General features: G+C 37.5%; 131 protein-coding genes, 1 tRNA gene, 1 other RNA gene, 1 pseudogene and 2 riboswitches. Of the genes and pseudogenes, 34 read left to right on the top strand and 100 right to left on the bottom strand.

From position 1 onward, the window contains the following. Positions 1–715: transposase (locus G4Z05_RS00005; protein WP_163249749.1), on the top strand; the 715-nt coding region annotated here is incomplete at its 5' end. 142 nt (positions 716–857) lie between these two features. Here the strand turns inward: G4Z05_RS00005 and sufB are convergent. The 17 genes from sufB to G4Z05_RS00090 all read right to left on the bottom strand — a co-directional run bounded on the left by sufB (position 858) and on the right by G4Z05_RS00090 (position 19,678). After that, positions 858–2,255 (bottom strand): Fe-S cluster assembly protein SufB, encoded by a 1,398-nt coding sequence (gene sufB / locus G4Z05_RS00010; RefSeq protein WP_038537095.1) that lies wholly within the window; start codon positions 2,253–2,255, stop codon positions 858–860. A gap of 90 nt (positions 2,256–2,345) precedes the next feature. Next, positions 2,346–2,786: a Fe-S cluster assembly sulfur transfer protein SufU gene (sufU, locus tag G4Z05_RS00015; RefSeq protein ID WP_163249751.1), complete on the bottom strand. Its 441-nt coding sequence runs from the start codon at positions 2,784–2,786 to the stop codon at positions 2,346–2,348. Then, the gene (locus G4Z05_RS00020) at positions 2,776–4,005 is read right to left on the bottom strand and encodes a cysteine desulfurase (protein ID WP_163249753.1); all 1,230 of its coding nucleotides are present in this window, start codon (positions 4,003–4,005) and stop codon (positions 2,776–2,778) included. The genes sufU and G4Z05_RS00020 overlap by 11 nt, the downstream gene beginning before the upstream one ends. Beyond that, positions 4,005–5,300: a Fe-S cluster assembly protein SufD gene (gene sufD, locus G4Z05_RS00025; protein ID WP_163249755.1), complete on the bottom strand. Its 1,296-nt coding sequence runs from the start codon at positions 5,298–5,300 to the stop codon at positions 4,005–4,007. The genes G4Z05_RS00020 and sufD overlap by 1 nt, the downstream gene beginning before the upstream one ends. A 23-nt stretch (positions 5,301–5,323) precedes the next feature. After that, the gene (gene sufC, locus G4Z05_RS00030; RefSeq protein WP_163249757.1) at positions 5,324–6,109 is read right to left on the bottom strand and encodes a Fe-S cluster assembly ATPase SufC; all 786 of its coding nucleotides are present in this window, start codon (positions 6,107–6,109) and stop codon (positions 5,324–5,326) included. A 384-nt stretch (positions 6,110–6,493) separates the two neighbouring features. Further along, a complete protein-coding gene (locus G4Z05_RS00035; RefSeq protein ID WP_163249759.1) occupies positions 6,494–7,336 on the bottom strand; it encodes a MetQ/NlpA family ABC transporter substrate-binding protein in 843 nt (280 codons plus the stop codon). Between the two features lie 15 nt (positions 7,337–7,351). Further along, complete coding sequence (locus G4Z05_RS00040; protein WP_163250113.1) at positions 7,352–7,981, bottom strand: methionine ABC transporter permease; 630 nt, start codon at positions 7,979–7,981, stop codon at positions 7,352–7,354. 37 nt (positions 7,982–8,018) lie between these two features. After that, positions 8,019–9,044, bottom strand: coding sequence for a methionine ABC transporter ATP-binding protein (locus G4Z05_RS00045; RefSeq protein ID WP_163249761.1), 1,026 nt, complete (start codon positions 9,042–9,044; stop codon positions 8,019–8,021). Between the two features lie 164 nt (positions 9,045–9,208). Continuing rightward, positions 9,209–9,319, bottom strand: a riboswitch (SAM riboswitch). Between the two features lie 118 nt (positions 9,320–9,437). Further along, positions 9,438–10,754 carry an O-acetylhomoserine aminocarboxypropyltransferase/cysteine synthase family protein gene (locus G4Z05_RS00050; RefSeq protein ID WP_163249763.1) on the bottom strand — a complete coding sequence of 439 codons (1,317 nt, stop codon included), beginning with the start codon at positions 10,752–10,754 and terminating at the stop codon, positions 9,438–9,440. Positions 10,755–10,814: 60 nt separating this feature from the next. Then, positions 10,815–10,918: riboswitch (SAM riboswitch) on the bottom strand. 464 nt (positions 10,919–11,382) lie between these two features. After that, complete coding sequence (locus G4Z05_RS00055) at positions 11,383–11,787, bottom strand: SCP2 sterol-binding domain-containing protein (protein WP_163249765.1); 405 nt, start codon at positions 11,785–11,787, stop codon at positions 11,383–11,385. A 275-nt stretch (positions 11,788–12,062) separates the two neighbouring features. Next, positions 12,063–12,380: a thioredoxin family protein gene (locus G4Z05_RS00060; protein ID WP_240465276.1), complete on the bottom strand. Its 318-nt coding sequence runs from the start codon at positions 12,378–12,380 to the stop codon at positions 12,063–12,065. Continuing rightward, positions 12,380–12,736 carry a toprim domain-containing protein gene (locus G4Z05_RS00065; RefSeq protein ID WP_163249767.1) on the bottom strand — a complete coding sequence of 119 codons (357 nt, stop codon included), beginning with the start codon at positions 12,734–12,736 and terminating at the stop codon, positions 12,380–12,382. Before G4Z05_RS00065 ends, G4Z05_RS00060 begins: the two co-directional genes overlap by 1 nt. Before the next feature lie 277 nt (positions 12,737–13,013). Continuing rightward, positions 13,014–13,397, bottom strand: coding sequence for a glycine cleavage system protein GcvH (gene gcvH, locus G4Z05_RS00070; protein ID WP_163249769.1), 384 nt, complete (start codon positions 13,395–13,397; stop codon positions 13,014–13,016). Positions 13,398–13,481: 84 nt separating this feature from the next. After that, on the bottom strand, positions 13,482–13,841 hold the full coding sequence (locus G4Z05_RS00075; RefSeq protein ID WP_038537126.1) for an arsenate reductase family protein: 360 nt from the start codon (positions 13,839–13,841) through the stop codon (positions 13,482–13,484). 364 nt (positions 13,842–14,205) lie between these two features. Then, positions 14,206–15,987: an acyl-CoA dehydrogenase family protein gene (locus G4Z05_RS00080; RefSeq protein ID WP_163249771.1), complete on the bottom strand. Its 1,782-nt coding sequence runs from the start codon at positions 15,985–15,987 to the stop codon at positions 14,206–14,208. A gap of 55 nt (positions 15,988–16,042) precedes the next feature. Next, on the bottom strand, positions 16,043–17,218 hold the full coding sequence (locus tag G4Z05_RS00085) for an acetyl-CoA C-acetyltransferase (RefSeq protein WP_163249773.1): 1,176 nt from the start codon (positions 17,216–17,218) through the stop codon (positions 16,043–16,045). 75 nt (positions 17,219–17,293) lie between these two features. After that, complete coding sequence (locus G4Z05_RS00090) at positions 17,294–19,678, bottom strand: 3-hydroxyacyl-CoA dehydrogenase/enoyl-CoA hydratase family protein (protein ID WP_276207613.1); 2,385 nt, start codon at positions 19,676–19,678, stop codon at positions 17,294–17,296. 217 nt (positions 19,679–19,895) lie between these two features. Here G4Z05_RS00090 and G4Z05_RS00095 point away from each other — a divergent pair, with 217 nt between their 5' ends. Beyond that, the gene (locus G4Z05_RS00095) at positions 19,896–20,027 is read left to right on the top strand and encodes a YuzL family protein (RefSeq protein ID WP_163249777.1); all 132 of its coding nucleotides are present in this window, start codon (positions 19,896–19,898) and stop codon (positions 20,025–20,027) included. A gap of 80 nt (positions 20,028–20,107) precedes the next feature. On the opposite strand, the gene G4Z05_RS00100 is transcribed toward G4Z05_RS00095, so the two are convergent. Genes G4Z05_RS00100 through G4Z05_RS00120 form a run of 5 tightly spaced genes read right to left on the bottom strand, consistent with a single transcriptional unit; the run spans position 20,108 to position 24,010 of the window. Next, a complete protein-coding gene (locus tag G4Z05_RS00100; protein WP_163249779.1) occupies positions 20,108–20,362 on the bottom strand; it encodes a DUF2573 family protein in 255 nt (84 codons plus the stop codon). Beyond that, positions 20,319–21,122: a siderophore-iron reductase FhuF gene (gene fhuF, locus G4Z05_RS00105; protein WP_163249781.1), complete on the bottom strand. Its 804-nt coding sequence runs from the start codon at positions 21,120–21,122 to the stop codon at positions 20,319–20,321. The genes G4Z05_RS00100 and fhuF overlap by 44 nt, the downstream gene beginning before the upstream one ends. After that, complete coding sequence (locus G4Z05_RS00110; protein ID WP_163249783.1) at positions 21,115–21,936, bottom strand: ABC transporter ATP-binding protein; 822 nt, start codon at positions 21,934–21,936, stop codon at positions 21,115–21,117. The genes fhuF and G4Z05_RS00110 overlap by 8 nt, the downstream gene beginning before the upstream one ends. A 17-nt stretch (positions 21,937–21,953) precedes the next feature. Continuing rightward, a complete protein-coding gene (locus tag G4Z05_RS00115; RefSeq protein ID WP_163249785.1) occupies positions 21,954–23,009 on the bottom strand; it encodes a FecCD family ABC transporter permease in 1,056 nt (351 codons plus the stop codon). Continuing rightward, a complete protein-coding gene (locus G4Z05_RS00120) occupies positions 23,006–24,010 on the bottom strand; it encodes a FecCD family ABC transporter permease (RefSeq protein WP_163249786.1) in 1,005 nt (334 codons plus the stop codon). The genes G4Z05_RS00115 and G4Z05_RS00120 overlap by 4 nt, the downstream gene beginning before the upstream one ends. Before the next feature lie 218 nt (positions 24,011–24,228). On the opposite strand from G4Z05_RS00120, the gene G4Z05_RS00125 reads away from it, so the two are divergent. Then, a complete protein-coding gene (locus tag G4Z05_RS00125) occupies positions 24,229–25,215 on the top strand; it encodes an ABC transporter substrate-binding protein (protein ID WP_163249788.1) in 987 nt (328 codons plus the stop codon). Positions 25,216–25,335: 120 nt separating this feature from the next. Here G4Z05_RS00125 and rodA read toward each other — a convergent pair whose 3' ends face one another. Both rodA and G4Z05_RS00135 read right to left on the bottom strand, forming a co-directional pair. Beyond that, entirely contained in the window at positions 25,336–26,508 is a 1,173-nt protein-coding gene (gene rodA / locus G4Z05_RS00130; RefSeq protein WP_163249790.1) for a rod shape-determining protein RodA, read from the bottom strand. Positions 26,509–26,609: 101 nt separating this feature from the next. Then, positions 26,610–27,368, bottom strand: a complete 759-nt coding sequence (locus G4Z05_RS00135; RefSeq protein ID WP_163249792.1) for a DUF4931 domain-containing protein — start codon at positions 27,366–27,368, stop codon at positions 26,610–26,612. Positions 27,369–27,544: 176 nt separating this feature from the next. Here G4Z05_RS00135 and G4Z05_RS00140 point away from each other — a divergent pair, with 176 nt between their 5' ends. Then, a complete protein-coding gene (locus G4Z05_RS00140) occupies positions 27,545–28,327 on the top strand; it encodes an undecaprenyl-diphosphate phosphatase (protein ID WP_163249794.1) in 783 nt (260 codons plus the stop codon). A gap of 190 nt (positions 28,328–28,517) precedes the next feature. Next, entirely contained in the window at positions 28,518–29,276 is a 759-nt protein-coding gene (locus G4Z05_RS00145; RefSeq protein WP_163249796.1) for a (S)-benzoin forming benzil reductase, read from the top strand. Positions 29,277–29,378: 102 nt separating this feature from the next. Here the strand turns inward: G4Z05_RS00145 and G4Z05_RS00150 are convergent, their stop codons facing one another. Together G4Z05_RS00150 and G4Z05_RS00155 are read right to left on the bottom strand one after the other, a co-directional pair. Then, positions 29,379–30,890, bottom strand: a complete 1,512-nt coding sequence (locus G4Z05_RS00150; RefSeq protein ID WP_163249798.1) for a flotillin family protein — start codon at positions 30,888–30,890, stop codon at positions 29,379–29,381. Positions 30,891–30,912: 22 nt separating this feature from the next. Further along, positions 30,913–31,455, bottom strand: a complete 543-nt coding sequence (locus G4Z05_RS00155; RefSeq protein WP_163249800.1) for an NfeD family protein — start codon at positions 31,453–31,455, stop codon at positions 30,913–30,915. 406 nt (positions 31,456–31,861) lie between these two features. Between G4Z05_RS00155 and G4Z05_RS00160 the strand changes: the two genes are divergently transcribed. Next, entirely contained in the window at positions 31,862–32,161 is a 300-nt protein-coding gene (locus G4Z05_RS00160; RefSeq protein ID WP_163249802.1) for a TIGR04104 family putative zinc finger protein, read from the top strand. A 108-nt stretch (positions 32,162–32,269) separates the two neighbouring features. Here the strand turns inward: G4Z05_RS00160 and G4Z05_RS00165 are convergent, their stop codons facing one another. The 5 genes from G4Z05_RS00165 to nadE form a co-directional block, all read right to left on the bottom strand. After that, positions 32,270–33,004 (bottom strand): amino acid ABC transporter ATP-binding protein, encoded by a 735-nt coding sequence (locus tag G4Z05_RS00165; RefSeq protein WP_163182982.1) that lies wholly within the window; start codon positions 33,002–33,004, stop codon positions 32,270–32,272. Positions 33,005–33,019: 15 nt separating this feature from the next. Beyond that, positions 33,020–33,718, bottom strand: a complete 699-nt coding sequence (locus G4Z05_RS00170; RefSeq protein WP_163249804.1) for an amino acid ABC transporter permease — start codon at positions 33,716–33,718, stop codon at positions 33,020–33,022. Next, entirely contained in the window at positions 33,705–34,529 is an 825-nt protein-coding gene (locus G4Z05_RS00175; RefSeq protein WP_163249806.1) for an amino acid ABC transporter substrate-binding protein, read from the bottom strand. Before G4Z05_RS00175 ends, G4Z05_RS00170 begins: the two co-directional genes overlap by 14 nt. Before the next feature lie 151 nt (positions 34,530–34,680). Further along, positions 34,681–36,102 (bottom strand): amino acid permease, encoded by a 1,422-nt coding sequence (locus G4Z05_RS00180; RefSeq protein ID WP_163249808.1) that lies wholly within the window; start codon positions 36,100–36,102, stop codon positions 34,681–34,683. A gap of 237 nt (positions 36,103–36,339) precedes the next feature. Further along, positions 36,340–37,161 carry an ammonia-dependent NAD(+) synthetase gene (gene nadE / locus G4Z05_RS00185; protein ID WP_163249810.1) on the bottom strand — a complete coding sequence of 274 codons (822 nt, stop codon included), beginning with the start codon at positions 37,159–37,161 and terminating at the stop codon, positions 36,340–36,342. Between the two features lie 102 nt (positions 37,162–37,263). Between nadE and G4Z05_RS00190 the strand changes: the two genes are divergently transcribed. Further along, complete coding sequence (locus G4Z05_RS00190; RefSeq protein ID WP_163249812.1) at positions 37,264–37,776, top strand: acyl-CoA thioesterase; 513 nt, start codon at positions 37,264–37,266, stop codon at positions 37,774–37,776. A gap of 144 nt (positions 37,777–37,920) precedes the next feature. Here G4Z05_RS00190 and G4Z05_RS00195 read toward each other — a convergent pair whose 3' ends face one another. The 4 genes from G4Z05_RS00195 to G4Z05_RS00210 all read right to left on the bottom strand — a co-directional run bounded on the left by G4Z05_RS00195 (position 37,921) and on the right by G4Z05_RS00210 (position 42,365). Continuing rightward, on the bottom strand, positions 37,921–38,922 hold the full coding sequence (locus G4Z05_RS00195) for a DUF3231 family protein (RefSeq protein ID WP_163249814.1): 1,002 nt from the start codon (positions 38,920–38,922) through the stop codon (positions 37,921–37,923). A 166-nt stretch (positions 38,923–39,088) separates the two neighbouring features. After that, positions 39,089–39,286, bottom strand: coding sequence for a group-specific protein (locus G4Z05_RS00200; protein WP_163249816.1), 198 nt, complete (start codon positions 39,284–39,286; stop codon positions 39,089–39,091). 996 nt (positions 39,287–40,282) lie between these two features. Next, entirely contained in the window at positions 40,283–41,296 is a 1,014-nt protein-coding gene (locus G4Z05_RS00205; protein WP_395534413.1) for an AI-2E family transporter, read from the bottom strand. A gap of 97 nt (positions 41,297–41,393) precedes the next feature. Further along, positions 41,394–42,365, bottom strand: a complete 972-nt coding sequence (locus tag G4Z05_RS00210) for a polysaccharide deacetylase family protein (RefSeq protein ID WP_163249818.1) — start codon at positions 42,363–42,365, stop codon at positions 41,394–41,396. A gap of 313 nt (positions 42,366–42,678) precedes the next feature. Between G4Z05_RS00210 and G4Z05_RS00215 the strand changes: the two genes are divergently transcribed. The 6 genes from G4Z05_RS00215 to G4Z05_RS00240 all read left to right on the top strand — a co-directional run bounded on the left by G4Z05_RS00215 (position 42,679) and on the right by G4Z05_RS00240 (position 48,332). After that, positions 42,679–42,903: a hypothetical protein gene (locus tag G4Z05_RS00215; RefSeq protein ID WP_163249820.1), complete on the top strand. Its 225-nt coding sequence runs from the start codon at positions 42,679–42,681 to the stop codon at positions 42,901–42,903. A 50-nt stretch (positions 42,904–42,953) separates the two neighbouring features. Next, positions 42,954–43,586, top strand: a complete 633-nt coding sequence (locus G4Z05_RS00220; RefSeq protein ID WP_163249822.1) for a DUF2085 domain-containing protein — start codon at positions 42,954–42,956, stop codon at positions 43,584–43,586. 139 nt (positions 43,587–43,725) lie between these two features. Beyond that, positions 43,726–44,400, top strand: a complete 675-nt coding sequence (locus G4Z05_RS00225; RefSeq protein ID WP_163250116.1) for a spore coat protein — start codon at positions 43,726–43,728, stop codon at positions 44,398–44,400. Between the two features lie 116 nt (positions 44,401–44,516). After that, positions 44,517–45,671, top strand: a complete 1,155-nt coding sequence (locus G4Z05_RS00230) for a GerAB/ArcD/ProY family transporter (protein ID WP_163249824.1) — start codon at positions 44,517–44,519, stop codon at positions 45,669–45,671. Next, positions 45,661–47,184, top strand: coding sequence for a spore germination protein (locus tag G4Z05_RS00235; protein ID WP_163249826.1), 1,524 nt, complete (start codon positions 45,661–45,663; stop codon positions 47,182–47,184). Before G4Z05_RS00230 ends, G4Z05_RS00235 begins: the two co-directional genes overlap by 11 nt. Further along, positions 47,181–48,332 carry a Ger(x)C family spore germination protein gene (locus tag G4Z05_RS00240; protein WP_163249828.1) on the top strand — a complete coding sequence of 384 codons (1,152 nt, stop codon included), beginning with the start codon at positions 47,181–47,183 and terminating at the stop codon, positions 48,330–48,332. Before G4Z05_RS00235 ends, G4Z05_RS00240 begins: the two co-directional genes overlap by 4 nt. A gap of 493 nt (positions 48,333–48,825) precedes the next feature. On the opposite strand, the gene ssrA is transcribed toward G4Z05_RS00240, so the two are convergent. The 16 genes from ssrA to rpoN all read right to left on the bottom strand — a co-directional run bounded on the left by ssrA (position 48,826) and on the right by rpoN (position 65,088). Next, positions 48,826–49,154: a transfer-messenger RNA gene (gene ssrA, locus G4Z05_RS00245) on the bottom strand. A gap of 154 nt (positions 49,155–49,308) precedes the next feature. Continuing rightward, on the bottom strand, positions 49,309–49,776 hold the full coding sequence (smpB, locus tag G4Z05_RS00250) for an SsrA-binding protein SmpB (RefSeq protein WP_038537216.1): 468 nt from the start codon (positions 49,774–49,776) through the stop codon (positions 49,309–49,311). A gap of 223 nt (positions 49,777–49,999) precedes the next feature. Further along, entirely contained in the window at positions 50,000–52,342 is a 2,343-nt protein-coding gene (rnr, locus tag G4Z05_RS00255; protein ID WP_163249830.1) for a ribonuclease R, read from the bottom strand. A gap of 23 nt (positions 52,343–52,365) precedes the next feature. Beyond that, on the bottom strand, positions 52,366–53,112 hold the full coding sequence (locus tag G4Z05_RS00260; RefSeq protein WP_038537222.1) for an alpha/beta hydrolase: 747 nt from the start codon (positions 53,110–53,112) through the stop codon (positions 52,366–52,368). 136 nt (positions 53,113–53,248) lie between these two features. Continuing rightward, positions 53,249–53,482, bottom strand: a complete 234-nt coding sequence (gene secG, locus G4Z05_RS00265) for a preprotein translocase subunit SecG (RefSeq protein WP_038537224.1) — start codon at positions 53,480–53,482, stop codon at positions 53,249–53,251. A gap of 100 nt (positions 53,483–53,582) precedes the next feature. After that, the gene (locus G4Z05_RS00270; protein ID WP_038537227.1) at positions 53,583–53,924 is read right to left on the bottom strand and encodes a hypothetical protein; all 342 of its coding nucleotides are present in this window, start codon (positions 53,922–53,924) and stop codon (positions 53,583–53,585) included. A 1-nt stretch (position 53,925) separates the two neighbouring features. Further along, positions 53,926–55,023, bottom strand: a complete 1,098-nt coding sequence (locus G4Z05_RS00275) for a hypothetical protein (protein ID WP_163183007.1) — start codon at positions 55,021–55,023, stop codon at positions 53,926–53,928. A 77-nt stretch (positions 55,024–55,100) separates the two neighbouring features. Next, the gene (locus G4Z05_RS00280; protein ID WP_144242968.1) at positions 55,101–55,823 is read right to left on the bottom strand and encodes a distant relative of cell wall-associated hydrolase-like protein; all 723 of its coding nucleotides are present in this window, start codon (positions 55,821–55,823) and stop codon (positions 55,101–55,103) included. A 227-nt stretch (positions 55,824–56,050) separates the two neighbouring features. Then, positions 56,051–57,349, bottom strand: a complete 1,299-nt coding sequence (eno, locus tag G4Z05_RS00285) for a phosphopyruvate hydratase (RefSeq protein WP_038537239.1) — start codon at positions 57,347–57,349, stop codon at positions 56,051–56,053. Between the two features lie 142 nt (positions 57,350–57,491). Beyond that, positions 57,492–59,024, bottom strand: a complete 1,533-nt coding sequence (gene gpmI, locus G4Z05_RS00290; protein ID WP_163249832.1) for a 2,3-bisphosphoglycerate-independent phosphoglycerate mutase — start codon at positions 59,022–59,024, stop codon at positions 57,492–57,494. Further along, positions 59,017–59,778: a triose-phosphate isomerase gene (gene tpiA / locus G4Z05_RS00295; RefSeq protein WP_163249834.1), complete on the bottom strand. Its 762-nt coding sequence runs from the start codon at positions 59,776–59,778 to the stop codon at positions 59,017–59,019. The genes gpmI and tpiA overlap by 8 nt, the downstream gene beginning before the upstream one ends. A gap of 107 nt (positions 59,779–59,885) precedes the next feature. Then, positions 59,886–61,070 (bottom strand): phosphoglycerate kinase, encoded by a 1,185-nt coding sequence (locus G4Z05_RS00300; protein ID WP_163249836.1) that lies wholly within the window; start codon positions 61,068–61,070, stop codon positions 59,886–59,888. A gap of 184 nt (positions 61,071–61,254) precedes the next feature. Then, positions 61,255–62,262, bottom strand: coding sequence for a type I glyceraldehyde-3-phosphate dehydrogenase (gap, locus tag G4Z05_RS00305; RefSeq protein WP_163249838.1), 1,008 nt, complete (start codon positions 62,260–62,262; stop codon positions 61,255–61,257). An 81-nt stretch (positions 62,263–62,343) separates the two neighbouring features. Continuing rightward, complete coding sequence (locus tag G4Z05_RS00310; RefSeq protein WP_163249840.1) at positions 62,344–63,357, bottom strand: sugar-binding transcriptional regulator; 1,014 nt, start codon at positions 63,355–63,357, stop codon at positions 62,344–62,346. A gap of 126 nt (positions 63,358–63,483) precedes the next feature. Then, positions 63,484–63,747, bottom strand: a complete 264-nt coding sequence (locus G4Z05_RS00315; RefSeq protein ID WP_163249842.1) for a glutaredoxin family protein — start codon at positions 63,745–63,747, stop codon at positions 63,484–63,486. 18 nt (positions 63,748–63,765) lie between these two features. Beyond that, complete coding sequence (rpoN, locus tag G4Z05_RS00320) at positions 63,766–65,088, bottom strand: RNA polymerase factor sigma-54 (protein WP_163249844.1); 1,323 nt, start codon at positions 65,086–65,088, stop codon at positions 63,766–63,768. Between the two features lie 216 nt (positions 65,089–65,304). Between rpoN and G4Z05_RS00325 the strand changes: the two genes are divergently transcribed. The 8 genes from G4Z05_RS00325 (at position 65,305) to pseI (ending at position 72,308) form a co-directional block, all read left to right on the top strand. Further along, positions 65,305–65,556, top strand: a complete 252-nt coding sequence (locus G4Z05_RS00325) for a hypothetical protein (protein ID WP_163249845.1) — start codon at positions 65,305–65,307, stop codon at positions 65,554–65,556. A gap of 67 nt (positions 65,557–65,623) precedes the next feature. After that, positions 65,624–66,595, top strand: a complete 972-nt coding sequence (locus G4Z05_RS00330; protein WP_163249847.1) for a CgeB family protein — start codon at positions 65,624–65,626, stop codon at positions 66,593–66,595. Between the two features lie 76 nt (positions 66,596–66,671). Next, a complete protein-coding gene (pseB, locus tag G4Z05_RS00335) occupies positions 66,672–67,640 on the top strand; it encodes a UDP-N-acetylglucosamine 4,6-dehydratase (inverting) (RefSeq protein WP_163249849.1) in 969 nt (322 codons plus the stop codon). An 18-nt stretch (positions 67,641–67,658) separates the two neighbouring features. Beyond that, on the top strand, positions 67,659–68,831 hold the full coding sequence (gene pseC, locus G4Z05_RS00340) for a UDP-4-amino-4,6-dideoxy-N-acetyl-beta-L-altrosamine transaminase (RefSeq protein ID WP_163249852.1): 1,173 nt from the start codon (positions 67,659–67,661) through the stop codon (positions 68,829–68,831). 41 nt (positions 68,832–68,872) lie between these two features. Continuing rightward, entirely contained in the window at positions 68,873–69,619 is a 747-nt protein-coding gene (locus G4Z05_RS00345; protein ID WP_163249854.1) for a cytidylyltransferase domain-containing protein, read from the top strand. After that, the gene (gene pseG, locus G4Z05_RS00350; protein WP_163249856.1) at positions 69,616–70,695 is read left to right on the top strand and encodes a UDP-2,4-diacetamido-2,4,6-trideoxy-beta-L-altropyranose hydrolase; all 1,080 of its coding nucleotides are present in this window, start codon (positions 69,616–69,618) and stop codon (positions 70,693–70,695) included. The genes G4Z05_RS00345 and pseG overlap by 4 nt, the downstream gene beginning before the upstream one ends. Before the next feature lie 10 nt (positions 70,696–70,705). Further along, the gene (gene pseH, locus G4Z05_RS00355) at positions 70,706–71,248 is read left to right on the top strand and encodes a UDP-4-amino-4,6-dideoxy-N-acetyl-beta-L-altrosamine N-acetyltransferase (protein WP_163249858.1); all 543 of its coding nucleotides are present in this window, start codon (positions 70,706–70,708) and stop codon (positions 71,246–71,248) included. A gap of 4 nt (positions 71,249–71,252) precedes the next feature. Continuing rightward, on the top strand, positions 71,253–72,308 hold the full coding sequence (pseI, locus tag G4Z05_RS00360; RefSeq protein ID WP_163249860.1) for a pseudaminic acid synthase: 1,056 nt from the start codon (positions 71,253–71,255) through the stop codon (positions 72,306–72,308). 201 nt (positions 72,309–72,509) lie between these two features. On the opposite strand, the gene G4Z05_RS00365 is transcribed toward pseI, so the two are convergent. The 6 genes from G4Z05_RS00365 to rfbC all read right to left on the bottom strand — a co-directional run bounded on the left by G4Z05_RS00365 (position 72,510) and on the right by rfbC (position 78,021). Further along, complete coding sequence (locus G4Z05_RS00365) at positions 72,510–73,958, bottom strand: CDP-glycerol glycerophosphotransferase family protein (protein WP_163249862.1); 1,449 nt, start codon at positions 73,956–73,958, stop codon at positions 72,510–72,512. Next, on the bottom strand, positions 73,958–74,734 hold the full coding sequence (locus G4Z05_RS00370; protein WP_163249864.1) for a glycosyltransferase family 2 protein: 777 nt from the start codon (positions 74,732–74,734) through the stop codon (positions 73,958–73,960). The genes G4Z05_RS00365 and G4Z05_RS00370 overlap by 1 nt, the downstream gene beginning before the upstream one ends. Positions 74,735–74,769: 35 nt before the next feature. Then, positions 74,770–75,501 (bottom strand): sugar phosphate nucleotidyltransferase, encoded by a 732-nt coding sequence (locus tag G4Z05_RS00375; protein ID WP_163249866.1) that lies wholly within the window; start codon positions 75,499–75,501, stop codon positions 74,770–74,772. Between the two features lie 123 nt (positions 75,502–75,624). Beyond that, the gene (gene rfbB, locus G4Z05_RS00380) at positions 75,625–76,605 is read right to left on the bottom strand and encodes a dTDP-glucose 4,6-dehydratase (RefSeq protein ID WP_163249868.1); all 981 of its coding nucleotides are present in this window, start codon (positions 76,603–76,605) and stop codon (positions 75,625–75,627) included. A 4-nt stretch (positions 76,606–76,609) separates the two neighbouring features. Next, positions 76,610–77,458 (bottom strand): dTDP-4-dehydrorhamnose reductase, encoded by an 849-nt coding sequence (gene rfbD, locus G4Z05_RS00385; protein ID WP_163249870.1) that lies wholly within the window; start codon positions 77,456–77,458, stop codon positions 76,610–76,612. Between the two features lie 2 nt (positions 77,459–77,460). Then, the gene (rfbC, locus tag G4Z05_RS00390; protein WP_163249872.1) at positions 77,461–78,021 is read right to left on the bottom strand and encodes a dTDP-4-dehydrorhamnose 3,5-epimerase; all 561 of its coding nucleotides are present in this window, start codon (positions 78,019–78,021) and stop codon (positions 77,461–77,463) included. A 514-nt stretch (positions 78,022–78,535) separates the two neighbouring features. On the opposite strand from rfbC, the gene G4Z05_RS00395 reads away from it, so the two are divergent. From G4Z05_RS00395 to G4Z05_RS00410, 4 genes are all read left to right on the top strand, one after another. Continuing rightward, on the top strand, positions 78,536–78,712 hold the full coding sequence (locus tag G4Z05_RS00395; protein WP_163249874.1) for a hypothetical protein: 177 nt from the start codon (positions 78,536–78,538) through the stop codon (positions 78,710–78,712). 406 nt (positions 78,713–79,118) lie between these two features. Further along, the gene (locus tag G4Z05_RS00400) at positions 79,119–79,718 is read left to right on the top strand and encodes a hypothetical protein (RefSeq protein WP_163249876.1); all 600 of its coding nucleotides are present in this window, start codon (positions 79,119–79,121) and stop codon (positions 79,716–79,718) included. A 13-nt stretch (positions 79,719–79,731) separates the two neighbouring features. Further along, on the top strand, positions 79,732–79,905 hold the full coding sequence (locus G4Z05_RS00405; RefSeq protein WP_163249878.1) for a hypothetical protein: 174 nt from the start codon (positions 79,732–79,734) through the stop codon (positions 79,903–79,905). Beyond that, positions 79,898–80,581 (top strand): hypothetical protein, encoded by a 684-nt coding sequence (locus tag G4Z05_RS00410; protein WP_163249880.1) that lies wholly within the window; start codon positions 79,898–79,900, stop codon positions 80,579–80,581. The genes G4Z05_RS00405 and G4Z05_RS00410 overlap by 8 nt, the downstream gene beginning before the upstream one ends. 38 nt (positions 80,582–80,619) lie before the next feature. On the opposite strand, the gene G4Z05_RS16455 is transcribed toward G4Z05_RS00410, so the two are convergent. From G4Z05_RS16455 to G4Z05_RS00585, 35 genes and pseudogenes are all read right to left on the bottom strand, one after another. After that, a complete protein-coding gene (locus G4Z05_RS16455) occupies positions 80,620–81,522 on the bottom strand; it encodes an N-acetylmuramoyl-L-alanine amidase (RefSeq protein ID WP_163249882.1) in 903 nt (300 codons plus the stop codon). A gap of 50 nt (positions 81,523–81,572) precedes the next feature. Beyond that, a complete protein-coding gene (locus G4Z05_RS00420; protein WP_163249884.1) occupies positions 81,573–81,812 on the bottom strand; it encodes a phage holin in 240 nt (79 codons plus the stop codon). After that, positions 81,809–82,102: a hypothetical protein gene (locus G4Z05_RS00425; protein WP_163249886.1), complete on the bottom strand. Its 294-nt coding sequence runs from the start codon at positions 82,100–82,102 to the stop codon at positions 81,809–81,811. Before G4Z05_RS00425 ends, G4Z05_RS00420 begins: the two co-directional genes overlap by 4 nt. Before the next feature lie 13 nt (positions 82,103–82,115). Continuing rightward, complete coding sequence (locus G4Z05_RS00430; protein ID WP_163249888.1) at positions 82,116–82,670, bottom strand: DUF4376 domain-containing protein; 555 nt, start codon at positions 82,668–82,670, stop codon at positions 82,116–82,118. An 18-nt stretch (positions 82,671–82,688) separates the two neighbouring features. Further along, a complete protein-coding gene (locus G4Z05_RS00435; protein ID WP_163249889.1) occupies positions 82,689–85,907 on the bottom strand; it encodes a phage tail spike protein in 3,219 nt (1,072 codons plus the stop codon). Next, the gene (locus tag G4Z05_RS00440; protein ID WP_163249892.1) at positions 85,898–87,334 is read right to left on the bottom strand and encodes a distal tail protein Dit; all 1,437 of its coding nucleotides are present in this window, start codon (positions 87,332–87,334) and stop codon (positions 85,898–85,900) included. The genes G4Z05_RS00435 and G4Z05_RS00440 overlap by 10 nt, the downstream gene beginning before the upstream one ends. Before the next feature lie 6 nt (positions 87,335–87,340). Continuing rightward, positions 87,341–89,977, bottom strand: a complete 2,637-nt coding sequence (locus G4Z05_RS00445) for a phage tail tape measure protein (protein ID WP_240465277.1) — start codon at positions 89,975–89,977, stop codon at positions 87,341–87,343. Between the two features lie 240 nt (positions 89,978–90,217). Further along, the gene (locus tag G4Z05_RS00450) at positions 90,218–90,607 is read right to left on the bottom strand and encodes a hypothetical protein (protein WP_163249894.1); all 390 of its coding nucleotides are present in this window, start codon (positions 90,605–90,607) and stop codon (positions 90,218–90,220) included. 5 nt (positions 90,608–90,612) lie between these two features. Beyond that, on the bottom strand, positions 90,613–91,236 hold the full coding sequence (locus G4Z05_RS00455) for a major tail protein (protein ID WP_163249896.1): 624 nt from the start codon (positions 91,234–91,236) through the stop codon (positions 90,613–90,615). A gap of 5 nt (positions 91,237–91,241) precedes the next feature. Beyond that, a complete protein-coding gene (locus G4Z05_RS00460) occupies positions 91,242–91,616 on the bottom strand; it encodes an HK97-gp10 family putative phage morphogenesis protein (protein WP_163249898.1) in 375 nt (124 codons plus the stop codon). Next, positions 91,609–91,941, bottom strand: coding sequence for a hypothetical protein (locus tag G4Z05_RS00465; RefSeq protein WP_163249900.1), 333 nt, complete (start codon positions 91,939–91,941; stop codon positions 91,609–91,611). Before G4Z05_RS00465 ends, G4Z05_RS00460 begins: the two co-directional genes overlap by 8 nt. Further along, positions 91,931–92,263: pseudogene (locus G4Z05_RS00470) on the bottom strand (hypothetical protein). Before G4Z05_RS00470 ends, G4Z05_RS00465 begins: the two are co-directional and overlap by 11 nt. After that, complete coding sequence (locus G4Z05_RS00475) at positions 92,235–92,507, bottom strand: head-tail connector protein (RefSeq protein ID WP_163249902.1); 273 nt, start codon at positions 92,505–92,507, stop codon at positions 92,235–92,237. The pseudogene G4Z05_RS00470 and the gene G4Z05_RS00475 overlap by 29 nt, the downstream one beginning before the upstream one ends. Before the next feature lie 2 nt (positions 92,508–92,509). After that, a complete protein-coding gene (locus tag G4Z05_RS00480; protein WP_163249904.1) occupies positions 92,510–93,838 on the bottom strand; it encodes a phage major capsid protein in 1,329 nt (442 codons plus the stop codon). 1 nt (position 93,839) lies between these two features. Beyond that, on the bottom strand, positions 93,840–94,418 hold the full coding sequence (locus G4Z05_RS00485) for an HK97 family phage prohead protease (protein WP_205597380.1): 579 nt from the start codon (positions 94,416–94,418) through the stop codon (positions 93,840–93,842). Beyond that, entirely contained in the window at positions 94,387–95,595 is a 1,209-nt protein-coding gene (locus tag G4Z05_RS00490; RefSeq protein WP_163249908.1) for a phage portal protein, read from the bottom strand. Before G4Z05_RS00490 ends, G4Z05_RS00485 begins: the two co-directional genes overlap by 32 nt. Before the next feature lie 50 nt (positions 95,596–95,645). Next, a complete protein-coding gene (locus tag G4Z05_RS00495; RefSeq protein ID WP_163249910.1) occupies positions 95,646–97,370 on the bottom strand; it encodes a terminase large subunit in 1,725 nt (574 codons plus the stop codon). Next, positions 97,367–97,747, bottom strand: coding sequence for a hypothetical protein (locus tag G4Z05_RS00500; RefSeq protein ID WP_205597381.1), 381 nt, complete (start codon positions 97,745–97,747; stop codon positions 97,367–97,369). The genes G4Z05_RS00495 and G4Z05_RS00500 overlap by 4 nt, the downstream gene beginning before the upstream one ends. Positions 97,748–97,825: 78 nt before the next feature. Further along, the gene (locus G4Z05_RS00505; protein WP_163249912.1) at positions 97,826–98,212 is read right to left on the bottom strand and encodes an HNH endonuclease; all 387 of its coding nucleotides are present in this window, start codon (positions 98,210–98,212) and stop codon (positions 97,826–97,828) included. Then, the gene (locus G4Z05_RS00510; RefSeq protein ID WP_163249914.1) at positions 98,209–98,448 is read right to left on the bottom strand and encodes a hypothetical protein; all 240 of its coding nucleotides are present in this window, start codon (positions 98,446–98,448) and stop codon (positions 98,209–98,211) included. Before G4Z05_RS00510 ends, G4Z05_RS00505 begins: the two co-directional genes overlap by 4 nt. Before the next feature lie 367 nt (positions 98,449–98,815). Next, the gene (locus tag G4Z05_RS00515) at positions 98,816–99,358 is read right to left on the bottom strand and encodes a site-specific integrase (RefSeq protein WP_163249916.1); all 543 of its coding nucleotides are present in this window, start codon (positions 99,356–99,358) and stop codon (positions 98,816–98,818) included. Further along, on the bottom strand, positions 99,358–99,807 hold the full coding sequence (locus G4Z05_RS00520; RefSeq protein WP_163249919.1) for an ArpU family phage packaging/lysis transcriptional regulator: 450 nt from the start codon (positions 99,805–99,807) through the stop codon (positions 99,358–99,360). Before G4Z05_RS00520 ends, G4Z05_RS00515 begins: the two co-directional genes overlap by 1 nt. Positions 99,808–99,850: 43 nt before the next feature. Further along, positions 99,851–100,045 (bottom strand): hypothetical protein, encoded by a 195-nt coding sequence (locus G4Z05_RS00525; RefSeq protein WP_163249745.1) that lies wholly within the window; start codon positions 100,043–100,045, stop codon positions 99,851–99,853. A 90-nt stretch (positions 100,046–100,135) separates the two neighbouring features. Then, positions 100,136–100,852, bottom strand: coding sequence for a BRO family protein (locus tag G4Z05_RS00530; protein ID WP_338036732.1), 717 nt, complete (start codon positions 100,850–100,852; stop codon positions 100,136–100,138). A 551-nt stretch (positions 100,853–101,403) separates the two neighbouring features. After that, positions 101,404–101,553 carry a hypothetical protein gene (locus tag G4Z05_RS00535; protein WP_163249921.1) on the bottom strand — a complete coding sequence of 50 codons (150 nt, stop codon included), beginning with the start codon at positions 101,551–101,553 and terminating at the stop codon, positions 101,404–101,406. Between the two features lie 199 nt (positions 101,554–101,752). Continuing rightward, on the bottom strand, positions 101,753–102,244 hold the full coding sequence (locus G4Z05_RS00540; RefSeq protein ID WP_163249923.1) for a hypothetical protein: 492 nt from the start codon (positions 102,242–102,244) through the stop codon (positions 101,753–101,755). 59 nt (positions 102,245–102,303) lie between these two features. Continuing rightward, positions 102,304–102,513, bottom strand: a complete 210-nt coding sequence (locus G4Z05_RS00545) for a hypothetical protein (RefSeq protein ID WP_163249925.1) — start codon at positions 102,511–102,513, stop codon at positions 102,304–102,306. Between the two features lie 52 nt (positions 102,514–102,565). Beyond that, positions 102,566–102,736, bottom strand: coding sequence for a hypothetical protein (locus G4Z05_RS00550; protein ID WP_163249927.1), 171 nt, complete (start codon positions 102,734–102,736; stop codon positions 102,566–102,568). Between the two features lie 237 nt (positions 102,737–102,973). Continuing rightward, positions 102,974–103,327: a hypothetical protein gene (locus G4Z05_RS00555; RefSeq protein ID WP_205597382.1), complete on the bottom strand. Its 354-nt coding sequence runs from the start codon at positions 103,325–103,327 to the stop codon at positions 102,974–102,976. A gap of 116 nt (positions 103,328–103,443) precedes the next feature. Further along, positions 103,444–103,725 (bottom strand): MazG-like family protein, encoded by a 282-nt coding sequence (locus tag G4Z05_RS00560; RefSeq protein WP_240465278.1) that lies wholly within the window; start codon positions 103,723–103,725, stop codon positions 103,444–103,446. Positions 103,726–103,875: 150 nt separating this feature from the next. Further along, positions 103,876–104,085 (bottom strand): XtrA/YqaO family protein, encoded by a 210-nt coding sequence (locus tag G4Z05_RS00565; protein ID WP_163249931.1) that lies wholly within the window; start codon positions 104,083–104,085, stop codon positions 103,876–103,878. A 114-nt stretch (positions 104,086–104,199) separates the two neighbouring features. Then, positions 104,200–104,388, bottom strand: a complete 189-nt coding sequence (locus G4Z05_RS00570; protein WP_163249933.1) for a hypothetical protein — start codon at positions 104,386–104,388, stop codon at positions 104,200–104,202. 252 nt (positions 104,389–104,640) lie between these two features. Continuing rightward, positions 104,641–104,811 (bottom strand): Fur-regulated basic protein FbpA, encoded by a 171-nt coding sequence (gene fbpA, locus G4Z05_RS00575; RefSeq protein WP_163249935.1) that lies wholly within the window; start codon positions 104,809–104,811, stop codon positions 104,641–104,643. A gap of 13 nt (positions 104,812–104,824) precedes the next feature. Beyond that, a complete protein-coding gene (locus G4Z05_RS00580) occupies positions 104,825–105,721 on the bottom strand; it encodes a DnaD domain-containing protein (protein ID WP_163249937.1) in 897 nt (298 codons plus the stop codon). Between the two features lie 203 nt (positions 105,722–105,924). Then, positions 105,925–106,119, bottom strand: coding sequence for a hypothetical protein (locus G4Z05_RS00585; protein ID WP_163249747.1), 195 nt, complete (start codon positions 106,117–106,119; stop codon positions 105,925–105,927). 35 nt (positions 106,120–106,154) lie between these two features. On the opposite strand from G4Z05_RS00585, the gene G4Z05_RS00590 reads away from it, so the two are divergent. Then, positions 106,155–106,502, top strand: coding sequence for a hypothetical protein (locus G4Z05_RS00590; RefSeq protein WP_163249939.1), 348 nt, complete (start codon positions 106,155–106,157; stop codon positions 106,500–106,502). Here the strand turns inward: G4Z05_RS00590 and G4Z05_RS00595 are convergent. The 7 genes from G4Z05_RS00595 to G4Z05_RS00625 form a co-directional block, all read right to left on the bottom strand. Then, on the bottom strand, positions 106,466–106,741 hold the full coding sequence (locus G4Z05_RS00595) for a hypothetical protein (protein WP_163249941.1): 276 nt from the start codon (positions 106,739–106,741) through the stop codon (positions 106,466–106,468). The genes G4Z05_RS00590 and G4Z05_RS00595 overlap by 37 nt on opposite strands. A 172-nt stretch (positions 106,742–106,913) precedes the next feature. Then, positions 106,914–107,066 (bottom strand): hypothetical protein, encoded by a 153-nt coding sequence (locus G4Z05_RS00600; RefSeq protein ID WP_163249944.1) that lies wholly within the window; start codon positions 107,064–107,066, stop codon positions 106,914–106,916. Continuing rightward, a complete protein-coding gene (locus G4Z05_RS00605) occupies positions 107,063–107,239 on the bottom strand; it encodes a hypothetical protein (RefSeq protein WP_163249945.1) in 177 nt (58 codons plus the stop codon). Before G4Z05_RS00605 ends, G4Z05_RS00600 begins: the two co-directional genes overlap by 4 nt. Continuing rightward, on the bottom strand, positions 107,236–107,535 hold the full coding sequence (locus G4Z05_RS00610; RefSeq protein ID WP_163249947.1) for a hypothetical protein: 300 nt from the start codon (positions 107,533–107,535) through the stop codon (positions 107,236–107,238). The genes G4Z05_RS00605 and G4Z05_RS00610 overlap by 4 nt, the downstream gene beginning before the upstream one ends. Then, entirely contained in the window at positions 107,532–108,044 is a 513-nt protein-coding gene (locus tag G4Z05_RS00615) for a helix-turn-helix domain-containing protein (RefSeq protein ID WP_163249949.1), read from the bottom strand. Before G4Z05_RS00615 ends, G4Z05_RS00610 begins: the two co-directional genes overlap by 4 nt. Positions 108,045–108,113: 69 nt before the next feature. After that, complete coding sequence (locus G4Z05_RS00620) at positions 108,114–108,392, bottom strand: group-specific protein (RefSeq protein WP_338036733.1); 279 nt, start codon at positions 108,390–108,392, stop codon at positions 108,114–108,116. A gap of 41 nt (positions 108,393–108,433) precedes the next feature. Further along, positions 108,434–108,673, bottom strand: a complete 240-nt coding sequence (locus G4Z05_RS00625; protein WP_163249953.1) for a helix-turn-helix domain-containing protein — start codon at positions 108,671–108,673, stop codon at positions 108,434–108,436. Between the two features lie 180 nt (positions 108,674–108,853). Here G4Z05_RS00625 and G4Z05_RS00630 point away from each other — a divergent pair, with 180 nt between their 5' ends. The 7 genes from G4Z05_RS00630 to G4Z05_RS00660 all read left to right on the top strand — a co-directional run bounded on the left by G4Z05_RS00630 (position 108,854) and on the right by G4Z05_RS00660 (position 114,218). Next, positions 108,854–109,288, top strand: coding sequence for a helix-turn-helix domain-containing protein (locus tag G4Z05_RS00630; RefSeq protein ID WP_163249954.1), 435 nt, complete (start codon positions 108,854–108,856; stop codon positions 109,286–109,288). Between the two features lie 18 nt (positions 109,289–109,306). Then, on the top strand, positions 109,307–109,741 hold the full coding sequence (locus G4Z05_RS00635) for an ImmA/IrrE family metallo-endopeptidase (RefSeq protein WP_205597383.1): 435 nt from the start codon (positions 109,307–109,309) through the stop codon (positions 109,739–109,741). 277 nt (positions 109,742–110,018) lie between these two features. After that, a complete protein-coding gene (locus tag G4Z05_RS00640; RefSeq protein WP_240465279.1) occupies positions 110,019–111,116 on the top strand; it encodes a thermonuclease family protein in 1,098 nt (365 codons plus the stop codon). A gap of 111 nt (positions 111,117–111,227) precedes the next feature. Beyond that, a complete protein-coding gene (locus tag G4Z05_RS00645; protein ID WP_163249956.1) occupies positions 111,228–111,680 on the top strand; it encodes a DUF6978 family protein in 453 nt (150 codons plus the stop codon). Then, a complete protein-coding gene (locus tag G4Z05_RS00650) occupies positions 111,680–112,444 on the top strand; it encodes a DUF1829 domain-containing protein (RefSeq protein ID WP_163249957.1) in 765 nt (254 codons plus the stop codon). The genes G4Z05_RS00645 and G4Z05_RS00650 overlap by 1 nt, the downstream gene beginning before the upstream one ends. 426 nt (positions 112,445–112,870) lie before the next feature. Next, positions 112,871–113,056, top strand: coding sequence for a hypothetical protein (locus tag G4Z05_RS00655; RefSeq protein ID WP_163249958.1), 186 nt, complete (start codon positions 112,871–112,873; stop codon positions 113,054–113,056). Positions 113,057–113,069: 13 nt separating this feature from the next. Beyond that, positions 113,070–114,218, top strand: coding sequence for a site-specific integrase (locus G4Z05_RS00660; protein WP_163249959.1), 1,149 nt, complete (start codon positions 113,070–113,072; stop codon positions 114,216–114,218). Between the two features lie 92 nt (positions 114,219–114,310). On the opposite strand, the gene G4Z05_RS00665 is transcribed toward G4Z05_RS00660, so the two are convergent. After that, positions 114,311–114,382, bottom strand: a tRNA-Arg gene (locus G4Z05_RS00665). Between the two features lie 203 nt (positions 114,383–114,585). On the opposite strand from G4Z05_RS00665, the gene clpP reads away from it, so the two are divergent. Next, on the top strand, positions 114,586–115,179 hold the full coding sequence (gene clpP / locus G4Z05_RS00670) for an ATP-dependent Clp endopeptidase proteolytic subunit ClpP (protein WP_038537295.1): 594 nt from the start codon (positions 114,586–114,588) through the stop codon (positions 115,177–115,179). Positions 115,180–115,343: the final 164 nt, after the last annotated feature.

Raw genomic sequence — 115,343 nt, forward strand, 5'->3', positions numbered from 1 at the left:
CTACGTAAAGGATGAGCGCACAAAACAATTTGCTTATTCATTTCATGCTGCGGCTGATAGAAATGGATTTATTCTGGGAACGATTGTAACTCCAGGTAATATTCATGATAGTACGATGTTTGAACCCCTGCTTGAAAAGGTCATTGAAAACTGTGGAAAGCCTGATGCAGTTGCTGCTGACGCTGGCTATAAAACACCCGCCATTGCTCAATACTTAATAGAAAATAATATACGACCTGTATTACCCTATACACGCCCACGTACAAAGAAAAACTATTTAAGAAAACATGACTATGTGTATGATAAACATTTTGACTGTTACATATGTCCGGAAGGACAAGTCCTAGAATATAGAACAACTACTAAGGAAGGTTATCGTCAGTATTTCTCTAATCCGACTAAATGTAAGAATTGTTCTTTATTAGCTCAATGCACACAGAGCCAAAATCATCAAAAATTAATTCAACGGCATGTTTGGGAAGATTATTTAGAGGAAGCAGATCACCTTCGTTATACAACAGAGAATCGAATTATATATGCAAAACGGAAAGAAACTATTGAACGTGTGTTTGCTGATGCTAAAGAAAAGCATGGCATGCGGTGGACGACTTTAAGAGGCCTTAAAAAATTGTCCATGCAGGCGATGCTTACTTTTGCTGCAATGAATTTAAAGAAACTGGCAAACTGGACTTGGACTAGTCCAAAAATGGTATAATAATTGACCCCGTAGGGGTCAAATTAAAGTTAATATAGACCAAAAATTGCTTAAAATTTGAAAAGGCATTTCGAATTAAGTTTATTCGGAATGCCTTTTGTCTACAATCTGAATCCCTTGATAAACAAGGGTTTTTCGTTATTTATCCAATAGAACCTTCCATTTCGAACTTAATCAAACGGTTCATCTCAACAGCGTATTCCATTGGTAGTTCTTTTGTGAATGGCTCAATAAAGCCCATGACAATCATTTCAGTTGCTTCCTGCTCAGAAATTCCACGGCTCATTAGATAGAAAAGTTGTTCTTCTGAAACTTTAGAAACTTTCGCTTCGTGCTCAAGTGAAATGTTGTCATTTAAAATTTCGTTATATGGAATAGTATCTGAAGTAGATTGATTATCCATAATCAACGTGTCGCACTCGATATTGGCACGGGCACCATCCGCTTTGCGTCCGAAGTGGACAATACCACGGTAAGTTACCTTACCGCCCTGTTTAGAAATCGATTTAGAAACAATCGTTGAAGATGTATTTGGCGCAAGGTGGATCATTTTCGCTCCTGCATCTTGGTGCTGACCTTTACCGGCAATCGCAATGGATAATGTCATACCACGAGCGCCTTCACCTTTTAAAATAACGGCTGGATACTTCATCGTCAGCTTAGAACCAATGTTACCGTCAATCCATTCCATTGTTGCATTTTCTTCACAAACAGCCCGTTTTGTAACCAGATTATAAACGTTATTAGCCCAGTTCTGAATCGTTGTATAGCGGCAATAAGCACCTTTTTTAATGATAATTTCAACAACCGCACTGTGAAGAGAGTTAGTTGTGTAAACCGGCGCCGTACATCCTTCTACATAGTGAACATGAGCACCTTCATCTACGATAATAAGCGTTCTTTCAAATTGTCCCATATTCTCAGAGTTAATGCGGAAGTATGCTTGTAATGGAGTATCTACTTTTACACCTGGCGGAACATAAATAAAAGAGCCTCCAGACCAAACGGCAGAGTTCAAAGCCGCAAATTTGTTATCTGTTGGTGGAACAACTGTTGCCCAATGCTTACGGAAGATATCTTCATTTTCTTTTAAAGCAGAATCTGTATCCTTAAAGATAATACCTAATGCTTCTAAATCTTCCTTCATGTTATGGTAAACAACCTCAGATTCATATTGCGCAGAAACCCCTGCCAAATATTTTTGTTCTGCTTCAGGAATTCCAAGCTTATCAAAAGTTGCTTTAATTTCTTCAGGAACCTCGTCCCAAGAACGCTCTGATTTCTCAGATGGTTTTACATAATAAGTAATTTCATCAAAATCTAATGCATTTAGATCTCCGCCCCATTGAGGCATTGGCATGTTATAGAAATGCTCAAGAGATTTTAAACGGAAATCAAGCATCCATTGCGGTTCGCCCTTCATCTTAGAAATTTCTTCGACAATCTCACGTGTCAAACCACGCTTTGAGCGGAAAATGGAAACGTCCTTATCGGCAAAACCATATTTATAATCACCGATTTCCGGCATTTTTTTCGCCATCGTCGTATTCCTCCTTTGGAAACGGAGGGTCAGTATATGACCCATTCCGTTTGATTGTTGAGCTCATTCTGCTGATACTTTCTCTTGGTGTTAATGCTTTTCTTCTTCCTTGAGTCCTTTTTCCATTGCCTTCCATGCTAATGTTGCACATTTAATTCTGGCTGGAAATTTAGACACACCTGATAATGCTTCAATATCGCCTAAATCGATATCATCGTCATATTCTTTCCCTTGCATCATATCGGAAAAAATTTTCGACAACTTCAATGCGTCATCTATTTTTTTCCCTTTGATTGCTTGGGTCATCATAGAGGCAGATGACATAGAAATGGAACAGCCTTCGCCTTCAAATTTGGCATCACTTACAATGCCGTCTTCGACCTTGATTGTTAAACGAATCCGGTCACCACAAGTAGGGTTGTTCATATCAATGGTCAAATTGCCATCCTCTAAGATACCACGATTACGGGGATTTTTATAATGATCCATAATGACTTGACGGTACAATTGATCTAAGTTATTAGAAGACATCACTGAAATACTCCTTTGTTTTGACAAGCCCTTCAACAAGTTTATCAATATCTTCTTCCGTATTATATAGGTAAAAGCTTGCTCGAGCTGTAGCAGTTGCTTTTAACCATCTCATCAATGGTTGGGCACAATGATGGCCAGCGCGGACTGCGATCCCTTCTGCATCTAATACCGTTGCCACATCATGCGGATGCACATCCTGAATATTAAAGGTGACAACACCGGCACGTTTGGCTGGATCTAATGGACCATAGATTTGAATTCCTTCAATCTTTGCCATTTTTTCAAGTGCATAGGCAGCAAGTTTCTGTTCATGCTCTGCAATTTGATCAAGTCCAATTTCATTTAAAAAATCGATGGCAGCGCCGAGACCTACCGCACCAGCAATGATAGGGGTGCCTCCTTCGAACTTCCATGGAAGCTCTTTCCATGTAGAATCATACAATTCAACAAAATCAATCATCTCTCCGCCAAACTCAATCGGCTCCATATTTTCAAGTAAATGCTTTTTACCATATAAAACTCCGATACCGGTTGGGCCACACATTTTATGGCCGGAGAATGCTAGAAAATCACAGTTTAAATCTTGAACATCAATTTTCATATGTGGTGCACTTTGGGCACCATCTACGACCATAATCGCACCATTTTCATGCGCAATTTGAGCAATTTCCTTGATCGGATTAATAACGCCAAGAACATTAGAAACTTGCATAATCGATACAATCTTTGTATTGGACGTAACGGTTGCCCGAACATCGTCTAATGAAATTGTTCCATCCTCTTGAAGTGGGAGGTATTTCAATTGGGCTCCAGTTCGTTTAGCCACCTGCTGCCACGGGATGATATTACTATGATGCTCCATATAGGAAATAACGATCTCATCGCCTTCCTTCAAGTTTGCAGCAGCATAGCTTGCAGCGACCGTATTAAGGGCCGTTGTTGTCCCTCGCGTAAAAATTATTTCTTGAATCGACTTGGCGTTGATGAACTTTCGAACTTTTTCCCGTGCCCCTTCATAAGCATCCGTCGCTTTTGTTCCCAATGTATGAACACCACGATGGACATTGGAATTGTACTCACGGTAATATCTTTCAAGTGTTTCAATCACCTGAACCGGTTTTTGAGAGGTAGCCGCACTGTCTAAGTAAACAAGAGGTTTCCCATTTACTTCCTGATCCAAAATCGGAAACTGTTTGCGAATATCTTGGATATTCATTATCTTACTTTCCTTTCAATAACTTCCGTCAATTGCTGTTTTACTTTTTCAATTGGAAGTTGGTTTACCACCGGCGCAAGGAAACCATGAATAACTAAGCGCTCTGCTTCTGCCTTAGGAATTCCTCGGCTCATTAGATAATAAAGTTGAGTAGGATCCACACGTCCAACAGATGCCGCGTGTCCTGCTGTTACATCATCTTCGTCAATTAATAAAATTGGATTGGCATCTCCGCGTGCTTTTTCACTAAGCATTAATACGCGAGACTCTTGTTCAGCATTAGATTTGGAAGCACCATGCTCAATTTTTCCGATTCCGTTAAAAATGGAAGTAGCGCTATCCTTCATGACACCGTGCTTCAAGATATAACCTTCAGTATGTTTACCAAAGTGAACAACCTTGGTGGTGAAGTTTTGGATTTGCTCACCACGTCCAACTACTACGGTTTTTGTATCACCATAAGAGCCATCACCAAGTAGGTTTGTTGTATTTTCAGAAATAGTATTGCCCTCGTTCATTAATCCAAGCGCCCATTCAATACGGGAATCACGGCCGGTTACCCCGCGGCGGTTTACATAAGTGGTAACCCCTTTTGCCAAATTATCTACCGCTCCATATTGTACTCGGGCGTTCGTGTTGGCAATAACCTCAGTTAAAATGTTCGCTAATGTGTTCGATGTTTCCATTGTGGAAATATAGTTTTCAACATACGTCACAGAACTATTATCATCAGCAACCACTAGAACATGGTTAAAGAGATTCGCTTCATTATTATCATGTAAGAATACAGCCTGAATTGGTTCAGTGATTTGTACGTTTTTTGGAACATATAAGAATATGCCGCCGTTTACAAGCGCTGCATGTAAAGCAGTTAGACGGTGCTCATCTGCATTAATCGCTTGCGTCATATAGTATTTTTTCAATAAGTCACCGTGTTCGCGGGCTGCAGTAAAAATATCAGTAAAAATGACACCCTGTTTTTTTAGCTCATCAGACAACGTTAAATATGCCGGAGTCTGATTGCGTTGGATGTATAAATTTTGGCTTCCTGCATCCACGAGGGCTTTCACTTCATCCGGAAGATCAGCCAAAGATGTGAAGGCTTCACTTTTAACAGTGTGCTGATTAAAATTTGTGAAGTTCCACTTATCAATTTTGGTTTTATCCGGTTTTGGCATTGGAAGCTCTTCAAACTCGGCTAATGCTTTTAGCCTAAGCTCTTCAAACCAGACAGGTTCGCTCATTTCTTTGGAAAAAGAGCTGACGATACCTTTATCAATTGTTTCGATTGTCATGTTCATCCTCCTAACCGCAAGTCTTACGCTTCTTGCCCAACTGTTTCGTCTTCGATCCCAAGTTCTTTCTTAATCCAGTCGTACCCTTCTGCCTCTAAACGTTGAGCCAGCTCCGGTCCTCCAGATTTAACAACACGGCCTTGCATCATAACATGCACATAGTCAGGAGTAATATAGTTTAAAAGACGCTGATAGTGAGTGATAATTAAGCATCCAAAATCTTCACCGCGCATACTATTGACACCTTTTGATACAACCTTAAGGGCATCGATATCAAGTCCGGAGTCAATCTCATCGAGGATCGCAATTTTTGGTTCTAACATCATTAATTGTAAAATTTCGTTCCGTTTTTTCTCCCCACCTGAGAAACCTTCATTTAAGTAACGTTGCGCCATGTCTAAATCCATTTCAAGGAATTCCATCTTTTCATCCATTTTACGGATAAATTTCATTAATGAAATTTCGTTTCCTTCTCCTAGACGGCTATTGATCGCTGACCGTAAGAAGTCTGCATTCGTTACACCAGTGATTTCACTTGGATATTGCATAGCTAAAAATAGACCAGCACGTGCACGCTCATCTACTTCCATTTCTAGAACATTTTGACCATCTAGTGTGATGCTACCACTTGTTACTTCATATTTTGGATGACCCATGATCGCTGCTGATAAAGTAGATTTACCAGTTCCGTTTGGTCCCATGATTGCGTGAATCTCTCCGCCTTTTACTTCAAGGTTTACACCTTTCAAAATTTCTTTTCCATCAATTGCCACATGTAAATCCTTGATTGTTAAAGTTGATCCAGCCATATTAATACCTCCGACAAAGAATGTTTGTATTATCAGATCCTAACATCTCTAATATCATTCTCATTTTATTCTCATTACAATCTTATAACATATTAAATGTGTTAGCAACCTTTATACTGTATAAACCTAGCTTTTATTTTCAATAAAGAATAGCTAATTGAGAATGAATTTCAAATTAGGAACAATCTTCTAATATTATAGTAGATAAAAAATATGTAAAATAAACTCGAATAAAATCATAACCCATTTTCAATATAATTGCCAATGGTACAATTGCCTATCAAATCTATTTTTACCATCAAATCTTGTTTCAATGTAAAGAAATAAGAAAAGCCAGTGAATCATCCTCACTGACTTTTCTAACCTATTTTCTACTTATATTAATTATTCAGATACTGGTACAACAGCACCATCATATTTCTCTAAAATAAAATCTTGGATTTCTTTCGAATGTAAAACATCGATAAGCGCTTTGATTTCTTCCTTGTTTTCGTCCCCTTTACGAACAGCAATGACGTTTACATATGGAGACTCTTTATCTTCAATGGCGATTGAATCTTTTAATGGATTTAAGCCGGCATCGATCGCGTAGTTAGAGTTGATTAACACGGCATCTCCTTCACCTTTATTATAGATTTGTGGAAGAAGTGCTGCCTCATAGTTTGCATCAAATTTAAGCTTCTTAGGATTCTCTACTACATCTTTAATTTCAGCTTTTGTCTTATCAATGTCATCTTTTAGTTTAATTAGTCCTTCTTTTTCAAGTAAGGATAAAAGACGTCCATGGTCAGCGACAGAGTTACTCATGATAAGATGTGCACCTTCTGGAAGGTCGCTAAGTTTTTTGTACTTTTTGGAATAAACACCAATTGGCTCAATATGGATACCACCTGCATTGACAAATCCATAACCGAATTCTTCATTTTGAGCATTCAAGTAAGGGATATGCTGGAAGTAGTTAGCATCCAATTCTTTCGATGCTAATGACTTGTTAGGTAATACATAATCTTGGAATGTCTCGATTTTCAGGTCAATGCCTTTCTCCTTTAATAGTGGTTTTGCTTCTTCTAAAATTTCAGCATGTGGTACGTTGGATGCACCGACTACTAACGTTTTTGATTCTTTATCCCCGCTATCCCCAGCGTTTTCTTTGTCATTTCCCGTTCCACAAGCAGCGAGAACAAAAGCAAGCGTTAATGCAAAAAATACATTTAACCATTTTTTCATTGTCTAGACTCTCCTTTATCGTTTATCTAATTTTGAAGTGATAAAATCACCAATAAACTGAATCGCAAATACGATAACTAAAATGATAATGGTTGCAACTAAGGTTACGTCATTATTTCCTCGCTGGAAGCCTTGGAGATAGGCGAGGTTTCCCAATCCTCCTGCACCTATGACACCTGCCATGGCTGTATAGCTAACCAAGGCAATGGCTGTTACCGTAATTCCGGAAACAAGTGCCGGCATGGATTCCGGTAACAATACCTTCCAAATAATCGTTCTGGTAGTAGCTCCCATGGATTTGGCCGCTTCAATCACACCTTTATCAATTTCACGAAGGCCAATTTCAACCATTCTTGCATAAAACGGGGCGGAACCAATAATTAAAGCTGGCAATGCTGCATTTTCGCCAATCATTGTTTGAAAGATTAACATGGTTAATGGAATTAATAATACAATCAAAATAATAAATGGAATGGAACGGAAAATATTTACGATGGCACTTATGACTAAGTTAATCGGCTTATTAGCCCACAAATTTCCCGGTGATGTTAAGAATAAAAGCATACCAAGAATGATGCCCAACACAAATGTAATTAATACAGAAATGCCCGTCATATACAAAGTTTCCAACGTTGCCTGCCACATCGCCGACCAATCAACATTTTGAAAATAACCTTCTTGATTATTCACCTGTAACCACCTCCACTCCTACCTTTTGGGAACGAATATATTCTATGGCTTTACTGATTTCTGCTTGGTCCCCGTCGATATGAATGAAAAGAGTTCCGTATGAACCGCTTTGCGTTTGTGAAATCTTCCCTTGTAATATATTGACTGTCACATGGTGATGACGAATCAAATGAGTGATCAGTGGCTGCTCAGCGGAATCACCAATAAAGGTTAACTTGACAATGGAACCTGAATGATAACGCTCCAGTAAATGCTCAATGGTTTCTTTTGTTTCTTCCGGCTCTGTCACTTGTTGAACAAATCGCTTTGTAATCGGCTGATTAGGGTTTTTAAACACATCGAGAACTTGACCAAGTTCTACAATTCTTCCATTTTCCATAACAGCTACACGATGACAGATTTTCCTAATGACATGCATTTCATGAGTAATTAACACAATCGTTAAGCCTAGTTTTTTGTTAATATCTACTAATAGATCCAAGATGGAATCGGTAGTTTGTGGATCAAGTGCAGAGGTAGCTTCATCACAAAGCAATACCTTAGGATTATTGGCAAGCGCTCGGGCAATCCCGACCCTTTGCTTCTGACCTCCACTTAATTGAGATGGATAGGCATCTTCTCTACCTTCTAGACCAACTAATTGAATCAACTCGGCTACCCTTTTTTTCCTCTCTGGGGCTTTCACACCAGCAATTTCTAATGGGAAAGCAATATTTTCACTAACAGTTCTTGACCATAAGAGGTTGAAATGCTGAAAAATCATACTAATTTCTTGCCTTGCCTGTCGAAGCTCGCTTCCTTTAATTTTGGAAATTTCCCGGCCCGCCACTGTTACAGAACCATCTGTCGGAATTTCCAAACCATTCAGCATACGAATTAAAGTACTCTTTCCGGCACCACTATATCCGATGATTCCGAAGATTTCGCCTTTTTTAATTTCAAGATTCACTTCATCCACAGCTATAAGCAGGCCATGTTTGGAAGGAAAAATCTTTCGGACGTTTTTAATCGATATCATGAACTCACCTGCTTCTTATCCGAATTAAATTTATATTTTGACTTTTTTTCTGAAAAGGATTTGATCATTGGCCGGCAAAAAAGGAATTACTTGCCACCAATAAATTCTTATAAAAAATGCCTTTCCGCACAGGCAGAAAGGCATCATAAAACAACAATTCCTTTCTCCCATCTCTCAAAGCAACATGCTTTGTGTGAATTGGCACCATTTCAATTCAAAGAATTGACGGTTGCCGGGCTTCATTGGGCACATCCCTCCACCTCTCTTGATAAGAGCGTTTAAACAATCCTATATTCAGTTAACACATCGTTGTGTGTAAAAGTCAGAAAATATTTTACGATGGCTATCGTATCACGGATAAAAACAGGTGTCAATGGAAATTTTTAATAATACTTAGGCTTTCGTTTTTAAAGAGGTGATACCTGTTGCTACTTCGATGGCATCTTCTAAGTCTTCAATTAAATCCTCTACATTTTCAATCCCAATAGATAATCGAATCAAGTCCTCAGACACACCGGATGCCTTTAATCCTTCCACATCGAGCTGTTGATGGGTGGTACTTGCCGGGTGAATAATCAAGCTCTTAGCATCACCGACATTCGCTACATGCGCCCAAATCTTAATGGAATCTATTAATTTTGCTCCAGCTTCTCTTCCACCTTTAATTCCGAAGATAACAATAGAGCCAGCCCCTTTAGGCAAATACTTTTGAGCAAGCTCGTAGTCAGGGTGAGAAGCATCCCCTGGATATGAAACCCACTCAACCGCTGGATGGCTCTTCAAGTATTTAACAACCTCTTTCGCATTGGCTACATGTTCTTTCATCCGTACATGCAATGTTTCCAAACCTAATACAAATTGAAATGCATTTTGCGGACTTAACGAAGGACCCATATCTCGTAGCAGTTGAACACGTGCTTTAATAATATACGCAAGTGGTCCCAGTGCCTCTGCATAAACAAGATTATTGTAGCTTGGATCTGGTGTTGTGAAGCCAGGGAATTTCGGAGAATTCCAATCAAATTTACCGCCATCTACAATGATGCCTCCAGTTGTCGTACCATTTCCTAACAGCCACTTTGTAGCAGAGTGAACCACAATATCTGCCCCATGTTCAATCGGACGGCATAAATATGGAGTAGCAAATGTATTATCAACAATTAATGGTATCCCCGCTTTATGTGCAATATTTGCCACTTTTTCAATATCCAACACGCGCAAACTTGGATTTCCAATAGTTTCAGCAAAGACCGCTTTTGTTTTTTCCGTAATAGCTGCCCGGAAATTCTCCGGATCCTCTGGGTCGACAAACTTTACGTTAATCCCGTATTTAGGAAGAGTCACAGCAAATAAATTGTATGTTCCACCATATAGTGTGGAAGCTGACACAATTTCATCTCCAGCTTCGGCAAGGTTAAGAATCGCGAGCGTTATAGCTGCCATACCACTTGCTACCGCAAGTGCTCCAACTCCTCCTTCCAAAAGTGCCACCCTTTCCTCAAAAACCGTTGTTGTTGGGTTATGGATACGTGTATATATATATCCTTGCTCTGCCAGTGCAAAGAGGTTTGCGGCATGTTCTGTATTTTTAAATTGGTAGGCATTGTTTTGATAAATAGGAACTGCTCGTGCCCCTGTTACCGGATCAGGAGACAATCCTCCATGAACACTTAATGTCTCAAAGCGATATTTCTTTTCCTTTGCCGTCATTGTTCTCTCTCCCTTCTAAAAATAAAAATCCCCTGCTTCATAAGAAGAGGGGGAATACTCTTCTTATCTTTCAGAGCTAAAAGCTCTGCTGGATTTAGCACCGTGTTTCAAATACCGGTTGCCGGGCTTCACTGGGCCAGTCCCTCCGCCTCTCTTGATAAGAATCTTTATGTAAGTCTTTTAATGTACGAATATTTAAAAAAATCATACATGAAGTTTAATTCCGAGTCAATAGGTTTGATTAAAGATTTTATTAATTTTGGAGATAAGCAATCATTCAAAATTAGAGTGAAATAAAAACTAACAAAATAATTCCTCCATTATATGATGGAGGAATTTATGAAAGAAATCCAACTCAATTATTTCTATTTTTTAACATCAACCTACCAATCCAGAAGACTCCTACACCAAGAATGAGCAGAAATAATATTTGAACAACTTGAAAAATCAAATCTCCTACAAACATGGAGAGATTCTCCTTGCACACATGTAATTTATTTGAATTTTACGTAACTAATTTCTAAACCATAAAAATCCAATTATATAAATTACTATTCATTATTAAGGTAAAAATTGTTAGAGTAAAGATGACGAATTTACAATTCTGCTTTCCTCTTTTGGTCATCCCTTAGATAACCTTCTGGGTAATTCCTAAACGTGCCACGTTCTGATTTGTTTCTCTCCTCTTTTTCATTTTTTCATTTCGTGAATTGGCTAAATAAAAAATAGACTCCAGTAATAATACTGTCCGCAATGGTGCAGTAATGGTGAGGCTACCGATTCGTTCAAGCGTTCTTAGTTTTTCTTGACCCTTAAGGAGCTGCGCCAATCCATCACTGCTCCCACTGATGAGGCAATGGGGCTGTGAATCGTTTCTTTCATGAAGGAATAATATTTCCCCATTTTTGATGATAAACTGAATGGTTTGCTGTTCGCTTTTTAGGACAACCCGGATATCTACTTGATCAATTAATGGGAAAAGATGGTTACGTTTCTTCACTTCTTGTAAAAAAACTTGTACAGCTTCAATCATTATTCCTCACTCCGATTCACTAGTCTTACCTTATTATTTAAGCAATGCCCCTTTAATTCCTTTTACAATTGCTCGACAAATGTCTCGTATTATTAGCCATTTCCCAGAAAATATGTCGGAAAATGTACCCAATGAGAAAGAAGTGGAGAAAGTTCAAGAGGAAATCATTTGTAGAGAAAAGATGATGAGGAAAAAATGTTGGTAACATATGTAAGAAATCAAAATAAACTTTTTAGCCTAAAAAAATGACGCCCTCGATAGGCGTCTAGCAAATCTCAACCAAAATGTTCATTTATTTTTTCTAGCAAGTACGGCACAGAACGAAATGCATAGATCGTATCAGTTACTTCTCCTCCACGGATGAACAATAAACAGGGGACACTTTCAATTCCAAAGTCCATCGCCAAATCCGGATAAAAATTTAAATTCATTTTCCCCATATCAATAGGAGCAATTTCCTTAATTACCTCAAGCATTTTTCCTGCTAACTGGCAAGTACCGCACATTGGCGTATAAAAATAAAGCAATCCATTCCCACCATTTTCAAGGAAGGAGGTCAAATCATTTCGGTTCCATTCATTCATAATAGCCATTATCCCATCTCTAAATACTCAGTATGGACATCGATATTGGCGCTCAGCAGTACTGTAGCTAAATGATGCACAGGTGCGGTGGCCACCTCTCGATACATCCTATCTATATATAAATGCTCTGCATTTGGAAATTCACGTTTAAATAGCTTTCGAAGCTTTTCACCTGCTTCGTCGGCATCAACAAGAATATATACATCCTTGTCTTCAAGGAAATCAATCCATTCATCAAGCTTACTGTGACTAATGGTTCCATTCGTACATATAATTTCTAGTGGTTCCTTGACAATATTTTTTACTTTGTTTTTATCCGATTTTCCTTCAACGATCAATACTTTGTCAACATACAAATCTTTCATCATCCATCACCCGAGATAGAAATCTGTTTTATGTTAACATATTCCAAATTCCAATACTTGTGCTCTAATTAATTATGTTAACTATATCATTATTAGTGGTATTAACAATAGGTATTTGCTCATGAATGATGAAAAAATTCTCACGTTTGCACCATCCACTATTATTATAGACTAATATTCCTTTCCACCGATTTTATGTTAAGATTCCCTATAATTGCATTAGAAATAGTGGAAATTTATGCAAAAAAGCACCCTCAAAAGGTGCTTTTCCAAAAAATTAATCTTCTTTAATCATTTCTTCATATTGTTCTGCTGTTAAAAGTTCGTCTAATTCACCGCTGTTTGAAGGTTCTACGACAATCATCCAAGCCTTTTCATATGGTGATTCGTTAACAAATTCAGGGCTATCGTTTAATTCTTCGTTAATTTCCACTATCTTACCACTAACAGGAGCATAAAGTTCAGACACGGTTTTTACAGATTCTACACTTCCAAATGGTTCGTTAACCGTTACTTCATCGCCCACTTCTGGAAGTTCAACGAAAACAATATCCCCTAGCTCAGATTGAGCAAAGTCCGTAATACCAATACGAATCTTTCCATCTTCTACTTTTACCCATTCATGTTCTTTTGAATAACGTAATTCTTTTGGTACGCTCATTGCTTAAATCCCTCCATATATGTTTATCAAAAAAATTTATCATCGAAATAATTCGATTTCACAGGAATAAATGGAAGCAGGCTTTTATTTAAGCCACATTTTTTCATACTCTTCTTCTTTAAAACCAACAGTTACATGTTCACCATCTGTTAACAGAGGCCTTTTTATTAACATGCCGTCTGAGGCCAACAAATCCAATAATTCATCCTCCGTTGCGGTTTTCAGACGATCTTTAACACCGAGTTCACGATATTTCTGCCCGCTAGTGTTAAAAAACTTTTTTAATTCCAGTCCGCTTTTATGATATAAATCCACTAATTCCTCACGGGAAGGAGGATTTTCGACAATATGTACTGTCTCATAAGCAAGATTATGTTCATCCAGCCATTTCTTTGCTTTACGGCAAGTCCCGCATTTCGGATACCAGTAAAAAGTTAGAGACACCCATGATCACCGCCTATTCAATTTCAATGCCATTTTACCATAAGGCTTTTGAAAAACCTAATAGTGACAATATGCAATTTTCAACCATCGGATAAATTCGACATCTTTTGTAGAATTTCCTCCTTCATAAAAAAATATTTTCCACTCTATTCAGAAAAGCATGAGCGCCCCTAGCAGCGGCCAGTCGTGCAAGGCATTAACTACCGTAGCCTTCCTCTCCTACTGAAATAATCGATGTTAGCGAGGTAAATCTTCTAGACGCTAAGGACGCTTATTCAAGACTAATCCTAAAGTCAAAAATGATTTTTTTAACACAAAAATAAAAAAAGCTTCCCTCATTTATGAAGGAAGCCCATATTGATCGTTACACGACGTAACGCTCAGCTTCAATTAGAACATCAGCCGCTTCACGCTTTTTCGCAATGACGTTCACTGGAGTGTGACGAGTTAACTTGCGAAGCATAGATAACATCAAACGTAACATATCGCCTTCTTCCACAGCAATGAGTGTTTCTTTGGCACTCGCTTCGATTTCATTAAATGCCTCTTGGCAGAAGATTTGTGTATAAAGGACCTTTTGTTTATGCTTATCAGCACCGTCTTTTTGGATGGCCTTTTCCGTACGTAATACGACAGATTCCATTGCATAAACATTAGACACGACGTCAGCAATGTTTGCAAGGATTTCTTGCTCTTTTTCAAGAGCTTTGCCAAATTTCTGAGCGGCCAATCCAACTAAGAGAAGGGCCATTTTCTTCGCATTTTTCAATAAATATTTTTCTTGAGCTAGTAGTTCATCGCCTGGTTCTTCCGGCATTAACATCATGACTTCTTCTTGAAGGGTCATGGCCTTTTGGAATAATGGGAGATCGCCTTTCATTGCCTTTTTCACCAAGGTTCCAGGAACGAGCAGGCGGTTGATTTCATTTGTTCCTTCGAAAATGCGGTTGATGCGTGCATCCCGATACGCTCTTTCAATTGGATATTCCTGCATATATCCGTATCCACCGTGGATTTGCACTCCTTCATCAACGACATAAGATAGAACTTCACTTGCAAAAAATTTATTGACCGAGCATTCTACCGCATATTCAGCAATGGCACTTGCTAGCTTCTTAATATCTTTTACTTCTTCTGCAGAAAGCTTCCCTTGATTATTTTCATATAAACCTACAGTTCGATAAACAGAGCTTTCAGCCGCATATATTTTCGAAGCCATCGTCCCATATTTCTCTTTTGTTAAATTGAATTGAGAGATAGGTGTATTAAACTGCTTGCGCCCATTTGCATATTGCACGGTCATATCAAAAGCTTTTTTCGCTCCTCCGATAGCGCCTACAGCCAATTTATAACGACCAATATTTAAAATGTTAAAGGCAATCACATGACCTTTTCCAGGTTCACCTAATAGATTTTCTACCGGAACAGGCACTTCCTCTAAAATAAGCGTTCGAGTGGAAGAAGATTTAATTCCCATTTTCTTTTCTTCCGCCCCAGTTGAAACTCCTGGAAAATCTCTTTCAACGATAAAAGCAGAGAAGTGCTCTCCATCAATTTTGGCATATACGACAAAAACATCTGCAAAACCGGCGTTCGTAATCCATTGCTTTTCACCATTTAGAATATAATGAGTGCCAGCCGCATTAAGTTTAGCGGTTGTTTTTGCCCCAAGAGCATCGGATCCCGAGCCTGGCTCCGTTAAAGCGTAAGCAGCAATTTTTTCTCCGGAAGCGAGGGCCGGAAGATACTTTTTCTTTTGCTCTTCATTTCCAAATAAAACAATTGGGAGAGAGCCAATACCCACGTGCGCTCCATAAGAAAGGGAGAACCCTCCAGCACCAGCCATTTTCTCAGTAATGACAGAGGATGTAATCTTGTCTAAGCCAAGTCCTTCATATTCTTCAGGGATATCGACGGCTAACAAGCCCAGTTCCCCCATTTTCTTTAACAGCTTAACCGTGCGATCAAATTCATGGTTCTCCAAATGTTCAAGTTGTGGGAGTACTTCTTTTTCAACAAAGTCTTCCGCTGTTTGTGCAATCATTAAATGCTCATCTGAAAAATCTTCCGGTGTAAACATATCTTCATAAGAAAGATCTTCAATTAAAAAGCTCCCGCCCTTTACAACCTTTTTTATTTCAGTCATGTAAAACTCCTCCTAAATTAGTTTGAAAGCTGTCGTTTGAAACAACAAGGTTTTTTTAAAGCAATTCGAATACGCCTGCAGCACCCATGCCTCCGCCGATACACATTGTTACAACACCGAACTGTTTTTGTCTGCGTTTTAATTCGTTGATTAGTGTTAATGTAAGCTTTGCTCCTGTACAACCAAGCGGGTGTCCAAGGGCAATGGCTCCACCGTTTACGTTCACTTTCTCTTCATCTAGACCAAGTTCCCGGATGACCTGAATAGACTGGGAAGCAAACGCTTCATTCAACTCGAATAAATCGATGTCGGACAATTCAAGCCCCGCAAGCTTTAGCGCTTTTGGTACAGCCACGACAGGACCGACACCCATAATTTCAGGTGGTACACCGCCTACTGCAAAAGACTTAAATTTGGCAAGTGGCTTTAAGCCAAGTGCTTCTGCTTTTTCTCGCTCCATAATCATGACAGCGGCTGCCCCATCACTTGTTTGAGAAGCATTCCCCGCGGTTACCGAACCATTAATCGAGAATGCTGGGCGAAGCTTTGCCAATGTTTCCAAATTTGTATCTGGACGAACCCCTTCATCCTGAGTAAATTGAAAGGTTTTTTCCACCAACTTATTGTCCTTTCCGACGGAGCGAATCGTAACATCCACCGGTACAATTTCATCGATAAATTTGCCTTCTTGAATCGCTTTATAGGCACGTTGATGACTTCTAACCGCAAAGGCATCCTGCTCTTCACGGGTAATTCCATATTTTTTTGCCACCTCTTCAGCTGTATGCCCCATGCCCATGTAATATTCCGAAGCCTTTTCTACAAGTTTCACGTTTGGCCGGATCACATGTCCGCCCATTGGTAGCATGCTCATGGATTCCACTCCACACGCAATCGCCGTATCCGTGTGACCGAGCATGATGGATTGAGCTGCATAAGCAATTGCCTGCAATCCGGATGAACAGAATCGATTAACTGTGATGGCTGGCACGGTGTGGGGTAGACCAGCCAATGCCCCAATATTTCTTGCCACGTTCATTCCTTGCTCCGCCTCTGGTGTCGCACAGCCTATGATTAAATCATCAATATTACCCTCGTAGTTTCCGGCACGTTTCAATGTTTCTTTAACCACTAATGCTCCTAAATCATCCGGACGAACCTGGGCGAGCGATCCTTTTTTAGCTTTACCAACCGGGGTTCTCGCTCCAGCTACGATTACCGCTTCTCTCATTTCGTTCCCTCTCTTTCTCTTATATTTAAAAAATATGAGTCTATTTTTTATAAGAAGGGAAAACCTCCATTCATCTTAATTTCTTAATGGTTTACCCTTCACAAGCATGTGCTGCATGCGCTGTTGTGTTTTTGGCTCCTTAATTAAGCTTAAGAATGCCTCCCTTTCAAGTTCCAATAGATATTCCTCATCCACTTCGGTTCCGAATGGGACTTTGCCACCAGCAATGACGTATGCGATCTTTTTCGCAATTTTCATGTCATGCTCAGATATATGACCGGATAGTTTCATTGCTTCTGCACCTAACAATAAAGTGGCATAACCAGTTTCCCCAACCACGGGTACCTTTTTCTTAACTCTTGGTTTATAGCCCTTTTCATGTAAAGCAAGGACGGCTTGCTTTGCATCATATAATAAATGGTCACTATTTATGCTGATTCCATCTGAATGGCTTAAGAAATTATATTCTCGAGCTTCCTCACCTGAAGTGGAAACTTTAACGGTGGCAATTAATTCAAATACTTTATTAGCAACCTGCTGTAGGTCAAACGGAACACCGTTTGGCATCTTTTCTAAATGCTTGATGTAAAGCTCTTTGTTACCACCGCCACCCGGCAATAAGCCTACACCGACTTCCACAAGACCCATATATGTTTCAATAGATGCTTGAATATGGGCTGCCGGCAAGCATACCTCTGCACCACCACCAAGTGTCATGCCAAATGGTGCTGCAACAATTGGTTTGGAGCTGTATTTCACTTTTAAAAGTGCCTTATGAAGCATGCGGATAACTAAATCAAGCTCATCATAGTTTTCATCCTGTGCTTCCATTAGCATCATGGCAAGGTTAGCTCCTACACAGAAGTTTTTGCCTTGATTCCCGATGACCAGCCCTTTGTAATTTTTCTCCACTTCATCTACAGCGAAATTAAGCATTTGAATGGTATCCAGCCCAAGCGCATTGTTTGGTGAGTGGAATTCTAATAAAGCGACACCGTCTCCGATATCTATCAAGCTGGCTCCACTGTTCTTTTTGATAACACCTTTTTGTTTTTTGATTTTCTTTAGGTCAATCACTTTAGGATTGAACTCAACAAGCTTATATTCTCCGTTATGATAAAAGTAAAGTTCATTATTTTCTTCTTTGTAGAATGATGTATGCCCATTATCGAGCATTTCCGTTACCCAGGATGGGATTTCCATACCTGCTTCCTTCATTTTTTGAACCGATTTTTCAACACCAATGGCATCCCATGCTTCAAATGGGCCGTGCTCCCAGCCAAAGCCCCATTTCATCGCGCGGTCAATGGATACGATATCATCAGCAATTTCGCCCAATAGTTTTGCAGCATATAAGAATACTTGTGAAAATGTATGCCATAAAAATTGACCAGCTCGGTCATTTGCATAAACAAGCGCTTTCAATTTGTTCGCTGTTCCTTTTTCCTGTTTAGCAAGCTCGATGGATGGTGCAAACAGTTTTTTACGCGGGCCATATTCTAATGTATTTGGATCGATTTCAAGAATTTCGTTCCCTTTCTTTAAGAAAAATCCTTGACCAGATTTGCTACCTAGCCAGCCATTTTCAACCATTTTCTTCATAAAGGCCGGTACTTCGAACACTTCCTTCTCTTTACCTTCTACTTTCTCATACACATTGCCAGCTACATGAACAAACGTATCCAATCCAACTACATCCAACGTCCGGTACGTTGCACTCTTCGCCCTTCCAATTAACGGTCCAGTAATCGAATCCACTTCCCCTACACTGTATCCGCCCTTCAACATTTCTCTTACTGTAACAAGAAGGCCGTATGTTCCAATTCGGTTGGCAATAAAATTAGGGGTATCTTTTGCTACAACCACACCTTTCCCTAATACATCTTCCCCAAACGTTTTCATGAAGGAGAGAACTTCTGGATCGGTGTATGGTGTCGGGATAATTTCCAACAATTTTAGGTAGCGCGGTGGATTAAAGAAATGTGTTCCAAGAAAATGTTTTTTAAAGTCTTCTGAACGGCCTTCCACCATAGCTTCAACGGAAATTCCAGATGTATTAGAGCTAACAATACTGCCAGGTTTTCGGTATTGGTCAACCTTTTCAAAAACCTGCTTCTTAACGTTTAAATTTTCAACTACAACCTCAATAATCCAGTCAACATCCTTTAACTTTCCTAGATCGTCTTCCAAGTTTCCAACTTCAATCAAATCGATATTCTTCTTAGATGTTAGGGGTGCCGGTTTTTGTTTTAATAATTTTTGAATGTTGTTTGTTACAATCCGATTACGTACTTGTTTGTCATTTAATGTAAGTCCTTTTCCTTCTTCTTCCTTCGTTAATTCACGCGGCACAATGTCCAGTAACAGCGTTGGAATTCCGATATTCACCAGATGGGCAGCAATACCTGATCCCATTACTCCAGAGCCCAGGACAGCTGCTTTTTTGATCAAATAACTCAACATTGTCTCCCCCTTCAACTTTGAATGAATACTCATTCATTTTTTTATGAAAAAAAATTTCCTTGCATTAAATCATTCGCTCATATTAACTATAAAATATTTAGAAAAATTACGCAATTAAAAATCATAAAAAATTAAAATTTTTTCGAAAATAAAATTTTACCTTGATTATGATAATTTTCTCTACCTAGGGGAATCTATTGACGAGGTGATGAAAGTGGCTAAAATGAAAAAAAATCCTACAAAAGCGGGTGTAAGTGCAGCTAGTGTCAGAGGAAATGCAGGCCCAGGCCGCGAAGCAAGCGGAGTGGACAAGCAAAATAGCCAAAATAATCAATATAAGAAATAATAATAAAAAAGGTGCCCAGCAATTGTGCTATTTGGGCACCTTTTTTGATGAATGAATGAGGACTAGGAAGCTTTACTCTTTTATTTTTTCATGGACTCTCGATGTTTTTCGTTCAGCAGTTTTATTTCATTGATGATTTCTTTCATTTCTGTCCGTGCATCAGGGTAGAGTGCACTCCAGTGATTGACTAGTTGTGGCATTGATTTGGCAATATGTGTGTACATTGCCCAGGCCTTTACCTTTTCTTTAATTTCCTCATCCGTCGTTCCAACCAAAAGTTCACTATATTTTTCAAGTAAGGCCTCGAACTGCTCCGCAAATATTTTCTTTTCCATTGATACACCTTCCATCCTTACCGAGATAGGTACATGGACACGTTTTACAGCGCTTGGTGCTGCCACTAAGCTGATAAGTAAAGCAGCAGGTTTTTCTTAATCTGACTTTTTCACCATTAGCCATGTACACCTTTTCTGAATAATATTTTTTTAGTGGATTTTCATGGCAATCGCCAAACAAAGCCCCTTCCGCTTCAAAAATTAAATATCGAAAATCATCCAACACTTGTTCATTACTACGAGACTTTAATTCTGTCTCATAGAGCCAAAATAAATATACGGCAATATTTTCCCATAAAATCAGTTTGGAAATCCTAAATGTTTTTTCCAGCATGGAAAGGATTGGATAAATATTATTAGCAAAAAGATCTTTTAACACTTTTTTCCGCCAGTCAGTCCTGCTCATAGTAGTGGCTTTCCACTCTTCTACAGTTAAATCTTTGAAACGAATGGATGGTAACCAGTTATTTCCTTGTTTCGTCGTTTCCATCCATAGTGTATCCAGACTGACATTTAGTTTTTTGTTCCAAACTGACATAGCGTAAAGAGCTATTACAGCTACAAAAGCATATCGTTTCACAAAAATCGATGCAGCCACTTTATCGGATGGAGCACCAATCACTTTTGCTAGGTTCCCCATAAATTTTTTCAACAAAACTTCATCAAGGAGATTGGCAATGGGATATGATTGTTCCAACTGCGGATTGAAACGATATTTTTGTAACAACAACATCTCCTTTTCGGTAAGTTGTTTAGCCATGAGCAGCTGCCACCTTACTGAGAATACATCTCCCTTTCCCATAAGGGATACATAGCGGAGTTCCAAATAGCGGGTCCATTGTTACTTCACAGTCCATGTCAAATACATTTTTCACAAGACTACAATTGATGACATGTTCCGGTTTCCCTTGAGCATAAACCTTTTGATCTTTGATCGCCACAATATTATGAGCATATCGACAGGCAAGGTTCAAATCGTGAAGAACCATAATAACGGTTCGCTTATTCTGTTCATTCAATTCAAACAGTAAATCAAGAATTTCAATTTGATGTGTCAAATCCAAATAGGTGGTTGGTTCATCCAATAAAAGAATGTCTGTATCCTGGGCTAATGTCATCGCAATCCATGCCCGTTGGCGTTGACCCCCAGACAAAGAATCAACCGATCTTTCCTTTAACTCTTCCAGACGGGTTGCCTTGAGAGCATCATTCACTTTTTTCTCATCTTCCTCCGACCATTGACGGAGCCATGACTGATAAGGATAACGTCCTTGCTTAACAAGCTGCATGACCGTTAATCCTTCCGGGGCTGAAGGGGATTGCGGCAAAATAGCCATCTTTTTAGCAACTTCCTTTGTGGATAGTTTGGCAATTGATTTACCTTCCAACAGGACAGTACCGGAGTTTGGCTTTAATAAACGCGCAATAGAACGCAATAGAGTCGATTTTCCACAGCCATTGGCACCAATAAATACAGTAATCTCGCCCTTTGGAATTTTCAAATCCAGCTCATTGATTATAAGTGTATCCCCGTAGGATATCGTTAAATTTTTCGTTTCAATCGCATTTGGCATCACAGCCAACTCCTTTGTTAAGCATTCCTAGTTTTAAAAAGTAGATAAATAAAATATGGTGCTCCAATACCGGCATTAAATACACCGGCAGGAACCTCAAGCGGTGAAAACAAAGTTCGTCCGACCAAATCAGCCAGCATGACAAGAATCCCACCAATTAACGCTGAAGCAGGAAGCAGTGCCCCAAATGAAGAACCTACCAATCTTCTTGCCATATGCGGGGCCATTAAACCTACAAAACCAATTGCACCTGCAAAAGCGACAGAAATCCCAATTAATGCGGTACTTAATATTAATAAAAGAAAACGATGTTTCTGAACCTTATCTCCTAAACCAGTCGCTACATCATCTCCCAATTCTTGAAGATTGAGCAACTTGGCAGCAGCAATTGCAATGATAAAGAAAATGACTGCCCAAGGGACAAGTATGGATACATTTTTCCAATTTGATCCGTACACGGTTCCAGTAAGCCAAATATTTGCTTGGCTAGCCTGATAAACGGGACCAGTCACCATTAAAAGGGTTGTTAAAGCTTGCATGAGAGCAGAGATACCAATCCCAATCAATACCAATCTGATTGGGGAAACCCCGTTTTTCCAAGCAAGTAAGTATACTAATAAACCAACTGCACAAGCCCCGATAAAGGCAGCTAAAGGGAGCCAGGCAATACTGACGGTTAAGGAATGATTTTTATCGCTGAAAAGACTTAAGAATCCTACGACACAAACGGCCGCCCCTCCGGTGATTCCCAGTACATCAGGAGAAGCTAGCGGATTTCGAATCATTCCTTGTAAGATTCCTCCAGCAACCGCTAATGAAATTCCGACCATTAATGCAACAATTATTCTTGGCAAGCGGAATGAATGGATCACTAATGTCTCCATTTCCGGACCTGCTCCGAATAAAACCTTAACAACGGTTAGTGGATCAATTTTCATTTCTCCGGAACCAGTGCTAATGACAAAAACGGCAAATGTGATGACAAACAAAATTAAACAAATTAATGCCGCTTTACGGTCGGCTAATAATGATAGCTTCCCTTTAAAAAGTCGAAAATTCCTATATCTACTCATCGTGCATTGAACCCCCTTCTTGCAATGTAAATAAAGAATGGGGTTCCAATAATAGCAGTCATAACCCCAACAGGGATCTCTGACGGCATTAATATATATCTGGCTGCAATATCAGCAGCTAATAACAAGATAGCACCGATAACACCGGCATATGGAATAACCCAACGATGATCAATCCCGGTAATTGATCTAGTAATGTGTGGGACCACCATTCCAACAAATCCAATTGGCCCTGCAACTGCTACAGATGCCCCAGCTAATAAAACGACTAATACACCGATGGAGATTTTGACAAGTCCGGTATTTAACCCTAATCCTTTAGCTACATCTTCCCCCATCGCAAGTACATTCATTTTTCCAGATATCAATAAGGCCCCAAACCAACCTATGCCCATGTATGGTAGTACGGAAACAAGTGTCTCCAACTTCCGTCCTGAAACTGATCCTGCCAGCCAAAATAATACTTGGTCTAACAGTGCTTCATCGAGCACGAGCAGAGCCTGAGTAAAGGAAGAGAACATCGCTGAAATGGCTGCACCTGCTAATGTCAACTTTATTGGTGTCAATCCTTCACGGCCAATGGACCCAATAACATAAACACTTATCGCTGCTACCGTAGCCCCTAAGAAAGCAAGAGCATTAAATCCTTGCATATTATGAACAGAAAATAAGGTCATTGCAGTAACAACAGCCAAACCAGCACCTGCATTAATCCCAAAAATTCCAGGAGACGCCAATGGATTTTTTGTTAATGTCTGCATGAGAACACCGGCAATCGCCAAGCTTGCCCCAACAGCAGCCGCAATGAATGCTCGTGGAATTCGAACGGTTTGAATAATAATATGTTCATTGGAGCCATTATAATGAGTAAAGCTATCGATGGCCATCTGCCAGCTCGTGTCCGTATAACCGTAAATGACACTTGCACACATAAAGCCTATTAATAAGAAGACCGCCACCACCAAGCCTAGCCATTTCATTAAAGTACTTTTTAGCAACATCTTTTTAGAAGCCTTTCTATTTTTGTTTCAGTTCCATGTATCATGCATGATCAACGAGTTTGATAATCATTTTCAATTATACCATAATTATGTTTAGAAAAAAATTACTGAAAATCATTTTCAATAAAATATTGACATAAGGGTGTCTATCATTTTATGATAGAGTTGTTATTGAAAATGATTATCATTAACAGTTACTTAAGGGGGCAACATACATAATGAAAGCTTTCAAAACATTTTTGACTCTTCTATCCGTTATGGCTGTATTTTTATTAGCGGCCTGCGGTGGTGGCAACAAAGAAAACGCTGACAAAACAGAGTCGAAAAAAACAGAAGATAAACCATATACCATTGAACATGCAATGGGTAAAACGGAAATCAAAGGTACACCCAAAAAGGTAGTTGTTCTTACAAACGAAGGTACAGAAGCATTATTAGCACTAGGAATTACACCAGTTGGTGCCGTTCAGTCTTGGCTTGGTGACCCATGGTATGACCATATTGCCAAGGATATGAAAGGCGTTGAAGTAGTTGGAACAGAAAGTGAAGTTAATGTTGAGAAAATCGCAACATTAAAGCCTGACTTAATCATCGGGAACAAGCTACGTCAAGAAAAGATATACAATCAACTAAGTGCCATTGCACCAACCGTTTTCTCTGAAACCCTTCGCGGAGATTGGCAAGAAAACTTTAAGTTATATGCAAAAGCGGTAAACCTTGAAGAAAAAGGCAACGAAGTATTAGATGACTTCAATAAGCATATTGCTGATGTGAAAGAAAAACTTGGTGATAAAGTCAATAAAGAAGTTTCCGTTGTTCGTTTTATGGCTGGGAAAACTCGAATTTATTACACTGATTCTTTCTCCGGTGTGATTTTCAATCAATTAGGCTTCAAACGTGCCGCCCAGCAAGAAGAACTGTTCACTCCAGACAATAAGCTGGGAAATCTGGCGGTGGAAGTTGGCAAAGAAGTCATTCCGAAAATGGATGCAGATTATATCTTCTATTTCACCTATGCACCACAAGGTGATCAAACAGCATTAGATACAGCAAAAGAATGGACAAATGATCCATTATGGAAAAATTTAAATGCAGTTAAGAGCGGAAATGCCTTTGAAGTAAGTGATGCGATTTGGAATACTGCAGGTGGCGTTCTAGCTGCAAACTTAATGCTTGATGACATTGAAGAAAAATTAACTAAGTAATAACCTCCCCAAGGTTAATATATTAAGAAAATAGCGAGGCTGCCATGACCTCGCTTTTTTCTATTTATAAAATCTTGTCTAAACAAAAAAGCGGCGAACTAGCCGCTTTTTTGCGATACATTATGCCGTTGTCGAGAACATGTATTTCTTATAATGATATCGAATCGAAAAGATTAATCCGAGAGCAAACATGTTTCCCATTAATGCACTGCCCCCATAACTAATGAACGGAAGAGGAATACCGGTGATTGGCAGAACCCCGATAGTCATCCCGATATTTTGAAAAACATGGAATGTGATCATGCTGATGACTCCAACACAAATGTAAGAGTAAAATTGATTCTTCGTTTCCATTGCGACTTTAATAATATGGTAAATCAATAGGAAAAATAAACTGATTAGGACACTCGCCCCGATAAACCCAAATTCCTCACCAACGACACTAAAGATAAAGTCTGTGTGGCTTTCCGGCAAATAAACTTCACGATTACCATATCCCTTCCCACCTGTTTGACCGGATCCAATAGCAAGCAGTGATTTGGTTAAATGGTAACCAGCTGAACTTTGATAGTTATATGGGTCCAGCCAGGAGTATATTCGTCCAAACTGGTACTGCTTTACCCCTAGGTATTTTTCAAGTATCTCGGGTTTCCATAATACAAAATAGAAAATAGTACCAATACAGGCAATACCAAACGAAAAAATCGGAACTAGTATTTTCCAAGTTATCCCTGATATAAAAATCATTCCTAATAAAATCGCCAGGAAAACGAGTGAAGTTCCTAGGTCTGGCTGCTGCATGACGAGCATTAACGGCACCATGGTCACAATCCCAAGCTTCATTAATAGCCAAAAATCTGACTGTACGCTTTTGTTAGGATTCTTCTGATGATGATCGTCAATCACCCTTGATAGAGCTAGGATAATAAAAATTTTCACAAACTCAGATGGTTGCAGTGAACCCATACCAGGGACTTTAAACCAGCTTTTCGCCCCATTAATGACCGGAGCGATACTTGATGGTGCCACAATCAAAAACGCAAGCAGAAAAATTCCGAACCCGTACAAATACCATGTCAGCTTACGCAACTGATCGGAGTCTAATTGCATCACAGCCGCAATAATTCCGCCGCCAACCACATACCAAACGATTTGCTTAACTAAAAAGTTTTCACCGTACTGCCCACTGGCTTGGGCACTATAAATCGCGATACAGCTAGATAAGAACAATAATAACAAGATTAAAACTAAACTATAATCCAACTTGGAAGTTGTGTTCTTATTTGAAGTCATGTTGAAGTCTCCTTAACAAAGAACTAGTACATTCCTTCATTATATTTTTAAAAAGCTCAAATCACAACTTCTAAGTGCAGATGGATTTTTTTACATATCGTCTAAAAATAGAGGCGCTGGATTTCGCCTGCCATCCAGTGTAAATTATTCGGTACTTGCGGTAGACCGTATCCAATATACAATGGGGTTGTAATAAATCGCGGTACCACTTTTGCATATATTTTGGAATGGTAATGATAGAAAAAAATATTATAGCTTGTCGCTTTAAATGGGAAATGATGTAAAATATAGTGAGCAGCAATTTGCATATATTCCGAAAAACGTTCTTTATAGCATGTATCATCCATTTCCATATTCAATTCGTAAAAACCAACACGTGGTTTTGTAGAGAGTGAAAAGCGCACCCCATCTTCTTCTGCTAGAACAATTCCTTCAAACATATCATGGTTCACTTGATCCCTATAATCAATATCATATAGCCCAACAATTTGCATATGCGGATGAGAAAGGGTTCCACCGGATAGTGGGCCATGATTTTTGAAAAAAATAACAGATTTATAATTACCACTATCCTCCATTTCTAGCCAATGCCTCATCCCAAATTGAATCAGCCTATGTAGATGTTCTTTTGAATAAGTGGACAGTTCCGCATGGCAATCATCCGTTTCAATCAAAACCGTTTGATAGGCATTTTCTAATACAGGGTATTTATTTTTTAAAAGAATAATTGGACCATCGACCTCAATCAGATCAGTGAGTTCCTCTCTTGCACAAAATGGGCATGCCTGTTGTTTGTTCCGATAATTTTCCGGCTTTTTAACCCCAATGGCTGTATTGAAGTGTAGATGTTTATTTTCCAATCCTTTTTTCCCCTCTCCAAAAGCTATACTTCTATTTTATGGGAGGAAATACGAGCTTTGCACACATTTTGATTAGCCTTTCATTTTTTCAATTGCCAAGCTTCATGAAATATATCCCCTCAGCATAACTATGTATTGTACAGGCTTTTAGAATAAAAAAGAATGCGAGGAGTACTATGTTATCAAAACTAGAAGCATTTATTCTTGGAATGATTCAGGGGTTAACTGAATTTCTCCCTATTTCAAGTACGGGACATCTATACTTAGGGAGAAATTTGTTTGGATTGCAAGAAGCAGGGCTCCTGCTTGATACCATGCTCCATATCGGAACTTTGCTAGCCGTCTTTGTCTATTATAAGGAGGAATTCATCAAGATCATTAGAAACCCTTTTAGCAAATTAACGTTTTTACTGATTGTTGGTACCATTCCTGCAGTTGTCATAGGACTTGTAACGAAAGATTATATTGAAGAAGTGTCTAAAACGGGCATCACGATTGGCTGGGAGTTTTTGCTTACCGGGTTATTTCTATGGATGGCGGATACGGCTAAAAATGGATACAAAAAGATGGACGACATTAGCTACAAGGACGCCTTCATCATCGGTACATTTCAAGCAGCGGCCATACTGCCCGCGATTTCTCGTTCCGGAATGACCATCGTGGCTGCACTTTGGCGCAAATTAGACCGAGAAACAGCCGCCTATTTCTCATTCTTGTTATCTACACCAGCCATAGCCGGAGCCATTGTCCTACAAACAAAAGATTTGCTGAGTGACGGCGGTGAGCAAATTTCCCTTTCTGCTTTGCTTGTCGCTATCCTCTCCTCCGCTTTCTTTGGTTATGTCGCCGTTAAATGGATGATTGGCTTTTTGAAAAATCACTCACTTAAGCCATTTGCTTGTTATGTGTGGGCATTAGGAATCCTCATCTTATTCTTTCAGTTTACAGGAAAATTTTGAAATACCTATTTAACCTTACTAAAGTATCATAGTAGACCAGAAATTTCACATCCAATTACGTTATCCTTGATATCCCATGGCACGTATATGCAGCAGTTCCTATCCAAATAGGAACTGACATCTTATTTCATTGCCTTACAATTTTCCGAACGATAAAATAGGATTAAAATGGATATTAGGAGGGCTTACCATGAAATACGCTATTATCACCGGAGCGTCAAAAGGCCTTGGAGCATCCATTGCAAAGCGCCTCATTGACGAGCAAATTGCACTTGTAACGGTATCCCGCACAGAAAATGAGGAGCTCAGGAAGTATGCTCAAGCAAATAACGTCTCTTACCAACATCACTCCTGCAATCTTTCCAACGAAGAAGAAATTCAAGAAGTGTTTATGGAAATCGCTCATTCTATTTTTCAAAAGAATCCTGTGGAAATCCTTCTCTTTAACAATGCAGGTGTCATTGAGCCTATACATACAGTCGGTAGCCTAGATCAAACACCTATCATTCGAAACGTTCAGGTCAATTTAATTGCTCCTATGCTCATTACTAATTTATTTCTCCAACAGGCCAAGCTTACGAATACATCTGTTCAAGTTATAAACGTGACTTCCGGTGCGGCAACACGTCCCATTCATGGTTGGAGCATATATTGTAGTTCAAAAGCAGGACTTAATATGTTCACTCAAACCGTTGCCATGGAACAAGCAGAAATGAAGACGAACAATAAAATAATGGCTTTCAGCCCCGGGGTTATGGATACAGAAATGCAGGAAATCATCCGCACCTCATCCAAAGAGGCATTTAAAGAAATTGATAAATTTAAAGAGTATAAAGAAAAAAATATACTAAAGCATCCGGATGTAGTTGGAGGAGCATTAGTGGATTTAGTTCTGAGCGGCAATTATGAAAGCGGGAAAGTTTATCATATCAAGGATTTATTAAAATAATAGAACATTGATTTATTCGATAGGAAAAAATTATTCCAGAATCATAGAACGAAAGAATTCCAAAAAAAATCCTTATCAAGATTGATAAGGATTTTTTATTCTTTAATTATCATTTTTCTTCATTTGGTCGGTCAATTCTTCAATACTTTGTTTAACATTGCTTTTACCTGAATAGTTTTCGATAAGTTCTTTCACATCAATGCCACTGGAAGCTTTTAAAGATTCTTGCAGGGTAGCCATTAAGTTTGTAGCATAACTAGTGATTTTATTGGCTCCTCCGTTTTCCCCAGAACTTCCTGTGTCCACGACCGTAATTTTGTCAATATTAGAGAGTGGACTAGCCACTTGCTTCGCATATTCAGGAAGCATTTTGATAATCATGTCGAGAATCGCAGCCTGACCGAATTGTTCGAACGCTTCGGCAATTTTTTGCTTCGCTTCCGCTTCAGCCAAACCTTTCATGCGGATAATTTCTGCTTCAGTTAATCCCTGAGCCTTTTGTGCTTCGGCCTTCGCAAGACCGTCAATGCGAACCCGCTCAGCTTCTGCCTTGGCCATTGCTTCAATCCGATATTTATTTGCCTCTGCTTCAGCAATTTGCTTCGCCTTTTCCGCAGCGGCTGCCTGCTCAACGGCATAGCGGTCAGCATCGGCTTTCTTTTTGACTTCAGAATCGTATTGTCTTTCACGGCGAAGAATCTCTTTTTCTTCAAGCTCAATTTGTTTCTGTCTTTCAATAATCTTGATTTGCATTTCTTGCTCGGTAACTTCCTGCTTTGCTTTTGCACTTTCTAAATCATAAGCCATATCCGCACGTGCCTTAGCAATATCTTGTTCACGGCGAAATTCCGCTATTTTCAACTGGTTAATTTTTTCTGCTTCAGCAATTTCCGTTGCACGCTCCAACTCAGAGCGTTTCGCTTCCTTATCAGCTTCTGCCTTTTTAATCCGTGTTTCTTTTTCCGCTTCAGCTGTGGCAATATCTGCATCACGTTTGACTTGAGCAATCCGCGGTTTACCCAATGCTTCTAGGTAACCATTTTTATCACGTACATCTTTAATTGTAAATGACACAATCACAAGTCCCATTTTAGCAAGATCTTGAGAAGCTACGCGTTGAACCTCTTGAGAAAATTTATCACGATTTTTATAAATTTCTTCCACGGTCATCGAACCTAAAATAGATCGAAGATGACCTTCCAAAACTTCTCTCGCTTCATTTTCCCGTTCTTCCTTTGCTTTACCAAGAAATTGTTCAGCCGCTGTAGCAATTTCGCTTATGGATCCACCAATTTTAATAATCGCGACCCCATCGGCCATGACTGGTACTCCCTGTTCCGTATATACTTCAGGAGTTGTTACTTCTAGTTTACTCGATAATAGACTTAAAGGTTCTGCCTGTTGGAACACCGGCAAAATAAATGTACCACCACCACGGATGATTTTGATCTTATTACCGGATTCGTCAATATGCACATTTTTTGAACCTAAGAAACTTCCTGTAACAATTAATGCCTCGTCTGGTCCAGCCGTTCTGTACTTTGTAATGAATACTCCAATTAATGCAATGAGTAAAAGTACAACAATCCCAATAATAATCCATACAAAACTCATCTAATGACCTCCTCTTCTTTTACTATAAAAAACTTTCTATTTCCTGATGAACGGTTACTTCTAGGACACCATCTTTCACCTGAACCACTAGCACCTTTGTCCCATTCGGTACAGCTTTCCCATCAAAGCTGACAGCTGGTTTGGCGATTCTACCACTTGCATTCTCAATCATGACTTCTCCGTAACCATCGGTAGGAATGGGAGTAATAACGGTACCAATCCGTCCCCTCAAGTCAGATTCCTTATATACAAGAGATTCCTCGGCAGACGATAGCGGCACGAGAACAAATACATTTAATAAAGTAACAAGTATAAATGCGATAACTGCTGATATTCCCAGAATAAGTAAAGAATGGAGGGATGAAAGACGTTCAAACAGATAACCGCTTGCAGAAAATATGGTGATGAATGCAAAAATGAGAACTGGATTTAGAAAGGGCAGTCCATCTCCAGGTACATCAAAATGAAACACATCGGCAAATAGAACATATAAAATGGTTAGTACGCCTGAAATGATGAGACCATACAGATAGATGGTGACTAAAGAAATGCCAAAAAGCTCCATGGGCATCATTCCTTTCCATTAAGATGGAAACACAAAAGACATTTGCGCTAAGGGACATTGATGGCAAGAAACTGAAACATCGGAGCATCCATCCTTTCTCAAAGATTATGTATGGTATTTAATACGGATCAAAAAGGAAAAAGTTTCAAACTTTACAGTATTTTTGACCATTCTTGTAAAACGATATGAAATGACTCTGTTTCGATTCTATTAACCCAACATTCAATAAAATAGATCCATTCACTTCATACAACTTGTTTGGAGTAACAATGTATTTAAGTATAACCATCTATATTTTTATGTTCGGTTACTTCTCGAAAGACCATTATTCCAATAAATGAAACTTTAGAGTCATTAAGAACGTATATAAATTAAGTAAGAAAATACAAAGAAAGGCGATTTTGGTATGCCTAATTGTCAACATTGCGGTAAAAAATGGTCTTGGTTTGATTCTATAAAGAAATTAGTAACTTTCCGTAAAAAGATAAAATGTCATCATTGTGGAAAAATCCAATACCAAAGTACTTCTTCTAGAAATATCACATCCCTATTTGTCTTACTTTCAATTATCACGATTCCATTTTCTATCATGTTTCATTTATCTTTAACTTCTGTGTTATTATTAGAACTTGCTTTCATACTCTTGGTTCTATTTGTTATGCCATTGTTCCTAAAGTTATCTAATATGGAAGAACCATTATGGTGAAGATGGAAACTATCAATCTTGTATGTTTCTTTTTTCTCTATGATTAAAATAGCCATTTCTAATTGTTATTGGAAAAAGAAAAAGTGCCCCAGCCTATGGCTAAAGCACTTATTGGATCATATTCAAGAACTTACGAGTTCGTTCCTCTTTCGGGTTGGTGAAAATTTCTTCCGGCTTATTTCGCTCGACAATGACTCCTTGGTCCATGAAAATAATTTCGTCCGCGACATCCCGGGCGAAGCGCATTTCATGGGTAACCACAATCATCGTCATTCCTTCTTGGGCAAGATCCTTCATGACTTTAAGCACCTCACCGACAAGCTCAGGATCGAGTGCTGAAGTCGGCTCATCAAACAGAAGGACTTCCGGTTCCATTGCCAATGCTCTTGCAATGCCGACACGCTGTTGTTGGCCGCCCGATAACTGAGAAGGGTAATAATTCATTTTATCACCAAGCCCGACTTTTTCCAGCAATGCTTGCGCTTTTTTCCTTGCTGTTTCTTTCTCCACACCCTTCACAATGATTGGCCCTTCCATTACATTTTCCAAAGCCGTTTTATGCGGAAACAAATTATAGTTTTGAAATACCATCCCTGTCAGACGGCGGAAGGAGGCAATACTTTTTTTCGAAACGGATTTTGAGAAATCAAGACTATTCCCTGCAATAGAAATAATGCCTTTTGTAGGTGTCTCCAACACATTTAAGCAGCGGAGCATCGTTGTTTTACCTGACCCAGATGGCCCAATGATAACTACGACCTTTCCTTTATCTACCTCAAGGTCCATTCCCTTTAATACTTCTAACTTCCCAAATTGCTTATATAACCCTTTGATCGAAATCATCTTATTTCTCCTTTCCTAAGACATATACCGATCCAATCTACTTTCCATGTATTGCTGTAAAATGGATAGGAAAAAGCAGATGATCCAGTAGATAAGTGCAGCTTCGGAATAAACCAACAGGAATTCGTAATTTCGTGATGCGATTTCCTGAGCACGGCGGAACATTTCGGTTACAAGCACAAGGGATGCAAGGGAAGTATCTTTTACAAGGCTAATAAAAGAGTTAGACAAAGGTGGAATCGATACTCTTGCAGCTTGTGGCAGAATAATTCTTTTTAGAGCTTGGGTATAAGTCATACCAATCGAAAATGCAGCTTCCCACTGTCCTTTGGGGATGGAAAGAATCGCTGCACGAATAATTTCTGATGCGTATGCCCCAACACTAAGAGAAAAACCAATTACTGCAGAAACAAATGGATCAAGCGTTACTCCCAAGTTCGGAAGCCCATAAAAAATAATAAATAATTGCACGAGTAAAGGAGTACCGCGAATAATCGAAACATAGACTCTCGCAATGCCCTGCAATATTTTCACTTGGGAAATACGAGCTAATGCTGTTAAAATGGCTAAAATCAATCCGATGATAAAAGATAGAATGGTAAGAGGAATCGTATACAAAAGAGCTCCCTCCAGCATTGGCTGAAGGGAACTAACAGCTATTTCCAACCATCTTTCCGCTTTTTCCGGATCAGTAAAAATACTATTTAAGTACATCTTCACCAAACCATTTCTCAGAAATTTTTGTGTATGTGCCGTCTTCAATCATTTCTTTTAATGCCTTGTTTACAGCATCTACAAGCGTATCGCTATTCTTTCTGAACATAAAACCGCTTGTTGAAGCATCATCACTTTCATCCACAATTTTAATCGGCGCATCCGGTTTTTGTTTTGTATAATCCAAATAGGCAATATTATCATTGATCGTTACATCTACCCGTTTAGAGGCTATAAGCTCCACTGCCTGTTGGAATCCTTCCACTCCAACCAGATTCGCACCATATTCTTTAGCAATATCTGCATAGTTACTTGTTAGAGATTGAGCAGAATTTAATCCTTTAATATCCTCAAATGATTTTACTTTATTATTATCCTTATGCGTAATTAGAACGGCTTTTGAAGTAATATAAGGTTCAGAGAAATCATATTTTTCCTGACGATCAGGACGAATTCCGACTTGGTTAGCAATCATATCAAAACGTTTGGAGTCCAATCCAGCAAACATGGCATCCCATTGCGTTTCCTTGAATTCAGCTTTCACACCCAGTCGTTTAGCAACTTCTTCAGCTAGTTCCACATCAAATCCCGTTAATTTTCCACTTGAATCATGATAGGTGAACGGAGGATATGTACCTTCTGTTCCGATTAATATTTTTCCTTCTTCCTTAATTTTAGCAAGTAAATCAGCATTTTCAGCCGTCTTTTTGTCCTTATCATTCTCTTTATTGGCATTATCATTCTGGCCACATGCTGTTAAAACCAGCATAAAACTTAATAACAAGGCCAATAATACGGATAATTTTTTCAAAACTTATACCTCCTAAATCCGATTTTTTTACTATGATTTTATAATCATATTACATCCCTTTTCTAGTGTCAAAAGAAAAATTTCATAATTATTTTTCCCTATATAATAAAAATAAACCTATCAGCATCAGCGTCTGATAGGTTAAATTTTTTTATGCAGCTTTTTGTCCTTTTGTTACAGAACTTTTCTTTTTCAATAATGGTTTGATAAAAATGATCCCACTTGCTAATAAAATCATTCCATAGCTAAATGTTTTAATATCTGCCGTACCTGCCACAATGACCCAAATAGAATAGATGGTTGCTAATAAACCAATTATTCCGTCACTAATTCGCGATGACAAGTCTTTGTACGTTTCACCTGTTATCGTTAATTTTAACTGGTAAACAGATGAAATAAGGTATGGCACTAAATAGGCCAATGTGGCAATGATAATGACAAAGTCAAAAGCATCTGAAATGGAATTCGAAACGGTTGAAAAAATTAATACTTGTGCTAAACCATTCGAAATATTAAGTGAAAATATTGGCATGCCTTTTTTGTTTTCTTTTTGGAAAACTGGCAGAAATAATCCTTGCTTCGTTGCTTGATAAGGCACTTCAGCACTTAACATGATCCAACCAATCGTTGAGCCAAAAAGGCTGATTAACCCAAGGACTGCTAAAATTTGTCCGCCTATTGGGCCTATTACCGTTTCAATGGCATCAATTAAAGGTTTTTCTGACTGAATGAGTGTTCTCTGGTCAAGAATTCCCATCACAAGGACACTAATCCCAACATAAATACCTAAAGCAATAAATAAACCAAGAATCGTTGCCTTTTTTACATCTGTTTGTTTTCTAGCACGAGAGGCAAACACCATCGCAGATTCAACACCAATGAAGGCCCATAGTGTGATAACAGCGGCATTCTTCAATTGAGACATTAAACCAATGGATTGTCCTGCTTCGTCAAACCTCGGTGCAGTCATCGGAAGAAGGTTCGATTTATCAAAAGCGAATAAACCAATGACAATAAATAGAGCAAAGCCAGCTACTTTTGCAGCAGTAACCGCCACATTCAGCTTTCCTGCTTCTTCCATTCCACGAATGATAATGAAGTGGACACCCCACAGTAGAACGGAACAAACGAGAAAGGTTAAACCATTTCCAACCTTAAGTGTAAAACCGCCTACTGAAAACCATTCCGCTTCACTAGTTAAAATTGGGAAAAAGGTGGATAAATAACTTGCAAACGTGGTAATCGTTGCTACATTTCCAGCTACACTCCCAATCCAATAGCCCCAAGTAGACATAAAGCCAGATAATATTGAGGCTTTAGAATTTGCAGGGAAAAGTTCTTTTGCATAAATTTGCGGACCGCCAGTTAAGCTTGGCTTACGAACAGCTAGGTTACCAAATACAAGAGCTGTCATTAAAACACCAAATCCAGTAAAAAGCCAAGCAAAGAGCACTCCAGCTGGGCTGGCTGCTTCTGATAGAGAACTCGGAAGCATAAAGATGCCTGAACCTACCATATTTCCAACAACTAGTGCTGTTAATACCCAAAATCCAAGTTTATATGAACTGCTCAAGATGTTCGCTCCTCTCGATGAATACGTGTTTATTCATGCATATTTATAAATAATACTTTATAATCATAAATTGGACTTACCTATATGTCAATGGAAATTTTTATTCTGATAAAGTATTAGAGGATAGTATTTTGACGCCTGAGCTCTTTCTCTAAAGTATTCTCGAATTGGAAAAAATACATTCTTCATACAAAAAAAGAGGCTGCCATTTTTGTTGGCAACCTCATTACGAACAAATTATTTCCACCAATTATCAAACATGGTGGCAGGCAATCTTCGTTTATGTTCTGTTGCAATATAACGTTTTTCAATTTTTTCCGCTACAGAAGGATCCACTGTTTTCCCTTCAAGGTAATCGTCAAGCTCTTCGTACGTGATTCCCAGCTCCGTTTCATCTGCTTGACCCGGCTTTTGATCCAATAAATCGGCCGTTGGCACTTTCAGATAAAGACGTTCGTCTGCCCCTAGTTCTTTTAACAAAGCCTTCCCTTGACGTTTCGTTAGACCGGTCAACGGCAGCACATCAGCTCCTCCATCGCCATACTTTGTAAAAAATCCAGTCACCGCCTCTGCTGCATGATCGGTACCAATCACGAGCAGTCCTTCCATGCCACCAATCGCATACTGGGCGATCATTCGCATTCTCGCCTTCACATTTCCTTTTTGGTAATCACTTAGCGGCTGACCTTGAACCACGCTATTATATTCCTTTTGTACTTCATCAACCGCACCCTTTATATTAAAAATAACTTCTCGGTCTGCTCGAATAAATTCAAGTGCTCGTTTGGCATCCTCCTCATCCTGCTGAACCCCATATGGAAGACGGACCGCAATAAATAAGGCTTCTGCTCCTTCACTGCGCAGTTCTTCAACAGCCAGTTGTGCCAATCTCCCTGCAAGCGTCGAATCCTGGCCACCACTAATCCCAAGTACATACCCCTTTGCTTTCGTTTTCAACAAATAATTTTTTAAGAAATCAATCCGCTTGCGGATCTCTTTCTTTGGATCAATAGTAGAAGATACATTTAATTCCTTGATAATTTGTGCCTGCAAACTCATTTACCTTCCTCCTCATTTGTATATATGTAATGTACCACAATTGAATTTTTTTCACTAAAAATACAAAATGATAAAAGTAATAAACTTAGTGGAGGATTTATCATGGATGCAAAAACGTGTAATGAATCAAGAGTGGTAAGAACAAGTCGAGTATTTCCTAATGATGTAAATAATCATAATACTTTATTTGGCGGAAAACTGATGAGTGATGTGGACATGATCGCCTCTATATCTGCCACTAGACATGCAAGAAAAGAGGTGGTTACAGCATCCACGGATTCGGTGGATTTTCTTCATCCGATTACCCCACAGGACTCCGTATGTTTTGAATCATTTGTTACATGGACTGGGACATCCTCTATGGAGGTATTTGTAAAAATTATCGCAGAAAACTTAATTACTGGTGAAAGAAAAATTGCTGCCACTGCCTTTTTAACCTTCGTGGCGTTAGATGAAAACGGGAAACCGACGAAGGTCCCACAAATTATCCCAGAAACACCAGAGGAAAAAAAACTATTTGAAACGGGAAAAGAACGTGCGGAAAAGCGGAAGGAACATAGAAAAGCTAGTAAGGAGCTAGCGGCTTACTTTACGACACAGAAACCATGGGAATAAAAAATGAAAATTCTTTATTAATAACTAATTGCCGGGCTTACATATGGTATTAAGTTCTGTTGCCAGAGAGCCCGGCTTTCTCTTCGTTAGTATGTCTTTTTTCCCTCTAATCAAAGCACGAAAAAAGTTCGCGTTAGGCGCGAACTAATCAAGTTTTTCCAATTTTCTTCTACTTGGGGCATGTGGCGGTTCTTGAAACCATCCACGATCCATCATAAGGTCTACTCCTTTGGCGGAATATGCTAAAATTTGCATTAAAAATTTTTCAAAGCAAGCCATTAAATCACTTCGCATAGACGTTGAAATAGCATGCCCTAATAAAGTAATATCTACCCCATTAAGTAAATGAAAAAGAGTAACAATTAGCCTTTCAGAGAACGGATTATCCGTCAAATCTGTTACCTCGGTTCTTATAGATACATTTCCTAATAATTCTTCCCTCATTAATAATTCATTATAAGTTCGAATTTGCTGCTCTGAAATTTTCTTCCCTTCTTTAATAAAATGGTGAATCTCCTTATCCTTTACCACCTGAAGTAAGCCCATACATAACAAAATAGAAAAATAGTTACGTTCAATACCATAAAAAATCTCGGTAATTTCTATGGCATTTAATGGCCTTTTTTTTCCAAAACCGCTCAAATAAGAAAGCTTTTTCGTATATTCCACTTCTTTCGGATAGGGAATCATTGGTGAACGATCATAAATCCCTTTCTTCTGCATTAACGTTGTTGACATCTGATACAATTCAGTGGATTCCTTGGTCATCTCAATAAAAAGTTCCATAACATCTTGTCGAGCAACATTAGCCGTAATAAAGCCCATTTTGATCATCGAAAGACGACTTAACGAAAAAACAAAGTATAATCCAAACATATCATAAAAAAGCGGTGGAATTGTTAAGTCAATGTCTTTTTCAGAAAACCCGTCTGGAATAGGAAAATCTTCTTTTTGAAAAATGGCCGTTATTTTTTCAACATGATCTACTGCTAAGTCATAAGCATGCTGCAAAATTCCCCTTATTTCCTCATCTTGATTATGGTGAAGAAAATACGTTAACAGGCAAACCGTCAAATTTTCTTGTAGATAGGAAGACCATAATCCTCCAATCTCGGAACTGGATAACCTAATGCTATCTTTACCCATTGGAATAAATCCCCCTCAAAAAAATCCACTTTACAAGTAGATTGCCATTATTTCCAAAGCATTATTCACTGCATCCAATTTAGGAGGAGAATTCTGGAAAAATAACATTTGGCGTTTTAGAAGTTTGCAATTAAACGTTCTTCAACACCATATACAACCAGTTGTTTCACACAATTTTTTCTTCCTCAGACACCAAGTCATACTTTTTCAGCAAATGAAATACTTCATTTAAGATGTCTTGAGTGTGCTCTTTGGCAAAAAATTGCTCAAATAAAGGTTTCATCTCCTCTGGTAAAAATGCAGCCTGTGATTCAAATTTCTTTTTTACATCCTCATAAGTATGATCCAATTTACAATCACTCATATGAATACCTCCTATTAGAAAAGCGGAAGCGCCCTGTTTAGCGGCGTATGACCTGGAGGTTCTCCAACTGAGATAAAGGAAACACGAAGAACGATAGTGATTCGATGTTGACTTATCGTAGGGCGGAGACCGAAGGGCACTAGACGCTAGGGCGCTGGAGCTAGACAATTCTCGAAGTCGAAAAGATATTTTCTTATCTGACCGGAAAAGCGGAAGCGCCCTGTTTAGCGGCGTATGACCTCCTCCCAAAAACCTACTGCTTTCGGTCGTGCGATGTGGTGCTGCCAAAGCCTTCCTTGTGGTGGTCTCCAACTGAGATAAAGGAAACACGAAGAACGATAGTGATTCGATGTTGACTTATCGTAGGGCGGAGACCGAAGGGCACTAGACGCTAGGGCGCTGGAGCTAGACAATTCTCGAAGTCGAAAAGATATTTTCTTATCTGACCGGAAAAGCGGAAGCGCCCTGTTTAGCGGCGTATGACCTCCTCCCAAAAACCTACTGCTTTCGGTCGTGCGATGTGGTGCTGCCAAAGCCTTCCTTGTGGTGGTCTCCAACTGAGATAAAGGAAACACGAAGAACGATAGTGATTCGATGTTGACTTATCGTAGGGCGGAGACCGAAGGGCACTAGACGCTAGGGCGCTGGAGCTAGACAATTCTCGAAGTCGAAAAGATATTTTCTTATCTGACCGGAAAAGCAAAAGCGCCCTGCCAAGCGTTGTATGACCTCCTTCCAAAAACCTACCGCTTTCGGTCGTGCGAAGTGGTGCTGCCGAAGCCTTCCTTGTGGTGGTCTCCAACTGAGATATAGGAAATACGAAGAGCGATAGCGATTCGATGTTGACTTATGTAGGGCGGAGTTCCCGAAATCGAAAAGATATTTTCTTATCTCTGACCGGAAAAGCGGAAGACCCCTGCCTAACGTGGTATAGCCTTCCTTCTCGAAGTCAAAATTATACTTAACTAATACAAAAAAGCCCTGTGCGAGGGCTTTTTACTTAACAGTTTCTTTAGTTTCCGTAACTTCTAATACATCCAAGAGGAAGACAAATATTGGGATACCAATGATTAGTCCCCAAATACCGAAAAAGTGTTCTGAAAAAATCAACACAATAAATGTATAGAAAACTGGTAGATTGGTCTTTGAGCTCATCAAATTTGGGTTTAATATATATGCCTCAATGGCATGAATAATTAAAATGGCAATGAAGACATATACGACTTTGATGAAACCGCCGATACTATAGGCAATAATCGTCAACGGAATCATCGAAATGATTACCCCTGCAACGGGAATCAAGCCCAAAATGAAAATCATAATGGACAATCCTCCAAGTTGAGGGAAATCCATCAGCCACAAAGCAAGTGTCGTCAGAATACAGTTGACAACAGCAATGATCAACTGTGCTTCAATAACCTTACCAAACGTTCTTACAAATTTTTGCGCAAAAAACTCAATTTCCACGTAAATCGATGACACTTTGCTCGTTTTAAATTTACGTGTGAATTCCACTAGACGCGGTTTTTCTAATAGGAAAAACAAACTTAATAATAGCGCAAGTAGAACCTGTAAACTAATAGCACTTATATCTGTAAAGTACTTCAATATATAGGTGACACCTTGCTCCAAATAACTGGAAATGTTGATATCTTCAATTCGCTCTACAATATAATTCAAGACAATATTATCATGTTTTGCGGTATAGAATGCCGTCAATTGTCTGATTAAAGCAGTAATCTCCCCATAAATCATCGGTAGATACATCACTAATCCATACGACAATAATCCGACAATACTCGCGTAAGAAATGACAACCAATAGTCTCCGGTTTAGAGGAATTTTCCCTTCAATAAACTGAACCAATCGATCCATTAAAAAAGTAAAAATGAACGTCAATAAGATAAGATTAATCATCGACCGCATTGCATATAATGCAACCGCGATGAAAACAAATATCATAATTCTTTTAAAACCACTGCTCTGTAATAATTTATTGATCATAGGCAAGTATCAGACCCCATTACTTTCGATAAAATATATAAGACAGAAATCATAGTTTCATTATAACAAACATTCGAATAGTTTGCCTTTGTTAAACTACTGGTTAAAATTGGACAGGTTCCATAGAAGGGTCAATAGCTTTCCCTACATATCCTTTTGCAGCTAAATAGTCAAGCAGACGAGGCAAATGTTTTAGCGTCTCTTTTCTCTCATGAAGAAGGATAACGATCGGTCCACCTTTATCGCCTTTTGCCTCTATTTGCTGGATAACTGTATCGACATATCTTCCATCTTTATAATACCAGTCTTTGCTGTCGATATTCCAATCCCACATGATATATCCTTTGTCCTTCACTTTTTGTTTATATTCCTCTTTCATATGTGGGACACTACCATATGGAGTTCTCATTAAAAACGAATTAATACCAGATATTTCAAATAACGTCTGACGATTTTGTTCTAATTCGCCTAATACTGAGCTAGCAGATGCATAAAATAAATCTTTATCATGAGATACACTATGCAGACCAACCGTTGAGCCAGATTCAACCATCAGTTTCACTGCATCAGGATATCTTCTAATATTCCCGTCAATCAGAAAAAACGTTGCATCAAACTGATATTGTTCTAATAGGTCGATAATTTCACCGGAAAATGCCGCAGGCCCGTCATCAAATGTAAGATAAACGGTTTTTTCATTATTCTCTTGTGTTGTTGCTTGAGAATGTGATGCATTTGAATTGGTTTCCTGATTCGATGTTGTAGAAGGAGTAGTGGTAGCAGGTTGTGCTGCAGCAGTTTTTTCTGAAGTGGAATCAAGCTTTTTATTTTTCTCTTGCTCATTTCTCCAAGCCGTTGCTTTTTCTAACTGCTTCTGAGTCATTTCTTTCTCTTGTTTATCCCCTTTTACCTGTTGAGAAAGCTTTTCATGACTAATAGATTTATTATTTGTTTGATTGGAAGAATTGTTTTGAGCATTTGCTTGAAAATAATTCATCACAAAAATGGCTGCAAACATTAGCCCAAATACAATATAGAAAATAAATGCCTTTCTTCTCCGATTTTTTCTCCTCATTCTTTATTCCCTCTTCGATGATTTATTTCTTTTTTCATTATAGACGATTTCAACCAAAAAATGTTACTTTTCTATCAAAAATATTACAATTCTATTAAAAAATATGTCAGATTCATAGATTGTTAGACAAGTTCCTACAATTCTCTCTTCTTATTGTAACGTATATTTTATAAAATTTGGAAAGAAATCACTCAAAAATTTCCAAAAAGAAGACAGGCAAATTTTATAATAAGTCGACATACATATCACTTAGTATGGATTTTCAAATCAAAAAATTCCGTGCTGTTATCCTAACTTTGGGGGTGTAAGCCAATTGTCAGGAGGACTTAAAGCATTACTTTACATTTTATCGTTTTTCATACCAATTGTCGGTCTTATTATTGGGATTATTTGGATGAATGATCAACAAGATTTAGAGAAGAAAATCACCGGTCGAACCTGTTTAATTATTAGTATTGTGTCTATGGTCTTCAGTTGTATCTGCTGGATTGCATTATCCACATTTTCTATTGCCCCGACATTCATGACCGGGTATTAATGAAGATGAAAATAAAATCTTAAGTTTATTTTGACAAAGGAGTGATACTCTTGCTTGAGGAGATCATGCATTTTCTGGGAAGGGCTATCTGTCATCAACTGGAGGAGCGATCACTCCTTGTGTCTGAAAAACCATTATCCGTTTGTGCTCGCTGCACAGGGATTTACATAGGAATCTTATCAACATGCCTATATTTATTTATAGTGAAAAGGAAAACTTCCATTACTATTCCAACCATCAAAATGAGTTTTTTTCTTCTATTATTTATGTTGCCATTGATCATCGATGGTTTAGGTTCTTATGCTCATCTATTTAATAGCGATAATGTCCGTCGTTTGATCACTGGAATTTGCTTTGGATTAGTACTTCCATTTTTCATCTACCCCCTCCTTTCCGAAAAATCACTAAAGCAAAATTCCGTTCCAGTCATAAGAGGAAACTTAGACATTCTTGCCCCCACACTCATAAGCCTCCTCATCGGGGGATTGGTTTATGCAGGATTGTTTTCATATGGCATCATAAACATCCTCATCCTATTAACAATTATGATGTGGTTTAGTTTACTTACTTCTCTTTTCTTCACAACCATTGGTATCCAGAAGGGAAAGTGGGTACTTTCTGTTTTAAGTAGCTTCTTTTTTCTTCTGATTCTCTCCACTTTACACCAGATCATAATTTCTTAAAATCCATTCCTTCATATAAAATTTGGTCACTGATTCTCCATCATCCTCTCCTTCCTCCGATTTTATGAATAATGATCGATCCTTGATACAAAATAATGATGGTTATGCCAACTAATAAATGATGGAGGAGATCATGATGATGCAAAATCAAAACCAGCCAGGACAAATGCACCAAAATATGCATACTGGAGCAGTACCGCAGCAAATGAATCATGGCGGTCATGAAATGTTTGATGTGCATGAGGTGTTATCTGGTTCCATTGAAACAATGAACCATTATTTGATGTATATGCAGTATGTAAAAGATCCTGAATTACGTGATATCCTAACCCGACAATATCAATTTATGCAACAAGAATATAACACCACTCTAGAATGCTTTAAGACAGGACAGGACCCAACCGTACCTACCCAGAGCTATAAAATGAAACAAGATAATGATTTTGTTTATGGTATGAAACCTTCTCAACCGAAAAAACCAATGCAAAACATGATGGAGATTTCCGACGAATTTATTGCCAGCTCCATGCTTGCTCACTGTAAAGCAGGAGCTACGGCAAAGACAATGGCTGCGTTGGAAACGACCAATCCCGTTGTTCGTCGCGTACTAGCCGACTCTATACCAAACTGTATTGAAATGGGCTATGAACTTTCTATTTATATGAACAAGCATCACTATTACCAAGTTCCACAGCTTGCACAAGAGGATATGACGGCAATGATGAATGCCTATGCGCCAGCCCAAGGAATGCCTCAAGCGACTGGTATGAACATGAATCAACCATTGAATCAAAACAATCAATTGCCTCATTAATAAAACTGCCTCTTCTTTCTAAGAAGGGGCAGCTTTTTGTATTTTTCTTGTTCATCCTCTCTAATTGTGCCTCTTTCTTTCCAAACCAAATGATTGATACATACTTTAAGATTTTTATGGAAAATTTAATAGCAGAATCACTAGAAATATTCTATAAGGAGGCGAGAATTATTAATAAGTCAGATTCCATTACATCGCTTCAATTAATATTTTTATTAATGACGGTCATCGGTTTTAATAACCACGTCTTTATTATTTCTCCATTAATTCAAACGGCAGGTCGTGATGCCTGGATCGGTGTAATCATCATTTTTCTTTTAACATTTGGGGTGATTCCCCTTTTTTTGTATATTCGGAAGAAGCTCAGAAATGAGTCCCTTTTTGAATGGCTTCGCTCTCGTGCAGGAAAATCATTATCCGTTTTCATTGGACTGATTGTCATCATTTATTTAGTTTTATTACTCTCACTTTCCTTAAAGGAAACCATTGATTGGGTAAAAATTGTTTTTATGCCAGAAACACCTTCCTTTGTTTTGACTTTGATTCTGTGCATAATCTGCAGTCTCCTTGCAGTTACAAGCCTTCGTACCATTATTTCACTTAATTACATTTTACTGTTCATTATTATTCTTCTAGGATTTTTTGTTGCATTTGCTAATTTGCAAGTAAAAAATTATAAGCTTTTAACGCCTATTTTAGAACATGGATTTTCTCCTGTTCTAAAAAGCATGGTATACCCAGCTTCCGGAATGATCGAGTTAATTTTCTTCCTTTTTATTCAGCATAAAATCAAAACGCCATTTAAATTCAAACATTTTGCGATCATCTCAATCATATTAGCCAGTTTAACTTTAGGACCTGCCATTGGGGCAATTACAGAATTTGGTGTAGAGGAAGCAGCAAATCAAAGATTCCCTGCATATGAACAATGGGGGCTTGTTTATCTTGGACACTTTGTGGAACATGTCGATTTCTTATCCATCTATCAATGGCTTGCAGGTATATTTATTCGATTATCTTTCTTATTATTTATGACTAGGGAAGTATTTACGTTTAAAAAACGAAAGTCTGAAAACATTTTTTTACTCAGTCTTGTTGCTATCGCAATCGGTTTAACTATGATCCCAATTAGTGATTTGAAATTTTCTATATTGGTAAATAAGGTTTTTCTGCCGACCATGTTTTGGGCTTCTTTTAGTTTATTATTGTTACTTGTAGTCATTGTAGCATGGTTGTCAAAAAGAAAAGGAGCGTCAAAAAATGCATTTTAATAAGCATAACTCCAATAACAGGCATGGGATACCAGATGTTGAATTCAATCAAGAAACAAATTCCCTGCCCAATTACCCAAATGAAAAAAGGCTTCGAGAGTTATTTAATCATAGTAGTGATGTGAAGTTTGTCCCCTTTTACTTTGAACCTTATAAGGTGACGCTAATTTATTGTACGGGATTAATTAATAGTGACTTTCTATACATGACCATTCCTAACCGTTTGGAAACCTTCTTTTCTCAGGCGAACAAACAACCGACAAAAAGGGATATTTTAGAAAAGCTACATCTTCCCACCATTAGCATCCTTGAAACAGAGGAACAGGCTATTACCGAACTGTTTGCAGGAAAATTATTTTTATCCTTCAGTTTTGAGGAAAGAGTGTTTTCAATTGATATTTCTGAGCGACCAGAACGAAAACCAGAAGAAACAAAAACGGAAGTGGCGATTTTAGGACCACGGGACAACTTTATTGAAGATATAACGGTTAATATTGCGCTAATAAGAAAACGGCTAAAAACGACTTCACTTATGATAGATACGTTGGAAGTAGGGAGAAGAACAAAAACAAATGTCGCTATATTACATATGGATGATATAGCGGATAAAGAAATCCTTCAGCAAATTAAGGATAAAATATCAGCCATAGATATTGATGGACTCTTTAGCGGCACCCAATTGGAAGAACTGATCAACAATAATCCTTACAACTTGTTCCCGCGCTATGTCTATACAGGAAGACCGGATTATGCTGCGCAATCACTCTTAAACGGTCGATTTATTATTTTGATTGATGGAGTCGCTTATGCTTATATTACACCCATTAATTTGTTTTTTCTTTTAAAAAGTGGGGAAGATAAAGAATTCTCGTATGCCTTTAATTCCTTTCAACGAATTATGCGAATTGTGGCCGTTTCTGTTGCCGCATTTCTTCCTGGATTATGGGTAGCCATGACCTCTTTTCATCAAAATCAGATTCCACTTACCTTTTTAGCAACCATTGTGGAGTCTCGAAGAGGTGTTCCACTTTCCACCGCTGCTGAAGTTCTTTTAATGCTTTTGTTATTTGAGGTATTTAGAGAAGCTGGTATGCGTCTCCCCATGGCTATCGGGCAAACATTAAGTGTCATTGGCGGGTTAATCATTGGAGATGCAGCCATCAGGGCGGGGTTATCAAGTCCGGCAACCTTGGTTGTCATTGCAGGTTCGACTATTGCTACCTTTACTTTATTAAACCAATCTTTAGCTGGGACCATTTCCTTAGTTCGTTTTATTGTCGTTATTTTTGTATCGTCCTTCGGCTTTTTTGGATTTTTCTTATCCATTTTTCTCGTTGGTATCTATATGGCGAATATCCGAATTTTCGGTGTTCCTTATTTAGGATTTGCTTCTAGAACAGATAGCTCTAATGTATTGAAAACGTTTATTCGCATGCCAGAAAGAAAAAATAAGACAAGACCGCTTAATACAAAACCAAAGGACCCCACTAGAGAAGGGGGAAATCATGAATGAAGTTGAGAAAAATTCTAGTGATATTATTATCAATATTACCTTTAAGCGGATGTTGGGATACGAATGAGCCAGAACGGATGGTTTATGTATATGGAATGGGAATTGATTATAAAGATGGGGACTATATCGCCTATTTACAAATCATAAATTTGGGATTATTGGCAAAAAACGAGGTAGTAGGCAGTAGTTCCGAAGTAAAAGTCGAAGTAGGTCATGCAAAGGGAAAAACCGTGGACGAAGCCGTCTTTAACTTATACCGTAGTACCCAAAGACGTATATTTTGGGGCCATCTTTCCTTTCTTATTTTTAGTGAAGATGCAATGAAACATGGTGGAATCATGTCTGTCGTTGATATACTCGACCGTTACCGTGAGACAAGTTACCGAATTTGGGTATATGTCACGAAAGATCCACTTTCTAGAATATTTAAAAACATTCCGATGCTTGGAATGTCCACTGGCTATTCTAAAATAAGTGACCCTACAGCATCCTATGAACAATTTTCCTTAATTGAGCCAGTCGATTTTAGACAATTACTTATTTGGATTCATGAACCGGGACATGAAGCGAATATACCACTTATTAGTGTCAATAACAATAATTGGCTAACCAATGTTAAACGCCATGATTCCATTAGTATGGATGGAGTTGCGGTTGTGACCAAAGATAATATAAAAGGTTATTTCACTGGTAAAAGCGTGAAAGGCCTTATGTGGATGAGTAATGAGATGAAAAGAGGAGGAGTGACAGTAAAATATAAGGATTCAACCATTGATATGTTAGTTACAGATGCGAAGGCAAAAATTAAGCCCGTTATCAAAGGAGAAGAGATTCAATTTGATATCACTGTGAAAGCCAATGCTGTTGTTGACCATATTGTCAAACCTATCCCACTATCCACTCTTTCATCTTTAATTGAAAAAGAGTTAAAAAAGGAAATTTTATATACCTATGAACAGGCCCTTGCCAAGGATATAGATATTTATCATTTATCAGAAACGGCATATCGCAAAAACGTGAAAGCTTGGAAAAAGGTGCAGCAAGGCGGAAAAATCCCTTTAAAAAAAGATACCATTCGTCAATTGAAAGTCAAAATAAGCTTGAATCATGGTGGTAAACAACGAGAATTACCTACATTAGAAAAGTAATCAGAAAAGTGAAAGCGCCCTGGCCAGCAGTGTATAACTGAAAAACTAATGGGTCAGGTGTAAAATTAAATAATTTATATATATGAGGAACTAAGATTGAGCAATCAAGTAATTTTAAAGTTACAATTTTCTAAAATAAAAGGAACCATAAATTTATGGTTCCTTTCTCTATTTCGATCAAATGATTTCTTTATGTATGGTGGAGACGGCGGGACGTGTGTTTCCATGCTTTCGCAATGGCACTGACTATATCTTGAACCTGTACATGAACAGGTCCTCCGGCGTATTATGCGAAACATAAATTTACCTTATAGGTAGAAATTTCGCATCCTAGTACTACCACCTTTTCGTGGCAGCCTATGAGTCGATACACGGCTGTTGGATTTCTCCACATACCGCTCGGCATTGCCATATCACTTATTTCAAGTGACTTAGGTTTCACCGATAAAGCCGGATTTTCACTTATGTGTTACCACATAAGGCGACTAATTACTAATCGAACCCGCGTCCAAAGATATCGCCACTTAAGCTTCTACGAGTGTAGTCGATATATTCAATTTCGCTGAGTCTTTTGCCTATCGACAGGCGTCCGATCAGCTAGCCTGATTGTTCTCTTCCTTCATCCTCAGGCGGTGGAATCCGGCGTAGCCTGCTATTAATGAGTCCGCTACCCTACCACACAGGCAATGGAGGGGCGAACAGCTGCGTTAAATTAGGCAGCTAAAGAAAGTTGTTTGTTGCCAGTTATTGGCTTTGACGTTTTTACGAGGCCGATCCCCTCGACTCGCAACTTAAGCTCGAACTACCCCTGTCGAATCCGTAGCGTCCCCATGATAAAAATTAAAGACGTTTTCGGAAACTGGCAAGAAGTGATTGAGCTAAGTTTATGTCACTCATCTTAGCGACAATTTTATTATAACAACATCATCGATATTTTTCAATTGTAAGTATCTGTAAGAAACACCAAACGTATCACTTACATTTTTTGACGCTCGCGGAAAGCACGCTCGATTTCACGTTTCGCTTCTTTTTGCTTTAAGGCTTCGCGTTTGTCGTAATTCTTTTTACCTTTGGCAAGACCAAGCAAGACTTTGCAAAAACCATTTTTTAAATAAAGTTTTAATGGAACTAAAGAGTAACCTGCTTCTCTTGTATCACCATACAGTTTCAGAATTTCACGTTTATGCAACAATAGCTTGCGGTCTCTTAATGGATCATGGTTGTAACGGTTCCCTTGTTCATACGGACTGATATGCATACCAATAAGGAATACTTCTCCATTGTGAATTCGGGCATAAGAATCTTTCAAGTTCACTTTACCTGCGCGAATCGACTTGATTTCAGTTCCTTGAAGGACAATGCCAGCTTCGTATGTTTCCTCGATAAAATAATCATGGTATGCCTTTTTATTTTGGGCGATTACTTTTCCTTCACCTTTTGGCATGATGTTCACCTCGTTTACGTGTCCATTTTAACAGAATGGTCATTTTAGAACAATGATTTTAATTAGTTAGTTGATAGAGAACGGTTGCTGTTGTAGAGACATTTTCTATCCTAGCATTTTGTCTCAAATAACTAACCATTTTGATTTCTAACACATAATCCTTGTTTGCTTTTCAGTCCTACCCTTAACAACAAAAGAGAGCCTGCAAGCTGGCCCTCCATTATTATCGACGTTTTTTTCGTTTAGTGCTTTTAGATTTTGGAACGTTCTCGTAAAATTTGCGTTTCTTTTTGGATTTACTACCATTGCCCGATTTGTGTTGGCCTTCTTGGTTACGAGCGCCCTGCTTATTTCGGCGCGGCTTGCTTGTATCACTACCTGTTTTAATGACCTTCGGCACATCTGGTCTATTCCTGCGGCGGCTTCCTTTCATACCAACGATTTCAAAATCAATGGAGCGTTCGTCTTTGTTGACATTTACCACACGAACAGTAATTTCATCTCCAATTCGGAATACATTTCCCGTCCGCTCACCAATCATCGCATAATGACGCTCATCAAATCGGTAATAATCATCTGTCATATAGCTAACATGCACGAGACCTTCAATTGTATTCGGAAGTTCGACAAACATCCCAAAATTGGTCACAGAGCTGATAATACCATCGTAAACTTCACCAATCTTATCGGCCATAAATTCCGCTTTTTTCAATTCATCTGTTTCCCGTTCGGCTTCCACGGCACGGCGTTCCATTTTAGATGAATGTTCCGCAATGGCTGGAAGCTGAGCGTTCCATTTCGCTCGTGTTTCTTCATCTAGCTTACCTTCAATAATATAGGTGCGAATTAACCGATGAACGATCGTATCCGGATAGCGGCGAATCGGTGAGGTAAAGTGGGTATAAAACTGGGTTGATAACCCAAAATGTCCCAAACTTTCCGGATCATATTTTGCCTGCTGCATGGAACGCAGCATTACCGTTGATACAACCATCTCCTCTGGTTTACCTTGCACCTCTTCAATAATTTCCTGAAGTGCCCGTGGATGTACGTTATTGGCCGTTCCTTTTACAATGTAGCCAAAGTTGGTGATAAACTCAAAAAACTTCCTCAGTTTGTCTTCTTTCGGATCTTCGTGTATACGATAAATGAAAGGCACATCCATCCAATGGAAATGCTCTGCGACTGTTTCGTTCGCCACTAGCATGAATTCCTCAATCAGCCGTTCCGCTACAGAACGTTCGCGCAGGATGACGTCGGTCGGTTTTCCTTCTTCATCCACTAAGACCTTTGATTCTTTAAAATCGAAATCAATCGCACCACGCTTCATACGTTTTTGGCGGAGAATGGATGCCAGTTCCTCCATTAATTCAAACATAGGGACAAGCGACTCATATCTTGCACGGGTCTCTTCATCTTTATCGACAAGGATTCGGTTTACATCATGATACGTCATCCGTTCGGTTGTTTTAATCACACTTTGAAAAATTTCGTGTGATACTACTTGGCCGTCTGGATTAATTTCCATTTCACAGGATAACACCAATCGGTCCACCTTTGGATTTAACGAACAGATCCCATTGGATAACCGATGAGGGATCATCGGAATCACCCGGTCTACCAAATAAACACTTGTCGCCCGCTCTGCCGCCTCCCTATCAATCGGAGTTCCTTCTTTTACATAATAGCTAACATCCGCAATATGTACGCCCAGTTTGTAGTTGCCGTTATCCAACTTTGAAACCGTAACCGCATCGTCCAAATCCTTGGCATCGGCACCGTCAATCGTTACTATGATCTCATTTCGGAGATCGCGGCGGTTGGCCAATTCACTTTCATCAATGGTATCAGGCACCTGGTTCGCCTGCTCTAGTACATCATCTGGAAACGAAAGCGGCAAACCGTGTTTATGTATGACGGAAAGGATGTCGACACCTGGGTCATTTTTGTGCCCAAGAATCGAAATGACTTCCCCCTCGGCACTTTTTCTTCCCTCTGGATAAGAGGTAAGCTTGACAACGACTTTATGACCTTCAACGGCTCCTTTAGAAGCATTTTTCGGAATAAAAATATCGCTTGAAAATTTTTTATCATCAGGTATGACAAAGCCAAAATTTTTGCTTTCCACATACGTCCCAACAATTTGTTGGATGCCGCGCTCAATAATTCGGATGATGCTTCCTTCGCGGCGCTGGCCAGTACTTTCAGATGAAACACGGACTAAAACAGTATCCCCATGCATGGCATTATTTGTTTCTGTTGGGGGAATAAATATATCATCCATTCCTGGCTCATCTGGAACAACAAACGCAAATCCTTTCGCATGTCCTGTTAATTTGCCACGAATTAAGTTCATTTTTTCAGGCAAACCATAGCGGTTAGCACGTGTCCGTACGACCAAACCCTTCTCTTCCATTTGTACAAGCGCTTTGACAAAATCTTTAAAATCAGCCGAATCCTGAATGCCAAAAGCTTCTTCTAATTCTTGAACGGTCAATGGTTTGTATGCCTCGTCCTTCATATACTGCAAAAGGCGATCGACATGCTTTTGAATATTATTTTCCAAGTTAATCCCTCCTTTTCAGGATTTTATTCACGCCAATCCAGCTTTTCTAAAAAGGCATATATATCCTCGTGTAGCTGCTCCTTTTCTTTATCCAGTGTGATGACATGACCGGATTGTTCATACCATTTGATTTCCTTCATCGTAGATTCAATATTTTCATAAATAATATTGGCGCTTTCCGTGTTAATCATGTGATCGTGACGAGCTTGTACGACGAAGGTTGGTGCATAAATCATATCGACATTATCACGAACCTCCGCAATTAAATCTTGGAGCGCTTTTAACGTATTCATTGGCGTTTTTTTAAACTCGTTCATTTCCTTTTCGATTTGTTCGTCCGATTTTCCTTCCCGCTTTTTAAATTCCCGGGCATATTGAAGCACACCTTGGTACATGACTTCTTCACTTTTAATATGCATTGGCGCACACATGGTTACAATTCCCTTTATAGGAACAGTGTAACCCAATTTCAAAGAAAATACGCCACCTAGAGAAAGACCAGCCACTGCAATTTCTTCATGGCCCTTATTTTTTAAAAATTGGTATCCTTCCATGACATCTTGCCACCAGTCTTCAGGGCCGGTATGAACAAGCTCCTCTGGCGGTACACCATGCCCCTTATAATGTGGCGCATGGCAAGTGTAGCCTTTTTTTTCAAGAAAACGGCCTAGCATCCGAACGTCTGAGGAATTTCCAGTAAAACCGTGCAGTAATAACACCGCACGACTTCCTCCTTCAAAAGTAAATGGTTTTGGCATTGCTATCTTCATAATAAAACTCCTTTAATCCAAAAATCTCACTATTCCTTAGTTTAAGCAAACCAGATATGAACATTCCATTAAAACGCCTTATTATGAGGCAAAATAAAAAACCTAGCGTTATTGGCCAGGTTTTGACTCTTTATGATTAAATTTCGAAATACGTAACCGCAAGTGTAAGCAAGAAGAACAATACCGCTAACACGATCGTAATACGATGCAATATTAGATCGATTCCCCGCGCTTTTTGCTTACCAAAAAGGGTTTCTGCCCCGCCGGAAATGGCACCGGATAAACCAGCGCTTTTACCTGATTGAAGTAAGACTATAATGATTAATGCAACACTTATAATGACTAATAAGGTAATTAATAATGTATGCATGAAAGGCCACCTCCTAGAACGTACAATAAACATTATTTTAAATTTACCATATTCTAACCGGTTTCACAATACACGAGTATTGGTAGACAGTTTTTTGTTCTCACATACTACGGTTCTTTATTTCCTTATCCTTTTTATTGAATCGCCATTGGATCATTAACATCCACCAAAAAAAGATATACAGGATCATCAATAAACATATCCAAGACCATAATTCCCCACGAAGTAAGGACGTCAACCAATATTCCCACTCATTTTGGTCTAATCGATTCATACTATTTAATGCAACCATCACTATAAATATAGGTATTAATAAAATTGTCATGACCGAATATCTTCGTTTAATTAGATTTTCAACACTGGCAACTATCGCGGCTATAAACGTTATAAAGAAAAATCCATAATATATAACCCAAATCCATGTATCTAATGTTGGACCCATACTAATTATCCCCTTTTTTTAAAATAAAAAAGTCTTGAAGCTTGTGTTCCTTTTCAGGTGTTTTGAGTTGTCCAATTTTTTTAAATTTTTCAATATTAAATACCCCAATTATTCCATGTCCCGTCTTATTATAACTCGTAGTTACCTGCGACATAACATACAAATAAGTTCCATTAAATTTAGCCCTCATATAAGGAAAATTAAAAGTTTTATATTTAAGTACCTTAAAATTTTCGTCCAATATAACAAGTCCTGTATATCCTTTATCATAATAACTAACAAAAAGCTTATTATGATAGGTATGTAGCTGGTCAAATGATAATAATTTATTATTTATATCAATATAATCAACATTAAAGGACTCTTTCTCAATTATAGTTAGCCTTTTTTCAGTTGAAATAACTAAATTATTATTAAAAATCAGCATGTCACTAGCGTGATTTTGTTTAATAGGAATTTCTTTAATAACCTGCTTTGAACTTTTACTTATAACATAAACCACTGATCTTTCTTCCTCAATAATGTCACCAAATAAATAAATATATTGCTCATCATGGGTTGCATTAATTATTAATGGTTTAAATATTAATTTAAACTGTTCCCCCCTAATATTAATTAAAATAGAGTTTTCTGTGGTACTAGTATTCAATGATAATATCTCTATGTCTTTCTCCTTTACAATAAAGTTTAAAGGTTGCCCAATTTCGACCTTATTTTGCTTATACCCATCCTGTTCAATTTCAAATAGAGAATTGCCAAGATTTGACCATAAAATAATATTTTTATTATTACTATTTTCATCAATGTAAAATAATCCATTTTCTTCAATTAAAACTTCATGTTCAATTTGTTTTTCTTTGGTTTTTAATAGATATGATTTTTTATTAAAAGGATGGGAGTAAAGAAGAAGTAAATCATTGGGAACAATTCCATTACTGGTTTGGTCAAAAAACTTCTCTTCTATATTCATACTCTGATATACCGGCTCATCTGTTTGATTATTAAAGTATCCCACTTTTTTGACAATAAAGTATGAAAAAAAAAATAATACAATAAAAATGCTAATATATATATATAATTTCTTAAATCGTAAATTCATGTAATCACTCCCATTGAAAATAATAAGAGCATAAAATTAAACTATTATGCTCTTATTATAAGAAAATACAAATAAATTTATCGAGAAGCAAATGTAATTGTCTGTGAATCCTGGTCAATATCACCTGGTGTCACAAGAACACCACCATCATCGTCAAGATCAAATCCAGCTTGATACCATGCTTTCCAAACTAATAAAGAACAATACCAGTAAGAATCTTGATACTTCCCATATGCAACACTATAAGGATCGCCATGCTGTAATCTCGCATAATACTCTGCATAGTCATAATCTGCGCCATCGGCACCTGATACCCATAATCCTTTCCAAGTGGTAAAACGAGACTTCCAATTGTTAGTATAATATCTAACACCAGCATTTGGCCAAGCTTCAATTACATAGGAATTATCCCATCTAACTATGGCAGCGTGGCCATGATTCCATCCAGAAGTTTTATTATCATAAGTAATTAGAATATCTCCGTTGGTTCCAAGAGCATTACTAGAAGAAAGTGTCGAATATTCACCTTGTACTGTATCACTGGAGTTCATAACCTGCTCATATTTTTCAGGAGCATGTTTCTTCATCCATTTAAGCTCTTTCTCAACTTTTTTTAGATTTACCTTCTCAGTTTTGGTTTTTTCTCTCAAGGCTTCAGTTTCTGGAATTTTTTGTTCAAGTTCAATCTTGATCTCTTCCTGCTCACTGCTTCCATTAGTTGAAGCCTCTACTACACCTCCTACTCCTCCTAATAACATTAATGTACAACTCGTTGATGCTAAAAACCTTTTTAACCGCATTTTCATCCCCCCTAATTTTGGATACACATAAAAAATTCTATAAGTTTATTTAGTCCCCTTTATTGTCTAAGTTGGGAAAATTTTTAAACCCTGGAAAATTAGATAACCTCATCAATCATTTACACCAACTTTCCCCAAACAAGTGGGGAAATAAAAAAATTGCCTTAACAAAATTGAAAAAGGCACCCAATCCCTAGGGATGGATGCCTTTTATTATATTCATTCCATTATTTTTTTAAGTTGTAAAAAGATTTAATTCCATTGTATTGAGCTGTTTCACCAAGTTGGTCTTCAATACGTAGTAATTGATTGTATTTCGCCACACGGTCTGTACGAGATGGCGCACCCGTTTTGATTTGACCAGCGTTCGTTGCTACTGCAATGTCAGCGATTGTGTTGTCTTCCGTTTCACCAGAGCGGTGTGAAATAACTGCCGTATAGCCAGCGCGTTTCGCCATTTCGATTGCATCAAATGTTTCTGTAAGAGTACCGATTTGGTTAACTTTGATAAGGATGGAGTTACCAACGCCTTTTTCGATACCTTCAGCAAGTTTTTTCGTATTTGTAACGAATAGGTCGTCACCAACTAATTGAACTTTTTTACCAATACGTTCTGTTAATAACTTGTGGCCTTCCCAGTCGTTTTCATCTAATCCGTCTTCAATGGAAATGATTGGGTATTTGTTTACTAACTCTTCATACCATGCAACCATTTCTTCTGAAGTTTTCACTTTGCCTTCTCCAGCAAGGTGGTATTTACCGTCTTCTTTGTTGTAAAGCTCAGAAGATGCAACGTCCATAGCAAGCATAACTTCTTCGCCTGGTTTGTAACCAGCTTTTTCAATCGCTTCGATAATAGTTTGTAGTGCTTCTTCGTTTGAACCTAAGTTTGGAGCAAAGCCACCTTCGTCACCAACAGCTGTATTAAGGCCTTTGCCTTTTAGAACAGATTTTAAGCTATGGAAAATTTCCGCGCCCATACGAAGTGCTTCTTTAAAGCTTGGTGCACCAACAGGCATAATCATGAATTCTTGGATATCCACGTTGTTGTCAGCGTGCGCACCACCGTTAAGGATGTTCATCATTGGTACTGGAAGTTGTTTAGAGTTTACGCCACCTAGGTATTGATATAATGGAATATCTAAATAGTTTGCTGCTGCATGAGCAACGGCCATGGAAACACCAAGAATTGCGTTTGCCCCTAATTTTCCTTTATTTTCAGTTCCGTCTAATTCGATTAACGCTTTATCGACAGCTACTTGATCAAGAACGCTATAGCCATCTTCTACAAGCATTGGTGCAATAATGTTATTTACATTTTCAACTGCTTTTAGAACACCTTTTCCAAGGTAGCGCTCTTTGTTTCCATCACGAAGTTCAACCGCTTCATATTCACCAGTAGATGCACCGCTTGGTACTAAAGCACGGCCAAAGGCACCTGATTCTGTAAATACTTCTACCTCAACTGTAGGGTTACCGCGGGAATCTAATACTTCACGTGCATATACATCAACAATAAATGGCATTTTTTCATCTCTCCTTAACAAATTTGTTTTTAAAGGTTCATTTGGACGGAATCATCACTCGATTTGAAAGATTACTTTAAGCAACCGATTTTTCCGTTTTTCTCACTTGATTATCGAATTCCGCTACAAAGCAGATCAATCATTACTTAATTAAAGATTTTCCAGTCATTTCAGCAGGCTGTTCAAGATTCAGTAAGTCTAGCATGGTTGGAGCTAAATCTCCTAAGATTCCATCTTCACGTAGCTCAAGACCTGGTTTCGTGATAATCACTGGTACAGGATTGGTTGTATGAGCTGTCATTGGTTTTCCATCAAGGGTCACTACTTCATCTGCATTCCCGTGGTCGGCAGTAATAATCGCGATACCACCTTTTTCTAGAATCGCATCTACCACTTTTCCTAAACACTCATCCACCGCTTCAACCGCTTTGATGGTTGGCTCAAGCATTCCGGAATGACCGACCATATCTGGATTAGCATAGTTTAAGATGATAGCATCAAACTTGTCTTGGGCAATTTCTGAAAGCAGTGCATCTGTTACCTCGTAGGCACTCATTTCAGGTTTCAGATCATAAGTCGGTACTTTCGGTGAATTGATCAAAATGCGTTCCTCGCCAGGGAATTTCTCCTCACGTCCACCACTCATAAAGAATGTTACATGAGGATATTTTTCTGTTTCGGCAATACGTAATTGCTTTAATTGATTTTGTGACAAGACTTCCCCTAATGTATTATCGAGGTTGGTTGGTTTAAAGGCAACATACCCATCAACGGTTTCACTGAAATGAGTTAAGCAAACGAAAAATAAATGGTTCGGATGCTTTGGTCCACGGTCAAAGGAACGGAAGTCCTTGTTCGTAAATGTGTTTGAAATCTGAATGGCACGGTCAGGACGGAAATTATAGAAAATCACCGCATCATTATCTTTAATTGTCGCAACCGGTTCACCATTCTCTTTTACCATTACCGATGGAATGACGAATTCATCAAAAATGCCGTGAGCGTAGGAATCCTCCACTACCTCTAATGGATTTGTATAAGTTGGCCCTTCGCCGTAAACCATGGCACGGTAGGATTTTTCAACACGCTCCCAGCGTTTGTCACGGTCCATGGAATAATAACGGCCCGAAATAGTGGCAAATTCGCCTACTCCATACTCCTTCATTTTATCCAGTGTTTGCTGAATATATGTTGGTGCTGTTTGCGGGCCAACATCACGGCCGTCAAGGAACGCATGAACATAAACTTTCTCTACGCCTTCCTCTTTTGCAAGCTTTAAAAGAGCAAACAAATGGTTAATGTGGCTATGTACTCCGCCATCTGATAATAACCCGAATAAATGAAGGCTAGTGCCATGTTTCTTTACATGCTCCATTGCCCCAAGGAAGGTTTCATTTTTTTCAAATTCTCCTTCACGGATTGCAATGTTCACGCGTGTTAAGCTTTGATACACAATCCGGCCAGCACCGATGTTTAAATGCCCTACTTCCGAGTTCCCCATTTGTCCTTCTGGTAGACCAACGGCTTCTCCGCAAGCTGTTAAATGGGTATGTGGATAGGTGTTCCAGTACCGGTCGAAATTTGGCTTTTTCGCCTGAGCAACCGCATTCCCTTTTTGCTCAGACCGGCAACCAAAACCATCCAGAATGATAAGGGCAACAGGAGCTTTACTCATTTTGTCCCGCCCCCAATAATTGTAAGAATGATTGTGGCTCAAGGCTCGCTCCGCCGACTAATGCGCCGTCAATATCCGGTTGTGCCATGTATTCTTTAATATTTTCAGGTTTAACGCTACCACCGTATTGAATACGAATGGCTGCAGCCACATCTTCAGAAAATGCTTTCGCTACAACTTGGCGAATATGAGCACAAACCTCATTAGCATCAGCAGCTGTCGAAGATTTACCTGTTCCGATAGCCCAGATTGGCTCGTAAGCAATAACCGTTTGTTTCGCTTGTTCTTCAGTTAATCCGTTCAATGCTTTTTCAATTTGTGAAGCGACAAGGTTCATTGTTTCACCTTGTTCACGTTGCTCTAATGTTTCACCACAACAAACAATAGGAGTTAAACCATGTTTGAATGCTGCAAGCACCTTTTTGTTGACGGATTCATCGGTTTCATTAAACATTTCACGGCGCTCAGAGTGTCCGATAATCACAAATTGAACACCTAGGTCAGCAAGGGCTACTGGGCTGATCTCACCAGTAAAAGCACCTTTTTCTTCAAAGTGCATGTTTTGTGCACCAATTTTCACATTGCTGCCTTTTGTCGTTTCTACAAGACTTTGTAAGAATAATGCAGGGGCACAAATAACGGAATCCACTTTGTCCGCATCAGGTACAAGCCCCTTTACTTCTTCCGCAAAGCTCTTCGCTTCAGAGAGCGTTTTATGCATTTTCCAGTTACCTGCAATAATCGGTTTACGCATGCTGGAACATCCTTTCATGGTGGAGTATAACGCATGAAGGAACGGAAAAAAACGGATCCCGCTCTTTCATGCGAAGCGGTGCGGGATGTAATAATTCCCGCTTCTTATTATTTATCGTTTAATGCCACAACACCTGGCAGAGCTTTTCCTTCCATAAATTCAAGAGAAGCGCCACCACCAGTAGAAATGTGGTTCATTTTTTCTCCTAAACCAAATTTTTCAACCGCTGCTGCAGAATCGCCACCGCCAATAACAGAGTAAGTGTCCTCCGCCTCAGCCAGTGCCTCGGCAACCGCTTTTGTTCCGCCGGCAAACTTATCGATTTCGAATACGCCCATTGGGCCATTCCAAATGACAAGTTTTGATTTTTGGATCACATCACGATAAATTTCTCGTGTTTTTGGTCCAATATCTAGTGCTTCCCAATCAGCAGGGATTTCTTCAATAGAAACTGCCTTTGTATTAGCATTTTCAGAGAAATCATCTGCTACAATGACATCAACCGGCATGTAGAAATTAACACCTTTTTGCTTCGCTTTTTCCATAAAGGAATTTGCTAAATCAATTTTGTCTTCTTCAAGTAAGGATTTGCCAATTTCATGCCCTTTTGCTTTTACAAATGTATAAGCGAGGCCCCCTCCGATAATCAAGTTATCGACTAATTCGAGAAGATTTTCAATAACACCGATCTTGTCCTTTACTTTGGCTCCACCAATGATGGCCGTAAATGGACGCTCTGGATTGGAAAGTGCCTTTCCAAGTACTTCAAGCTCTTTTTCCATTAAAAAGCCGGAAACAGCCGGTAGGTGATGAGCAATACCTTCGGTGGACGCATGTGCACGGTGTGCGGCGCCAAAAGCGTCATTCACATAAATATCCGCTAGCTCTGCAAATGCCTTCGCAAGCTCCGGATCATTTTTCTCTTCTCCAGGATAGAAGCGGACATTTTCAAGGAGTAGAACATCTCCATTATTCATTGTTTCAATGACCGCTTTGACAGATTCACCATAAGCTTCCTCTGTCTTCTTTACTTCTTTTCCAAGCAGTTCAGAAAGCCTTAAAGCAACAGGGGTAAGACGCATTTCCTCTACTACTTTCCCCTTTGGACGTCCTAAGTGACTTGCTAAAATGACTTTTGCCCCTTGGTCCATTAAATACTGAATTGTTGGTAACGCTGCACGAATCCGAGTGTCGTCCGTAATTTTTCCGTCTTGCATTGGTACGTTAAAATCCACCCGGCAAAAAACGCGTTTCCCCTTCACATCGACATCTCTTACAGACTTTTTGTTCATCGAAAAAGGACCTCCTTATGTACTGGCTATTTTAAAGAATCACCATGGGAACTGTATGCTTAAAAAAGCATAAACAGCAAAAAGGAGAGGGGGCTGACAACTCCCCGCTCCCCATCATACCATTACTCATTATAAACAAATTGTGGGTAAGACACCAATACTTACATGAAAATTTCAGAAAGAATTAAAGTCCTTTTTTAGCGATATAATCAACTAGGTCTACAACACGGTTAGAGTATCCAACTTCATTATCATACCATGATAATACTTTTACCATGCTGCCTTCCATCACCATTGTAGATAGAGCATCAATAGTAGAAGATGCAGTTGAACCATTGTAATCACTAGATACTAGTGGAAGTTCGCTATAAGCTAAGATTCCTTTTAATTCACCTTCTGCCGCTTCTTTTAGTGCAGCATTCACTTCTTCAACTGTTACTTCTTTTTCTAATTCAGCAACAAGGTCTACGATAGATACGTTCTTAGTAGGTACACGCATAGCCATACCATTTAATTTTCCTTTTAATTCAGGAAGTACAAGTGAAACGGCTTTGGCTGCTCCAGTAGATGTTGGGATCATGTTCTCTGCTGCAGCACGAGCACGACGGTAATCTTTGTGCGGTAGGTCAAGAATTTGCTGATCGTTAGTATAAGAGTGAACAGTTGTCATCATACCGCGCTTGATTCCGAACTTATCATTTAATACTTTTGCAAATGGAGCCAAGCAGTTCGTTGTACAAGATGCGTTAGAAATTACATGATGATTTGCTGGATCATATTTATCTTCGTTAACGCCCATAACGATTGTAATGTCTTCGTTCGTAGCTGGAGCAGAGATAATAACTTTCTTTGCACCTGCTTCAAGATGTTTTGCTGCATCTTCACGTTTTGTGAAGCGGCCAGTAGATTCAACAACCACGTCAACACCAAGTTCGCCCCAACCAAGTTGTGCAGGATCACGTTCAGCAAGAACTTTCACTTTTTGACCGCCAACAATTAGATATTCGCCGTCAACAGTTACATCTTCTTCAAGTGTACCGTGAACACTGTCATATTTTAATAGGTGGGCTAGCATGTTAGCATCTGTTAAATCGTTGATTGCTACGATTTCCACATCACTATTTTTTAATGCCGCACGGAATACATTACGACCAATACGTCCAAAACCATTAATACCAACTTTAACTGTCATGATAATTCCTCCTTAAATTGGATAGGGATTAATATATTTTAAAAGGGGGATTCCCTTTCAATGAAACAAGTGGACTAACACTTACAGAAGCCTAGCTGCGCCTTCATCCGTAATTAAAATCGTTTGTGATGGGGCTTGCTTCATATAGGCTTTGATCGCCTTCGCCTTAGTGGATCCTCCAGCAACCGCAATCACATTTGGAATATGTGCCAAGTCTTCAAGCTGAAGTCCAATCGTGGAGACCTTGTGAACAATCTCCCCTTCTTCATTAAAATAATAGCCAAAGGCTTCACCAACAGCCCGGCCCTCTTTTAACTTCGCTAAAATGTCGGGTGTTGTTCTTCTTCGTTCGGCCATCTTAATGGCATCCCCAATACCATGTAGCACCATGTTGGCTGAACGAATGAGCTGTAAATTCTCATGAATATCAGGAACTTTAATCAAGGAATGATAGATTTCCTTACTTACCTGATCAGGGACATAAAAAACACGATTTTTCGTTTGGGTGTTTTTGGCCATGTTTGCACAAATCGTATTGGCTTGATTTTGCACATCTTCACCAAACCCACCGCGCGCCGGGACAAACAAGAGTTCATTTTCTTCTGATACCGGTGACAGACATTCTGCCACAGCAGCCATCGTTGACCCGCCTGTAACTGCGATGATATCTTTCCCTGTAAACAATTTTTTCATTCGCATAGCACAGGCTTTGCCAAGTTCCCTTTTTACCATCTGCTGCTCATCGCTGTCTCCTGGGACGATAATTACCTTTTTAATTCCCAACCGGTGCTTTAATTCCAGCTCAAGAACATCGATTCCCTTCCATTCACGCATTAACCCTTCCAGATCCTCTAGTAAATTTTTTCCTTCGGGTGTTAAACTCATGCCGACACTATTTGTATAAATAAGATTCTGCTCTTTGAGGAATTCTACTTCACTACGAAGAACTCTTTCCGTCAATCCTAGACTCACGGATAAACTCCTTCTTCCTACAGGTTGCATAAATCCTATGTACTTCAGTATCATGTATCTTTTTTGCAAAACTTGAAGGAAATCAGGTAATAATCTTTTGGCAATATCGATGAATGACTGCATAAGTTTTTCTCCTTTATAATATGCTGATGGTCAAAAAATGTCCACCCTAGACATATTATGTCCCGCTAGTTCCAAAAAAAATCACCCTGACTACAGATATTATTGTAGCAGGGCGAAAAATGGATTTCAACCAATATGTCCCACCTTTTTTTCTTGTAAGCGTTCACCAATTTCAAACTTATTAACGAAACCGTATGCCACTTCTTCCCCTTCAATATGAACAACTGGAATCATCAAGCCATACTTTTCTGTCAGTTCGTCACTACTTTCAATGTCAATTTCTTCTAGTTCAAAATCCCATTCTTCTTTCAGTTCTAAAAGTGCTGCTTTAGCCTTGTCGCATAAAGGACAACGGCTTCTTGTATATAATGTAATCGTTGTTTGCGACATGATCATGACTCCTTACTATTAATTAAATCTCTTTCTTTTCGTTGAGGATGGGATGCCTAACTGATCGCGGTATTTAGCAATGGTTCTCCTTGATACTACCATACCCTCCATCGCTTTTAATTGCTCAGCAATTTCTTGATCAGACAATGGTTTTTGTTTATTTTCCATTTCGATTAATTTTCTAATCGCATTTTTCACTTGAGTAGAGGAGGTGGTTTCATCTCCTGCCGTTGTTTGAATCGTGCTTGTGAAAAATGATTTTAAGGTAAAGGTCCCAACCGGTGTTTGGACATATTTTTCCCGTACGGCTCGGCTGACGGTAGATTCGTGAATATCAAGTTCAGCGGCAATTTCTTTCATTGTCATTGGTGCCAAATATTGTGGGCCTTTTTGAAAAAAAGCCGACTGCCTTTCGACAATCTTTGTGACAACCTTTGTAAGTGTTTCTCTTCTCTGTTCGATACTTTTAATAATCCACTGGTAATCTTGAACCTTCTCCTGCAAAAATCGGCTTACTTGACGGTCCTTGTCTTTAAATCTATGAAAATAAGATTCATTAAAGCTAATTTTTGGAATAGGATCATCAAACATGCGGACGATCCACCCTTCGTCCGTTTGTTCAACAATAACATCTGGAATAATGTAAGCGGCAGCCTCTCTCCCTAAAATCGCCCCAGGCTTTGGATTTAACAATTGGATTTGATCAAATATTTCTTGTATCTCCTTAAGTGTCACTTGAAGTTCCTTTGCAATAGGCCTCCATTTCTTTTCTGCAAATGGAACAAAATAATCGTTGACAATTTTTTTAGCTAAATCGTTATCAGGAAATTCATAGTCAATTTGAATGAGCAAGCACTCTTGAAGATTTCTTGCCCCGATTCCTACCGGTTCTAGTGTTTGAAGGACTGCCAGCCCATCCTCAACAAGTTCGACTGGAACATTGAGATTCTGGGCAATTTCATTTAAGTCACCGGTAAAGTAACCGTTTTCATCAAGATTATTTATAAGATGACGAATGACCTTTAACTGCTCCGCCGGTAATTTTTTAAGATTCAATTGCGAGATTAATTGTTCTTCCCATGAAAATGGTCTATCAGCAATCTGTTCAATCCAGTCTTTTTCCGCCTTTTCATGTTTCCTACGATTTCTATCAATTAGTGGGTTCATCGGACGGACATTCACATGTTCAATTTGTAATAGGGGATTTTCAAGTGCCTTATTCTCCAAAAAAGCTGCTAGCTCCTGCGCTGAATATTGCAGCAGTGCAATTGCCTGAGTCAGTTCCTGGGTCATCGTTAGTTTAAGTGTTTGCTGCTGCCATAAACCCGCCTTCAAATTCATTGTTCTTCCCCCTCAAATTATATTTTACACTTTTAAAATTATTTATGTAATAACTAATTCCAGTATTCTCACCCATTTTTTTCTGATTTTTCACTATAAATTATTTTAAAATTAATTAGATTGTCTAAGCAATATGAAGAATTATTGCATTTCTTATATAAAGGAGGAATGGTTTAAGAATCTCTTTTTCTAAAAAATAAAGAAGGAGGGAGAAATATGGCTACTAAATGTAAACATGAATATTTCTGCTATGGATTATACCGTGAACTGAAAGAATATGAAGACTGCTTCATTACAATTAGAACTAGAAATGGTGAACTTATTCAAGGAGTGCTAGATGATATAACAAAATATGGTATAGCAAAAATTATTCAACAAGATACACTGTCACCATTTATGGAAGAACAACTAACATTCATTCGTGTCGATGATATTGAATACTTTTCAGTTACTGATCATGACGACTAACTAAAATCATTTTCTAAATAAGGACAACTCCATCAATCAAAATACTAAAAGGTATAAGGAAAAAAAGATGAAAATATTATTTATTTCCTCCGGTTTTTTGGGTGTCTATCCCTATTTGGAGGAATCTATCATCAAAGCTTTTCAATCATTGAACCATTCCATCTTGACGATCCCCCCTACCTATTCAGACGTAAGCATAAACAAAGTTAACGATTTTCAACCAGATATAGCTTTATCCTTTGTAGGTTATAAAACAGATGAACGATTATTAGATTCTTTAAAAGAGAAAGGTATTGCACTCTGTATATGGTTAACAGAAGATCCCTATTATATTGATCGTTCCGTTCTACTATTGGACAAGTACCATTATGTATTTACGATTGATAAGGGGGCTTACGAATATTATAAGAATACGAATACTACTAGCAATCTTTATTATCTTCCATTAGGGACAGACACTTCTTTATATTACCCTGAAGACGCAGATCAACACGTACTGTTTGATATATGTCTTGTCGGTTATCCCTATCCAAATAGGATAGACCTTATTCAACAAATTCTTAACCATACCTCCTTTACTGTTTTATTAGTAGGGCCAAATTGGCAAAGGTATTTTCCCAAAAAAATAGACCAATTAAAGATTCTTCCCCATTGGTTGAAACCAGATATGGTAAGAAAAATCTATTCCAACTCCAAAATCATATTAAATCCTCATCGACCATTTCATTTTCCAAAAAACCAAAATTCCCTGTTAGTGGAAAGCCAAAGCATAAACAATCGAACATTTGATATTGCTGCTTGTCAAGGGTTTCAACTAGTGGAAAGAAAATCTGATCTACACCATCAATTTGACCTATCACAAGAGATCGTTGCTTATAACAACAAGGAAGAGTTTATGCACTTACTCAATCAATATATCCATAATAGTGATTTAAGAAAAAATTACAGCCAAAATGCAAGAAACCGTGTCTTAAAGAACCACACATTTGTTCATCGAGTGAAATATATTATTGAACAAGTGAAAGGAACCGTTTCATAACATACAAGGATACCATCTAACTGAATCTTTAACGAGCTATTATGACTAAACATGTAATAAAGAAAGAGGGAGAAAATTGTATGAACTAAAAGATAAAACCATCTTAATTACAGGTGGAACTGGTTCATTTGGAAAAAAATTTGTCAGCAAAATTTTAGAAACTGATGTCAAAAAAGTAATTATCTTTAGCCGTGACGAGTTAAAACAATTTGAAATGGCCCAGGAATATAAAGATCCAAGAATTCGATTCTTTATTGGTGACGTTCGGGACAAAGATCGGTTATATAGAGCCTTTGAAGGGGTTGATATCGTTGTCCATGCCGCTGCCTTAAAACAGGTTGGCATATGTGAATACAATCCTTTTGAAGCTATAAAAACCAATATTCACGGCGCACAAAACATTATAGAAGCAGCCCTCGACCGAGGTGCGGAAAGAGTAATCGCCCTAAGCACAGATAAAGCGGCAAATCCAATCAATCTATATGGTGCTACGAAACTAGCTTCAGATAAACTATTTATTGCCGCAAATTCATATGTTGGAAACAAAAAAACTAGATTTGCTGTAGTCCGTTATGGAAATGTAGTTGGAAGCCGAGGTAGTGTGGTTCCCTTTTTCAAAAAGATGAAGCAAACAGGTAAAATCCCTATTACCGATAAAAGAATGACAAGATTTTGGATTACCTTAGATCAAGGAGTTCAGTTTGTCATAGATAATTTGGGTCGAATGAAGGGCGGAGAAATCTTTGTACCCAAAATTCCAAGTATGAGAGTGGTCGATCTTGCGAAAGCAATCGCACCAGAGTGTGAAATAGAAATCATCGGAATCCGTCCAGGCGAAAAATTACATGAAACAATGATTACCGAAGACGACGCTCGCCGTACCCTATCATTTGACACGTATTACGTCATTCAACCGGAATTCCCTTGGTGGAAAGTGGAATATGCGAAAGGCGGAAAACCATTGCCTGAAGGTTTCAGCTATGTCAGCAATACTAATGACCAATGGTTGTCGGTCGAGGACTTAAAAAACCTGATCAAAGACTAACAGAGAGAAGGGCTTTAAATGGAAAAGAACACAAAAAGAGCCAATTTACTTCCTTACGGCCGCCAATGGATTGATGACGATGATATCGAGGCAGTCATCAAAGTATTAAAAAGCGATTATTTAACCACTGGGCCAGCTGTTAGGGAGTTTGAAAAAGAAATAGCTCAATATGTGGGCGCCAAATATGCTGTGAGCTTTTCCAATGGGACAGCGGCACTGCATGGCGCCTGCTTCGCTGCTGGCATTACAAAAGGTGATGAGGTGATTACCACCCCAATCACCTTTGCTGCTAGCGCTAACTGTATTTTATATCAAGGCGGAAAGCCTGTCTTTGTCGACATCGATCGTAAAACTTACAATATCGATCCGAAAGAGATTGAAAAACATATTACCAGTAAGACCAAAGCCATCATACCTGTTCATTTTACCGGCCAACCTGCTGCATTAGATGAGATTACTTCAATTGCTAAGAAGTATGGACTTGTTGTAATCGAAGACGCTGCTCATGCCCTTGGTGCCGAATATAAGAATAGAAAAATCGGTTCCATCAGTGATATGACCATGTTTAGCTTCCATCCTGTTAAACATATTACAACAGGAGAAGGTGGCATTATCACAACGAATAATAAGGAATATTATGAAAAACTATTGGAGTTCCGTAGTCACGGAATTACCAGAGACCGGAATAAAATGAAGGAAGTACATGGACCATGGTATTATGAGATGCAATTCCTTGGCTATAATTACCGATTAACGGATATCCAAGCAGCACTAGGAACAAGCCAACTGAAAAAGATTGACCGATTTGTAGAAATCCGCAGAAAATATGCCGATCAATATAATGCCGCATTTTCAAACCTTCCTCAAATCACTATTCCTTACCAACATCCAGACGGACAATCTAGCTGGCACCTTTACATTCTTCGTTTCAATCAGGAGCTATTGACGGTCAATCGGAAGGAGATCTTTGAACAATTGCTCTCTATGAACATTGGAGTCAATGTTCATTATATCCCTGTCTATCTCCTCCCTTATTATCAACAGCTTGGCTATCCAAAAGGATTATGCACCAATGCCGAAAAACTTTATGAAGAAATGATTACCCTTCCTTTATTCCCAAAAATGAGCCAAGAAGACATAGAATATGTTATTCAATCAGTTAAAAAAGTAATTTCCATGTATTCGATTTAATCCATCTTATTTCTCTGGAATATGATGAAGGAAGTGATCCTTTGAAAATAGTTGCTATCATCCAAGCGAGAATGGGGTCCACTAGACTTCCCGGAAAAGTAATGAAAGAAGTTTGCGGCAAACCACTGCTTGAATACCTAATTGAACGGGTTAGAAAATCTAAGCTGATCCATGAAATAGTGATTGCAACGTCGATAAAAACAACAGAGCAACCTATTATTGATTTGTGCAATAGGTTGAATGTGAATTATTTTCGCGGGTCGGAAGAAGATGTGTTATCCAGATATTACGAGGCAGCTCATTACTACAAAGCTGATTTAGTCATCCGTCTTACCGCAGACAATCCTTTAATTGATCCCCATATCATTGATAAAATAATTTCATTTTTTTTATCCGACCCAACGAAATATGATTATGTATCCAATACATTAGACCGAACCTATCCGCGTGGATTAGACACTGAGGTTTTTTCCATGAAAGCTTTAGAGCAAGCCTATCATCAGGCAGATCAACCAGCCTATCGGGAACATGTCACCCCATATATTTATCTTCATCCTGAAAAATTCCAATTGGGAAATGTGACAAATGACACGAACTATAGTTCCATCCGCTTGACCGTCGATACCGAAGAAGATTTTTCTCTGATAAAGAAAATTATTGAAACCTTTCATCACCAGAAGATGGAATGTTTTCATTTAGAAGATATCATTCATCTATTGCAACAACACCCAGATTGGATAACTGAAAATCGCCATATTCAACAAAAATTAATCGAGGATAACCAATGAATGTCTTTATTAGAGTAGATGCATCGATCGCCATCGGTACGGGTCATGTGATGCGGTGTTTAACTTTAGCAGAAAGACTGAGGGGTAAAGGGGCAAATGTTCGGTTTATTTGCCGTGAGCATCCTGGACATTTATGTAGTTTGATTGAATCGATGGGATATCAAGTACTTAAACTGCCCGCCCCTCCCAAAAAAACAATCCATTTCTCCTCCCATAAAGAGTGGCTGGGAGTTTCTTTGTTAACCGATGCCAAGCAAACAAAAGAGTTGGTAAAAAATGAAAAGATCGACCTATTAATTGTCGATCACTATGGAATTCATGCGGATTGGGAAAGCTGTTTTCGGTCTATAGCAAAGAAAATTATGGTCATTGATGATTTAGCGGATCGCCGGCATGATTGTGATTTTTTATTAGATCAAAATGATCTAGGATTCGAACAAGATCGTTATCATGGCCTTGTTCCTTCCCATTGCAAACTTTTCCTTGGCCCTAACTACGCACTGTTAAGAAACGAATTTTTCAACCTTTTACCTGAAAAGTGGATCCGATGCGGCCATGTAAAAAGAATATTTTTATTCTTTGGTGGGATTGATCAAACCAATGAAACGAGCAAGGCCATTGCCGCTTTCTTAGACTTAAACCGCCCAGATATTGAAGTAGATGTGGTTATCGGACAGTCCCATCTCTATAAGCATGAAATTGCTTCCCTTTGTAAGTTGCATAAAAATCTCCATTTTCATTGTGAAGTAAGAAACATAGCAGAAATGATGCATCAAGCGGATCTTTCCATTGGAGCAGGAGGGACAACTACATGGGAACGTTTATTTCTCGGACTTCCTTCCATTGTTATCAGTATTGCTGAAAATCAAGAAAAAATTTGCGAGAATCTTGCCAAATTAAAAGTCATCAAATACTTGGGAAAAAGAGAAGAAGTTAATACAGATAGGATCACAAGCCAATTAAAAAAATTGATTGAAAATGAACAGGATCGAATAGACATGTCCAAACGGGCAAATCTCATGTTCAAAGATACCCTCCTTCATCAAACAACAATGTTAAATGAATTAATGAGTTAAGGTGACATGTATGAACTACTTTTTAAGAGAGTTAAAGAAAGAGGATAAAGACATTCTCTATAAATGGAGAAATAAAGAAGAGATTCGCCTTCATATGTTCCATTCTACTCCTATATCTTATGAACAGCACGTGAAGTGGTTTGAGAATGTGTTACAACATCAATCCAGTGTTTATCGAATCTTTATGAATCAAAACACCCCATTGGGCCTTGTCTCCTTCAAGATCAACCCACAACATCAAACTTGTTTTTGGGGTTTTTATGTAGGAGAAGAAACAGCCCCTAAAGGAACGGGATCCATCATGTGCTCTTTGGCCTTAGACTATGCCTTTGATTATTTAAAACTTAGAAAAGTAATTGGAGAAGTATTAGCATTTAACAAAAAAAGTATTAAATTACATCAAAAACTAGGATTTAGTCAAGAAGGTTACTTTAACAAAGAAATTATCAGGGATGGAGAGTTCATCGATGTGATTCGTTTTGCTTTATTTGAAGAAGATTGGGTGAACCATAAAAAACAATTAAACATCCCATATATACAAAGGAGTGATTGATTGTATGAAAGAGATAAAGCTTGGAAGTAGATCGATAGGGCCAGGTCATCCTCCTTTTATTATTGCAGAAATGTCAGGGAATCATAATCAATCATTGGATCGTGCTCTCGAAATTGTGGATGAAGCGGCAAAATCGGGGGCACATGCCTTAAAAATTCAAACCTATAAAGCAGATACCATGACACTCGATATAGACCACGGTGAATTCAAAATTGAAGACCAAGAAAGTTTATGGAAGGGAAAAAGTCTCTACAAACTCTACCAAGAAGCATATACTCCATGGGAGTGGCACGAACCCATTTTTGAACGTGCTCGTAAATGGGGGATGATCCCCTTTAGTACTCCATTTGACGAAACCGCTGTAGACTTCTTAGAAACGTTAGATGTCCCAATGTATAAAATAGCCTCCTTTGAAAATAACCACATACCACTTATTAAAAAAGCCGCAGCAACAGGAAAACCTTTAATCATCTCCACAGGAATGGCAACAGTAGAAGAGTTAACCGATGCGGTCCATGCAGCAAGGAGCGCCGGATGCAAAGATTTAGTCCTGCTAAAGTGTACCAGCACCTATCCCGCCTCACCGGAAAACACGAATATCATGACTATTCCTCATATGCGAGACTTATTTCAATGTCAAGTGGGATTGTCTGATCATACAATGGGGATTGGAGTGGCTGTCGCCAGTGTAGCACTCGGTGCCACGGTCATTGAAAAACATTTTACGTTAAGAAGAGCAGATGGAGGAGTGGACTCCGCCTTTTCCATGGAGCCGTTAGAAATGAAAGCTTTAGTGGAAGAATCTGAACGGGCTTGGCTATCACTTGGTAAAGTTTCATATGGGCCAACAAAAACCGAACAGAAATCCACCATCTTCAGACGTTCCATCTACATTACGAAAAATGTAAAAAGCGGAGATATTTTAACACCTGAAAATATTAAAGTCATCAGACCAGGCAACGGATTGGCCCCAAAATATTACGAAGAAGTATTAGGAAAAAAAGTCATAAAAGATATCCAAGCCGGAACTCCATTAAACTGGGAAATGCTAGAAAGATAAGCGTAGACGCGGCGTATGACCTAGAGACTCTCCAACTGAAATAGAGGAAATACGAAGAGCCCTAGAGGCATGTTGACTTATCGTAGGACGAAGAGAGAAAGCGTCTCGCCACTAGAAAAAGTAGATATTTCTTATCATATAAAAAAGTAAGATTACATCTTGGTATAGGATGAAATCTTACTTTTTTTATTTAGGAGAATTTCAAGTGAGTCTATTAATGAGATCCATTAATTTCTTTCCTGAAGTTCCATCATTATATGTGGTTGATATATATTGGCGCCTGATTTGACGATACATATCCCTTTTTTTCTTTGATTGATAATATTCTCGTATGAGCTGATAAAGTTGATCAGGATCTGTTTGCACAAACTCGCCTAACTGATCATAATAATCATATGTCCGATTACTGATCATAAAATTGTAAATAAATACGGGTTTTTGAAAAAGTAGGCTTTCAGTGACGACTGTAGACATGGTGGATACTACTCCGTCTACGTGTGACAACATTTCAAACAGAATGTTCCCTTTCGCTGTATAGGTTTTAACAGTCGGAAATCTCTTTTCAAGTTCCAAATAAGTTTCGAGTTTATTTTTCCCTATCTCCCACGGATGGGGCTTTATAATAATTTGAAATTTAGGATCCGTTGCTAGATTTTCAATAAGCTTTTTAAATCTCTTATTATCAATACTAGTACTAGTAATAACAAGTAGAGTTATTTTTTTCGGATTTAATCCGAATTTTTTAATAAACTCGTTTTTTCTAGGGTCTAATCCTAACATTCTCAGAAAATCAGCTTTGTTTTTAGAAGTATAACGAAAAATATCATCATATTTCGGGTGACCTATGGGAGCAATGCAGTCTTCTTTGACCCCTCTTTGGATGTACCAATGTTTTTCATATTCACCATATACACCAACTTTTGTCGTAAAAACTGGCATAAAGGCTTCTTCCCCCATTAATATTCCATGCTGCAAACAGATACTCTGAATCCCTTTCGCAGCCCCTACAATAGCAAGTGCTCTGCTAATGACATCTTCGGTCGTTCCTAAAATAATAAAGGAAATGGAATGCTTTTTTAATAGTTGAAAGGATGAATGAATCGCGGTTACAATTTGGGGGATTCGGTTTAAGAAAGTAGATTGAAAGAATTCATTTCCATAGGCGGGATGATCTGAATATTTCTGAAAAAGCTGACGCGCATTTTTCACAAGTTCATCTGAAATTTCACTAAGATCTTTTTGGTAATTATCCATACTTTCACAAGGGATTCCAAATAAATGGGATTGTCTCGACCGAGCTACTATAATGGTTTTTGCAGGATCAAATAGGGTACGATAAGTCCATTCACTAATTCTAGAATAATTGTAATGGACTAAAATTTTTCCTGCATGCTCCTTTTTAATGTCATCGTTTTTCTTTATTTTATCCATCCAATGATCAAAATAGGGCTGAATCTGATTTTGCTCCAAAAGAGGGATGGTTAATTCCGACTGAAATTGTTCATTTTCCATTTGACGTTTGAGTTTATCATCAATTTGTTGATAGAAATTGGTTAATAAAGCAATCGGGATATTGTGATAGGTTAGATGTTGAAATATGTCTATAAATTCTTTGTATAGTGTCCAATAATGTTTGAGATAGATACTCATTATTTATTCACCCGCTTTATCTTTCTTAATATATCTCTTAGTTCCTGACATGTTCTTTGCGGCGGAAGTAATTTAGCAAATTCTCCTGGTTCGTCTTGAAATAATTGAGCATGTATAGATTTAGGTGTAATATAATTAAAATCCAAGATTTCATTAACAGGATAAAAAGGCCAAAAATGATTAATTCTCCAAAAAAATCTTGCGTCTCCTAATCGGTAAAATTCTGGATTTTCATCCCAATAGGAGCCAAACTTTTTCTTAATGATAGGGAGTATCGAACGACGATGCATGATGGAACAATGATCAATCATGCAAGGAGCAAGCCAAGTAACATCGTTTGCCGGTCGAATAATAGATCGGATGATTTTTCCCTCATCATTTAAATAACTTGTTTTAGAAGCAGTGTATACAACCATTGCTTTAGGATTCTTGTCCAAAAACTCCGTAAGTTTTTTAAACTTTTCCTTATGAAAAAAATTGTCATCTGTTGCATAGGCAATATATTCTCCTTGTGCCATTTCCAAAGCTTGATTAATCAGAACCGCATATCTCGTTTTTTCTACTCTTTCCTGCATGCTTTGGATATTACTCTTGAAAAATTTTACCCGTTTATCTTTAAGAAACGGCTCTATCATTTTTAATGTTTCTTCATTTGAATTATCATCCATTATAAATAATTCAAAATCAGTAAAAGTCTGTCTTAAGATGGCTTTTATCGATTGGGCCACATATTCGTGCTTATTGTAGCTTGTTAATATGACAGATATTTTCGGCACTTTTTTCACCTCTACTTTGTCTCAAGTTTTTCCATTTACCTCGTATCATGTATTTCTTCATAATAATGTTGATTCGCTTTATATAGACTTTCGTGTGTTCCAGCGTCAAGCCACCATTCTTTTAACACATCATACGATAATTCATTTCTCTTAATATAGTAATTATTTAAATCAGTTATTTCTTTCTCTCCACGTGGTGATGGCTCCAACTCCTGAATCACATTAAATACATCGACATCATAAAGATAAATACCAGTTACACAATACTTGCTAGGTGGATTTTTTGGTTTTTCAACAATCGAGTGAATGGAATGTGTGTTTTTATCAAATGACACGACTCCATATCTTTCTGGATCTCTCACCTCTTTTAATAAAATTTTCGCTTTATAGTCTTCTTTGTAAAACTCTTCAATCATTGGACGTAAGTTTTCATCAAATAAATTATCACCCAAGAGTACAACAAATTTATCATCGACAAAATCCTTCGCACATGCTAAAGCATCGGCGATTCCTCCCCCTTTTTGATTTTGAATTTGGTAAAACAAGTTAACTCCCCATTGCTCACCAGAACCCAACACTTTTTTGAACGACTCTATATCTTCACGGTTCGTAATAATCAAAATTTGAGAAATCCCTGCCTGTTTTAATCGCCTAATCGGCCAATAGATCATTGGATAAGGGCCAATTGGCAGCAGATGTTTATTAATTACCCTAGTCAACGGATCTAAGCGTGTTCCTTTTCCACCAGCTAGAATAACACCCTTCATCCTTTAACCATCCTTTCAGTACATTTTTTATTACATTTCATGTTATGAAAAGAAGGACTGAAATGGTACAACTTTCAGTCCTTCTTGTAGAAAGTGGTCCTTTTACTCATGAAATTGGGTATTCTATAGGTCAAATCTCTCCCACCACCACTTGTTATCTACATACCATTGGATGGTTTGTGCAATTCCAGTTTCAAAGGTATAAAAGGGTTTCCAGCCAAGTTTTTCTAACTTTGAAGGGTTGATGGCATATCGCTTGTCATGTCCTAAACGGTCTGGTACAAATTCAATTAAATTCTCAGATTTTCCTAACCGCTTAATAATGGTTTTCACCACTTCTATATTGGTTCGTTCATTATGACCGCCAATATTATACACTTCTCCAATTTTCCCTTGATGAAGGATCATGTCGAGAGCTTGACAATGGTCCATCACATGGAGCCAGTCACGAATATTTTTTCCATCCCCATAAATCGGGACTTTTCTATTGTTTAATACACGTAAAATCGTTAAAGGGATTAATTTTTCAGGATAATGGAAGGGGCCATAATTATTAGAACAGCGAGTAATATTTATTGGAATTTGATAGGTTTCATAATAGGACCGAACTAATAAATCGGATGCTGCTTTACTTGCACTGTAGGGACTATTTGGTTGAAGAGGGCTTTCTTCTGTAAAAAAAGTATGGGGATCAAGGTCCAGCTCACCATAGACCTCATCTGTGGAAACATGAATAAATTTTGTCACACCATATTGTTTCACTGCATCCAATAGCACTTGTGTACCCAAGACATTGGTTCGGACAAAAATTTCTGGATCTTGAATAGAACGGTCTACATGGCTTTCTGCAGCAAAATGAACAACATAGTCAAACTTGAACTCTTCAAAAATAGAAAAAATCCTTTTTCGATCTATGATATTTGCTTGAATAAAGTGATAGTTTTCTTTTTTTTCAATATCACGGTGTTTTAAAAGATCCCCAGCATAGGTTAATGCATCTAAATTATAAATATGGTAATGGGGATATTTATTAACCATATATTGAACAAAATTGCCTCCAATAAAACCGGCGCCACCAGTAACCAAAATCTTTATGGTTTCCATTCCATCACCTCTTTTCCATAGAATCTAAGTAATGTTTTACAGCCTCTTTCCAATGGGATAGTGGACGAAAGCCTGCTTCCACAAGTTTTTGCTTGGACAAGCGTGAATTTTTAGGTCGAACGGCTAGGGTTGGATATTCTTCTGTTTTAATCGCATTCACTTTTACATTTTTTCCTGTTAATCGAATAATTTCTGTAGCGAATTCAGCCCAACTGCAATACCCTTCATTGGTAGCGTGATAAATTCCATATTTATCTGTTCCAATCATATCTAACAATAAGCGAGATAACTCAAGGGAATAAGTGGGGGAACCAATCTGGTCTCCGACAATATTGAGTTCATCCGTCTTTTCGGCTAACTTTAAAATGCTTTTTACAAAGTTGCGTCCATTTCTTCCGAAAACCCAAGATATTCGAACAATAAACCAATCTGTTAAGTGGGATTGAACAATCTTTTCCCCTTCTAACTTAGAACGTCCGTAATAATTAACCGGATTGGTTATATCTGTCTCTTTATATGGTATGTGTCCACTTCCCTCAAAGACATAATCTGTGCTTATATACATAAATTTTGCATTTATTTCCTTTGCTGCATTGACTAAGTATCTTGTCCCATTTACATTAATTTCCCAACAACGTTCCTTTTCTTTTTCAGCTTGATCAACAGCCGTATAGGCCGCACAATGAATAATGGCATCGGGATTTTCTGCTTTTATATAGTCATAAACCAACTGTTCATTCACAAGATTTACCTCTTTTGAACTAATTCCTATCATTTCATACCCACGATGAATGCCTTCCATAAACACGTCAGATCCAAGTTGTCCGGTATAACCTGTAACTAGAATTTTCATCATCAATCACCATAGAAGAAATTAATTTCTGCTGTTGATAAAAGAGGAGCACATTCATCTTTCTTAGACAAAATGGGAGTCATCCGTAGTGGCCACTGAATCCCAATTGTTTCATCATTCCAACGAATGCTCCGATCATGTGCTGGCGCATAGAATTCGTCCACCTTGTATTGAACTTCGACATCATCCGTTAATGTTAAAAACCCGTGGGCAAATCCTTTTGGAATGAACAGTTGTCGTTTATTTTCTGAGCTTAAAGTGACACCAACCCATTGGGCGTACGTAGGACTGTTCTTTCTAATATCTACTGCCACATCAAAAATGGCGCCACTTAAACATGTAACTAACTTTGCTTGGGCTTTAGGCTCCAATTGATAATGCAATCCCCGAAGTGTACCTTTCATTTTTGAATAGGAACGATTATCTTGAACAAAATGAATGTTGATTCCTGCCTGTTCCAACACCTTTTGATTATAGGATTCCATAAACCATCCACGCTGATCGCTAAATACCATTGGCTCAATAAGCAATACACCCGGCAAGTGAGTTTCCTTTATATTCAATGAACAACACCTCCTTTTAATGTATGCAGCTAATCTGTGTTTTGATAACACTCACCTTGGGTGCTTGTGCTATATACTTCTCCAATTTGAAACAAAAAAAGACCTTATGTCTGTTGGTCTTCTCAACAAACATAAGGTCTTTTTTACGCCCTCGGCAGGAATCGAACCCACAATATAAGTGAAGATAATACTACAAATCCAATAGTTCAAACATGGATTCTAGCGCAATTTTAGCTTTATATTAAAAATAATTTATAATATCTCAAAACAATTGCTCGGACAAAAGTCGGACATTTATATCTCATAATTCATCAAATAAAAGCACTTCATGAGGGATGTTCTTCAACATTTGAATGAACTCCCTTTTTTTCACTTAGTGTAAAATCGAAAAATTTTAGCTTATTTTATCTCGTCAAAGATCAAGACTTTATGCCTTATCCCCTTAAGCCATTCTTCTAATTTCTTCCTACGATTTTCTGTTTGTGTAAAGAAATATAATATTGGTGCTTCGTCTTTGTATCCTGGAAGAATTTCACGAAATAATGGCGAAGCTACAAAAAAAGAAGAAAAAGATGTAGTTCTACTTTACGCTGTAGGCCGTATTGTTGAATCGTACTCAACAAATATGGACAAAGAAAAACGCGACTTATTTAATGGGCAATATAAACAAGCGAAGATATTATTGGATTAAACATGAGGCGATAAAAATGAATGTAGTCATTGAAATTCATTATCTTACAACGGGAGGCAAAGTGCTGCAAAGCGAGACAAATTAACACTTTAATTAAAAACCGTTTTAGTTTCGAAGTTAATAAATCAAAATTAGCTTTAGCACGTTAAAAAGCCCCCTCTCAAAAGAGAGAAGGGGCTTTTTATTGTTAATGGATTTACCATTTTAGCACCTTCAATAATAAAATAAGTGTATACAAATTTAGAATTTCGTATTTTATAAAGGATATTTCTTTTGATTAGCGAACAAATATAGTACACTTAATTACGTAATTTTAAATTGTCGTTATATTTTTCGAATTTTTCGACTACTTTCCGAATACATATTAAAATTTTTGTATAGTATATTTTTTAAGGGAGGATATTTTATGTATTTTATTAATTTTAATTTCACTTTAATTAAACCAATTGGAAGTTTGTCCGAGTCAAGAATAGGTATCTTAAAAAATATGTTTAGTGATAATTTTCCTGAAATAATTCAACCCGCTGATAATACAATCATTTTTAGAAAAGGCGCAACTGCACTAATCATTTCTCCAGATCAAATTGTCTTTGCTTTTCAAGGGAACGAAAATGAAATAAATTTTGAGGAGATTACATCTACCTTGGTACATACAAACGAAGCACTTGGATTATCGAATAAAGCAATTATTATTCAACGATTAGAGGCCATTGAATCAATTAAAGTAAATTCCCTTGAAAAATCAAAAGAAATAATAAAAGATTTTAATGATTCTCAGAATGTTGATGGTGTAGGTTTAAGATTAATTATTACTACCCATCCAAATTTCCATGGTGATATTCGCGTCGAACCGTTTATAAAAGATGCAAATAAAGTATTTTATCAAGTTGCATTGGATTCAAGAGGGGAAATTTTGATTTCCGATGCAAAAGAGAAATTCAAAGAAATGTATAATTTTAGTATTCAAAAAGCTAGAGAGGTTTCCAAAAATTTATTCTCTATATAAAGGAGAAACTATGATGAATCCTTTAGAAAAAAAGCAATTATTGAAGGAACAATTTAAAAAACGGATACAAGCAAGACGAAATCAAAAAGTAAAAACGATTTCCTTTAAAGAGCTAGGAATAACGTTTGAACCTGAAACTATAGAATGGTATAAATCAGTTGAAAATGGAGGTGTAAAGTTTGACTAGGACCTCCGTTTCATTCGACATTGATAAGAAAAATTGGAATAATAAAAACACTTTTCCCGATTTTGTTTACACTGATGCTAACTCCGTTTTAGAAATTTTCTTTAATAGACAATACGGACAAGTTACTGAAGATTATATTAATGAACTAGTTAATAATCGAAATGGGTTTATTACCTGGTCACAACATACTATTGATGAAATAACCCAAGTAATTCATGTGGATGAATATTTCAAATTAGCAAAAGCAAAAAAAATTCGTGGAAAGAACATTTGGAAAGTAGCTGAAAACACAGCCACTGAAAAAGAATCAATTTCAATTGCACAAAACGTACTAACTAAAGTAGATTCAATTATAACTACCTTGGAACAATTCGGTGGTAAAACTGAAGTAGACGAACAAGCAACTAACGCCTTAACAAAGCATATTTATTTAAACTATGGTCTCAGCATTAAAGACGCCAAGCACCTTGCTATTGCTAATCTATCAGGTATAAATAACATACTTACCCATGATGCTGGGTTTTTAAGATTTCCAAATATTAATGTATATGGAGCAAGCAAAGAAATCGTACGAAATTATATACCTGGACAAGCACCATCCCCTTATGTGGATTTAAGTAAACAATTAATTTTACAGCAATCAGAAGAAGAAATAGAAGATGAAAATGCGAGTTAAAAAAAGCCCCTTCTCAAAAGAGAAGGGGCTTTTTATTGTTATTGGATGGCTCCACTATCGTCTGTGATCAGCAATGCACCGCTATCTTGGAGGAAAAACCTCTCTCCGCCATCCGTGATATACCCTGTTTTCATATCCCCGTTTTTCCGGTCAAGGAAGTACCATTTATCATTTAGATAGATCCACCCCGTTGCCATCGCACCATCAGCCAGGACATAATACCATTTACCTTTCCAACTGATCCATTTACTCGTTGCCATACTTCCGTCAGACTGCAAAAAATACCATTTTTTATCCGTGTGTAACACCCATCTATTTTTAGCCATTACACCTTTATCGTAGTAAAACCATTTGCCATTAGATAGTTGCCAGTAGGATTTTGTGTTGGTTGATGCACCAATTTTTTTCTTTAATCCGAAGGCTTTCACAATTCCGTTTACATGTCCTTCTGCGATTTTATCCAGGAATGCTCCATCCTTCAGTTTGGCAACATCTGTTGAATTATCGATAAATAGATTTTCGGTTAAAATAGAAGGCATGTTGGTTTGTCGTAATACTGCATAATTTGCTCTCTTCTTACCTCTATCCTTAACATTACCGATTGTTTGCATAATCTCAGCATGTACAACATTTTGATAGACAACGGATTTGGAGCTGGCATTCGTATGGATAAATGACTCCCAACCCGTTCCTCCACCAGCGTTGATGTGGATAGACATGAAATAATCTGCTTTCCATTGATTCGCTTTATTCGCCCGTTCTGCTAAGGTTAGATATCTATCATCAGTCCGGGTGTAGGACACTTCCACACCTTCATATTCGCCTAATAGAGTCCCAATTTTTTTGGCGATAGTAAGAGTTAAATCTTTCTCTTGCAGCCCAAAGGCGCAGGCTCCTGGATCGTGTCCGCCGTGCCCTGGATCAATCATAACCTTAATCATTATTTATTCTCTCCTTTTATTAAATTAAAAAGAGCAGCAATACGCTACTCTTAATCTTGTTTTGGTTTTTGATATTTAAGTGCTTGGCTACTATCACTTACACCTGCAGTTGTCGGGTCATTAACGATACCACCAGCAATCAACACAAGTAAAATAGCGTCTACATACTTTTCATAATGTCCTAGGTCCATTAAGCCTAAGTCAGTTACAATGAGCCCAACTAACGCAAAAAAAGCCACCCAAAACGGATAGCTTTGTAATCGTACTTTCCAGTTAATTTTCAACCTCATTCATCTCCCTTTTCCAATTTATCAATGCGCTTATGAGCCTGCTTTGCGGACTCTTCTACCCTTGTCACACGTTCGCCAAGCATTCCAATTTGCTTTTCATTGGCCTTCAGGTCGATCCGAATGTCATCAACTCCCTTAATGATATAACCTAATTGTGCCTTTATTTCAGCACTTTCTGACGCCTCTTGCTTTGTCTCATCTGTATTTGTTTTTTGCTTGTTAAGTTGATAACCTTGATAGGCAACAATCAATCCTAATACCGATACAAGAATTCCTAACTCAATCGTCAAATGTAATCGCTCCTTAGTTCCAAGTTATAGATTTTATTTCCTCAATGGTGGTACAAGATTCTAGTATTGGCTGTAATTCATTTCTTAATTTAGCAATCTTACTGTTTTTATGGCCATAAGCCTTTTGAATTACCCTCATAAATGAGTCTTTGTCCAGCATGATTCTAACAGGTTGTCCGTCTTTCCAAGCTGTCCATTCCTGTTCAGCAATTATATTAGACGTGAATAAAACCAAAGTTTCTGTGAAATTGTCTTGTGCCTCAGCGTCAAAGCTAAATTCGTACTCTATTCCGTTTACAGTGGCTTTAAAGTATCCTAAAATATCTTCCCTACATGCTTGACTTAACTCAGCGAATTTCTCTTGTTTTAGCTGATTTAAGACACTTTCCAAGTCACTCTCTATCCATTTATTATTTTCTAAGTCAAATTTAGGGGAGTAGAAACCCTCTCCCCAAGGGAATTCTATGAGAATTTTTCCTTCTTTTCGTGCCACATCAATCTGTTTCTGTGTCATCAAATAATGTTCAACTATGTTTCCATCTGAATCTACTTCCCAAACTTGAATCATCTAATCTCACCTCTCATATTATTTTGAAGCTAACCAGCTACAACCGTCTAAGGATACCCATCCGTTAGCACCCGAAGGAACATAGATAAGTAATCTTCCAGTAGTTTCAAGTGTTATATATCCCACTTGATAACCGTTTCCACAGTTTATGCTAAAGGCAATTTTATTTAACGGTCTAAGACCAGCAGGAACAGTCCAAAGTTGTCCGTTACTTCCTCCTTTAATAGCACCAGTAAGGTAAACCATGCCGTCTGCTGTTTGATATATACAAGGGTACTGATAAATTGGAGAACCACCGTAAACAGACCATCCACTCGTCATAGAACTATAGAAATATATCGGTTGTGTTAATAGGTTAATAGGCTTGTCAAAGGAGATTGCACCCGAACCACCATCAAACCACATGGCTGAGTACTTACTGTTTCCTCGGAACTCTAGTGTGTTACCTGTTATAACAAGCCCACCAGCCTCCTTACCATTGTGTTTAGTGGAGAAGTCAATAGCACCTTGTCCAACCTTAACCCTGTCTTGTGCTGTTATACCTTCAAAGTTATAGTCCAATACACTTAAAAGCCCTGTACTGTCTAAGGTTAAGGAGTTTGTACCATATCCATCATTGTACGGGTCAATGACGAATTTACTTCCCTTAATAGTAGAACCGTTTAATGTACCTGAGAATGTGCCTGTAGCACCACTTAGAGTACCTTTAAACGTTACGTTACCGTTTGAATCAACTACGAATTTTCCGTTACCTAGGTTCATAGTTACACCATCGATTGACCCTGCTGTTACGTTACCTAAATCTGCTGATAGTGAACTTAACTTACTTACATTTAGTACATCAGCAGTCATTAGAGCAGTTGCCCATGTACTTCCGGTCCATTTCTTGATAGCTATTACTTTACCGGATGAGTCAGTTTGGAACCACGTACTATTGACAGCAGGATTGCTTGGGGCAGTAGTTCCCATGTGTGCTACACCGTCTTTTCCTTGTGGTCCTTGTGGTCCTTGCGGTCCTTGATCCCCTTTATCTCCTTTATCACCCTTATCTCCCTTAGCACCTGTAATACAAGCAGGAGAACTTTCAATAGTCGTACCGTTTGTGTACTTAGTTACTGTCTTAGACCACATGTACTTTCCGTTCTGCCATGCTGGTGCAGTTGTTGACCAACTACCACCTGTTAGTGATGTTGGTGAAGTTGAAAGATAATACCATACGTCTACCGAACTTATACCGTTACCAGTACTTCCTTTTCCACCAGTTACACATATAGGTGTAGTGGTTATACTTGTACCGTCTGTATAAGTAATAACACTTCTAGTCCAAATATACTTACCGTCCTGCCATGTTGGTGCTGTTGTTGACCAACTTCCTCCACTTTGAGTAGTTGCAGAGGTAGACAGATAATACTGTTCTTGAATTGAAGATACGCCTTTACCATCTTTACCGTCCTTACCGTCTTCGCCTCGTATCAATGACCAACTATAATCAGTAGGGTTCGTGGATTCATTAGGAGTCGATTTGTTATAGGCTATACCCATATACTTCTTGCCAGTAGGTGAATCCGACATACCGGTTCCTTTATCGTCATCAGCGTACTTAATCCAAGTGTAGTAAGTTACACCGTCAGCACCTTTCACACCTTGAGGACCTTGAATTAAAGCCCAGGTATAATCAGCAGGATTGTTACTTTCAGTAGGTGTCGTTTTGTTGTAAGCTAGCCCGATGTATTTCTTACCATCAGGATAATCCGACATGCCGTTTCCTTGTATATCATCAGCGTATTTGACCCAAGTGTAAAGAGTTTGACCGTCTTTTCCTGCTGGACCTTGGGCTCCGTCATTTACATCAGCAATTGTATACTGCGATACGGATATGACCTTATCATCCGACACAACTTCAACGATAAACGTGGCTTTTACGTCTACATCATCGCCAGTGACTGTAATGGATTTGCCTGTGCGCGTAAAGCTTGTCTGAATACCATCCTTATCCTTTTTAATCCATCTGTACATGAATCTAGTACCGTCCAAGTCAGTCTCTTGACCCGCTAAAAAAGTTACTGCGCGTAATGTAGTTGTACCTACACCATTTTTAAAGACGCTTCCAGCGCTGGAAACTATCGTAGAGAGTACTAGTTTGGATACCTTATCGTTCATGATTTTTTTAAGACTAGCAATCTGTTTTTCTAAATCTTCTTTTTTGTATTCAATAAAGTTGCCAATCTTAAAATTTAGGACTCTCCTTAATGAGACGTCCTCCGTAATTTCCTGTATGCGAGCTTCAAGATAAAGAGGAGGAGTGTAGCCGTCATCTTTAATCCGCACCGTTTGGCCAAGCCTGATTTTCTCATGTTCTCGGCCATAAATATGCTCGATAGCAGCCGCTTCACATTCGTAGCTGACAATAGCGTCAATACGCTTTTTTAACTCGTTTTCAGTCAATTGTGTTAATCGTTGGAGAGTCATGTTTTGATCGGTAGATTCAGGTTCGTAGACCTCAATTAAGTGCTGACCATTTCTCCCCCAGCGTTGGAGTGCCTCTTTATCTTCTACTAATACGGTTAAACGTGTACCATCTTCTCGTTCCGGTCCAATACCCAACAATGCGGTCACTATCCTGCTGCTGTCCTCTTTTCGCTTTATACCGATAAGGTCTTTACCAAACAGGATTTCCTTGCCTTCAAAGCCGGCAATCTGTTTTTTCATGTCCACGTATCGGGCAACAACTTTATTCCCTTTGACAACGATTCTAAAACGCAATTCAAGGTCAAATTCAGAGGCGATTAATTTAAGCAGGCTATATGGATCTGTGTGCTTTTCAATTTTTATAGTGCGAATAAATCCAGGGTAATCAACATCCCCTAGTTCCCATTCAGTGCCGTCTACTGCTAGCTGACCAGCAATTTGTGGAGGGGCACCTTCTATCGTTTGTGGCTCAATTACTTTTGCTTTTTTCAAATCGACGAAACTAGCATCCGATTTTACGATTTTTTCATTGCGTTTGTATTGCTCCGCATAGTTGATGATGTATTCATGGAAATATCCATCCGCATCCTCAACAAGCAATCTATTTCGTTTTTCAAGCAAGTTAAACTTTTTATATGCAATAAAATCAAACGTATTTTGATTTTCAAGAGATGAGACGCGTACAGGGTCTGTTAATTCTCCCTTTATCGTGTTGAGTGTACCAATGATGTCATCAGTCTGCTTATCAAGAATGTGCACTAGCGCCATCTATCACGCCACCTCACTTCTGTAGTTAAGACTGCATCTGCAGGCTCTACCACAACGGCATTGGCTCCGGGTTTTAACGGAAAATAATCCCCAATAAATGCTTTCTCCTTTGTGATGTCCTCCCCGTTACGTCTAATAATATCGTTGACATGGTCAAACTCAACAATGTCACCAACTCTCGCCACGTATGGGACTTGGTTTTCTGTGCCATTATTCAACTTAAAGACCTTGATATCTTGAATTCTTTGGTCAGTTGTTGGCACCGATCCGTACTGCCATAATTGCACTTGTATTTGACCTATTGGAGCTGTATAGAGATTGTTGGTATCATGCCATTCTTTTAATCTCCTAGAGTGATGCTGCCCTTTATTATCAATTTGAGCAACATAAGCAGTCCATACATTGCCTTTTCTTGTGATCCGTAAAATCCCATCAAAATTCGCCCAAACCCATTCATAATCTCCACGCTCGTTGATAATGTCATGTCCTTTAGCATCATTACCGGCTCGCAATCGAGCCCAGTTAGCTTGAGATCCAGCAGATCGTTTAGTCATTAGAAATTTACAAACAATTCGATTGTTAACATCAAGAGCATCAATCTCAATGCTACCGGTTTGTCCAGACTTTCCTTTTTGAGTAATAAGCACATCAATTTTAAAGTCTTGTAAAGTTGATCCTAAACTTGCCTTAAGTGCCGGACCATGCCAACCCGTATCAGTTCCATAGTCATCGGTGTAAAAAGCATAACCGTTTGATTTTAGCGTACCTTTATTTGTGCCACCTTCGATAGTGGACGTTCCTGTCCATCCAACAGTGGTATTACATTGATGCCAAAATATCCTAGTTTCTGGCTCGTAAGGTTGTTGAGTCACTTCGGTAGGGGTGCCTATCAGATTAATATTTTCTCCATCACTAACAGCCAAATAGGTGGTATCTTGCTTGACTTCTACTTTTATCACCGGGTATGTCTCAACACTACCAATAACATTCACTGTACCAGCATCCGAAAATGAAGCAGTTTGTTCTGGTCCATACTTGTATGGATCAGGGCATATAAATGTGATAAGACCTTCTCCTCCGCCATCAAAATCCTCTATCTCCAATTGACCATCTACAACGGCATAATAAATTCTATCGGGCTCGTCATCAAAAATTAATTCCTCTGGTTTGGCTGTTATAAGCCATGTGGCTAAATCATCTTTGAGTTTTTGTAATTCCTCTTTATTGCTTGCCTTTATAAAAACAGGCTGCTCAATTATTTTTATATCGGTATTTGTACTTGTTAGGAAAGCTCCAACCTTTCCTGGAATGTATAATAAATTCCTTTTAATATTGTAAATTTGACGTTTTCCTTTTCTCTCATCATCGCAATAGAGATAGTCTTTCCTTTTACCATTAAAAGAAAAGGAATAAATCACTTGCCTCACCTACCTTCATTTAAAAAGATTTTCTCTATTGTTTTTAAATTCTTGCATTTCTGTTATAGGATCGACTAACCATTCTGCCAAAGTTCGTTGATCTGATGTCACAAGTTGGATGTGTAGTGGCTGTCTATTGGTATTCATTGTTCTGGCAATCCCTCTTCCAATTGCTCCTAATGTCTCTTCGTTAAGTGGTAATGCTGCCTCTGGTCCTGCTTCACCAGCTCCTTGTAATCTACCTCCATACATACCGAAAATGGTTGGTTGAGTAAAAATCGCCCCTTTTGCACGCCAATCAACACTAATTTTAGGAACACTAGGTGGTTTAAGGCTAAACTCACCAGAAATTTTAAACTTAGGTAATTTAGGAAGCTCTATTTTAGGAATTTTTAATTTCAATCCAGAAAAGAATCCCTTTATTTCATCTACAATTTCACCAATAGTTACTTTTGCTTCCCGAATAGGTGAAATAATTTTCTCTTTCGTTTGTCTAATAATTTCCGCTGCCTTATCTCGCAAATTATTAAACTTTTCTACTGCACCTTCTTTTAATTCATTGAATTTATTTACCGCACCTTGTTTCATTTCATTAAACTTATTAACAAAGGTTTCTTTTGCTTTTGAAACATTTTCGGAAAGCCAGGAAGTAAATTGCTTCCACTTTTCACTTATCCATTCGGTAATTTTCCCCCAATTTTGTACGACAACAATTATTGCAGCAATTGCAGCCGCAACGGCTAAAATAATTCCGATAATTGGTAACAAAGGTACTTGCAAAGCTGTTACAGCTGCTGCCAATCCAAAAATAACTGGGATAGCTATTGCAGCCACTGCTATAAGTCCGCCAAACACAATTACAAATGTTTGAACGGGTTCAGGTAATTTACCAAACCAATCAGCCATTGTAGATAAGATATCAACAACCGGAGTTAAAGTATCGACTAAATTTTGACCTATTGGAGCTAATGATGTTTGCAGTTCGCGTAAGGATGATTGCCATTTTTCACCCGGGCTTTTTTGTGACATTTCTTCTGCTTTACCAGTAACATCAGTAAAAGCATTTCCAACACTAAATAAAGCAGCAGCCCCATCTATACCCAAGTCTTCAAATTGAGTGGATAATAATGATAAAGCTTTTTGTTGTTCGGTAGGTGTCATCTTATTTAAATCCTGAGATATACTTTCAGCTACATCAGCAACGGTTGCTTTTCCTTTTTCCCAATCCTCAAATACTTTTTGAGTGTCAGCAGAGAATGAATCCATAATTTTCTCAAATGAACCATCGCCTAATTTTATTTGCAACTCCTTAACGGCATCCGCTGCCTTATCAGCGTTCATCGAACCATTTTCCAACCCATTTTTAATGATTTGAAACATTTGATCAGCTGAATATCCTGCTGCTTCAAAATGTGGACTATACTCATTTAGCGTGTCTAAAAAGTCATCAGTAATATCCAACCCATTCATAAATCCAGCAGCAATGAAATCTAGCGATTCTTGACCTGTTAAACCGAATTCTTTCATCAATCTTTTTGCAGCAAGAACATTATCTTTAACATCAGTTCCTGTTCTCTTAGAAATGGTCGTAATTTGATTAGTTAGTTTTTCTAAGTCAGCATTATTTAAGTCCCCGAATTGCTGTTTTACTAGCATTACCGCTTCACTGGCTTCATCCATTGAGCCAACGACACCATTTTTAAACACTTCATCCACTACATCATTCAACTTTTCCGCTTCTTTGGCTGTTATTCCTAAATTAGCTTGCAAATAAGTTTGTGAGTCACCAAAAGATAACCCCATATCCATTGCAGTTTTACCTAATTCAAGCAATTTATCAGTTACACCTTGGATAGCGTCTGCAACCTCCATAAAGAGATCAGCACTTAATTTTTTATTTACACCATCCAGTCCCTGTTCTGCTTTATTACCGCTTGATTTCAAGCTTTCTAATTTGCTACCAAACTGTGCAATTTCGGTCTTTGCTTGATTGAGTTTTGTTTCAAGCTGCATAACTTCACGACTATTTTCACCATATACTTTTTTAGCTCTGTCAAGCTGATTCTCCAAATTGCTGACGACACGTTCGGTTAAAGCCATTTGTTGAGATAGTTGTTTTTGAGCTAATTCAACTCTATCTGCTTCAGTTGCATTTTCTCCTAGTTGAGCCGCCTGCAATTTAAAAGATGATGTAAGTTTTTTCTGTTCAGTTTCTAATAGTGAGCTTTCACTTTTTAATTGTTCAAGTTCCTCCTGTGCTTTTCTGGCCTCCTGTGCTTCTTCGGATAAACCTTCATTTACACGATCCAATGACCTTTGTAATGACATTTCAGCGCGCTCTGAATCTAATAATCTGTTATACATTTGAGTAAGTTGTCCAGTTGTTGTCTTTGTGCTTTTGGACATTTCCTCATATTGAGCCCGTAACATTTCAGTTCGTTTCCGAGCTGCTTCCATTTGAACTTCAAGTTTCTTTTTCTCAGCACGAAGTTTATCAGTTACTTTTGCGTCGTCACCCATTGCAGCAATATGGTTCTTATATTCTTTAGCTGCAGTATTCATGATTGCATTTATTTCACGCAGCGTTTTTGCATATTGGACTTGTCCATCCATTTTGAAATTCAAGACTACATTTTTTTCTTTATCTGCCACTTATCCCACCTCACTTTCGACTATAAAAAGGTGTTTGGTCTAGGTAATAAACTTTCTTTTCTTCTTTAAGTGCGTCTGGGTTTGTATATTTAAGGTGCATAATGAATTGTTTGAGTAAGTGATTTGGTGTGACATTCCAAAATGTCTCCATGTCCCAACCTAATAAGGTGTTACCAACATAAAAATAAAAGTCCCAATCCAACGGTGTAGAACCATCTGATTGAGACTTTGAGTTATTGATTAATTTTTTTTTTCAGTTTTCATTTTGTCCATATCTTCTTTTTGAAACATTTGATTGTTAAATATGTTTAGCACTGTTTGGAACACACCAGACAAATCACTAATAGGAATAGATCCTTCAAGTTCTTTTGGTGTACATTCAGTACCTCCAGAACGAACCATTGCATAAATTAATGCAGACATCAAACGTGTTTCGTTTTTTCCCAGCTTAACTGTACCTTTTTGTAACATACGATTTAAGTCTTTTTCAAAAATGTGATATGGCTTTCCATACGCTTCTTCTACAAAAGGGAATGATTTCATTGTAAAAATAACCGGGATATCAACATCTTGTATCTTGATCGTATCCCGATTGATATTCACGTTTACTAAGTCGCTTAGCTTAGCCAACTAAATCACGCTCCTGGAAACAAAGTATCAATTTGTGAATTATCACATACAACTTGTTCCATAAATTGTTCTACAGTGACTCCTGCCGCATCTGCTGCACCACTATCAAATTCAACCATCGTTACATCATTAAAAAGTAAAGGATCAGCTGTAATAGTGTAGGCAATATCATCAACAGTCATTTCTTCATTTTGTGTTTTCCAGCTTTCTTCAACTGGAGCAACAGAGCAACGTGGGTACCAACGAGCTAATTTAGTCCCATCAGACAACGGGAATATTACACCGACTGCAAATTTGGGATATTCAATTGCTTTTGCAGTTTCAAATGAAATCCCTTTTGTACGTGTTTTACCAAAGATTTTATCCCTAACTTCACGATTCAAGCCTGCCAAATTGAAGGCAAGGCCAAATGCTGTGTTTTTAGTGATATTAATAATCTTTTTATTACTTGCCCACTTAACAAAATTTGTAGTAGTTGCAGAAATAGTCAAATCACTAATATTTGATTGAGTATATACCGTAGTAGAATATGTTGGAATTGCTTCTGTAGTTTCTTCTCCTTCCATCATACAAATATATAAATCTTCAATTCCGACAGAATATTGAATATCCTTTTTTTCTTTCGCCATCTACATTAACCTCCCATTTTTTCAATGATTTTATTTGCCATCATGTCCGCGATCTTGTCACCATACTTATCCCAAGTATTTTGTACAAAGTGCCGCCCCTTGACCTTTCCACCATTCACTTTTCTATGGCCATGTTCGACAAGGTGCCAATACCATGCGTCACCATCAAAAACAACCTGTACAACATCTTTTTTGATAACTACCTTTAATCGATTACGCATGTGTTCCTTATTTCGTTTTGTAATCGGAATATTCGGCTTTAATACTTCAACAAAGTAATTAGCCGCTTCCTCTAGCACATCCAACTGAACTGTCTGGCCAACTTTTAATAGTGTATTAATTTCTTCTATTGCGTCTAAAAAACCATTGTGGTTATTCATTGATACACCTTACATAAGTAATAAACTGAGTTATGGTGGAGTCGTTCTCGTCATAAGGAAAACCATCAAATTGCTGATAGGAAACTCCATATTGATTGAACACGTCCTTTAATGGCTTAATGTCCGCTTCTGTTCCATTCGTGACGACTGCAATTTGATAGAGGGGCATGTCCGCGATAACTTTATTAGATGATCGTCTATGTTGTTCATTTACAAACTCATATTCGATATAAGGGTATTGTGCAGTAGTAGGTGCAGAGTCTCTATAAACAGGCAATCCAGACTCTTTCATAATAGTTCTCAATTGTTGGAAACTAATCTGCATAGGATAAACTCAACTCCATTACACGATCCTCTTCCCGGACATAAATTCGTTCAATATCGTAAATTCGTTCACCGATTTGGACCCGTTATTGTTTTTGATTATTCTCCACATCACGATCCAACCGAGTTTCGATTTTTTTCATGATTTCCTGTGCGTCTTTAAAGGTAAATTTGTCTGCTGCAGTAACTCCAATATTGTTGTATTTTAAGTCTCTTACTTTTGAGTAACCAATAACAACACGATCAGTTTCCGGGTCTACTGTTTCACTGAGTTTCAATAGTTCAGCATTCCATTTAAACTTGTTGGTCTGTCTCTTCGGCATCTTCTTCAAACACCTCCTGGATTAAAAAAGGTGTCATTGCATTCAATGCCTCCCCCAATTCTTTTTCAGAGACTCGATATTCATAAAAAATGCCAGCAAACATGATTACTAACCATTCATCTTGTCCGCCAGTTGCCTTTTTTACGTATTTTTTAGCGCGCTCTAAATAAAAAGGAAGAAGGGAATCATCCATCCCTTCCTCCCAGTGAATATGTGACTTTAATTTGGTAATTAATTCATCCATTTTTATCCTCCTACTGGAGCAGTTGCACCAACTTCATAACGATATACAGCAGGCTCAAATGGAGAATAAATTAATTGGCCGTCAATAAGGTTGTAAATTTGGAATCCAACTTTGTTAGTTCCAGAGAATTTTTCAACAAGCTTTTGAATTTCCATTCCATTTTTAATTTCTTGGATGTGGAATGCTTTGAAATCACCAAAGTAGAATACTGGTTTAGTTGGATCAGCACCATCTGCAGCATCAGTGAAATCAACTGGATGTCCTAATAATTTGTAACCCACACCATTTGGTGCTTCATACAATAATGGGCGACCATTTAAATCTAGCATTCCTTCTAATCGAGTTAGGGCAGCACGGTTAATAATCCACATTGATTTTTTCAATACTTCTGTTACTGGTTGGTTTTTCAGTAACACTAATTGTTTATATAATTTTTGGTCATCGTCCCCAACTGCTTCTGACTCATAATAAGCAACTGCTTTTTTCTCAAGTGCACCAGGGTTTTCATTACCAGCTTCATTACCTTTAAACATATATTGAGTTTCTTTACGTACATACGCTTTTTTCAACTCATCAATTACGATTTGTTCAATATTTACACCAGTACGTTTCAATAATTTTTTAGTGATTGTAGCAAGGGCATCAAATTCAGTTGGATCTAAATCAATTGAATCGAATTCAATATCTGTTTCAGGAATTTCATTGTTTGTACGTTCAGCTTTGTGACCTTGTGCTACAGCTTTCTTAACTAATACTGGATACTTAACATCGGCATCAGTTTGAACATATGAACCATATTTACGCAATAAGTTTTCTTCTTGAGCGTAAGTAATGATTTCACGAGAAATCTCAATTGGTACCGTTACAGAACCATTATTAATATCTACACCTAATGCACGAGCTTCCGCTTCACTAATGTTACCAACAACAAAGTTAGCAAATGCAGAACGAATTTCTTTTTCTCGTTGTTTAGTAGATTTGGCATTACGTGTTGATAATGCAGTTTTAATTGCATTTAATGCAGCAGAACGTTGTTCACCAGTAATAGTTGTTCCACGTGGCTCTGGATCATTTTCAGGATCTTTTTCTGGATTATCTTCCTCACCAGGTTCTTGCTCTGGATCTTCTTTTGGATCAGTTTCTTTTTCATCATCTTCTGCGTTTGCAATAGCTTCATCTAATTCACGAATCTCTTCTGCAAGTTCTTCAATTTCTTGATTTACTGATTCTAACTCTTCCTCACGTACCTCATTTTTTTCTAATCGGGTACGCAATTCAGTTAAACGTTTTTTCGCACGTGCTTGTAATTGTAGTAAGATTTTTTTATTCATATTATTTTCCCTCCAAAATAGCATTTATTTTTTTGATCATAGACATTCGTTTTTCAACTTGTTTCCCAATCTCTTTATTCCTAACTAATGAAACTTCAGTATCCTCGTAAGCTGGAATACTTACAACAGATACTTCAAATAAATCAACTTCTTTTATAATTCGGTGTGCTGGTTCCACTGAGTAATCCCATTCTTCCACAGTGGGGATAAACCCAAATGAGCATTGATTTATGTCACCACGTTTTAAACTTTCAACTAAATCACGGGCAACTGATGTATTCGGTAAATCCACCTCAAACTTAAGACCACGATCATCTTCAGATAAACGTAAGGTGCCTGCTTTTGTACGGCCAAGGACATTATTCCAATCGTGATTAAATAAAGCCCGAATATCACCATTTTCAGCAATTGCTTTACTAAATGCTCCTGGAGCAATTTCTTCAGTAAACCAACCACCTATATCTGTTGGTGAATTAAATACTGCAGCATATCCGCTAATTACATTCGATTCACCTTCACTCGCTGCCCTTGTAGTAAGATTGGTGATGTCAAATGTTCTCGTTTCCTTCTTTTTGTCCATTGTCATCACCTCCCTTCAAGCTGTCATCCGTGGCTTGTCCTAAATCTTCGCCAGCAATTAAATCCTTTGAAATATATAGCTTGCTAGATTCAGCTGTATTTAACTTCTTGAACCCAAGCATTTCACGACTATCATCTGGTGTAGCAATCATTGTTCGTACCAAGTTATAAGCAATGTTTGTCTTAGTCGAATAAGGAACGAAATCAAGAATATTAATCTTCGCTTTTAATCGTAGATTCGATTTTTGACCGAAAAAAAGAAGAGTCAAATGCTCTTCAAATAGTTGCAATATTGGACGTACTGCTTTGTTATGCAGATACATCATGGCTTTTTCCATATCTGTTTTCATTAATGATTGATAGGTATCTACATTAATACCTAAGAATTTACCCAGGTCTTTTTTATAAACATTAAGGTAAGCAAGGATTTTTTCATCATTGATCGAACTTGCTAATGTTTCGATGGTATAGCCTTTTCCTAAAGGGATTAACTTTACAGTCCTGGATTCATCTATTGATTCTAATTGATCCAAGATTGCTTTAATTAATTTCGATTGTGCAGTGTTTTGTGGATTGATATGAGCGTCCAGTTTTAACAGGTAGGCCAATAAACCACCTTTGGCATATTTATCTGTTAAAACCTTCTCTGCATTCATAACACCTTCTAAAGTGTTTCTACCTAAACGCTTCAAACCTACACCATTAAGATGAGAAGTACCGATATTTTTAATGTGCCGGATCATGACTTGAGGTATTTCGGTACCATTTACTTTGAAATGTTCAATTAAATTATCATCTAATTCATGATATACATTTGTAGCAATATGAATTTCTTTCCCATCATAAACGGGGAAAACTTCACCTTCTAACAAATAGGTGTTGGTTAATAATTTTAGAAACTCAGACCTGGTTAAATAGTTATTTGGCTTCCTTAAAGTGTCTAAGATAGAATGATTTTTTAATTCATTTCCTGCACTATCTTCCACTGTCCATTCTGCAAGTACAATCTGATTAGATATATCTTGCATAAGTTCATATACATCTGAGGACTCCAATACACTTTCATCATTCACATATGATCCACTGTATCGGAGAACATTCCCAAATATATCGTTTAACCAACCCCGCTTTTCAATCTGCCGGTATAAAAAATTCGAAAATTTATCTCGTAAACCCAAATTTTCACCGCCTTTCAAGGGCAAATTAAAAAGCCACTTTATTAAGTGACTTATCTATAAATTTCACTTATGAGATTATCCAAACCATCTTCATCAATATCTTCCATCATCGTCATAGTTTCTTTATGCGCATTCAGTAGAGCAACAAATCCATCAATCTTGTTTTGACTTTGTTTTTTTGATGGAGCTTTTAGCCCTTGCATATTGATAAATGCCACTACATTTTCAGTACAATATATAAGTAACGGATTATCCGTTTTTACTCTTCCTTGGAACATTAACAACTCGATATCATCAAATGGAGCATTCAAACTTGATGGATATTGACGAACTTCCACACATTCAAAACCTTCCATTTCCAATGATTCTACTAACTTAACTGCATGTGCAGGGTCATAATTTATTTGTCGAATATCATATACTTGAGCTTGTTCTTTGATGTAGTCAAGTACCATATCGTAATCGATTGTTTTACCTTCACACAAAGTTACAAAACCACGTTCGACTAAATTTCTATATGGAATATTCTCAAGCTTTTCCCTTGCTTCAATACCTTCCGATGGAATGAAGTACATCTGTTTAACTTTCAAAAGTGATTTTCCATTCTCATCGTGTGTAGGAAAATTCAAGCTCACACAAGTTAAATCGGTAGTCTTTGATAAGTCCAAACCGATTACACACTCTTGACCGCTTAAATCGCCCAAATCTTGAACAAGGCATTTTTCAACAATTTCCTTTTCAAAATAAGTACCACTAGAACGAACGAAAATATTTAAATGTTTTGCTAAAAACTCATCTTTTCGTTCTGCTGATACTTGCGCTTCTTTAAATTGATTTTCAAGGTAATCTTTTTTTACAGATATGCCGTAATTAGGATTTACTTTTTCCCAAACTTTTGGGTCATCCCATTTATCACCTTTGTCTGGTTCATATATGAGAACGAACCAAGAATCATCATCCACTTCACCATTAAGAATTTTTTTACAGTAATTATAAATCTGTAAACCTACAGATGTGGTTCCTTTACCGGCAGTTGAAACAATAGACATTAATGGTTGTGATCTTGAACCCATCCCTGACTTTAATACATCATAAATATCCGCATTATTCTGAGCGTGTACCTCATCTAATAAAACGAAATGAGGGTTTTTTCCATCGAGTCCTTTTGTTTCTCTCGATAACGGTTGAAGTGTATTTTTAAACTTCTTTCCATCCACAATAAAAGAGTAAACAATAGAGTTTACTCCGCCTTTTGGTCCTTTATAAATTTGAGTGCGTTCGATTAAATCTGGGCTATTTTCAATGGTTACTGCAATTTTCTTTGCAGATATATTTGCTTGGTCTTTATCAGTTGCAGCAGTATAACATTCCGCACCTATTTCACCATCACCATACATAGCATAAGTTGCTTGTCCAGCTGCTATGGTCGTTTTTTCGTTTTTTCTCGGTACTTGAATATAACTGGTGCGAATAACCCGTACTATTCGATTTTTCTCATCTTTTTTCATCCAACCATAGATATTCGTGAAGGCAAAAAGTTGCCAATCCTTTAACTGATAATTTTGTCCTGCTACGTCTCCTTCTGCATATATACAAAAGGTTTCCATGAAATCCATAGCACGATTAGCCGCGTCTAAATCTAACCAGATATCTTTACGTTTTTTCCACTTTTTATAGCGCTCTACAGCTTTTATGACTGTTTTTGGATATCTCTTTTTATTACGAGTAACCTTTTTAGCAAATTCATCCGCATAATTCACACCTGGTACAATCATCGGTTACCATTCCATTTACGATTAAAAGCCAAGAACGCATCTGTTTCTTCTTCGTTTACTTCAACTACTTCTTTAGGCAATAAATTAAACAATTCTTTATATGTGGAGGTATACCGATTAATCATGGTGTTGTAAGATTTTTGAGCAGGATTTTCAACCAACATTTTTTGTTTCCCATTTTCAAACATATAAGTGGGACCTTTTGTTTTAATGTCGTCCTCAAGGATTTCCAGAGTGACGGTCATAAAAGCTACACGTTCAATTAATTCCTTTGCTGCTTCTTTCTTGTCGTCAGATAAATCCTTAAAAACATCATTCAATCGGTTGATTTCTTTTTGGATCAATTCATCCTGCTTTTTTTTACTTAACTTCGCCATGTAACCCCCCCTCATGTTAGAAATAGCTTTGGCACACATTTGAGTCCCCTGCTGCCTATCTCCCCATTACCCTATTTTTTAATTTTGGGTAGGGGGGCTATTGAAATAAGATGGAAAAACCGTTTTTTGTTCTTCCTCGTTTTCAACAATCGTATGGCATTGTGGACATAACAACATAAGATTGTTTGGATCTAACTTCAACAAAGGATTCTTTTTAATCGGTATGATGTGATGAACATGAGCACGTTTACCAAACACAAACTTCCCACATCGTTTACAACATCCTTTGTCTCTTTCGTAAACAAATGACCTCATCGACTTCCATTCATCACTGTTGTAAAAAGGTTTATTCTCATGATGGTAAATAGATTTTGGTTTACGTTTCTTTTTCTTCAATCGGTGTTCCTTACAGTACAAACCTTCTGCTACCTTGTTTGTACATCCGTTATAGCAACAGTATCTCATTTTACCTCAGACAATAATTTGATAATGTCATCCTTCTTGGTTACATCAGATGGAATATCAATATCATGATCAGCTGCATACTGACGTAATTGTCTAACCGTCATTTCGGATAAATTTATTTCGTTTACTGGTGTATCTGTCCTATCTACTAGATTCACTCCGCCGACCACTACTTTCTTTGCTTTCGTATCCCAATACTCAATACCAGCTGCAGTCTTACGAATGGGTCTTAACATGTAATTTCCTCCTTATCGCTGCGTTTTTTTGCGTAAAAAAAGACACCTCGTAATGAGATGTCTTTTTGATAATTATTGATGTATTTCTCGATACTATAAATATAACATATTATTTCAAATAAAGTGTCCGTTTATTCTCCGCAAATTGTCCGCAAAAAGTTCGCACCTATACCTCTTTTTAGGCGCCTTTTGAGCTAAGTTTCATAAAGAGTATTTTACCCTTGAATTAGCTATAAACTATATTTTGTATAATTCGCTTACCTGCTACTTTCCTAGTAATCTCAAGGCTTTTCTGCATGTCTGAAAATGAATTATACATATACCATTTTGTAACTAATTAAAATAACAAAAAAATAAATATGCTTAATCAAATCTTTAATTTAGATTGATAAGCATTTAGGTTATCCTGAGTGATTCCAATATATCTTAATGTTATTTTCGGGTCACTGTGATTCAACATTTGTTGCAGCACGGCCACATCTTTAAACTGTTTATAATGATGATAACCATAAGTTTTCCTAAAAGAGTGTGTGCCAATTCTTTCTAATCCAAACTCTTTAGCTATTTCTTGTAATATGACATAGGCCATACCTCGAGTAATTGGTTTGTTTTTCCCATTCCGACTTTTAAAGAGATACTCATCTTTAGGTTTACCCTTGCAATATTCTCTAACAGCTTTTTTTAGCTCCGGTGGCATTCGAACTTCCTTAAGCTTATTTGTCTTTCCCTCACGCAAAAATATACTCCAGCCTTCCACATCTTTAACTCGAAGCTTTAATAGATCTGATATTCTCATACCAGTGTTGATTCCGAATAGAAAAAGAATATAATTTCTTTCGCTGCGGACCTTAAGCCATTTCTTTATTTCTTGGATCAATTCCTTATCCCGAATCGGCTGCACTAAATTCATTAAGCCTTCACCTCGCTTTTTTTATAAACTTCAATTTTCAGTGCAAAAGCGAGTCGTAACATCCCTTGTCCTTTTATTTTATAATATTTAGTTTTCCCTACTCCTATTTCCATCATAATTTCCCGATCATAACCTAATTCATTATGAAGCATATATTTTTTTATAATAATTTGACGTTCCTCTTCCTTTAAGGAATTGACTGCTTCATGGATCCAAGAAAGATAAGCGTCCCTTTCCTTTTCATATTCAATTCTTTCGATTGCTGCTTCTTCTGTGCTGGAATGAAAGGCGTTTGTAGTTGATGGAGGTACTAAAGTATAAGAAGCTGTAACTTTTGGCATTAAAAAATTCGGAAGTGTAATCAAATAATCCCTATACTTATATAAAGCCTTTTCAACCCTTTTTTTTGTCGCTTTAAGATTTATTTTAGGTAAATGCTCGTTGTTCATGTGATTCCCACCTTTTGTTTATCTTTTAGGACAAAATGATTTATTATTGCCTCAAAGCTCCTCCCCTCCCTCTTTTCCAAGTTCGCATTCTCGTTCCCATCAGATCCTCCAAGTCTCTTTTTGATAAATTTTCGTTTTTCTTATTTTTCGGCTTCCTTTTAATCAATTTTTGATCATCCATGATATAGAAGTTGTTCTTTTTCGTCCATTTTTTTAGGCCTTGTTGTAATGTGTTCAATATCGATTCCTCCCCTCAAATGAAAAAGGACACTGATAAAACAGCAAAATATGCCATTTAATCAGTGTCCTCACGCTCTCGGTCTTGGACTTATGAAACTGCTTTTTCGAGTAGTAATTTAAACGTCTCTTTACCTTTTGGAGTTATTAGAGTTTGAACATCAGCTTTACCGTTACGTTCAAATTCCTTTAACTTAAATAATTCAGGAACATATTTTCCATAAGGTTTTAATTTATTTCTTTGGTCCCTATAAATAAAACCATTTTCTAATAACCAATTGATAAAAGTTCTTTGTCCAATTTCTAATTCCTTCGCTGTATCTCTAAAATTTGTTAACAAATTACGATCCACCAATCTATCAAAATAATCTGCTTTAGGCTGCATGATAGCAATCTGTTCATTTTGCTTGCGAACGGTTTCTAAAGTTGCCCGAAACATAAGTTTTGTTTGTTCGTCAGCATACGGCAGATAAGTTTGGATAAACATTTCTTCATTTCCTACATAACCGCCCGTTTTCCTTATTGTCGGGAGGACTTCATTGGTAACCCATTTTTTAAATTTCTTTGCCTCTGGTTTTCGGCTTGTCAGAATTAAGGAGTATAACCCGGATTCGTTAACAAGCCATGTTTCCCGATTTTGACCTGATAGGAATATTGTTCCTAGCAGCTTTTCATCATCATCCAAGCGTTCGACAGCTTTACTTACCTGGCTATGATCTAAGATTTCGCAAATATCTTTTGCAACAAACCAGACTGAATTATTCATTTCAACCGTCCGGACTTGCTTTTGTTCATAGATAAAATTCACAAATACCCCACCTCCACAAAAAAAGGACACCAATTACCAGCTATGCTGAATAATCGGCGTCCTCAGGCTTTCCTATCTTGGACATATTTTATTAATTCAATTATACATTTTTTTGATTAATTCAGCTAGAAAATATTAACTTTTTTGGATAACTTTCATCGGAATCCGTATTATTCCATTGGATAAAAAGTAAAAGAGTTTTTTTTCATGTGTTTTTGTCTCACCTCCTAAAAAGCAAAGAAAAAACCCCGAGATATTATAAGAAATACAAAATATAGCATTTCTTATAATTATCTCGGGGTCGTCCCGTTCGCTATTAATTATTTATGGGTATATTTTAGAGTATTTGGATTATATGGTCAATAGTTTATCTGGGAATTAATATATTTGTTTATTTGCTTATGTAGTACTATTAATTTAGTAATATTTAGTGAGGAAGTAAAAATTTTTTTATTGAAAATATAGTGAAGAAGTGGTTAGCCGATAAGTATAAATCAATAATTATAGACAAATAAAATAGTTGTTTAAAAAATAATAAAGTAGTTTAATTATTAAACCGTTTCTTTGCTTTCATGACCACAATCGTTACATTTTAAAGTTTGGAAAATGGCATTTGTTTGAGCATTCGCAATAGGTTCACCTTTTTTAATATTGTAAGAACCACATTTTGTACATTCAATTGCATAACCTGTTTTTTTCATAATTTCCTCCAATAGAATATCATTTTTAAATAACTTTATTTTTAATTGTTTCAAATTTACAGCGTAGTTTTAAGGGTTTGAACCTATGTTTTTAAATGACTTTATTATTTATCTACAATAATATCGATAAACAAATATTTTGAAATATAAAAAGAGACGTCCAGAAATTAATATTACGAGTTCTGGACAGCCCCATAAACTACGCATTAACTTTTTCCCAAGAAATTGGGGTGAAAATTGTTTCTCCTCTTAATTTATCTTTAATATATACATAAACACCTTTTCCTAAATCACCGAAGAGTCCATATACCTTCCAATCACATATTTTTCCCTTTGATATTTCTTCACCACTGTTACACTCGTAAGGGTTTGTTGAAATACCACCACAAGAAGCGCATCGAAATTTTTTATCTCCTATCGCTTGATACAATTCATCAACCGTTTCAAAAACTATAACTTTATCAGCTTTGAAAGAAGGTTGATTTGCTTCTTGATAGTAATTAATTGCACTATAAGTTCTGTCTTTTTCCCAAGCTTCGAGAATTTCTTTTTGTGGCATTTTTAATGCATTTGAGTATTCCTGTAATTTATTTCTTAGATATTTTTCAAGTTCTTCTGCTCTCTGTTCTCCTAATTCTCCGCTCCAAGAATTTCGCGCATCTTCTTTTAATTTCTTAATTATTTGTTCCATTTTTATTACTCCTTTGATCACCATTTGTTTCAAATTCGTATTATCTTCGTACTACGACACTAAACAATTTTGTCGAATCTGTTTTCCCAATCAATAACTTTAAAATTATAGTCTGTATTGGGTACACGTTTTCTACCCCAAATGCTACTTATATCGACCCAACTTTTATCTTTTGCAACTCTTGTCACCCTAGCGGTGTTTAGCTGAGTTGGAAATTCTCCTAAATCAGATATAAACATAATAATGTCACCTTTTTTAACCTCAATCACAATATAACCTCCTTACTACGCTTTTTGTTTGTATTGCGTGTGTTTATTGAATTTAAGTGCTAAGCCAGGTGTCTAATATTTCTGACACAACCTCTTCTAAAGTGAATTTTCCGTCATTAGCTATTTGCTGCAATTGATCCCAATGTCCGGAGGAAAGTGAAATTTTTAATTCTTTTGTTTCAGTTTCTTGAAGCAAGGAAAGCTGCTTTTCCTCTCTATCCATTTCACCACTCCTATTGCTCATTTTGGTTCAACTTAATTAAGAATCACCCATATAAAAAACAGTGTAATTGCTCCTGCTATTACAATTTGTATGAGTACCGTTATAAAGTCTTTTTCTTTATCCATTTGATTCTACCTTCATCATCAATTTGTGTCTTTGCTTCAAAATGTGCACTAACTCATTTCGTGAGTGAACCCACATTTTTTACAGGAATATAAACAGGAAAGCCAATGTATATTACTCGAATAAACCAAATATCTTTTGTGGAACAATCCACAATAAATTTTTTTCAGCTTCGGGAAATCCTTTTGTAACAAACCCATAAAAGCCACCTCTTCTATTTGAAATTTTGTCCTCCCTGGCTAAGTGAAACAAAGCAAGGAATATTTCATCTGGATCTCTGCCAAATCGTTCTGTAATCCGTTCGAAACTTGCTCCAGATTCCCACATTTTCTCTAGTAATAATAATTCTGGCTCGTCCCACAAAAAGTCCAAGTCCTCACAAACTATTACTCTATTTTTTCGAGGTTCCCTTATTGGGGTGCGTTTGATTTTCCTGCTATAATTAGTAGTGTTAAGAAAAATACCCACACTTTTCACTCCTTTGCAATATTTCTAAGTCAACTTATCCATGGGACTGAAGGATCAGTCCCACAGCCCTCTCAAACTACGTCCAATATCTTGCTATATATTTAGCCAAATCCTTTTTATGAAATTTCTGATTCTTCACGAACCTGTTCAGCTATTGCACTTGCTACAGCAGCAACATGAATTAACTCTTTGTATAGGTTTTGTGCATCGGTAGGTTTACCCCATCCCCAGTTTTTTTGCATAGCCTGGGCTACTTCCCCAACTTCTTCAACTAAAATCGCTAACCAAGCACCATAAGTATGTCTTTGAATTCCCCATTTTTCGTTTTGTCTTATTCTTTCTAAATACACTTCTTTATTGATTTCATTCATTAATTCTTCGTATTCCTCATGCATCATCTTAGAAAACCCTCCATTTTAAGCCTCGCAGCAATTATATGATTGGTCCTAAAATCATCTTTTGCTTTTCCTACTCGGAGGGATGGTATCCTTTGTACCACCGATCAACTTTAAAAGGTACCATCCGTTTGTTATCTTTAAGTTAGAAATTTAAAACAACTCGCTTTCCTCAAAGCGAATTCTTGCTGTTTTACCTTTTGCCGTTTCGATTATAGTGAAACCATGTTCAACAGCCTCGCATATTTTGGCCTTACCTTGATGGCCGTCCAAAACAACAATGAGTACTTTCCCTGGTTCGATTTGTTGCTGGATTGACATATTACTAGAATCAATTAGTAAATCTTTTGATCTTCTTGCCATTTTGAACACCTCGATATGGTATAATTAAGGTGTCTTTATGTTGGGTTTTGCCGGGCATTAATGTGCCTGGCATTTTATTTTTTGAAATAAGGAATAGCTACTTTTTCTTGGCCTTTATGAATTTCTGCAATAATTGGATAATCGGTCCCCAATCTTCGTTTCCATTCTCTTAATGCGTTTACCTCTTCGATTTTGCAGAGCTTGTGTAGCTGATAAAATGACATCATCCGAAGATTGCATTGATTCATCCAAATACTCCTCCCTGATCACTTTTCTTTGCCATGCTAACTGTTCGTTAACCATTTTTCCTCCTGTTCTGAGGCCATCTCCAATCTATTACTCTTTGAGGTTTGCTTTTTAGCCCCTTTTTCTTAGTATTGTTCCTGTAATTCTCTAACTCTTCTGCCGTAAGGAAAGAGACCTGTACAGGAGCTGACACTGAAAATAGGTCGTGCTTCTTTTCGCATGTAGGTGTGCAAAACATCACCTCGTCTGAAATGATTTGAAAAGTTTTCCCACAATTGCAGCATTGACTAATCATTAACATCTCTCCCATCAAGCCTCTTTACGGCATTTCTTGATTCGCATATCTATGTAAATGCGTTCTAATTCCACTAGAGGTAGTTCATATAGTTGACGTCCATCTTCATGCTTCATGTAACCAAATTCAATTAAATCCCGTATGATACGGCTTTTCCTTTTTTCAACAGCCTCTCTAAGTTGCATAATTCTTTCCCTCCTAAGTTTCAATGCCGTCTATGGCTTTAAACAGTTCATCAATTTCCCTCTTTTTTGCTTCAAAATCTTGGGATACTTTTTGTTTTTTTGGTTGTTGTGATGTGTATGGATCATCATCCCACCAATCAGGAAGTAATTCCTGTCGATTCGATTTGCTAGATTTTTTAGGCTTATCTCTCTGCTTGGCCTTAGCCTCTTTGAAAGCTAGCAAGGCAGCATGAACTTGTTCAACAGTTGTATATTTTTTATCCGCCCAATTTCTAAGGATTCGCTCCACATAGGTCCAATTTTTAGCCCCGTACTCTACTGCTATTTTCATAGCCTCTAAAACTAGTTCAGGTGATAAATCATCACACCATTGGCCAATTTTTTCAGATAAATAACCTCCGATGGTTCCAAAGCCATTTTCTTCAAAAAATCGGAATGGATTTTCTTTTTGCGCGGGCGCTTCTTTTTCTTCTTCTTTTTTCTTTGTAGTATTCTCTGTAGTATTCTCTGGTAATGGCGTGTTCAAGTTGACCACTTCCTCTGTCCAATCTGAACACTCCGTCTGTTCATTTTGAACAGGTGGTCTGCTCATATCTTCAAGAAGTTCATAGTTAAGCCGATACCATTTGGTGTTATCGATTTTCATTTTGTTGTATTTCCCTATAATGATTAAATTCGCTTTTTCAAGCTTAGTGATTATCCTTCTAATTGTACTGACTGACCAAAATGGAAATTGCTCTTGCCAGTCTTCGTAAGTGTTATAAACCCATTTGTGATTATCACGAATGTTGTTGCTTTCCTTTAACCAGTAATGCAGTTGTTGAATGAAAATCGCCTCATTTAGACCAACTTTTGTTGCTAATGAAGGAAGCACTAATATTGGACTTTCATCTAGTAAGAGCTTGCTCATTTTCTTCTCCTCCTCTCTCTGGATTCATCAACCCGATCACAAATGGCAAACGAACCCTCCAAACGGATAAACCTATAATTTGGATAACGAATTAAATATTTTTGGACCATAGATAGAAAGTTATTTTCCGTCACGTTTGGCTTCTCTTTCAGGATTCGTTCCGGCAACAATACCCTGCAGCGTGTGTAGTTAAGCAAGCTGTACTATGCCTCTATAAAAATATGAACTTGGTGCAATTTATTTTGAGGCAATTCGTTCCTTATGCCCTCTGCTTTCTTCTGGCATTCTGAAACACTATCAGCAAGAACAAACGCTTTATGTATTGTGAGAAAGTTGTCGTTAATTCTTAAAGCAAAATCAACTTCAAATAACATCAATACCACCCTTCTAGTTCTCATTTGGTATAATCCTCCATAGAAAGGAGGTGCCTACCATGATAGAAAATTTACTTCAAGATTTAAAAGTTCTTATATTAAGTGGATTTATTAACGCTCAACATGCTCATGAATTAATCTTTTCTGATTCACCAAATGTAGCTGTAATCGTTGGACATTTATCTATTGCAAGTTCATATATCAACTCCGCCAAGTCGATATATACCTGCAATAAAGCCGTTCTTGAAAGACAAGAATTAGAAGATTTTTTTCATTTAAGCTCTGTGTTTATTGATGAAGCAATGGATAATATTAGAACAAATCACAGTCACCAATGGTCTGACATTCAATTTAATCGATTAAAAGATAGCTACCGGGACGTATCAAGACTTTTAGGAATTAAATAGTTTTCTATTCGGCTGATTGACCTTTTAATAGAATTAACGTCATTTTCAATGTCAATCAGCCTTTTCGATTGCCATAATATTTCTTTAGCCATCCAACTTTCTGGATCAATCCCAACTATTTTTTCTTCATTTTTGACTCGTTCAATTTCTCTTTCTACAAGACGCAAAGCGTTAGGATAATCCTTAAATATTTCTTCTAATGTTTTTTCCTGTTCGAAAATTTTCCAATTAGCATTCACTACTCTCACCTCTATTCCTTATTTTGGTGCGCACCGTAATGGCCAAGAACACCTAGGGGGAATAAGGGAAAATGTTCCTGACCATTACGGCAAGCCCAATTTCTTGCCGTACCGATAAATAGGTGATAAAATATTAATTAATCTGGTACTGAGCAGTAAGCAGGTTCTAACCCTAACTTACTGCTTTTTCTTTTTTCGAAAGATGTTTTACAGCTGGCTTCAATTGAAGTTCAAAAAGCGTCACTTTCCCCTTGTTCTCTCGTACCATCCGGCACCACATTTTTACATCCGAACCTTTCATTACAGGACTAGTAAACAATCTCATTTGCGCACATCCTCCAATTTTCTTATTTCAAAAGTGTCAAAAGGTATTGAATCTTGGATTTTCTTCAAGGCAATCTCTGCTTGCTCATAGGTTTCGTAAGTTTCCTCCTGACCGAGGTTATCCATTTGACATGACTGAAACATGATTCTTTTACCGCGAATGACATAAGTCATTTAAAAACCTCCCTCATGACAGGTTTTTCGTTCATTTTCATTGATACCAGTTCCACTAGTACTCCTTTATTAGCCAATTGATTAACTACTTCCATCAGCCGATCGCGATTTAATTTTTTGTTTTTCATCTTTTCCAGTTCATTTAAAGAATTTAGTAATTCGTAACACGCTATTTTAGCATTCCTTATGTCTCCATCCATAAGCCCCTTTTCAACGTTACTAATACTGGTCCAAATGGATCTTTGTTCAGCAACAACCTTACGACAATCTTCTGGTAAATATTCATTCATATTCATTTTTCAAGCCTCCGTGCTTTCAATGTTAATCGCCACTCAGTAAATATTTTTTTCATCGAGAATCCGCATTCTCTGCAAATTACGGCCACTAGGTTAATTAAACTAGCAGCTGCATCTAACGCTTCGAATATGACTCTTTTCATTTCTTCTCGTTCGGTGTCGGTTCTAGTATGTATGGGCTTGACCCAGCAAACTTGAGAAAGTTGTTCAAGTGCTTCATTTGTTTCCCTTTTTACCAGAAAAGCCATGCTTGCTGGGTGTTGATCAACATAATCACCGTTAAGATATGGGATAGCTACTTCACCTGCAGCATCTCCCCAGGATCTAAAATAAAATTCCTCATCATCAATTGTCTGTGCGATGGGTCGGCGCAGATCTTCGGGCAGTCGTCTTGCACCAGTTTCATATTTTGCTATGCTTTCACGAGACACTGGCAATTCTAATGCTAGTTGTTCTTGGGTGAGGCCTTGGCGCTTTCGAGCCATCGCAAGCTCTTCGCCAATTTTCATAGACTATCATTCCTCCTTTTGTACCATCTGATTAATAGAGTTGTTACCTTGATAAGCGATATATTTAATTTAGTGACTAGGTTGTTCCTTTAACCATTCATAGAGGAATTTTTCCGTTTCCCTGGCAGGAAACAACCATTTACGGCCAACTCTATACTTTGGAAAACGTGGATCAAAGAAAAAATGCTCTTTTATAAATGGTTCACTCATGCAAGTCTGCCTACAGAGTTCTTTCATATCCCAAAACACTGTACGATTTGAAATTTCTTCAAGATGTTTCTTGAGTTCTTCTTGAAAATGCTTTTCTATACTTGTTTGATCAACTTGAATGTTTAGCAAAAAATTCACCCCCTATGTTTGTTAATAGCTTTCATTTCGTTGTAACCGAATTACGCTGTTTTGTTTCCAACTACTTTATTCTTAATTTCTAAGAAATATTGATTAAAAAAATAACCAGGATCAACTTCCAAGCCTTTACAAATTTTTTCATACTCATCAATCCCCATAGGAGAATCACCGTTCATTAATCGGTAGAATCTATTAGGATTAATATCTAATTTTTCAGCAACATAATTAAACTTTAAACCTTTGCTTCGTATATAGTTACGAATTCGTTGATGCATTTCCATTCAAATATCACTCCTTCTAAATATTTTTCTTAATTTCTAAGAACTATCTATATACAGAATAATTCTTAATTCATAAGAAGTCAAGTATTTTTTCTAAGTTTCTAAGAAAAAACATTCCTATTTTTTAAGAATATGGTATTTTGTTCTAAAATTATTCTTAATGGAAACGGTGAGATATTTATGTCTACTTTAGGAGAGCGTTTGAAGTTAGCTAGGGAACGAACTGGATTAAAACAGACTCAAGTTAAAGAAAGAACAAATATAAATAATAAGACATTAAGTGGTTATGAAAATAATGTAAGTGAGCCTGATTCAGCAACACTAGGCGTTCTTGCAGAACTTTACGGAGTCTCCTATAGATGGTTAATTACTGGAGAAGGTCCAATGGTGGAAAAGCCGGTAAATAAATTAAGTGATAAAGACGAACGCGACATTGCTAAACGAATGGAAAAAATCAAAGAGGATCTAGCTGCTGACGGAGGTTTAAGTTTTTATGGAGAACCTTTAAGCGAAGAAGCAAAAGAATCATTATTAGAAGCCATGGAATTTGCAGTTAGACAAGCTCAAAAGATAAATAAAAAATACATTCCTAAAAAATATAGAGAAGATCAATAGGAATGTGAGGCGTTTTAATTGAATTGGATTAAACAGCAGGTAAAGAATATTGTACAAACTTACAAAACAAATTGCCCCTTTGAAGTATCCAAATCTAAAAATATACATGTAGTCTTTTGGAACCTACATCATGAAATATGGGGCTTTTATAAATATGAAAGAAGAAACCGTTTTATCTTTATTAATAACAACCTCGAAATTCATCAGCAGCGTTATGTCTGTGCTCACGAACTTGGCCATGCTATTTTACACACAAAAGTAAATACACCTTTCTTAAGAACGAATACTTTATATTCCGTTGATAAGATTGAACGGGAAGCAAATGAATTTGCCGTCAATCTATTACTCTTTGATAAAAATCTATGTGACTACCAAACCAATAACGATATTTTAAGAGAGTTTGGAATCCCTTGTGAAATGGAGCAATTTTTAAAGAAATTTTTTTATTCATAAATTAGGTATATAGACCCAAGATAATACACCTATTGGTAATATTATTTTTTAATATAATGTAATTTTTTTAAAGGAGGTTAGTAGATGGATTCCAGCTAATAAAATACAAAGAATTTGTTTAACTTCAACAACTTGGATATATACATAAGCTGTACCTAATAAATAAAATGAAAATTAGAGGTAATTACATATGAGAATAATTAGATGGATTTTACTTATTCTTGGTTTACTTATTATCCTGGGAACAATCCCCATTACAAAATGGGCATTGTTAGGATTGATTTTATTTATTTTTGGGATTTACCAAAGCAAGCAACTTCGAGCTGGAAAAGCATTTGGGAAAGGTATTCTTTTAAAGCCACGATTGCTAATGATTACAGGTTTTATTTTCAGCTTTACTATGGCTATGATTTTTGTAGAACCTGTTGAGGAATCTGCAAAAAATGCAAAACAGGATGAAAAAATCAAAAGTGAGCAAATAAAAAAAGAAAAACAAGAAGAGCTTGAAAAGAAAAAAACCGAAGAAAAGAAGAAAGAAGAACTAGCAAAGAAAGCTGAAGAAGAAAGAAAAGCAAAAGAACAAGCTGAAAAAGAGGCTCAACTAGCTAAAGAACAAGCCGAAAAGGAAGAACAGGCTAGAAAAGCAGCTGAAGAAAAAGCGAAACAAGAAGCAGCAGCTAGCATGGGGCTAATCGCAGCAACCGTTTCAAGAGTAATTGATGGAGATACATTTGAATTATCAGATGGAAGTAAAGTAAGACTAGTTGGAGTAAATACTCCCGAATCTACTAACAGACATGAACAATATGGAAAAGAAGCAAGTAATTATACAAAAACCAAACTAGAAGGTAAGAATATTTGGCTACAAAAAGATGTCTCAGAAACAGATCGTTATGGTCGTTTATTAAGAATTGTGTGGTTAGCTGTTCCTACAAGTGATTCAGACGAAAATGAAATCCGTTCAAAAATGTTTAATGCTGATTTAGTTATAAACGGATATGCTGAACCATCTACTTACCCACCAGATGTAAAATACAGTGATTATTTCGTTAAGTTTGCTAGGGAAGCAAGAAGTAATAAAACTGGATTATGGGCTTTCGGGGAATATGGTACAACTAAAGGTGATCTTGATCCAAAAGAAACATCAACACCTGCTACTACGTCAAGAAACAGCAGCACAAGTAGCAATAGTTCATCAACATCTTCTTCGTCATCAGCAGCAACTGCACCTAGCTCATCATCAAGTGGTGAAATAGAAATTTTTGCAAATTGCACAGAACTTAGAAAGAAATATCCAAATGGTGTACCTGCAGGTCATCCGGCCTACCAGTCAAAAATGGATAGAGACAAAGATAATTACGCATGTGAAAGATAAAAGAAAATAAGCTAAAACAAAATAATTTGCACGCATTTGCGTGCTTTTATTTTGGTGAAATTAGGTATTATTTTGTTCCAAAACGTGAAATAACATTAGGGAGAGACCAATATGTTGAGCCAGAAAGAAGCAGATAATCTCATTGCCATGTTGAAAGAGTTAAAATCAAAGCAAATGAAAATTCCATTTCCACAACCAACAAAGGAACTACGTCTGGACCTTGAAAGTTCAATGAATAAGAAGGAAAAATTTATTATAGATATCAATAGAAAAGGACAATTCAACCTGTTAAAATGTACTTTTCAAACGAGATACAGGAATTCTATACGTCTACTTAGAATTGATATAGAAGGTCCACCTCATGAAAATCCGGATGGTACTATTGTTGAATGTCCACATATTCATATATACAAAGAAGGATACGAATTAAAATGGGCTTATCCTCTTTCAGAGATTATTCAAACCCAAAATGATGATTTAATAGATATCCTAATTGCGTTTTTAGAGTATAATAAGGTCAAACGTAACGGTCATTTATTTTATATGGAGGGAGGTCTAGTTTGATGCAAATCATAAATGAGCTAAAAAATGCATATTCCAATTGGATTAATGAGCAATTGCAATTCCGTGATTTAAATGGTGCGATTGAAATCACTACTCCATTCCTTGATCGTAATAATGACCGAATTCAATTGTATGTAATCCAAGATGAAACGGGTTTAAAAATCACTGATGACGGTATAACATTAAATGAATTACAAATGTCAGGTATTGATGTATTCGATTCACCCAGGAGAATAGAATTATTAAATTTTATTTTAAATGGATACGGAGTTAAAAGTAACAAAGAAGAATTATTTGTTAATGCAACGAAATCTAATTTTCCGCAGAAAAAGCATTCGCTTATCCAAGCTGTAATGTCCGTTAACGATATGTTCATGACAAGCCGTGAAACGGTAACAGGGATATTTTTAGAAGATGTAAAAGAGTTTTTGGATTCGAAGGACGTTCGTTTTACTCCAAATGTATCGTTCAGTGGAAAAAGTGGGTTGGTTCATCACTTTGATTTTGTTATACCAAAGTTTAAAGATGCACCTGAAAGAGTTTTGAAAACTTTTAATAACCCATCCAAAGAAAAAACAGAAGCCATGTTATTTGCATGGGCAGATACCAAAATGACTAGAGATGAAAATTCAGTACTATACGCATTCTTAAACGACACGGATAGAAAAATTAATGATTCAATATTAAATGCATTACAGGAATACAGTGTAAAGCCAGTACTATGGTCTGAAAGAGAAAAGTACGCAAAAGAATTAGCTGCTTAAAAAATTAGTTCCCCATTAACGGGGATAATTTTTTAATTGTTAAATAGAACATATGTTTGTATAATTTTGCTGAGATGACTGTTTATGAATTACATTCATTCTCCAATCGAGGACTATATTAACGAATTGTACCAACAGCTATCTATCAATGTTCCTAAGGAATTAGTCATTCTAGAAATAGCATTCAAGCCTGGCATTATAAATTAATCCGGAGGTTTATACCATGGCAAATATAGAGACCGGATAGTATCAGTCAATGGTGGAGACGATTTACAAAGAAATATAAATTGAAGCATATACGTTCCAGTCAAAAATGGATAGAGACAAAGATAATTACGCTTGTACGATAAATTTTGTATATGCCCTTTTAGGCAATTCTTCCCAACTAAAAAACGAACATACATTCCTACAAAGGAGGGTTCACTCATGAATAATGAGAAATTAATAATAAAATTAAGTGACGCCATAAAAGCTGGTAAAACCAAAGGAAACATTCTACAAATACCTATATTTGAAACCATTCAAGAAATTGATGGAGAACTGTATGGAATAATTAAGGGTTTTATAGCCCCGCCTCATAGTAAACAAGATGGGAAACCATTAATACACTAAGGAGGACTGAAATATGGCTAGTTTCAGAAAAAGGGGAAACTCATGGCAGTATCGAATTTATTACAAGGATCGTCGTACTGGTGAGAAAAAAGAAAAGGTTGAAAGTGGTTTTAAAACAAAGGCTGAAGCTAAACTAGCAGCAACTGAAATGGAAAGAAAAATTAAAAGAGGGTTTGATCCTGGTTCTGCTGATCAAACATTGGCAGAGTATCTTGACTGGTGGTTTGAAACGTATAAAAAGGGTACAACCAGCTTCGGCACCGAAAAAAATATCCGGTTGCATATTAACATGATAACTGAACGCATAGGGTATATGGAGCTAAAAGAAATTGCACGGCCAAATTATCAGAAATTCATTAATGACCTATCTAAGGACTATTCAAAAAGTACCATTCAACGCATGAATGCAACCATTAGTGAAGCTTTTAAAGAAGCTATGGATTTAGATTTGATGCATAAAAACCCAGCTTCAAGAGTTAGTTACCCAAAAACAATAAAAACTGCAAAAAAACAAAAATTCTTGGAATTAGAAGATTATCTAGAACTCATCCAGCATGCAAAGAACGACTGGTTAGAGCAATATCCTCACTACCTTTATATTACACACTTACTAGTAGCCACTGGAGCTCGTATAGGGGAAATTTGTGCACTAACTTTATCAGACCTTAACATCGATGACAAAACTCTGAATATCGATAAGACGCTTGTGAGGGAGGGTGGTAATTATATAGTAAAACCAACTACAAAAACCGGAGAGAGTGGTGAAAGAATTATTGCACTAGACGATTTCACGATTGATCGACTAAGAGAATGGATCCGTATTCGTTCTGAGTGGGTAATCAAAATAAAAAAAAGGCCGACATTTCTTTTTATCAATCCAATTGGAGAATTGATAAAAATGCCAAATTACGCAGATATGCTCCGGACACTTTGCAAACGTCATAATTTAATGCATGTGACACCTCACATGTTCCGTCATACACATGAAACCATTCTGTGGGAATCCAACATATCGGATATCAATTATATTGGAGCTCGTCTTGGAGATACAGATAAATCAATTTTGTTAAATACCTATGGACACCTGTCTAAGCGTTCCGAACAATTAAACAATGAGAAAGTAAATGCGTTCATGCGAAGCTGGCTAGAGAAAATACAATAAAATAAAAATAAAGGTTTTTCGAGGTATTCGGACAAAAGTCGGACACTTCATCCGTCAATACTCGAAAAAACCTTTATTTATCAACGATTTTACGCCCTCGGCAGGAATCGAACCCACATTTCAAGAACCGGAATCTTGCGTGCTATCCGTTGCACCACGAGGGCAAAATATTAACGACTTACATATTATAATATGATTTCGTAAAATATGCAATAGGCATGTTGGTTTTAAAATGGTGTGATTTGGTTATGCTGATGGATGGAAAGTTGTCGAACAAAAATCAAGGTGAATTGTTTGACCTTTATTGACCATTAGTGTATGATAACAATACATAAGTTTTACATTTCCACTCAAAGGAGGAAAAAAAATGAATTTGATTCCTACAGTCATTGAACAAACCAATCGTGGTGAACGTGCCTATGACATTTATTCCCGCCTGTTAAAAGACCGAATCATTATGCTCGGAAGTGCGATTGATGACCATGTTGCCAACAGCATTGTTGCTCAATTGCTTTTCCTTGAAGCAGAAAACCCTGAAAAAGATATTACTCTTTACATCAATAGCCCAGGTGGTAGCATTACAGCTGGTATGGCTATTTATGATACAATGCAATATATTAAACCAGACGTTTCAACAGTTTGTATCGGAATGGCTGCGTCAATGGGTGCATTCTTGCTCGCTGCTGGGCAAAAAGGAAAGCGCTATGCTCTACCTAACTCTGAAGTCATGATCCATCAGCCACTTGGTGGCGCTCAAGGTCAGGCAACAGAAATTGAGATCGCCGCAAAGCGCATTCTTTTCCTTCGTGAAAAATTAAATGGTATTTTATCCGAGCGTACTGGCCAGCCAATCGAAGTGATTCAAAGAGATACTGACCGCGACAACTTCATGACCGCCGAAAGAGCTAAAGAATACGGCTTAATCGATCATATTGTTACTCGCAATCAAATTGAAAAATAAGATTTCCTTATTTAAAGAAAGCAACCGGATAACCGGTTGCTTTTTATTGTGGCTAAATCAGGAAGTAACAATCTTGTAAGAGCGGATAAGAGAAAGGCCGAAGACTCTGGATAGATTTTGAACAGGAAAACAAAATGCCTAACCATTAAAAAAAGGGTCCATCG

It is taken from the genome of Neobacillus thermocopriae, assembly GCF_010975035.1.
Classification (GTDB): domain Bacteria; phylum Bacillota; class Bacilli; order Bacillales; family Cytobacillaceae; genus Neobacillus; species Neobacillus thermocopriae.

Excerpts from the sequence above, each read along its gene's own strand:
- sufB (WP_038537095.1), bottom strand. The coding sequence starts at position 2,255 with ATGGCGAAAAAAATGCCGGAAATCGGTGATTATAAATATGGTTTTGCC.
- sufU (WP_163249751.1), bottom strand. The coding sequence starts at position 2,786 with ATGTCTTCTAATAACTTAGATCAATTGTACCGTCAAGTCATTATGGAT.
- G4Z05_RS00020 (WP_163249753.1), bottom strand. The coding sequence starts at position 4,005 with ATGAATATCCAAGATATTCGCAAACAGTTTCCGATTTTGGATCAGGAA.
- sufD (WP_163249755.1), bottom strand. The coding sequence starts at position 5,300 with ATGACAATCGAAACAATTGATAAAGGTATCGTCAGCTCTTTTTCCAAA.
- sufC (WP_163249757.1), bottom strand. The coding sequence starts at position 6,109 with ATGGCTGGATCAACTTTAACAATCAAGGATTTACATGTGGCAATTGAT.
- G4Z05_RS00035 (WP_163249759.1), bottom strand. The coding sequence starts at position 7,336 with ATGAAAAAATGGTTAAATGTATTTTTTGCATTAACGCTTGCTTTTGTT.
- G4Z05_RS00040 (WP_163250113.1), bottom strand. The coding sequence starts at position 7,981 with ATGTGGCAGGCAACGTTGGAAACTTTGTATATGACGGGCATTTCTGTA.
- G4Z05_RS00045 (WP_163249761.1), bottom strand. The coding sequence starts at position 9,044 with ATGATATCGATTAAAAACGTCCGAAAGATTTTTCCTTCCAAACATGGC.
- G4Z05_RS00050 (WP_163249763.1), bottom strand. The coding sequence starts at position 10,754 with ATGACGGCAAAGGAAAAGAAATATCGCTTTGAGACATTAAGTGTTCAT.
- G4Z05_RS00055 (WP_163249765.1), bottom strand. The coding sequence starts at position 11,787 with ATGATTGAAGCTGTACAAGTTTTTTTACAAGAAGTGAAGAAACGTAAC.
- G4Z05_RS00060 (WP_240465276.1), bottom strand. The coding sequence starts at position 12,380 with ATGGCTATTATGAATGAATGGAACCGAAATGATTTGACCTCCTTCCTT.
- G4Z05_RS00065 (WP_163249767.1), bottom strand. The coding sequence starts at position 12,736 with ATGAAAGATTTGTATGTTGACAAAGTATTGATCGTTGAAGGAAAATCG.
- gcvH (WP_163249769.1), bottom strand. The coding sequence starts at position 13,397 with ATGAGCGTACCAAAAGAATTACGTTATTCAAAAGAACATGAATGGGTA.
- G4Z05_RS00080 (WP_163249771.1), bottom strand. The coding sequence starts at position 15,987 with ATGACTGAAATAAAAAAGGTTGTAAAGGGCGGGAGCTTTTTAATTGAA.
- G4Z05_RS00085 (WP_163249773.1), bottom strand. The coding sequence starts at position 17,218 with ATGAGAGAAGCGGTAATCGTAGCTGGAGCGAGAACCCCGGTTGGTAAA.
- G4Z05_RS00100 (WP_163249779.1), bottom strand. The coding sequence starts at position 20,362 with ATGGAAAAGAAAATATTTGCGGAGCAGTTCGAGGCCTTACTTGAAAAA.
- fhuF (WP_163249781.1), bottom strand. The coding sequence starts at position 21,122 with ATGGCTAAACAACTTACCGAAAAGGAGATGTTGTTGTTACAAAAATAT.
- G4Z05_RS00110 (WP_163249783.1), bottom strand. The coding sequence starts at position 21,936 with ATGCCAAATGCGATTGAAACGAAAAATTTAACGATATCCTACGGGGAT.
- G4Z05_RS00115 (WP_163249785.1), bottom strand. The coding sequence starts at position 23,009 with ATGAGTAGATATAGGAATTTTCGACTTTTTAAAGGGAAGCTATCATTA.
- G4Z05_RS00120 (WP_163249786.1), bottom strand. The coding sequence starts at position 24,010 with ATGTTGCTAAAAAGTACTTTAATGAAATGGCTAGGCTTGGTGGTGGCG.
- G4Z05_RS00125 (WP_163249788.1), top strand. The coding sequence starts at position 24,229 with ATGAAAGCTTTCAAAACATTTTTGACTCTTCTATCCGTTATGGCTGTA.
- rodA (WP_163249790.1), bottom strand. The coding sequence starts at position 26,508 with ATGACTTCAAATAAGAACACAACTTCCAAGTTGGATTATAGTTTAGTT.
- G4Z05_RS00140 (WP_163249794.1), top strand. The coding sequence starts at position 27,545 with ATGTTATCAAAACTAGAAGCATTTATTCTTGGAATGATTCAGGGGTTA.
- G4Z05_RS00145 (WP_163249796.1), top strand. The coding sequence starts at position 28,518 with ATGAAATACGCTATTATCACCGGAGCGTCAAAAGGCCTTGGAGCATCC.
- G4Z05_RS00150 (WP_163249798.1), bottom strand. The coding sequence starts at position 30,890 with ATGAGTTTTGTATGGATTATTATTGGGATTGTTGTACTTTTACTCATT.
- G4Z05_RS00155 (WP_163249800.1), bottom strand. The coding sequence starts at position 31,455 with ATGGAGCTTTTTGGCATTTCTTTAGTCACCATCTATCTGTATGGTCTC.
- G4Z05_RS00160 (WP_163249802.1), top strand. The coding sequence starts at position 31,862 with ATGCCTAATTGTCAACATTGCGGTAAAAAATGGTCTTGGTTTGATTCT.
- G4Z05_RS00165 (WP_163182982.1), bottom strand. The coding sequence starts at position 33,004 with ATGATTTCGATCAAAGGGTTATATAAGCAATTTGGGAAGTTAGAAGTA.
- G4Z05_RS00170 (WP_163249804.1), bottom strand. The coding sequence starts at position 33,718 with ATGTACTTAAATAGTATTTTTACTGATCCGGAAAAAGCGGAAAGATGG.
- nadE (WP_163249810.1), bottom strand. The coding sequence starts at position 37,161 with ATGAGTTTGCAGGCACAAATTATCAAGGAATTAAATGTATCTTCTACT.
- G4Z05_RS00190 (WP_163249812.1), top strand. The coding sequence starts at position 37,264 with ATGGATGCAAAAACGTGTAATGAATCAAGAGTGGTAAGAACAAGTCGA.
- G4Z05_RS00195 (WP_163249814.1), bottom strand. The coding sequence starts at position 38,922 with ATGGGTAAAGATAGCATTAGGTTATCCAGTTCCGAGATTGGAGGATTA.
- G4Z05_RS00200 (WP_163249816.1), bottom strand. The coding sequence starts at position 39,286 with ATGAGTGATTGTAAATTGGATCATACTTATGAGGATGTAAAAAAGAAA.
- G4Z05_RS00210 (WP_163249818.1), bottom strand. The coding sequence starts at position 42,365 with ATGAGGAGAAAAAATCGGAGAAGAAAGGCATTTATTTTCTATATTGTA.
- G4Z05_RS00225 (WP_163250116.1), top strand. The coding sequence starts at position 43,726 with ATGCAAAATCAAAACCAGCCAGGACAAATGCACCAAAATATGCATACT.
- G4Z05_RS00230 (WP_163249824.1), top strand. The coding sequence starts at position 44,517 with ATGGAAAATTTAATAGCAGAATCACTAGAAATATTCTATAAGGAGGCG.
- G4Z05_RS00235 (WP_163249826.1), top strand. The coding sequence starts at position 45,661 with ATGCATTTTAATAAGCATAACTCCAATAACAGGCATGGGATACCAGAT.
- G4Z05_RS00240 (WP_163249828.1), top strand. The coding sequence starts at position 47,181 with ATGAAGTTGAGAAAAATTCTAGTGATATTATTATCAATATTACCTTTA.
- smpB (WP_038537216.1), bottom strand. The coding sequence starts at position 49,776 with ATGCCAAAAGGTGAAGGAAAAGTAATCGCCCAAAATAAAAAGGCATAC.
- G4Z05_RS00260 (WP_038537222.1), bottom strand. The coding sequence starts at position 53,112 with ATGAAGATAGCAATGCCAAAACCATTTACTTTTGAAGGAGGAAGTCGT.
- secG (WP_038537224.1), bottom strand. The coding sequence starts at position 53,482 with ATGCATACATTATTAATTACCTTATTAGTCATTATAAGTGTTGCATTA.
- G4Z05_RS00270 (WP_038537227.1), bottom strand. The coding sequence starts at position 53,924 with ATGGGTCCAACATTAGATACATGGATTTGGGTTATATATTATGGATTT.
- G4Z05_RS00275 (WP_163183007.1), bottom strand. The coding sequence starts at position 55,023 with ATGAATTTACGATTTAAGAAATTATATATATATATTAGCATTTTTATT.
- G4Z05_RS00280 (WP_144242968.1), bottom strand. The coding sequence starts at position 55,823 with ATGCGGTTAAAAAGGTTTTTAGCATCAACGAGTTGTACATTAATGTTA.
- eno (WP_038537239.1), bottom strand. The coding sequence starts at position 57,349 with ATGCCATTTATTGTTGATGTATATGCACGTGAAGTATTAGATTCCCGC.
- gpmI (WP_163249832.1), bottom strand. The coding sequence starts at position 59,024 with ATGAGTAAAGCTCCTGTTGCCCTTATCATTCTGGATGGTTTTGGTTGC.
- tpiA (WP_163249834.1), bottom strand. The coding sequence starts at position 59,778 with ATGCGTAAACCGATTATTGCAGGTAACTGGAAAATGCATAAAACGCTC.
- G4Z05_RS00300 (WP_163249836.1), bottom strand. The coding sequence starts at position 61,070 with ATGAACAAAAAGTCTGTAAGAGATGTCGATGTGAAGGGGAAACGCGTT.
- gap (WP_163249838.1), bottom strand. The coding sequence starts at position 62,262 with ATGACAGTTAAAGTTGGTATTAATGGTTTTGGACGTATTGGTCGTAAT.
- G4Z05_RS00310 (WP_163249840.1), bottom strand. The coding sequence starts at position 63,357 with ATGCAGTCATTCATCGATATTGCCAAAAGATTATTACCTGATTTCCTT.
- G4Z05_RS00315 (WP_163249842.1), bottom strand. The coding sequence starts at position 63,747 with ATGTCGCAAACAACGATTACATTATATACAAGAAGCCGTTGTCCTTTA.
- rpoN (WP_163249844.1), bottom strand. The coding sequence starts at position 65,088 with ATGAATTTGAAGGCGGGTTTATGGCAGCAGCAAACACTTAAACTAACG.
- G4Z05_RS00325 (WP_163249845.1), top strand. The coding sequence starts at position 65,305 with ATGGCTACTAAATGTAAACATGAATATTTCTGCTATGGATTATACCGT.
- G4Z05_RS00330 (WP_163249847.1), top strand. The coding sequence starts at position 65,624 with ATGAAAATATTATTTATTTCCTCCGGTTTTTTGGGTGTCTATCCCTAT.
- pseC (WP_163249852.1), top strand. The coding sequence starts at position 67,659 with ATGGAAAAGAACACAAAAAGAGCCAATTTACTTCCTTACGGCCGCCAA.
- pseG (WP_163249856.1), top strand. The coding sequence starts at position 69,616 with ATGAATGTCTTTATTAGAGTAGATGCATCGATCGCCATCGGTACGGGT.
- pseH (WP_163249858.1), top strand. The coding sequence starts at position 70,706 with ATGAACTACTTTTTAAGAGAGTTAAAGAAAGAGGATAAAGACATTCTC.
- pseI (WP_163249860.1), top strand. The coding sequence starts at position 71,253 with ATGAAAGAGATAAAGCTTGGAAGTAGATCGATAGGGCCAGGTCATCCT.
- G4Z05_RS00365 (WP_163249862.1), bottom strand. The coding sequence starts at position 73,958 with ATGAGTATCTATCTCAAACATTATTGGACACTATACAAAGAATTTATA.
- G4Z05_RS00375 (WP_163249866.1), bottom strand. The coding sequence starts at position 75,501 with ATGAAGGGTGTTATTCTAGCTGGTGGAAAAGGAACACGCTTAGATCCG.
- rfbB (WP_163249868.1), bottom strand. The coding sequence starts at position 76,605 with ATGGAAACCATAAAGATTTTGGTTACTGGTGGCGCCGGTTTTATTGGA.
- rfbD (WP_163249870.1), bottom strand. The coding sequence starts at position 77,458 with ATGAAAATTCTAGTTACAGGTTATACCGGACAACTTGGATCTGACGTG.
- G4Z05_RS00400 (WP_163249876.1), top strand. The coding sequence starts at position 79,119 with ATGTATTTTATTAATTTTAATTTCACTTTAATTAAACCAATTGGAAGT.
- G4Z05_RS00405 (WP_163249878.1), top strand. The coding sequence starts at position 79,732 with ATGAATCCTTTAGAAAAAAAGCAATTATTGAAGGAACAATTTAAAAAA.
- G4Z05_RS16455 (WP_163249882.1), bottom strand. The coding sequence starts at position 81,522 with ATGATTAAGGTTATGATTGATCCAGGGCACGGCGGACACGATCCAGGA.
- G4Z05_RS00420 (WP_163249884.1), bottom strand. The coding sequence starts at position 81,812 with ATGAGGTTGAAAATTAACTGGAAAGTACGATTACAAAGCTATCCGTTT.
- G4Z05_RS00430 (WP_163249888.1), bottom strand. The coding sequence starts at position 82,670 with ATGATTCAAGTTTGGGAAGTAGATTCAGATGGAAACATAGTTGAACAT.
- G4Z05_RS00435 (WP_163249889.1), bottom strand. The coding sequence starts at position 85,907 with ATGGCGCTAGTGCACATTCTTGATAAGCAGACTGATGACATCATTGGT.
- G4Z05_RS00455 (WP_163249896.1), bottom strand. The coding sequence starts at position 91,236 with ATGGCGAAAGAAAAAAAGGATATTCAATATTCTGTCGGAATTGAAGAT.
- G4Z05_RS00460 (WP_163249898.1), bottom strand. The coding sequence starts at position 91,616 with ATGAATAACCACAATGGTTTTTTAGACGCAATAGAAGAAATTAATACA.
- G4Z05_RS00465 (WP_163249900.1), bottom strand. The coding sequence starts at position 91,941 with ATGCAGATTAGTTTCCAACAATTGAGAACTATTATGAAAGAGTCTGGA.
- G4Z05_RS00475 (WP_163249902.1), bottom strand. The coding sequence starts at position 92,507 with ATGGATGAATTAATTACCAAATTAAAGTCACATATTCACTGGGAGGAA.
- G4Z05_RS00480 (WP_163249904.1), bottom strand. The coding sequence starts at position 93,838 with ATGAATAAAAAAATCTTACTACAATTACAAGCACGTGCGAAAAAACGT.
- G4Z05_RS00485 (WP_205597380.1), bottom strand. The coding sequence starts at position 94,418 with ATGGACAAAAAGAAGGAAACGAGAACATTTGACATCACCAATCTTACT.
- G4Z05_RS00495 (WP_163249910.1), bottom strand. The coding sequence starts at position 97,370 with ATGATTGTACCAGGTGTGAATTATGCGGATGAATTTGCTAAAAAGGTT.
- G4Z05_RS00500 (WP_205597381.1), bottom strand. The coding sequence starts at position 97,747 with ATGGCGAAGTTAAGTAAAAAAAAGCAGGATGAATTGATCCAAAAAGAA.
- G4Z05_RS00505 (WP_163249912.1), bottom strand. The coding sequence starts at position 98,212 with ATGAGATACTGTTGCTATAACGGATGTACAAACAAGGTAGCAGAAGGT.
- G4Z05_RS00510 (WP_163249914.1), bottom strand. The coding sequence starts at position 98,448 with ATGTTAAGACCCATTCGTAAGACTGCAGCTGGTATTGAGTATTGGGAT.
- G4Z05_RS00515 (WP_163249916.1), bottom strand. The coding sequence starts at position 99,358 with ATGAATTTAGTGCAGCCGATTCGGGATAAGGAATTGATCCAAGAAATA.
- G4Z05_RS00520 (WP_163249919.1), bottom strand. The coding sequence starts at position 99,807 with ATGAACAACGAGCATTTACCTAAAATAAATCTTAAAGCGACAAAAAAA.
- G4Z05_RS00535 (WP_163249921.1), bottom strand. The coding sequence starts at position 101,553 with ATGAAAAAAACAGGTTATGCAATTGAATGTACAAAATGTGGTTCTTAC.
- G4Z05_RS00540 (WP_163249923.1), bottom strand. The coding sequence starts at position 102,244 with ATGGAACAAATAATTAAGAAATTAAAAGAAGATGCGCGAAATTCTTGG.
- G4Z05_RS00550 (WP_163249927.1), bottom strand. The coding sequence starts at position 102,736 with ATGGATAGAGAGGAAAAGCAGCTTTCCTTGCTTCAAGAAACTGAAACA.
- G4Z05_RS00560 (WP_240465278.1), bottom strand. The coding sequence starts at position 103,725 with ATGATGCATGAGGAATACGAAGAATTAATGAATGAAATCAATAAAGAA.
- G4Z05_RS00565 (WP_163249931.1), bottom strand. The coding sequence starts at position 104,085 with ATGGCAAGAAGATCAAAAGATTTACTAATTGATTCTAGTAATATGTCA.
- G4Z05_RS00570 (WP_163249933.1), bottom strand. The coding sequence starts at position 104,388 with ATGGTTAACGAACAGTTAGCATGGCAAAGAAAAGTGATCAGGGAGGAG.
- fbpA (WP_163249935.1), bottom strand. The coding sequence starts at position 104,811 with ATGCAACTTAGAGAGGCTGTTGAAAAAAGGAAAAGCCGTATCATACGG.
- G4Z05_RS00580 (WP_163249937.1), bottom strand. The coding sequence starts at position 105,721 with ATGAGCAAGCTCTTACTAGATGAAAGTCCAATATTAGTGCTTCCTTCA.
- G4Z05_RS00585 (WP_163249747.1), bottom strand. The coding sequence starts at position 106,119 with ATGAGAACTAGAAGGGTGGTATTGATGTTATTTGAAGTTGATTTTGCT.
- G4Z05_RS00590 (WP_163249939.1), top strand. The coding sequence starts at position 106,155 with ATGATAGAAAATTTACTTCAAGATTTAAAAGTTCTTATATTAAGTGGA.
- G4Z05_RS00600 (WP_163249944.1), bottom strand. The coding sequence starts at position 107,066 with ATGAGATTGTTTACTAGTCCTGTAATGAAAGGTTCGGATGTAAAAATG.
- G4Z05_RS00605 (WP_163249945.1), bottom strand. The coding sequence starts at position 107,239 with ATGACTTATGTCATTCGCGGTAAAAGAATCATGTTTCAGTCATGTCAA.
- G4Z05_RS00610 (WP_163249947.1), bottom strand. The coding sequence starts at position 107,535 with ATGAATATGAATGAATATTTACCAGAAGATTGTCGTAAGGTTGTTGCT.
- G4Z05_RS00615 (WP_163249949.1), bottom strand. The coding sequence starts at position 108,044 with ATGAAAATTGGCGAAGAGCTTGCGATGGCTCGAAAGCGCCAAGGCCTC.
- G4Z05_RS00625 (WP_163249953.1), bottom strand. The coding sequence starts at position 108,673 with ATGGAAATGCATCAACGAATTCGTAACTATATACGAAGCAAAGGTTTA.
- G4Z05_RS00630 (WP_163249954.1), top strand. The coding sequence starts at position 108,854 with ATGTCTACTTTAGGAGAGCGTTTGAAGTTAGCTAGGGAACGAACTGGA.
- G4Z05_RS00645 (WP_163249956.1), top strand. The coding sequence starts at position 111,228 with ATGTTGAGCCAGAAAGAAGCAGATAATCTCATTGCCATGTTGAAAGAG.
- G4Z05_RS00650 (WP_163249957.1), top strand. The coding sequence starts at position 111,680 with ATGCAAATCATAAATGAGCTAAAAAATGCATATTCCAATTGGATTAAT.
- G4Z05_RS00655 (WP_163249958.1), top strand. The coding sequence starts at position 112,871 with ATGAATAATGAGAAATTAATAATAAAATTAAGTGACGCCATAAAAGCT.
- G4Z05_RS00660 (WP_163249959.1), top strand. The coding sequence starts at position 113,070 with ATGGCTAGTTTCAGAAAAAGGGGAAACTCATGGCAGTATCGAATTTAT.
- clpP (WP_038537295.1), top strand. The coding sequence starts at position 114,586 with ATGAATTTGATTCCTACAGTCATTGAACAAACCAATCGTGGTGAACGT.